General features: G+C 29.8%; 105 protein-coding genes, 1 tRNA gene, 1 other RNA gene and 1 other annotated feature (2 of these 108 only partly in view). Of the genes, 9 read left to right on the plus strand and 98 right to left on the minus strand.

The annotated features are described in order from the left end of the window. From obgE to CXP39_RS02500, 20 genes are all read right to left on the minus strand, one after another. Nucleotides 1-397 carry the 5' end (the start) of a GTPase ObgE gene (gene obgE / locus CXP39_RS02405; protein WP_027048010.1) on the minus strand. 902 nt of this gene lie to the left of the window's left edge, so only the first 397 of its 1299 coding nucleotides appear in the window; the start codon lies at nt 395-397; its stop codon lies beyond the left edge, outside the window. Between the two features lie 21 nt (nt 398-418). Further along, nucleotides 419-1942 (minus strand): APC family permease, encoded by a 1524-nt coding sequence (locus CXP39_RS02410; protein WP_027048009.1) that lies wholly within the window; start codon nt 1940-1942, stop codon nt 419-421. Nucleotides 1943-1947: 5 nt separating this feature from the next. Continuing rightward, nucleotides 1948-2262, minus strand: a complete 315-nt coding sequence (locus CXP39_RS02415; RefSeq protein WP_027048008.1) for a hypothetical protein — start codon at nt 2260-2262, stop codon at nt 1948-1950. Beyond that, nucleotides 2249-3013, minus strand: a complete 765-nt coding sequence (locus CXP39_RS02420) for a DUF3196 family protein (RefSeq protein WP_027048007.1) — start codon at nt 3011-3013, stop codon at nt 2249-2251. The genes CXP39_RS02415 and CXP39_RS02420 overlap by 14 nt, the downstream gene beginning before the upstream one ends. Nucleotides 3014-3077: 64 nt before the next feature. Beyond that, nucleotides 3078-3154: transfer RNA gene (locus CXP39_RS02425), tRNA-Arg, on the minus strand. Between the two features lie 62 nt (nt 3155-3216). Next, nucleotides 3217-4812, minus strand: coding sequence for a hypothetical protein (locus CXP39_RS02430; RefSeq protein WP_027048006.1), 1596 nt, complete (start codon nt 4810-4812; stop codon nt 3217-3219). A gap of 16 nt (nt 4813-4828) precedes the next feature. Then, nucleotides 4829-6142 carry a methylenetetrahydrofolate--tRNA-(uracil(54)-C(5))-methyltransferase (FADH(2)-oxidizing) TrmFO gene (gene trmFO / locus CXP39_RS02435; RefSeq protein ID WP_027048005.1) on the minus strand — a complete coding sequence of 438 codons (1314 nt, stop codon included), beginning with the start codon at nt 6140-6142 and terminating at the stop codon, nt 4829-4831. 6 nt (nt 6143-6148) lie between these two features. After that, a complete protein-coding gene (locus CXP39_RS02440; RefSeq protein ID WP_027048004.1) occupies nt 6149-8011 on the minus strand; it encodes an ABC transporter ATP-binding protein in 1863 nt (620 codons plus the stop codon). 26 nt (nt 8012-8037) lie between these two features. Then, on the minus strand, nt 8038-9900 hold the full coding sequence (locus tag CXP39_RS02445; protein WP_051591866.1) for an ABC transporter ATP-binding protein: 1863 nt from the start codon (nt 9898-9900) through the stop codon (nt 8038-8040). 175 nt (nt 9901-10075) lie between these two features. After that, complete coding sequence (locus CXP39_RS02450) at nt 10076-10849, minus strand: DNA-processing protein DprA (protein WP_027048002.1); 774 nt, start codon at nt 10847-10849, stop codon at nt 10076-10078. Next, complete coding sequence (locus tag CXP39_RS02455; protein ID WP_027048001.1) at nt 10849-11154, minus strand: single-stranded DNA-binding protein; 306 nt, start codon at nt 11152-11154, stop codon at nt 10849-10851. Before CXP39_RS02455 ends, CXP39_RS02450 begins: the two co-directional genes overlap by 1 nt. Before the next feature lie 132 nt (nt 11155-11286). Continuing rightward, entirely contained in the window at nt 11287-11913 is a 627-nt protein-coding gene (locus CXP39_RS02460; protein ID WP_027048000.1) for a ribonuclease HII, read from the minus strand. Next, nucleotides 11907-12851: a ribosome biogenesis GTPase YlqF gene (ylqF, locus tag CXP39_RS02465; RefSeq protein ID WP_027047999.1), complete on the minus strand. Its 945-nt coding sequence runs from the start codon at nt 12849-12851 to the stop codon at nt 11907-11909. Before ylqF ends, CXP39_RS02460 begins: the two co-directional genes overlap by 7 nt. 85 nt (nt 12852-12936) lie before the next feature. Further along, entirely contained in the window at nt 12937-13365 is a 429-nt protein-coding gene (gene rplS, locus CXP39_RS02470; protein ID WP_051591843.1) for a 50S ribosomal protein L19, read from the minus strand. Between the two features lies 1 nt (nt 13366). Next, on the minus strand, nt 13367-14095 hold the full coding sequence (trmD, locus tag CXP39_RS02475) for a tRNA (guanosine(37)-N1)-methyltransferase TrmD (RefSeq protein ID WP_027047998.1): 729 nt from the start codon (nt 14093-14095) through the stop codon (nt 13367-13369). Beyond that, nucleotides 14095-14598 carry a ribosome maturation factor RimM gene (locus CXP39_RS02480; RefSeq protein ID WP_036256202.1) on the minus strand — a complete coding sequence of 168 codons (504 nt, stop codon included), beginning with the start codon at nt 14596-14598 and terminating at the stop codon, nt 14095-14097. Before CXP39_RS02480 ends, trmD begins: the two co-directional genes overlap by 1 nt. A 79-nt stretch (nt 14599-14677) precedes the next feature. After that, nucleotides 14678-15523 (minus strand): 30S ribosomal protein S16, encoded by an 846-nt coding sequence (gene rpsP, locus CXP39_RS04100; RefSeq protein ID WP_425437672.1) that lies wholly within the window; start codon nt 15521-15523, stop codon nt 14678-14680. Between the two features lie 94 nt (nt 15524-15617). Then, entirely contained in the window at nt 15618-16085 is a 468-nt protein-coding gene (locus CXP39_RS02490; RefSeq protein ID WP_027047996.1) for a 23S rRNA (pseudouridine(1915)-N(3))-methyltransferase RlmH, read from the minus strand. After that, the gene (gene ffh, locus CXP39_RS02495; RefSeq protein WP_027047995.1) at nt 16085-17425 is read right to left on the minus strand and encodes a signal recognition particle protein; all 1341 of its coding nucleotides are present in this window, start codon (nt 17423-17425) and stop codon (nt 16085-16087) included. Before ffh ends, CXP39_RS02490 begins: the two co-directional genes overlap by 1 nt. 42 nt (nt 17426-17467) lie before the next feature. Then, entirely contained in the window at nt 17468-17890 is a 423-nt protein-coding gene (locus CXP39_RS02500; protein WP_027047994.1) for a PH domain-containing protein, read from the minus strand. A 72-nt stretch (nt 17891-17962) separates the two neighbouring features. Here CXP39_RS02500 and CXP39_RS02505 point away from each other — a divergent pair, with 72 nt between their 5' ends. Further along, the gene (locus CXP39_RS02505; protein WP_051591842.1) at nt 17963-18712 is read left to right on the plus strand and encodes a class I SAM-dependent methyltransferase; all 750 of its coding nucleotides are present in this window, start codon (nt 17963-17965) and stop codon (nt 18710-18712) included. Nucleotides 18713-18719: 7 nt separating this feature from the next. Here CXP39_RS02505 and rny read toward each other — a convergent pair whose 3' ends face one another. The 5 genes from rny to CXP39_RS02530 all read right to left on the minus strand — a co-directional run bounded on the left by rny (nt 18720) and on the right by CXP39_RS02530 (nt 22675). Beyond that, nucleotides 18720-20231, minus strand: a complete 1512-nt coding sequence (gene rny / locus CXP39_RS02510) for a ribonuclease Y (protein WP_036256199.1) — start codon at nt 20229-20231, stop codon at nt 18720-18722. A 92-nt stretch (nt 20232-20323) separates the two neighbouring features. Further along, on the minus strand, nt 20324-21322 hold the full coding sequence (recA, locus tag CXP39_RS02515) for a recombinase RecA (protein ID WP_027047991.1): 999 nt from the start codon (nt 21320-21322) through the stop codon (nt 20324-20326). Nucleotides 21323-21406: 84 nt separating this feature from the next. Further along, a complete protein-coding gene (locus tag CXP39_RS02520; RefSeq protein WP_036256196.1) occupies nt 21407-21877 on the minus strand; it encodes a CinA family protein in 471 nt (156 codons plus the stop codon). Between the two features lie 39 nt (nt 21878-21916). Next, an RNA gene (rnpB, locus tag CXP39_RS02525) (RNase P RNA component class B) lies at nt 21917-22250 on the minus strand. A 62-nt stretch (nt 22251-22312) separates the two neighbouring features. Next, complete coding sequence (locus CXP39_RS02530) at nt 22313-22675, minus strand: DivIVA domain-containing protein (protein ID WP_051591841.1); 363 nt, start codon at nt 22673-22675, stop codon at nt 22313-22315. Nucleotides 22676-22734: 59 nt separating this feature from the next. On the opposite strand from CXP39_RS02530, the gene CXP39_RS02535 reads away from it, so the two are divergent. Then, the gene (locus tag CXP39_RS02535) at nt 22735-23235 is read left to right on the plus strand and encodes a Holliday junction resolvase RecU (RefSeq protein ID WP_027047989.1); all 501 of its coding nucleotides are present in this window, start codon (nt 22735-22737) and stop codon (nt 23233-23235) included. Here CXP39_RS02535 and CXP39_RS02540 read toward each other — a convergent pair. The 8 genes from CXP39_RS02540 to CXP39_RS02575 form a co-directional block, all read right to left on the minus strand. Continuing rightward, entirely contained in the window at nt 23216-23761 is a 546-nt protein-coding gene (locus tag CXP39_RS02540; RefSeq protein WP_027047988.1) for a DnaD family protein, read from the minus strand. The genes CXP39_RS02535 and CXP39_RS02540 overlap by 20 nt on opposite strands. A 71-nt stretch (nt 23762-23832) precedes the next feature. After that, nucleotides 23833-24108 carry an HU family DNA-binding protein gene (locus CXP39_RS02545; protein WP_027047987.1) on the minus strand — a complete coding sequence of 92 codons (276 nt, stop codon included), beginning with the start codon at nt 24106-24108 and terminating at the stop codon, nt 23833-23835. Nucleotides 24109-24153: 45 nt separating this feature from the next. After that, a complete protein-coding gene (locus CXP39_RS02550) occupies nt 24154-25155 on the minus strand; it encodes an NAD(P)H-dependent glycerol-3-phosphate dehydrogenase (RefSeq protein ID WP_027047986.1) in 1002 nt (333 codons plus the stop codon). Between the two features lie 3 nt (nt 25156-25158). Next, the gene (gene der / locus CXP39_RS02555; RefSeq protein ID WP_027047985.1) at nt 25159-26469 is read right to left on the minus strand and encodes a ribosome biogenesis GTPase Der; all 1311 of its coding nucleotides are present in this window, start codon (nt 26467-26469) and stop codon (nt 25159-25161) included. A gap of 1 nt (nt 26470) precedes the next feature. Further along, nucleotides 26471-27139, minus strand: coding sequence for a (d)CMP kinase (gene cmk / locus CXP39_RS02560; RefSeq protein WP_027047984.1), 669 nt, complete (start codon nt 27137-27139; stop codon nt 26471-26473). A gap of 15 nt (nt 27140-27154) precedes the next feature. Next, complete coding sequence (locus CXP39_RS02565) at nt 27155-27841, minus strand: hypothetical protein (protein WP_027047983.1); 687 nt, start codon at nt 27839-27841, stop codon at nt 27155-27157. A gap of 92 nt (nt 27842-27933) precedes the next feature. Continuing rightward, the gene (locus CXP39_RS02570) at nt 27934-28806 is read right to left on the minus strand and encodes an ECF transporter S component (protein ID WP_027047982.1); all 873 of its coding nucleotides are present in this window, start codon (nt 28804-28806) and stop codon (nt 27934-27936) included. Between the two features lie 76 nt (nt 28807-28882). Next, nucleotides 28883-29590: an ECF transporter S component gene (locus CXP39_RS02575; protein ID WP_027047981.1), complete on the minus strand. Its 708-nt coding sequence runs from the start codon at nt 29588-29590 to the stop codon at nt 28883-28885. A gap of 90 nt (nt 29591-29680) precedes the next feature. Here CXP39_RS02575 and CXP39_RS02580 point away from each other — a divergent pair, with 90 nt between their 5' ends. Beyond that, nucleotides 29681-30247: an inorganic diphosphatase gene (locus CXP39_RS02580; protein WP_027047980.1), complete on the plus strand. Its 567-nt coding sequence runs from the start codon at nt 29681-29683 to the stop codon at nt 30245-30247. Nucleotides 30248-30274: 27 nt separating this feature from the next. Here CXP39_RS02580 and CXP39_RS02585 read toward each other — a convergent pair whose 3' ends face one another. The 19 genes from CXP39_RS02585 to CXP39_RS04020 all read right to left on the minus strand — a co-directional run bounded on the left by CXP39_RS02585 (nt 30275) and on the right by CXP39_RS04020 (nt 47692). Continuing rightward, nucleotides 30275-31093, minus strand: coding sequence for a hypothetical protein (locus CXP39_RS02585; protein WP_027047979.1), 819 nt, complete (start codon nt 31091-31093; stop codon nt 30275-30277). Nucleotides 31094-31161: 68 nt separating this feature from the next. Continuing rightward, nucleotides 31162-31875: a YebC/PmpR family DNA-binding transcriptional regulator gene (locus tag CXP39_RS02590; protein ID WP_027047978.1), complete on the minus strand. Its 714-nt coding sequence runs from the start codon at nt 31873-31875 to the stop codon at nt 31162-31164. A gap of 80 nt (nt 31876-31955) precedes the next feature. Then, on the minus strand, nt 31956-32582 hold the full coding sequence (locus CXP39_RS02595) for a deoxynucleoside kinase (protein ID WP_027047977.1): 627 nt from the start codon (nt 32580-32582) through the stop codon (nt 31956-31958). 25 nt (nt 32583-32607) lie between these two features. After that, complete coding sequence (locus tag CXP39_RS02600) at nt 32608-33363, minus strand: pseudouridine synthase (RefSeq protein ID WP_027047976.1); 756 nt, start codon at nt 33361-33363, stop codon at nt 32608-32610. Then, on the minus strand, nt 33363-34013 hold the full coding sequence (gene scpB / locus CXP39_RS02605) for an SMC-Scp complex subunit ScpB (RefSeq protein WP_027047975.1): 651 nt from the start codon (nt 34011-34013) through the stop codon (nt 33363-33365). Before scpB ends, CXP39_RS02600 begins: the two co-directional genes overlap by 1 nt. Next, on the minus strand, nt 34006-34827 hold the full coding sequence (locus CXP39_RS02610) for a segregation and condensation protein A (RefSeq protein WP_027047974.1): 822 nt from the start codon (nt 34825-34827) through the stop codon (nt 34006-34008). The genes scpB and CXP39_RS02610 overlap by 8 nt, the downstream gene beginning before the upstream one ends. Nucleotides 34828-34885: 58 nt before the next feature. Then, nucleotides 34886-35725 (minus strand): hypothetical protein, encoded by an 840-nt coding sequence (locus CXP39_RS02615; RefSeq protein ID WP_027047973.1) that lies wholly within the window; start codon nt 35723-35725, stop codon nt 34886-34888. Between the two features lie 83 nt (nt 35726-35808). Next, a complete protein-coding gene (locus tag CXP39_RS02620) occupies nt 35809-36090 on the minus strand; it encodes a hypothetical protein (RefSeq protein ID WP_027047972.1) in 282 nt (93 codons plus the stop codon). Nucleotides 36091-36142: 52 nt separating this feature from the next. Beyond that, nucleotides 36143-36739, minus strand: a complete 597-nt coding sequence (locus CXP39_RS02625; RefSeq protein WP_027047971.1) for a hypothetical protein — start codon at nt 36737-36739, stop codon at nt 36143-36145. 11 nt (nt 36740-36750) lie between these two features. Next, the gene (locus tag CXP39_RS02630; protein WP_027047970.1) at nt 36751-38250 is read right to left on the minus strand and encodes an MFS cation transporter; all 1500 of its coding nucleotides are present in this window, start codon (nt 38248-38250) and stop codon (nt 36751-36753) included. 18 nt (nt 38251-38268) lie between these two features. Continuing rightward, nucleotides 38269-39930: an arginine--tRNA ligase gene (argS, locus tag CXP39_RS02635; RefSeq protein WP_027047969.1), complete on the minus strand. Its 1662-nt coding sequence runs from the start codon at nt 39928-39930 to the stop codon at nt 38269-38271. An 82-nt stretch (nt 39931-40012) separates the two neighbouring features. Beyond that, nucleotides 40013-41221, minus strand: coding sequence for a hypothetical protein (locus tag CXP39_RS02640; protein ID WP_027047968.1), 1209 nt, complete (start codon nt 41219-41221; stop codon nt 40013-40015). Between the two features lie 23 nt (nt 41222-41244). Further along, complete coding sequence (gene frr / locus CXP39_RS02645; protein WP_101305126.1) at nt 41245-41790, minus strand: ribosome recycling factor; 546 nt, start codon at nt 41788-41790, stop codon at nt 41245-41247. A gap of 25 nt (nt 41791-41815) precedes the next feature. Then, nucleotides 41816-42529 (minus strand): UMP kinase, encoded by a 714-nt coding sequence (gene pyrH, locus CXP39_RS02650; protein ID WP_027047966.1) that lies wholly within the window; start codon nt 42527-42529, stop codon nt 41816-41818. A 104-nt stretch (nt 42530-42633) separates the two neighbouring features. Next, nucleotides 42634-43344 carry a hypothetical protein gene (locus tag CXP39_RS02655; RefSeq protein ID WP_027047965.1) on the minus strand — a complete coding sequence of 237 codons (711 nt, stop codon included), beginning with the start codon at nt 43342-43344 and terminating at the stop codon, nt 42634-42636. Between the two features lie 2 nt (nt 43345-43346). Continuing rightward, nucleotides 43347-44243: a translation elongation factor Ts gene (gene tsf / locus CXP39_RS02660; RefSeq protein WP_027047964.1), complete on the minus strand. Its 897-nt coding sequence runs from the start codon at nt 44241-44243 to the stop codon at nt 43347-43349. Nucleotides 44244-44271: 28 nt separating this feature from the next. Next, the gene (gene rpsB, locus CXP39_RS02665) at nt 44272-45081 is read right to left on the minus strand and encodes a 30S ribosomal protein S2 (protein WP_036256189.1); all 810 of its coding nucleotides are present in this window, start codon (nt 45079-45081) and stop codon (nt 44272-44274) included. Nucleotides 45082-45339: 258 nt separating this feature from the next. Beyond that, on the minus strand, nt 45340-46695 hold the full coding sequence (locus CXP39_RS02670; protein WP_027047962.1) for a Sapep family Mn(2+)-dependent dipeptidase: 1356 nt from the start codon (nt 46693-46695) through the stop codon (nt 45340-45342). A 73-nt stretch (nt 46696-46768) separates the two neighbouring features. Further along, on the minus strand, nt 46769-47692 hold the full coding sequence (locus CXP39_RS04020; protein ID WP_211246770.1) for a J domain-containing protein: 924 nt from the start codon (nt 47690-47692) through the stop codon (nt 46769-46771). Between the two features lie 113 nt (nt 47693-47805). Between CXP39_RS04020 and CXP39_RS02680 the strand changes: the two genes are divergently transcribed. Next, nucleotides 47806-48675, plus strand: a complete 870-nt coding sequence (locus tag CXP39_RS02680; protein WP_027047960.1) for an HAD-IIB family hydrolase — start codon at nt 47806-47808, stop codon at nt 48673-48675. Nucleotides 48676-48704: 29 nt separating this feature from the next. Here CXP39_RS02680 and rpmA read toward each other — a convergent pair whose 3' ends face one another. The 13 genes from rpmA to oppB form a co-directional block, all read right to left on the minus strand. Next, nucleotides 48705-48995: a 50S ribosomal protein L27 gene (rpmA, locus tag CXP39_RS02685; RefSeq protein ID WP_026389671.1), complete on the minus strand. Its 291-nt coding sequence runs from the start codon at nt 48993-48995 to the stop codon at nt 48705-48707. Between the two features lie 2 nt (nt 48996-48997). Further along, entirely contained in the window at nt 48998-49312 is a 315-nt protein-coding gene (locus tag CXP39_RS02690; protein WP_027047959.1) for a ribosomal-processing cysteine protease Prp, read from the minus strand. Between the two features lie 5 nt (nt 49313-49317). Then, complete coding sequence (rplU, locus tag CXP39_RS02695) at nt 49318-49644, minus strand: 50S ribosomal protein L21 (RefSeq protein WP_027047958.1); 327 nt, start codon at nt 49642-49644, stop codon at nt 49318-49320. An 8-nt stretch (nt 49645-49652) separates the two neighbouring features. After that, nucleotides 49653-49731: a sequence feature (ribosomal protein L21 leader region), on the minus strand. A gap of 72 nt (nt 49732-49803) precedes the next feature. Continuing rightward, nucleotides 49804-50136 (minus strand): hypothetical protein, encoded by a 333-nt coding sequence (locus tag CXP39_RS02700; RefSeq protein ID WP_027047957.1) that lies wholly within the window; start codon nt 50134-50136, stop codon nt 49804-49806. Nucleotides 50137-50161: 25 nt separating this feature from the next. Further along, nucleotides 50162-51046: a 16S rRNA (cytidine(1402)-2'-O)-methyltransferase gene (gene rsmI / locus CXP39_RS02705; protein WP_027047956.1), complete on the minus strand. Its 885-nt coding sequence runs from the start codon at nt 51044-51046 to the stop codon at nt 50162-50164. A 49-nt stretch (nt 51047-51095) separates the two neighbouring features. Then, the gene (gene greA, locus CXP39_RS02710) at nt 51096-51566 is read right to left on the minus strand and encodes a transcription elongation factor GreA (RefSeq protein ID WP_027047955.1); all 471 of its coding nucleotides are present in this window, start codon (nt 51564-51566) and stop codon (nt 51096-51098) included. 66 nt (nt 51567-51632) lie between these two features. After that, nucleotides 51633-53399, minus strand: coding sequence for an excinuclease ABC subunit UvrC (uvrC, locus tag CXP39_RS02715; RefSeq protein WP_027047954.1), 1767 nt, complete (start codon nt 53397-53399; stop codon nt 51633-51635). 65 nt (nt 53400-53464) lie between these two features. Further along, a complete protein-coding gene (locus CXP39_RS02720) occupies nt 53465-56476 on the minus strand; it encodes a DNA translocase FtsK (protein ID WP_051591840.1) in 3012 nt (1003 codons plus the stop codon). 85 nt (nt 56477-56561) lie between these two features. Next, nucleotides 56562-59279 (minus strand): oligopeptide ABC transporter substrate-binding protein OppA, encoded by a 2718-nt coding sequence (oppA, locus tag CXP39_RS02725; protein WP_027047952.1) that lies wholly within the window; start codon nt 59277-59279, stop codon nt 56562-56564. A 31-nt stretch (nt 59280-59310) separates the two neighbouring features. Next, on the minus strand, nt 59311-61179 hold the full coding sequence (locus CXP39_RS04085; RefSeq protein WP_027047951.1) for an ATP-binding cassette domain-containing protein: 1869 nt from the start codon (nt 61177-61179) through the stop codon (nt 59311-59313). A gap of 3 nt (nt 61180-61182) precedes the next feature. Continuing rightward, nucleotides 61183-62742 carry an ABC transporter ATP-binding protein gene (locus tag CXP39_RS02735; protein ID WP_027047950.1) on the minus strand — a complete coding sequence of 520 codons (1560 nt, stop codon included), beginning with the start codon at nt 62740-62742 and terminating at the stop codon, nt 61183-61185. A 24-nt stretch (nt 62743-62766) separates the two neighbouring features. Continuing rightward, nucleotides 62767-63768 (minus strand): oligopeptide ABC transporter permease OppC, encoded by a 1002-nt coding sequence (gene oppC, locus CXP39_RS02740; protein WP_051591839.1) that lies wholly within the window; start codon nt 63766-63768, stop codon nt 62767-62769. A gap of 17 nt (nt 63769-63785) precedes the next feature. Next, nucleotides 63786-65117, minus strand: coding sequence for an oligopeptide ABC transporter permease OppB (gene oppB / locus CXP39_RS02745; RefSeq protein WP_051591838.1), 1332 nt, complete (start codon nt 65115-65117; stop codon nt 63786-63788). Between the two features lie 490 nt (nt 65118-65607). Between oppB and CXP39_RS02750 the strand changes: the two genes are divergently transcribed. Then, nucleotides 65608-66099, plus strand: coding sequence for a hypothetical protein (locus CXP39_RS02750; RefSeq protein WP_027047947.1), 492 nt, complete (start codon nt 65608-65610; stop codon nt 66097-66099). Nucleotides 66100-66188: 89 nt separating this feature from the next. On the opposite strand, the gene CXP39_RS02755 is transcribed toward CXP39_RS02750, so the two are convergent. From CXP39_RS02755 to CXP39_RS02835, 17 genes are all read right to left on the minus strand, one after another. Continuing rightward, nucleotides 66189-68309, minus strand: coding sequence for a lipoprotein (locus CXP39_RS02755; protein WP_027047946.1), 2121 nt, complete (start codon nt 68307-68309; stop codon nt 66189-66191). Nucleotides 68310-68411: 102 nt separating this feature from the next. After that, on the minus strand, nt 68412-70493 hold the full coding sequence (locus tag CXP39_RS03970; protein WP_027047945.1) for a lipoprotein: 2082 nt from the start codon (nt 70491-70493) through the stop codon (nt 68412-68414). Between the two features lie 100 nt (nt 70494-70593). Beyond that, entirely contained in the window at nt 70594-72678 is a 2085-nt protein-coding gene (locus CXP39_RS02765) for a lipoprotein (RefSeq protein WP_101305127.1), read from the minus strand. A 101-nt stretch (nt 72679-72779) separates the two neighbouring features. Next, nucleotides 72780-74864, minus strand: a complete 2085-nt coding sequence (locus tag CXP39_RS02770; protein WP_101305128.1) for a lipoprotein — start codon at nt 74862-74864, stop codon at nt 72780-72782. Between the two features lie 33 nt (nt 74865-74897). After that, nucleotides 74898-76832, minus strand: a complete 1935-nt coding sequence (locus CXP39_RS02775) for a lipoprotein (protein WP_027048527.1) — start codon at nt 76830-76832, stop codon at nt 74898-74900. Between the two features lie 71 nt (nt 76833-76903). After that, complete coding sequence (locus CXP39_RS02780; protein ID WP_027048528.1) at nt 76904-79870, minus strand: hypothetical protein; 2967 nt, start codon at nt 79868-79870, stop codon at nt 76904-76906. A gap of 63 nt (nt 79871-79933) precedes the next feature. Beyond that, nucleotides 79934-82264, minus strand: coding sequence for a coiled-coil domain-containing protein (locus CXP39_RS02785; protein ID WP_027048529.1), 2331 nt, complete (start codon nt 82262-82264; stop codon nt 79934-79936). A gap of 18 nt (nt 82265-82282) precedes the next feature. Continuing rightward, a complete protein-coding gene (locus tag CXP39_RS02790; protein WP_051591899.1) occupies nt 82283-83812 on the minus strand; it encodes an ATP-binding cassette domain-containing protein in 1530 nt (509 codons plus the stop codon). After that, nucleotides 83813-85741, minus strand: a complete 1929-nt coding sequence (locus CXP39_RS02795) for an ABC transporter permease (RefSeq protein ID WP_027048530.1) — start codon at nt 85739-85741, stop codon at nt 83813-83815. Nucleotides 85742-85786: 45 nt separating this feature from the next. Continuing rightward, on the minus strand, nt 85787-86272 hold the full coding sequence (locus CXP39_RS02800) for a PTS glucose transporter subunit IIA (protein WP_027048531.1): 486 nt from the start codon (nt 86270-86272) through the stop codon (nt 85787-85789). A 59-nt stretch (nt 86273-86331) separates the two neighbouring features. Further along, a complete protein-coding gene (locus CXP39_RS02805) occupies nt 86332-88317 on the minus strand; it encodes a lipoprotein (RefSeq protein ID WP_027048532.1) in 1986 nt (661 codons plus the stop codon). Nucleotides 88318-88532: 215 nt separating this feature from the next. Further along, a complete protein-coding gene (locus CXP39_RS02810) occupies nt 88533-90299 on the minus strand; it encodes a ribonuclease J (RefSeq protein WP_027048533.1) in 1767 nt (588 codons plus the stop codon). A 154-nt stretch (nt 90300-90453) separates the two neighbouring features. Further along, the gene (locus CXP39_RS02815) at nt 90454-91182 is read right to left on the minus strand and encodes an SDR family oxidoreductase (RefSeq protein ID WP_027048534.1); all 729 of its coding nucleotides are present in this window, start codon (nt 91180-91182) and stop codon (nt 90454-90456) included. A 69-nt stretch (nt 91183-91251) separates the two neighbouring features. Further along, nucleotides 91252-92166, minus strand: a complete 915-nt coding sequence (locus CXP39_RS02820) for a carbohydrate kinase family protein (RefSeq protein WP_051591900.1) — start codon at nt 92164-92166, stop codon at nt 91252-91254. Nucleotide 92167: 1 nt separating this feature from the next. Then, a complete protein-coding gene (locus CXP39_RS02825) occupies nt 92168-93625 on the minus strand; it encodes a glycoside hydrolase family 32 protein (RefSeq protein WP_169733721.1) in 1458 nt (485 codons plus the stop codon). Between the two features lie 13 nt (nt 93626-93638). Continuing rightward, entirely contained in the window at nt 93639-94334 is a 696-nt protein-coding gene (locus CXP39_RS02830; RefSeq protein WP_027048536.1) for a UTRA domain-containing protein, read from the minus strand. Nucleotides 94335-94371: 37 nt separating this feature from the next. Next, the gene (locus tag CXP39_RS02835) at nt 94372-96048 is read right to left on the minus strand and encodes a PTS transporter subunit EIIC (RefSeq protein ID WP_027048537.1); all 1677 of its coding nucleotides are present in this window, start codon (nt 96046-96048) and stop codon (nt 94372-94374) included. Nucleotides 96049-96208: 160 nt separating this feature from the next. On the opposite strand from CXP39_RS02835, the gene trpS reads away from it, so the two are divergent. The 4 genes from trpS (at nt 96209) to CXP39_RS02855 (ending at nt 100371) form a co-directional block, all read left to right on the plus strand. Continuing rightward, complete coding sequence (trpS, locus tag CXP39_RS02840; RefSeq protein ID WP_027048538.1) at nt 96209-97219, plus strand: tryptophan--tRNA ligase; 1011 nt, start codon at nt 96209-96211, stop codon at nt 97217-97219. A gap of 3 nt (nt 97220-97222) precedes the next feature. Continuing rightward, entirely contained in the window at nt 97223-97393 is a 171-nt protein-coding gene (locus CXP39_RS03975) for a hypothetical protein (protein ID WP_157055060.1), read from the plus strand. A 411-nt stretch (nt 97394-97804) separates the two neighbouring features. After that, nucleotides 97805-98842, plus strand: coding sequence for a formate/nitrite transporter family protein (locus tag CXP39_RS02845; RefSeq protein ID WP_027048539.1), 1038 nt, complete (start codon nt 97805-97807; stop codon nt 98840-98842). Nucleotides 98843-99276: 434 nt separating this feature from the next. Beyond that, on the plus strand, nt 99277-100371 hold the full coding sequence (locus tag CXP39_RS02855) for a formate/nitrite transporter family protein (RefSeq protein WP_027048541.1): 1095 nt from the start codon (nt 99277-99279) through the stop codon (nt 100369-100371). 30 nt (nt 100372-100401) lie between these two features. Here the strand turns inward: CXP39_RS02855 and CXP39_RS02860 are convergent, their stop codons facing one another. The 16 genes from CXP39_RS02860 to CXP39_RS02935 form a co-directional block, all read right to left on the minus strand. Further along, nucleotides 100402-100596: a hypothetical protein gene (locus CXP39_RS02860; protein WP_027048542.1), complete on the minus strand. Its 195-nt coding sequence runs from the start codon at nt 100594-100596 to the stop codon at nt 100402-100404. Nucleotides 100597-100866: 270 nt separating this feature from the next. Beyond that, nucleotides 100867-101817: a hypothetical protein gene (locus tag CXP39_RS02865; protein WP_027048543.1), complete on the minus strand. Its 951-nt coding sequence runs from the start codon at nt 101815-101817 to the stop codon at nt 100867-100869. A gap of 1 nt (nt 101818) precedes the next feature. Next, entirely contained in the window at nt 101819-102850 is a 1032-nt protein-coding gene (locus CXP39_RS02870) for a hypothetical protein (protein ID WP_027048544.1), read from the minus strand. Beyond that, complete coding sequence (locus CXP39_RS02875) at nt 102850-104154, minus strand: ATP-binding cassette domain-containing protein (protein ID WP_027048545.1); 1305 nt, start codon at nt 104152-104154, stop codon at nt 102850-102852. Before CXP39_RS02875 ends, CXP39_RS02870 begins: the two co-directional genes overlap by 1 nt. 175 nt (nt 104155-104329) lie before the next feature. Beyond that, complete coding sequence (locus CXP39_RS02880) at nt 104330-104680, minus strand: hypothetical protein (RefSeq protein WP_027048546.1); 351 nt, start codon at nt 104678-104680, stop codon at nt 104330-104332. Nucleotides 104681-104747: 67 nt separating this feature from the next. Further along, nucleotides 104748-107246, minus strand: a complete 2499-nt coding sequence (locus CXP39_RS02885; RefSeq protein ID WP_027048547.1) for a fructose-specific PTS transporter subunit EIIC — start codon at nt 107244-107246, stop codon at nt 104748-104750. A 136-nt stretch (nt 107247-107382) separates the two neighbouring features. After that, nucleotides 107383-108189 (minus strand): MurR/RpiR family transcriptional regulator, encoded by an 807-nt coding sequence (locus CXP39_RS02890; RefSeq protein WP_027048548.1) that lies wholly within the window; start codon nt 108187-108189, stop codon nt 107383-107385. Nucleotides 108190-108292: 103 nt separating this feature from the next. After that, the gene (rplT, locus tag CXP39_RS02895) at nt 108293-108649 is read right to left on the minus strand and encodes a 50S ribosomal protein L20 (RefSeq protein ID WP_027048549.1); all 357 of its coding nucleotides are present in this window, start codon (nt 108647-108649) and stop codon (nt 108293-108295) included. Nucleotides 108650-108673: 24 nt separating this feature from the next. Beyond that, on the minus strand, nt 108674-108868 hold the full coding sequence (gene rpmI, locus CXP39_RS02900; RefSeq protein WP_027048550.1) for a 50S ribosomal protein L35: 195 nt from the start codon (nt 108866-108868) through the stop codon (nt 108674-108676). A 23-nt stretch (nt 108869-108891) separates the two neighbouring features. Beyond that, nucleotides 108892-109437 (minus strand): translation initiation factor IF-3, encoded by a 546-nt coding sequence (gene infC, locus CXP39_RS02905; RefSeq protein WP_027048551.1) that lies wholly within the window; start codon nt 109435-109437, stop codon nt 108892-108894. Between the two features lie 223 nt (nt 109438-109660). After that, nucleotides 109661-111427 carry a PTS transporter subunit EIIC gene (locus CXP39_RS02910; protein ID WP_051591901.1) on the minus strand — a complete coding sequence of 589 codons (1767 nt, stop codon included), beginning with the start codon at nt 111425-111427 and terminating at the stop codon, nt 109661-109663. Between the two features lie 109 nt (nt 111428-111536). Continuing rightward, nucleotides 111537-111833, minus strand: a complete 297-nt coding sequence (locus CXP39_RS02915; RefSeq protein ID WP_027048553.1) for a hypothetical protein — start codon at nt 111831-111833, stop codon at nt 111537-111539. 19 nt (nt 111834-111852) lie between these two features. Further along, on the minus strand, nt 111853-112329 hold the full coding sequence (locus CXP39_RS02920) for a PTS sugar transporter subunit IIA (RefSeq protein ID WP_027048554.1): 477 nt from the start codon (nt 112327-112329) through the stop codon (nt 111853-111855). A gap of 93 nt (nt 112330-112422) precedes the next feature. Then, nucleotides 112423-114144, minus strand: a complete 1722-nt coding sequence (gene ptsP, locus CXP39_RS02925; protein ID WP_027048555.1) for a phosphoenolpyruvate--protein phosphotransferase — start codon at nt 114142-114144, stop codon at nt 112423-112425. 83 nt (nt 114145-114227) lie between these two features. After that, nucleotides 114228-114581, minus strand: a complete 354-nt coding sequence (locus CXP39_RS02930) for a hypothetical protein (protein ID WP_027048556.1) — start codon at nt 114579-114581, stop codon at nt 114228-114230. Continuing rightward, nucleotides 114571-115343, minus strand: partial view of an alpha-amylase family glycosyl hydrolase gene (locus CXP39_RS02935; protein ID WP_027048557.1) — the end only. The gene runs 859 nt beyond the window's last position; the window shows 773 of its 1632 coding nt (coding positions 860-1632); the start codon falls outside the window, past its right edge; it ends in the stop codon at nt 114571-114573. Before CXP39_RS02935 ends, CXP39_RS02930 begins: the two co-directional genes overlap by 11 nt.

The raw sequence follows: 115343 nt of genomic DNA on the forward strand, positions 1-115343 counted from the left end.
AGTTAGCAAAACGGGCATTTCCTTTACCACCTTTACCGCCTTTGGCAACAATAATCCGTTTTTTATCTTCATCCAAATCCGCTAAAATTAAGCCAGTGTTAATATCAATTATTAATGTTCCCACTGGAACTCTAACTATGCGATCTTCTCCATGAGCACCATGCATATTTTTAATGTCACCTTTACCACCATCTTGGCCAGCATAAGTTTTTTGAAGTTTTAAATCCAATAAAGAATGTTTACCACCATCGGCTTCAAAAATGACATCTCCACCTTTACCGCCATCACCACCATTTGGACCTCCATTCGGAACAAAAAGCGCGTGATGGAAACTTACTGCACCATCTCCACCTTTACCAGCTTTTATACTAAATTTAGCAGTATCGATAAATTTCATTGCTTTTCCTCCTTTGGAATTTTAATCTTTATATTCTTTATATATTTTACTTGGTTTATCCTTGTTAATTTCAGTTAACTGCTCATTTTTGCAATTATTTTTGGATTTATTCAAAAGAATTTCGTTAATGGTAAATATTCCTAAGATCACTACAATAATAACTCCAAAAACAATTGCTAAAACTGCGTCTTCAGTAAAGTAATTATAGAATGAATACCCACATAAAATGCTTAAAGTAGTGATTGCATACGTTGAGCAAGCAAAAAAGACTCATGTTTTAACTTTATCTACTGAAACTTTTTTGCTAAAACGATTTTTGACAGCTGCAATCACTAAAACAAGATACAAAAAGAAATCCAACATTGAGGCCACATTGCTAATTTGATCATACAAAAAGGTCGGTTGATTTTTTACTAAAATTGAAGTTGCTACCATCGGAATATAAAAAACAACCGAAATTAGCATTTGTAAAATGCCTGCTGTAGTACGTTTAATTTTTTTATTATTAAAAAATAATAAGCCTTCATTAATATCAGTATGTGCAAAGTTGGGGCCAATTAAGGTATAACTATTTAACCCCAAAAAAGATACCATAACCAAAATAACATTTGCCGTTAAAATTGATGCTTGACGAACACTAGGATTGATATTCTCAATGTCTTTGAATCCATTAAACATATATTCAAAAAAACCCACAACTGATCCATCTTTTGATCCTAAGAATAATGCTGCTGCTAGTAATGCATAGAAAAATGCAACAAAAATAACTCCAGATAAAATTGCTTTTGATACGATTGATTTATTTTGAGTTTCCGCTTGCATGTTTGCTGCATAGACAAATCCAGTAAATGCAAAAAAAATTGGTGAAAATCCCGCTAAAATCATTGCTCCATTGATATTTTCAAATGATGTATTTCATGATGGCAATTCTCCACCATTTCCCGGAATTGCATTTTGAGTGTTAAAAATAACTCCTCATATTCTGTCTGGAATAAATAGGGCAATGAATACTAAAAGCAAAGGAATAAATTTTAAAAATGTACCATAAATTTGAACTTTTTTGCCAGCCATTCTTTTATAAGAATTTACATAAGCTGACAAGGCTAGCATAAAAATCCCACACCCCAAAAAAATTAGCAGTTGATTAGATTGTTGAAGTTCAGCTCCAGCTGCAGTAATGACATATTGAACAATCAAAATTGCAAAAAAACCATAGTTGACTGGCAAATAAATAAAGATATAAAACAGTGATGCCATTGAAGCTAATCTTCGTCCTATAAAAATATTAATTCAAGCAGCAACTGTTCCATTCCCGGTTTTCAAAGTCGATGAGGCAATTTCTAAAAAAACAATCATTAGAGAAACTACAATTGTTCCCATAAATATTCATAAAATAATTGCTATATAAGGATTCTGAACTATATTTAAAACGTGTCCAGCTCCATTATCGTTCTTAACATAAATGCCAACGCCAACCATGGTTCCAACTACAGTTGTAAAAATTGTTAAAAATTCAAATAATTTTAAATTTCTTTTCTCTTTCACAATTACTATTTCCTCTCTATATTTAAGGTGTTGAAGCATTCAGCGCATAAAAAAGTCGGCTTCAAAATTTCTGAATTTTGATCATCAAATTTTTGTCATTGTTGCAAAGGCTTTTCAATTAAAGATTCCACCTCTTGATCTGTTAAAGTTTTATATTGTTGCTTAATTAAACGACCTATTGGAATAGGGCCGTCTTTTAAAACTAGAATAATTTCAGGAGACTCACATAAAGAGCATCCAATCCCAAAAGCTTGAACCATCAAATCATTGTAATCATTAAAATTTTCATAATCCTTAAGTTCAAAATTAATTTGTTGCATTTTCCAAAGCCCCGCTTTCTTTAATTTGTTGGATATATTGCTTAGTAACTTCCAAGTCAATTTTAAATCACTTAGTTGTTTCTTCTATTTTATAATCCAAACCAGACATTTCATGGGCTAAATAAATAATTGCTGCTGCTGCCTCATGAGTTTGCTCTAAAGCTACTTTGGGAAAACTATAGAAAAAATATAAAAATAAACTTGTAGTCGCTATTTCAGCTAATGAAGGATTTTCCTGTCCCAAGGACTGATCAACTATACTTTTAATTGCTTGAATCTCCTTATCAATTTTTTCAACACTTAGCTCAATTGGATTAATAGTAAAATGCTCACTGTTTTTAAACATTTCCAATTCCATATCAAAATCTTGTTTCAATAAAGCAAATAGCAAAAAAGTTTTATTTTGAGATGCAACTTTTGGATTTAATAAGTATTTTTTTATATCATCAACAATTAAACGAATATTGACTTTATCAATATTATTAATCGCTATTGTTTGACTAATTATGTCATTTTCATTATTCAACATTTTTTGAATATTTTCAATACTGAAAGTTTGAGCACCACTATTTTTAATCAAGCCGTCACTTAAATTTAAAATTTGCTTTTTAAATTGCAACAGTTTCAATTCAACCTCAGCAGGAATATATGGCATAGCTAATTCTTGACTAATTATAGTCATTGCTTGATGATAATCACTATTATTAATTAACTCACTAATTTCGAGAATTATCTCGTCATAAAAATTCATATAACTTCCTCTTTCCGTTTAATAAATAAAAAATCATGCCTAAGCACGACTGTCTTTTCTAAAGTGGTGCCCACGAGAAGGCTCGAACTTCCGACCTCACGCTTAGAAGGCGCGTGCTCTATCCAACTGAGCTACATGGGCATAATTAATTCCATAATAAAAATATACCATTTTTATTATGGAATTTAAAGATTTAAAAAAAATTAATTTTTGAAATTTGCCAATTTATAGATTAAATAGAGCGAATCAATTACTAATTCTTTTTGTTTTAGAAATTCATATTGTTCAAGAAGGTTGCTAATTTTAGTTTCAATTATTTTAAATGTTTTAACATCAAAAACTGCCTTTTGTTTTTTATAAGGACCAAAAATGATAATATAATATTTAATCAAAATTTGTCACGAATATCCAAATTGACGAGCAGTTTTAGGCTCCATTGATAGCACTAGTGATAAAGTTCGAAGCATGATGCTCATTTCAGAATTTTTGTTTGCCAGTTCTTGAAATCTTTTGACTGGTGATATTAAATGTTCTAAATTTTTGATGTCCAAATTAATCATGTTATACTTTACATTTCCATAAACAAAATCATATGCTTCACTTTTGTTTTCTTTATAAAACTTTAGAGTATTGGCAATTGCCACCTTTTTATTATCAATTAAAAAATCTCCAATAATACCGTTATTTCTTTTTGTTCGGTAGACTAACTCTAAATAGGAAGTTGAGTATTTAACGTTGAACATAAATTCAATTAAATCTTCTACTTCAAAACGTAAAGTTTTATACTCCTTAACAGTTCTCAAATGTTGCAAAATTTGCTGAATATTTTGATCCTTATTTAAATAAGGTAACAAAAAATCTTTAACTTGAATTTTTGAAATATCCAAGGTATTTAATTCTACTTCCAAATCTTCTTGTTTTGTAGTTAACAGAACTGGTAAATAATTGTAAATCAATTCCAAAACTTCTTCCTCATTACCAAATGCCTCAATAGACTTAATATTTTCTTTTAGAAATATTGCCGTATACTTTGACAATTGGAACAAATACTTATAGCGCTCATTTAAAGTTAATTGCTTTCATTCTGTTTCTTTAAAGTTTATAATAAATCCAAAGAAATCATCCTCATGGTTAATTTTTTCTAACTCAGGTGAAATATACTCGTGTTCCTCATTAGTCAAATTTCTTCCATACAATAAAGCTTTATCAATATTTGCAGGTGTGTAAATTTTTTTGATTCGCTCAAACATTCCTTCGGGGTTTGTTACGTCACAAATTAGCATTGTTATTAAAAATGGATAGCTTAATCCATGAAATATTTGTCTTGACTGACTTGAATTTATATAGTTTATATCATATTCATGTTTAAATGCCAAGGTTGTTAGAATAGTAAATTTAGCATTTGGAATGTCTACAAAAGTTTTTTTGCTATAAAAGGAATTTTCATTAATATAAGGAATAACAATTTTTTCAATAGTCTCAGACAGAAATAGACGATCATTTTCAGTAATATTAGAGTACTTACTAACTTGAGTTTTATTTTGATATGCAAACATATGTAAAATTTTATAGTTATCAATAATATACTGCGAAAGATCTTTAATTTTTTCAGATTGAATCAGTGAAATTGCTTCTCCCTTTACCAGTTGGTACTGAAAAATTCCATAATAAGTTACATTAAAAATTTCATTTACTCGAGTTTTCAAATCCAAACTATTTTTTTTGTAAATTGGGTTTGAAGTGCTTCTAGCTAATTCGTTAAAATAAACTCAAAATATAGAATCATGGCGGTTTAACATTTGATCTCCTTATAATTTAAATTTTACTGATAAAATCTTTCATTGCGGCCAACGCTCTATTAGAATATGCTTCTTTTTTGGCATTCTTTCCACTTCGTTTATCAATATCAATTTCTTCAATAATTCCTCAATTAGCTTTCATTGGTTGAAAATTAGTAGTTGAAGCTTTATTAATGTAATTTATTAAAGAACCTGTCACTGTAGTTGTTGGTGGAACAATCATATCTTGTTTTTTCAAATATTTATCAATGTTAATTGCAGCAATAATTCCAGTGACAGTTGATTCAACGTATCCTTCGACTCCAGTAATTTGTCCAGCAAAGAAAATATTAGGATCAGTTTTTAACTGTAAAAAATTGTTCAATACTTTAGGGGAGTTAATAAAGTTATTTTTGTGCATAACTCCATATCTTACAAAATTGGCACTTTCCAATCCCGGAATTAAGCTAAAAACTCGTTTTTGCTCAGCCCATTTTAAATTTGTTTGAAATCCCACAATATTATATAAACTATCTTTGGCATCGTCTTGACGTAGTTGAACAACAGCATAATTAGTTGTCCCATCCAAATTACGTAAGCCTTGAGGTTTCATTGGTCCAAACAATAAAGTTTTTTCTCCTCTTTTGGCCATGCCTTCAACTGGCATACAACCCTCAAAATATTTAAAGGAATCTTCGCCTTCTAAATGTCCAATTGCAAGTTCAGCACTAATAAGTTCATTATAAAAATGCTCATATTGGCTTTTTGTCATTGGGCAATTTATGTAGTCTTCAGTATCACCTTTCTCATAGCGATTTTTTTTAAATGCAATATTCATATTGATTGAATCTTTTGTAATAATTGGTGCTACAGCATCATAAAAATAAAAATCATCTTTTCCAAGCAAATTATTTATTTGATTTTGCATGCTTTCAGTTGTCAAAGGTCCTGAGGCAACTAATGTTACAGTATTATGTTCAAACTCACTAACTTCCTGATCAATAATTTTTATTTTAGGATTAGTAGATATTGCATCAGTTACGTACTCAGAAAACTTTTCGCGATCAACTGCTAAAGAACCTCCTGCAGGAACTCTTGCAAATTCTGCTGCTTTTATAATTAAAGAATCTAACAAGCGCATTTCTTCTTTTAAGGTTCCCACCGCATTTAATAAATCATCGCTTCTCAATGAATTAGAGCAAACTAATTCGGCCAAGTTATTAGTAACCTGGACCGAATTTCTTTTTAAACGCTTAACTTCATATAGATTAACAAAATAGCCTTTTTTAGCTAATTGATATGCTGCTTCCGTTCCTGAAAGACCAGCGCCAATAATATTTATTTTTTTCATAGACACCTACTTCATTAGTCCAGCTTCATATAACTTTTTAAAGTGACCTTCAGTTTTAATTAATTCTTCAAAAGTTCCTGTCTGTACAATTCCTGTTCCATTTGCTCCAAGAACAATAATTTCATCAACATTCTTGATTGTTGATAAACGGTGAGCAATTGTAACACTTGTTTTTCCTAAAACTAATTCATTTAATTGAGCTTGAATTTCTTTTTCAACAATATTATCCAAAGCTGAAGTCGCTTCATCAAGAATAATTAAGTCAGGATTTTTTAAAAATACGCGGGCAATTACTAAGCGTTGTTTTTGACCCCCAGATAATAAGAATCCCCTTTGTCCAAGAATTGTTTCATAACCTTCTGGCAATGTTAAAATGAAATCATGTAATTTTGCTTTTTTACATGCCTCATAAATTTCTTCATTGGTTGCATCAAATTTTGCATATCGAATATTTTCATAAAAATCCCCAAAAAAGATTTGTGGTTCTTGCTCAACATATCCAACGTGACTTAAATAATTAGGTAAATTTAATTCTGTCATCTTATCTTTTTTATTGACAATAATTTCTCCCTGAATTGGATCATAAAATCTTAGTAATAATCTTGCAATTGTTGATTTTCCAGAGCCTGTTTCACCAACAAAGGCATATGAACGTCCTTTTTTAAAAGTAAAATTCATTGTTGGTAAAATAATTTTTTCTTTTTTCTTTGGATATGCGAATTGAAGATTAACAAATTGGATTTCTTCAATGGAATCAATTATTTTACCTTTTTCAAGATTTGGATCAATTTCTGGAATTGGTTCAGTTAGTTGTCCGATTCGATCGGCACTATTTGAGGCACGTGCTGCAGCACGCAATGTTGGAACTAACATAACAATTGCGACAACCATTTGTGAAAGCAAAGGCAATGCCAATGTCAAATCCTTTAAAAGTGTTTGATCACCGCTAATTGCTCTTAAAGCTGCGACAATAATAATCAAAGTTGATAAAAATGATGTTGTAATTGTAATTCATAAGTTAAGTAGTGCAGATAAACTAACAACAACATCACTAGAACGATTATATTTTTCATTCATTTTTTCCAAACGTTGGATTTCATATTCTTCCAAACCATTGGCTTTAATTAATGAAATATTTCCAATTCTATCAGTCATATCAGTATCAACATCACGCTTAATATCAAAAGCAATAATTAGCTTTCTTCTGAAAAAAACAAATATGATTGTTGCGATAATAATTACAAAAAGAATATATCCAACAGCAATTCCACTTATTAAGAACTGACCGTACAAAAATAAAATTGTAACTGATGCTACTAATCCTGTAATGCAATAAATAATGTTAGTTACAAATTGCTGAATTCCTAATGACAGACCCTGTGTATCCGCTACCAAACGAGTCATAATATTTCCCGACACATGATCGAAGAAAAATTCAACATCTTGATTGACTAGCGAAATTAAAATTTTGTTACGTTGCATAACTTCAATTTTTACTGAAAAAAGCCCAATAGTCACGTTAGTAAGGTATTCAGCTACTAACATAATTGACATAATAACTAATACTACATAAATTCAACTATATCAATACATTGTCATTCCCAAAAATATTCCAGTTTGCAATCCTTGAGTCATTGAATCAGAGTTGTTGGGTATCAATAACTTAATCATTTCTGAAGATGCTATTGGCAATAACGCTGCTAATAAAGCATCAAAAATAGTGATAAATACCATTGATAAAAATAGAAACATATTGTCTCTAGCAGCTTCATTCATAATTTTGACAAAACTTCCCATTTTTTTTCAAGTAAATTTTTTATCACTCTCGAACTTGAAAAGTGAATTTATCTTGTTTTTTTGTTTAGTCATAATATCTTCCCTTTCTAGTTTCGATTCTATAAATCATTTTTAGATTGACCAGCATCATATAATTTTTTGAAATGACCTGGTGTTGTTTTTAACTCTTCAAATGTTCCAATTTGAACAATCCCTTTTTGTGGTCCCAATACAATGATTTGATCAACATTCTTTATTGTTGAAAGACGGTGAGCAATCGAAATTGTCGTGCGACCTTTCATTAACTCGTCAAGTTTACCTTGAATTTCTTTTTCAACAATATTATCTAAGGCTGAAGTCGCTTCATCAAGAATTAAAATTTTTGGATCTTTTAAAAACATTCTCGCAATTACTAAGCGTTGTTTTTGTCCACCAGATAACATAAATCCACGCTCTCCAAGAATTGTATTATATCCTTCTGGTCAGCTCATAATTAATTCATGTAGTTCTGCCTTTTTACATGCCTTAACAACATCTTCATCAGTTGCCTCAAATCTAGAATACTTAACGTTATCATAAATATTACCTAATAATATCGATGGCTCTTGTTCAACATATCCTACGTGATTTAAATATGATGATAAATAAATATCTCTTAAATCAATATCGTTATTAATTAATACTTGTCCTCTAGTTGGGTCATAAAATCTTAATAATAGCTTAGAAATTGTTGATTTACCTGCTCCTGTTTCTCCAACAAATGCATAAGACTTTCCTTCTTTCAAAGTAAAATCAAAGTTTGGTAAAATAACTTTGTCGGGCTTTTCTGGATAACAAAAAGTAATATCTTTAAAATGAATATCTCCACTAATTTTTTCGATATGAATTCCTTGCTTATCTTCAAAGTGATTATTAAAACGTGTTTTTTCTTCTAATATTTCTTCAATACGCGTTGCCGCAGTTGCTGCTTGCATTAATCCAACAACTACTCTTAAAAGAGCCATTATTGGACCAATCATCATTCCAATTGCAATAATTAATGATGGTAAAATCAACTCTAAATACTCTGGCGAATCTTTATACAAAGTAGCCGCAATTACTATTAAAATAATTTGAATAGAATTGATTCCCAAAAATAAAATTGTCATCATTACTGATTGTGAATAAGTTAATTTTTTATAATTATCGTGATATTCCTTGTGCATTTCTACAAAACGCTCAGATTCATATTTTTCAGTTCCTGAAGCCTTAATTAATTTTACAGTGTTGATACGATCAATTACACTACCATTTGTTTTAGTAATTGACTTTCTTAAATTATATAATAGCTTTTTCAAAGGCACATAAGCCAATCCAAAAGATGAAAAAATAAGAACAAATAATCCAATTGCCACAAAAGTTAATGTAACATCAATTGTCGCTAAAGAAATAATTGAAAAAACCAAAGTTAATAAAGCTGTCAATGTTGTAACTGGAATAATTCCTGTTTGCTCACCTAAAATTTGCGTGTCAGAAATAACTTTTGTCAAAATTTCTCCAATTTTTTTATCTGAATAATATGACATATCCAATTCAACTAATTTTTTAGTAATATCATTTCGCAAATCAACTTCAATTTGTTTTCCTAACATTCCCGCAATTCATTGCGAACAATATGTAGACGCAGCCATTAATACTAAAAATCCTATTTGAATATAAACAACACTTTGTCATTTTAATCCTCATCATTTATCAAATGATTCCAAGCTCCCAAGTTCGTGCTTAACAGACATCATTAATTGCTCAATTATTTTAGGAGTAACTGCTGTTGACATTGCCACAATAATTACAGATACAAAAATTCCAATTGTTCATCACTTATTTCTAATCATGTATCTAAAAACAAGCTTATAAAATGATCCCTTTCCGGCTTTTTTAAATTTTTTTGAAGATTCAACAAATTCCCTTGCTGATTCCTCTTGTGGATTTAAAATTTTTTCCATATGGTCTTTTGGAGAAGAAGATCTTGTATATTTTTCATGATCTTTCGCATCTTCAATGTGATCTATTTCTGACATAATATTCTTCACCTATTTTCTATTTTAATGATTTTATCATTTTAAATACTTTTATGCTATAAACTAAAACAAATCCCAAAAAGGGATTTGCTTATTTTATCTATAGATCATTTAAAATATCATTTGCTGATTCAATAAGTTTTGCTCCCTGTTTAATTAGACCATTATTAATTTTATACTTTGAAAAAATTAATTCAGGAACTACAAAAATATCTTTGCCCTCAGACAAACCCAAATTAACAATTTTATTAATTTTAGTAGTTTCATTTGATTGAAAAATAACAAGGGCTTTGGCAATACCGACCATTAACCTGTATAAATACTCATCTTGTAAATTTGTTACATATACTTCATTTTCGCTTACTTCATATTCTGACAAAACTAAATAATCAAGACTATTAAGTTGGGTCATTAGTTCTAAATTATTTTCAATAAATAGGCTCAACTTTTCCTTAGTAACAATAATTACTCGACCCTTATTTTTAATGCATATTTTCAATGATGGCTTAGAGGTTTGCTTTGAAATATCTAGCAAAATAATTCTTTGTTCAGCTACAAGTTTAGAAACAATATATTCTATACTTTTTTTGCCATACTCATCTTGATTTTGAGAATCAGGACAGCCCAAAATTTGATGATAGTTATTAATTAGGGAAATGCTCCCTTTAAAGAATAGAACAAACGGTGGTTTGTGAGACTGTTTTAAATGACTTGGATATAGCGGACTTAAAATGGTTATGAATTGCGTCTTAAAAGAACTCGTCAATTCTAATAAGGCATCACTGTCAATTTTTTCTTTTCGTTCTAAAGCATCATATATTTGATCTCAGTCTCCGTTATACTTTAGTGAAAAATACAATAAAACATTATCCATTAATTTAAATGAATTATTCGATTTGCGACGATTTCATTGCCATAATGAGTGCTTTCAGAATTACCAAAAGATTGCACTCTGGCTTCAATTCCTACAATTGCCTGATCATGTAATGCATACTCATCTTTTACTGCAGTTGATCATGCTTTGATATTTATAAAATCCTCATTTTCACGACCGGTTTTGCTTTTAAATGGTTTCGGGACTTTCACAATAAATTTGTAAAGTTTTTTTGTACCATCTTTTGATGTATAAGCGACTTCTGCATCGCCTTCAATTTGACCGATAATATTTACTAAATTCATATTTCTCCTTTTTGCTCTTTGGCACAAAGTATTAGGCCTAATTTAAGAAAAAAGTTTTTAATCGAATGGCAATTTTAAAAATGAATATTGATACATTTTAAAAATATATAAAAGAACAATAAATATTTTTTTCTATTTATTCGTTAACATTATATTTTTGACTGGTTTATAAGACTTACGGTGAATTTCAGTAATTCCATATTTAGACAATTCTTCACAATGTTTTTTTGTACAATACCCCTTATGCTTATCAAAATTATATTGAAGATATATTTTTGCATATTTTCGCATGATTCGATCACGAGTGACTTTGGCAATAATTGATGCTGCTGCAATTGTTTGACTCAAATCATCGCCTTTTATCAATTGAATTGTTTGATAACTTGCTATGCTTATTTTTTCTCCGTCAATAAGACAGATATCTGGTTTAACTGCTAATTGTTGAATTGAATTTATCATACCCAATATGCTAGCATACTTTGGGTTTAGTTTATCGACTGCCTTTGCATCATAAATAGCAATTCGTCATTCAATTGCGACTTTAGTAATTTCCTCATACAAACTTTCTCGCAAATTTTCGGCAAGTTTTTTTGAGTCCCTTATTAAAGGATTTTTGTAATCCTTAGGTAAAATGACAGTTGCCACTACAATTGGTCCTGCCATTGCTCCCCTGCCAGCTTCGTCACTTCCCGCAATAGTTTCAACATCATAATTTTGACGAACATTTTCATCAAACAATATTCGAGAATAATCTATCATTGACTTGTTATATCTCCAGTATCATTTTTTTTAACTTTAATACTTTTTTCAATTTCTTCTGGAACTATTTCATTGGGCTTTTCAAAAGAAATTCTCCCGATTTCGCCATCGGCAAATTTTCTTATTAAAGTTGTCATTACTCGCTCAACGTCTGGCATATCTTCAGCCAAAAATCATTTACGCGATTTAGCAATCATTTCAAATAGTAAATAAGTATCCAAAACTTCTATTGGACGTTGTAGATGAGGACTAATTTTATATTCTTGTTCAATTAAATTTTCATAGTTATTAAAAACATAAGTCAAAATACGTCCAGCTACTCGCTCTTTTGGGTACACATCTTCTCTAATTGAGTTTATTGCGCATAGGTTTGTTGCTGTTGCTTCTGATTCTAATTTTGCTGGTAATACTCCTGGGGTGTCCATTAAAGTAATACGTTGATTTAAACCAATAGTTTGAATTCCACGTGTAACTCCAGGCTTATTTCCAACTTTAACATTTTTGTCTTTAATAACACGATTAATAAACGTTGACTTGCCTACATTTGGAACTCCAATAACTAAAGCATTGATTAGCGGATTTACCAATCCTCTTGCGCGATCTCGCTCTTGTTTTACTTTTGTAGTACGATCTATTGCTTGAATCAATTCTTTAACAATATTCCGATTTTTGTTATTTAACAACAAAACTTCATGGCCTTTTTGCTTAAAATACTCAATCCACTGATTAGTAATGTCAGGATCTGCCAAATCTCCTTTTGACATTACGTATAAAACTGGCTTACTTCTTAATAGTTTACGAAATGTAAAGTTTTGTGACGAATACGGTGCACGAGCATCGACTATTTCAATTACAAGATCTACAATAGGAATTCGCTTTTCAATTTCTTTTAATGCCTTATTCATATGGCCAGGAAATCAATTAAATTCTGCACCCATGCTTACACCTCTTCTTAACTTCTTAATTATAACTTTTTCAGTACCAAAAAACAAAAAAATGAACAAGAATGTTCATTTTCCAAAACTATTTAACAGCTTTTTTAGCAGCTTTTTTAGCTTCTTTTTTAGCTTCTGTTTCAGCTCTAGTTGGCATAATTTCTTTAATTCTTGCAGCTTTACCTGTAAGTTTTCTGATGTAGTAAATTCTGGCACGACGTACTCTACCACGTTTAATTAATGTTACACTATCAATAATTGGTGAATGCAATGGGAAAGTTCTTTCCACGAATACTCCGTTAGACATTTTTCTTACAACAACTGAATAGGAAATTCCTGATCCTTGAGTTTTAATTACTAAACCTTCAAATGATTGTATACGGAATTTTTCTCCCTCTTTAATTTTTACATCAACTTTAATTGTATCTCCAGAAGTAAAATCTGGTAAATCATTACGTAATTGATCATTTACAATATCGTATTTTGATTTCATTGTTTTTGTTGCTTTTGTAGCCATATTAATTTTCTCCTTTCGGTTTTAGTTTTTTTAATAGTTCTATCTGAACTTTGTTTAGTTTAGACTCATCAATTAAGTCTGGTCGTTTTTTTAATGTCACTAATAATTGCTGTTCATCACGATACTTTTGAATATTTGCATGATGACCGCTCAATAATACATCTGGAACAGTATCTCCACGAAAATCGTATGGTTTTGTATAAACTGGATAATCCAATAAATTATTTTCAAAACTTTCCTGCTCATGTGACTCCTGATTAATTACTTTTGGAATTAACCTTGTAATTGAATCTAAAATCACTAGAGCTGGTAATTCTCCACCAGTTAACACATAATCACCAATAGAAATTTCTTGATCTACATATTTTAAAACTCGCTCATCAAATCCCTCATAGTGACCACAAAGAATAATTATGTGATTATAATTTTTTGCATACTTTTTTGCATCTTGTTGTTTTCAAGGCCTTCCTTGTGGAGTTGTTAGGATTACAAAGGAAGTTGGTGTTCTAACAGATTCAATTGCTTTAACAACCGGATCAGCCATAATAACCATTCCTCTTCCACCACCATATTGATATTCATCAATTTGGTTATGCGCCAAAGTTGTAAAATTTCGTAAATCAATAACCTCTAAATCTATTAATTGACGTTCGGTCGCTTTTTTAATGATTGATTCACTAATATAGCTTTGAATAATTTGAGGAAATAATGTGATAATAGAATACTTCATTATTTTAATTCCTCCAAATTTTTTAAAACAATCACTTGTTTTTCATGATCAATTTTTTTAAAATAAACGTCGACTAATGGAACTCAAAATGCCTTTTGACTATTTAAGCTAATTTTAATAACATCATGTGCCCCATTATTAAATGCTTCTAAAATTTTTCCAATTTCTTCATTATAAATTACTTTATAAGAAGTCATCATTGGTTTATATTTAAAAACACGGTCTGATGTTAATGAATATATTTGCAATCCTTTAAATTTTATAACGTGATTAATTTCATTTAAGTCAACAAACTTCAGTAATAAAATTTCATTTTTAAATTCTACTTTCTCAATTTGTAATGGTTGAAGCGATTTTGAAATATTTTTCACAAATAACAACTTGATTGTTGATAACTCGTTAATAACTTCAATTTCTTTATTCAAGACTACTTTAACAAATCCTTTTGTTCCAAAAGTATTAACAATAGTACCGATACTTAATAAATCTTTTTCCAGGTTCATTATTATACCTCACTATCTAAATCGAGCTTTGGGTTTAAAGTTTCAAAGTCAATTTTAACCATTTATTATTTTGAAATTACTATTTGTTTAATTTAACAGATACTTGCTTCATGAATTTTACTAATTCCTGTTTTGTCATATCTCTTAAGTTTGAATCCTTAATTTTAATGTCTCTTGCGATTGCAATTGCACGCATTTTGTTAGCATGTTTTTGTAATTCACTTCTTGGCTCATCAATTGATTCTGAACCATCCAATTCAGCTCTTTCTTTTGTAGACATTTTTTTAACTTTTTCTACTTCTGCTTCTGTTTTTGCTTCTGATGCTGCAATTTCTTTAGCATATTTAACAGCTAACTCCTTAGCTGCTTTTTCTGCTTCTGCTTGTTCTTTAGCTTCTTTTTCTGCAAGAGCTTTTGCCTCTTCAGCTTCTTTTGCTTTTGCTACAGCGATTGCTTCAGCTACTTTTGCTGCTTCAATAGCTTTATTAGCTTCTACTGCTGCTTGTTGTGCTTCAGCTGTTTCTTTTACAACTTTAGCTTCAGCTGCTTTAACAGCTTTTTCTGCTTCTGCTTGCTTATCTGCCTTAACCACTACTTTTTTTGTAGCTGGTTTAGCGACTTTAGCTTTCTCTTCTTTTTTTACTTTTGGCTCTTTTCCAGATTTAGCAGCCAATTTTGCTTCATGTAATTCTTTCATTACACCTTCTTTTGAAAATAAATCTCTAACTGTATCAGTTGGTTGAGCTCCATTTTGTAACCATTTTAAGGCCAACTCTTTATCAATTTTTACTTCGTTTTTTAATGGATCAAATGTACCTACCAATTCGATATATTGTCCATTACGGTTAACACGAGAATCAGCAGCTACAATTCTGTAGAAAGGAGCTTGTTTTTTACCAATTCTTTTTAATCTTAATTTAACCATAGTATACCTCCTATATTTTCTTATTTTTTAAACCTTTATTATCATACACAAAAAAGCAAAAGGTGTCAAGTTATTTAACTTAACACCTTAAAAACTATTTATGATATTTTTCATTATTGATTATTTTCAATCCGCGATAAATTTGTTCTGCTAAAATAACTCTAAAGAGTTGATGCGGTAGCGTTACTGAACCCAAAGATATTTTTTGCGAATACTTGCTTAAAAATTTTTGCGAATAGCCATCACTTGGCCCAACAATAAATGCCATTTTTCCTGATTTGTAATTTTTATTATTGTCAATTATCTCAGCAAATTGTTCCGATGAAACTTGCTTTGATTTGACATCTAAAACAACAATTTCAAAATCACGAATTTTTTCCAGTTTATCAAATAAATGATTGGAGTTTATTTCAGAGTTTTTATTGTTTTCCCCAACAAATTCTTCTTTAAGCTCAATAATTTCTAAAGCTGCAAATTTGGAAATTCTTTTTGCATAATCATTAAAGGCTTCCAAAAAAAATTTTTTATCAAGTTTTCCAAAACAAAAAATTTTAATTTTCACTAAAATCCTCTTCCGCCAAAATTAGGCATTCTACCTTGTTTCATCATTTTTGTCATTTCCATAACTTGCTTTTTACCTTTTTCAAAGTTATTCACTAATTCATTAAATTCTTTTTCTGTACGACCAGATCCCCTGATAATACGATTTTTACGAGTTAGTGATTTTAATAGCTTAGGTTCACGACGTTCTTTCAAAGTCATTGAATCCATAATAATTGAAAATACTACCAATTTACGTTGAGCATCCTCAATTTGAGTTTCTGACAATTTACCAGCTCCAGGAATCATTTTCATAAGTCCACTCAATGACCCCATTTTAGCCATTTGTCCAAGTTGGTTACGTAAATCTTCTAAATCATATTGACCCATAAACATACGTTTCATAGTTTTTTGCATTGAACGCTCATCAATATTTTCAACAGCTTTTTCAAAAAGAGTTTCAATATCACCCATTCCCAAAATACGATCAGCCATACGCTTAGGATAAAATGGAGCTAAGGCGTTAATTCCTTCACCCTCACCAATAAATTTAATTGGTAGTTTTGTCATATATGAAATTGATAAAGTCGCACCTCCACGAGCATCTCCATCTAATTTAGTTACAACAACTCCTGATAATTTCAACAAACTATTAAATTCGTTTGTCACATTAATAATTTCTTGTCCAATCATCCCATCAACTACTAACAAAATTTCACTTGGCGAAGTTGACTTTCTTAACTCATTCAATTCGTTCATTAATTCTTTATCAATTTGCAAACGACCCGCAGTATCTAATAAGACTACATCATGACCATTATTTTCTGCAAATTCAATTGCTTGCTTGGCTGTTTTTAATGGCGACTGTTTTCCTTTTTCAAACACAGGAATATTGCTTTTTTGCCCCAATTCAATTAATTGATCAATTGCCCCCGGACGATAAATATCTAATCCAACCATCAATGGCTTTTTAGCATTTTTTTTCGATAACAAATATGCCAATTTATTAGTTGTTGTAGTTTTTCCGGACCCCTGTAATCCAACCATCATAATTACAGTTGGCTTTTTTGATAAGTTTAATGGAGCATTTTCTTTTCCCAAAACAGTAATTAATTCTTCATGAACTAATTTAACCATTTGCTGATGAGCCTTAACTCCTTCTTCAATATATCCACCCTCAGCTTTTTCTTTAATGTTAGCAATTAAAGCTTTAACAACATCAACGTTAACATCTGCTTCTAACAAAGCAAGTCTAATTTCTCTGAGTGTATCTTTAATATTGTCTGCGTGCAAAGTCGATTGTTTCATATTTTTTTCAATCGATTTTTTCATTCTTTTTGATAAAAAATCTCCAAATGCCATTTGTAATTCTCCTTTTAATATATTATTTATTAGTTCTTTTAATTATACCAAAAACTGGTCTAGTTTATTCGTTCAATTTTCAATAGCTTCAACTAATAAACGACCAAATTCATTAGCCTGTTTTAAACTAAGATAGTCCACTTTTATCAAAGATTTATTTTCAAAAATAAAAGTCAGCGCAGCAATCTTTCCAAAACTATCAAGTTTTAAATCATTAACTTCTTCTAAACCATACTGCTGAATAAAACTTCCCATTTCAGTTTCTTTTTGAATCATAATAATTCTTTGATCAGTTAACAATAGCAATCATGGTTCATTATCAATTGAGCCAACAATTAAATACAACATTTTTTCCAAATCAAATATCATGTTTAGAGCTCTAGTAAACTCTCTTTTTTCTATCAGTTCAAAGTTTGAACAATGATTAGAGATTAATTCTTTCTTAATCTGATCAATATTTTTCATTTAAATCACTTCCAATATTATTTTACTTGATTTTGTTTTAGATATAATCTTTTTATAGGTGGGATGTTTAAGATGGAAAAAAATTATTATGGTACTCTAAGTTCTCAAATTTATAATTTGACAAAGCCTCCCGGTACAAGTATTGATGGAGATATTGAATTTTATACCAATCAATTATTGCCAGTTGATGGCTTAATATTGGAAGCTGGAGTTGGGAATGGAAGAATGTTAATACCTCTTTTACGTAGAGGTATTAACATTATTGGTATAGATTTTTCTCAAGAAATGCTAGCGATTTGTCAGCAAAATTGTGAAAAGTATAACTGTAAAACGCAATTAGTTTTAGGCAATCTAAAAGATTTTGCGATTGCAAAAAAGTTTGAAGCTATTATTATGCCAAACGGAAGTTTGTGTTTGGTTGAAAGTCGTGAAGAAATGCTAGCCATTTTGCAAAATTTTAAAAACCACTTAACAAATTCTGGAAAACTTTATATTGATTTAATATATCCGACTTCTTATCAAAGTGGGCAAATGCATGAATATAGCTATCCAATTAGCAAGACCGAAAATATTTTACTTAAAAGTTATTCTAAAGAAATTGATTGATTAAAGCAAAAAACATATTCGCAAATAAACTATACTTTGTATAAAAATAATGAAATTGCATCTCAGGAAATTCAGCAATTTAATCTTAATTGATATGGAGTTGATGAGTTTAAGTCAATTTTAATGTCTGCAGGATATGAAACTATTGAGACTATTGTAAACTACAATAACAAACGAGTATTAAATTTAAAAACTGTTACTTTTATTGCAAAGTAACAGTTTTTTATTTTATTATATAAATTTCTCTTTTTTCACGAATAACGGTAATTGTAATTTCTCCAGGAACAATAACTGCTTTTAATACCCCTTCTTTAACTTTTTCAACAATTTGATAAAGTTCGGCATCACTAACTTGCATAGGATCTACAATTACTCGAATTTGACGACCCGATTGTAAAGCGTATGTTTGGTTAACACCTGGAATATCATTTCCAATTTTTTCAATTTCAGTCATCCTAGAAATAAATTCTGATATTGTATTGTTACGAGCTCCTGGTCGAGATGCTGAAATTGAATCAGCAATTGAAACAATAGCAGCAATTTCGCTATTCTTTGGAACATCCTCGTGATGTGATTCAATTGCATTAATGACGATTTCACTTTCACCATATTTTTTTGCAATTTTAACTCCAAGTAAAACATGACTTCCTTCTTCTTCAAAATCCACTGCTTTTCCAATATCATGAAGAAGGCCTGCTCTTATTGCTTCCTTAATATTTAGTTTCAATTCTGCAGCAATTGCTCCAGCAATTTTTGCTACTTCTAAAGAATGCATAAGCACACTTTGTCCATAACTTGTTCGATATTTTAAACGCCCAATTAACTTAACTAATTCAATATCCATATTAGAAATATTTAGTTCGCGAATTGTCTGATATCCTGTTTCAATAATTATATCTTCTAATTCAAGACGCTGTTTTTCAATCTCACTTTCGATTTTAACTGGCTGAATTCTTCCATCTGCAATTAATTTTTCCAGTGTTCGAGTAGCTATTTCGCGACGAATGGGATTGAATGAAGAAATAGTTACAACTCCAGGAGTTTCATCAACTAAAATATCAACTCCACCATATTGTTCAAAAGCTTTAATGTTACGACCATCTTTTCCAATAACACGGCCCTTCATTTCATCAGATGGAAGTTTTACAATGTTTGATGTTTTTTCATTTACAACATTTGTTGTATATTTTTCCATCGCCCCAATAATAATCTGATCCGAAATTGCCTTTGCCCTAGAATGTGCAACTAATTCTGCATTCTTTATAAAAGTACTCAATTCCTTAGATGATTTTTGCTCGACTTTTTTTAGCAATAAAGCTTTTGCTTCTTCTTTGCTCATTTCTGAAATTTGTTCTAATAAACTGATAATCTCTGAAATTCGTTTATCATACTCTTTTGCACGTTTTTCTAAGTCGTTTTCTTTTAATTCCAAGCGCTTTTCTTTTAACTCCAAGCGCTCACGATCTTTTTCAATTGCCGATAGCTGATTTTTAATTCGAGTTTTTTCATTTGCTATTTCCAAAAATTCAAATTCTTTTTCTTTTTCAAATGCTAATTTTATATCATTTATTTCTCGATAAGCACTACCAAGAATTTGTTTTCGTTCGATTTTTGCAACCTTGATAGCTTTTTCAATTTGATGTTTACGGCTTTTTGAAACCAACATTCAAATAATTAAGCTGGCTGCTCCAATTATTGCAATTGTTAAAATTGCAATAATAATTATTTGTACCATTTTAACTCCTTTGTTAAAAAAGCGTGGATACATGTTTTACCATGCATATACTATTATAGTCTTTATCAAAATAAAAACCAAACACTGTTGGTTTATTTGCTTAATTCACGAACCTTGGCCTCAATAGATTTCATTTTTTCAAGATTGTTATTCATTCAGTTACTTACTGCTTGTCTTCCTTGACCAATTTTTTCACCCTCATAAGAATATCAGACTCCAGACTTTTCAATTACTTTATACAAAGTTGCCAATTCTAAAATTTCATTATTGCGATCAATTCCTTGATTGTAATTAATAGTTATCAATGCTGTTTTAAATGGTGCTGAAACTTTATTTTTAACAACTTTAGCCTTAATTTTATTAGCTGTAACTTCACCATTAACTGAAATTTGTTCTCCTTTACGAACTTCTAATCTTATAGAAGAATAGAAGCGTAATGCACGTCCACCTGGAGTAATTTCAGGATTTCCAAAAATAATACCAACTTTTTCTCGTAGCTGATTAATAAAAATAACAACAGTATTTGTTTTTGATATAATTCCATTCAACTTTCGTAGTGCTTTAGACATTAGTCGTGCTTGTAAACCAATTGATTGATCACTCATTTCACCTTCAAGTTCTGCTTTTGGAACAAGAGCTGCTACAGAATCAATTACAATGATAGACAACGCTTCTGAACGTACTAGTAATTCCAAGATATCCAAAGCTTGTTCTCCATGGTCAGGTTGACTAACTAGAAGATTGTCAATATCAACACCTAAACGTTTTGCATAATTAGGGTCTAGGGAATGTTCGGCATCAATAAAAGCTGCAGTTCCTCCACTTTTTTGTGCTTGAGCAATAGCATGTAATCCTAAAGTTGTTTTTCCTGATGACTCAGGACCAAAAATTTCGATAATTCGCCCTTTTGGATAACCACCAATTCCGATTGCCTGATCTATTAAAAAGCTTCCTGATGAAATTGTTTCAATTGCGAGATCTTGATTATCTCCCAATTTCATAATTGCACCTTTACCAAAACTTTTTTCAATATCTTTTAAAACTGTTTTAAGAGTTTCGTTTTCTCAAATGTTTTGACTATCTTTGCTCATTTTTGAAAACTCCTTTTCTATTTAATAAGTTTATATTACTCATATTTTTCTCCATTCCAATAAGAATTAGAAAAAAAACAAAAACTATTGGAGAATTTCAATAATTTTTGTTAATACAAAGGCCACTGCTTCTTGTTTATATCTTTCTCTTGTTAAATTAGGTTTAAAAAATTTAAAGGTTCATTGCTTTCCTAAGTAATAAATCGTAATATAACTTAAACCAACTGGCTGATTTTCAAATGATGATGGCCCGGCATTCCCAGTAAAACTTACACATAAATTTGTTTTGAGTTTTTTATTTGTTTTAAAAGCCATTGCTTCAGCACATTCTTGCGAAATTACCCCATATTTTTTAATAACTTGTTTTGCTATTTTAATTTGTTTAATTTTAAATTCATTACTATAGCAGATAAATGATCCAACAAATACTTTACTTGCTCCAGCAACATCAGTAAAAGTAGAGCTAAACAGTCCACCTGTAAAAGATTCACAAGCTGAAATTTTTAAATTTCTTTGCTTAAGAATTTCAATAATTTGTTTTACATTAGTATTCATTTTATCACCACGACCTATTAAAAAATATGATGAGATTTTGATAATAAGCCACGTTTTGTACTGTTCCCAGTGTCAACCATCTATCTAGCTTTCGCTTCTAACTAATATTCATTTCTATTAGTTAAACTCCTCTACCAAAATTTGAGTTTCTTGCTTATGGGGTTTACCGCGTTCCATTTCCAGGTTTCCCTTTAATCGTCTCTGTGGCACTTTAATAACATCACCGTAGTTTCCCTTAGGTTAGTTAAGCCGTCAATATAAATATTGCCTAGTTTTATTTTTTCAACTAGCATAATCACTACAATCATCGCAGATTGTGCAAGCGTGGACTTTCCTCTATACTATCTTTAAAGTATAGCGATTGACCCTCAAAATCTCTTATTTATTTTATCTTATTATTATCACTTTTAATACTTTAAAAGAAATCAATTTAAATTATTTTTCACTTTTCATTTTTTTAATATTTTTATCAACGTCGTGCAATAATTTTTCAATATTGGCAATTCTTTTAATAAAAGCCCCGTTTGATACTTCTTCGATTTCTTTGGCATGACTTTCTGATTTCAGAGCTTTATTCAAAACAACTAAATCATTTTTTTCCTGAAGCAAATTTTGGTTTTCTTTTTGAAGCATTTGATTTTCGCTTTCAAGAATTTTTAGAGTTTCGGTAAATAGAATATAATCTTGACGAATAGTATCTAAAAAATCATCAACTTCTTCAATTCTATATCCTTTTAGTTCAACTAAAAATTCAGTCTCTAAGATTTCTTCTGCAGTTAACTTTGGATTTATTTTCATATTTTACCTACTTTCATAAATAATTTTAGCATTTTTCTAATTCTTATTGAGGTGAATAAATGCATCCTATTAACAATTTGGGCCAATATTTGGAAACCATTATTAACATTACTAATCAAAAATATTTGAAAGAAAAACTTTGTTTGGTGACAAAAATTCCCACAAATATTAATTTAGTTCAAACCAATAACAAAAAAATTATTAATGCCAATTTTAAAGAAAACTTTAATTGTGATTATATTGGCGTTTATCAAGGTCAATACTTTGAATTTGAAGCAAAAGAAACTTATCAAGACTACTTTGACTTCAAAGGGTTACGAAAAAATCAACAAACAAAACTTAGTTATGTTTGTTATTTTAAAGGTATTAGCTTTGTAATTATTTATTTTGGAAAATATGAAGAATTTTTTATTATAGATTTTTTAAAGATTAAAGAGTATGCAAATAATATCAAAAAACGCATTTCATATAAATGATTTGAAGAAAACGCTTATAAATTGTATTTAACATACGAACTAAAACTTGATTATCTTAAATTTCTTAATTGTCTAGTCAGTTAAATTTGGTGATCCCCTTTGGCTTATTGTTAATTAATTTGCCAATACGCTTAACAAACTCACTGTAAGTATTAATAGTGTCTTCAGAACCTAAAATTTCCAACAACTGTTTTTTTGAAACATTAACATTAATAATATTGGCCAGCTCTTTGATTTGCTCTTCTTCAAGTTCAAATGATAATTGGTCTTGAATTGTGGCAATAAAACTTTTATCCTCAAGAGCTAAATATTCTTGCTCAGAAGTTATCGCGAGTTTTAAAAACAATGGTGAAAAATCAATATTTTTTGCAACAATTTTAACTAATCCTTTTTCAATCATGTCTTCAATTTCATTTTCTATTTCTGTTTCGCTTAGCGTCATTTTTGTTGCTACTACTCTTGGAGTAACAAACTTATTTTCGCTTTTGCTAATATGCATAATCATTTTAACAATCATTACCTGCTTTTCATTTAAGTCTATTTTTTTATAGTTATCAAAAAGTAAATTATCCTTTGATATAACTCCTTTTTTTAGCAAATCTATTAACATATTTGTCTCCTTATATAAAATTAAAAGCAAAGGTTTTCAAACCCTTACTTTTAATTTTATATGTTTTTTTCTTATTTGTTTAGTGATTCTTTTAATTGTTTAGCTGGTTTAAATTTCGCACTTTTTGAAGCTTTAATAGTAATTTTTTCACCAGTGCTTGGATTAACACCTTCACGTGATGATCTTTCACTAATACCGAATTTACCAAATCCAGCAATTGATACTTCTTTTCCTGAAGCTAATTCGTTTCCAATTTTTTCAAAAATTGTATTAACGATATCTTCGCATTGTGTTTTTGAAATATCTTCATTAGTTAAAATTTCTTCAATTAATTCTTTTTTTGTCATATTTTCCCTCTTATCTAATTTAACTTTAAATAAATGTGTTTTTATTTAAACCAGATTCACATTTTTAAAAACATTATTTATCAGTGATATTGGCCTATTATTATTATATAGAATTTCATATATAATTTCGAAAAGCGAACTACTTATTTTCATTTTTTTGCAGATTTTATATGCAATTTCAGCAGATGCAACTCCTTCAACAGTATATTGGGTATTTAATAGTGCAGTTTTTGCGTCACCTTGCTCAACAATTGCCACCCCTAGTCTAAAATTACGAGATTTAACTGACGAAGCTGTCAAAATTAAATCTCCCAAACCCGCATAATTTAAAAAAGTTTCAACTTTTGCACCAAATTCTTTTGCTATAATGTAAATTTCATTTAATCCTAAAGTAATTAATGATGCTTGTGCATTATCTCCGGCTTTGAATCCACTAAAAATTCCCGCAGCAATGGCTACAGTATTTTTTAAAGCTGCTCCAATTTCACATCCCGCAATATCATCTCAAGGATATACGAAAAAATATTCATTTGTAAAAATTTTTGCATTTTCACTAGCAGCATTAATATCATCGCTAACTAACATTAACCCTGTTGGTTTTCTTTCAATAACTTCAATAGCTACACTTGGGCCATAAAGTGCTGTGTAGCACTTCATTAATCCTGTTCCAGCGAATTCTTTTTTAATAACATCTGATAGCAGACCCAATTCCTTGTCGTCAAGACCTTTAGCAGTATTAACAATAACCATTTCATTTTTACCATACTTTTTAATGTCCTGAAGTACGCCTCTGATTGCAAAAGAAGGTACTCCCAAAATTAAAATTTCGGTATTTTCTAAGGCTGCTGCAAGATCAGAAGTTGCTTTAATTTTAGAGTTAATTTTTATATTTTTAAAAAAAAATGAATTTTCATGATTGATATTAATATCATTTACTTGTGTCTCTTCAATTCCATACATCAAAACATTATGACCATTATCAGAAAGGACATTTGCCAAAGCTGTTCCATATGCTCCAGTTCCAATAATTGTGACGTTTTTATTCATAAATTATTTCCTTTCTCTAAATAGAAGTGTAATTGGTACACCATCAAATCCAAATTGTAATCTGATTTGATTTTCTAAAAAACGTTTATATGAAAAATGAACATAACTAGGGTTATTTACAAACATTACGAATGTCGGTAGATAAGCTTCAACTTGAGAACCATAATAAATTTTTAGTCTGCCACCATTGTGATTTGGAGCAGGATTAATTAATTGTGCCCTGTTCAAGACTTCATTAAATACTGAAGTTTTAATTTTTCTATTTAGTGCCTCCTTGACGTCTTCTACTGCTTCAAAAATTTTTCCAATTCGAGTTTTATCATGAGCGGAAACAAAAATAATTTTAGCATATTGTAAATATTTAAAATATGCTCTAATTTCATCTTCTTTTTTTAAAATTTGCTTTTCTTTATCTTTGACTAAATCTCACTTATTGGCAATAATAATAATTGGCTTGCGCTCTTCATAAGCCAATCCACCAATATTAGTATCTTGATCAGTAATTTTAACAGAAGAGTCAATCATTAACAAAACAATATCAGCGCTATTAATTGTCGTTAACGAACGCAAATAACTATACTTTTCAATTGTTTCAAATACCTTGCTTTTACGACGAATCCCCGCAGTATCAATTAATGTATACTTTTTCCCATTCACTTGTAAGTTAGAATCAACTGCATCCAATGTCGTTCCAGCAATTTCTGAAACAATCATTCGTTCCTCTCCAACTAAAGAATTGACTAAAGAAGATTTTCCTACGTTGGGCTTTCCAATAATTGCCATTCTTGTACGATCGTCTTTTATCTCGTCTTCAATTTTGGGCATTTCCGCAATCATTTTATCCAACAAGTCCCCAACTCCAATTCCATGAGTTGACGAGATCATAATTGGTTCTCCTAATCCAATAGACATATACTCATAAGCATCAGTTGATAAGCCTTTTTTATCATATTTATTAACGGCTACAATCACTGGTTTTTTAGTTTTATACAAAATTCGTGCAATTACTTTATCTTCGTCTGTCAGTCCATCTTGATGATTTAATAAAAATACAATAACGTCCGCCTCTGTCATTGCAATTTCTGCTTGAATTTTAATCTCTTTAGCAAAAGGCTGATCTTCAAGAGTAATTCCACCCGTGTCAATTATAATAAATTGACGAGTTAATCATTCAGCATTACCATAAATACGATCACGAGTAACTCCAGGAATATCTTCAACTATCGATTTTTTTTCACGAATAATTCTGTTAAATAATGAAGATTTTCCTACATTGGGTCTTCCAACAATAGCGACAATTCCTTTTTTTCTCATATTAATTTAATTCCATTTCTTTTATTTTTTTAACAACCATATCTACAACATTTACAATTGATAGATTTGAGTTATCAATAAATCAAGCATCATTTGTAAGAATTAACGGGCCTACTTCTCGATTTTTATCAGTAGCATCTCTTTTGATAATGGCTTGTTTAATACCTTCCAAGCTTTCATCAGTAATTCCTAGCAAAAGATTTTGCTCGTAACGTCGTTTAGCGCGAACTTCGATTGATGAATCTAAATAAATTTTTAAATCAGCATCTGTTAAGACAACTGATGTAATATCACGACCCACTTCAATAAATCCTCCACCCAAAACCATTTTTCTTTGAGCTTCAACCATCTTATTTCTAACTTCTGGAACTACAGTAATAAAATTAATATACTTAACAATGTCGTTATCTCTTAAGCGGTCTCCAATTTCTTTGCCATTTAAATATGGTTTGCCATTTTTAACTTGATAATTAAATTTTTCTATCAATCTTGTTATCTCTAATGTTGAATTAAAATCAATTTTCTCATTAATTGCCAATAATGTAAATGCTCTGTACATTAAACCGGTATCAATAAATTCATAACCAATAATTTCCGCTACCCGTTTAAAAGTTTCAGTTTTTCCAGACCCTGAAGTGCCATCAACTGCAACAATAATTTTTTTACTCATAATGAACCTTTCTTTTTAAACAAATATGGGAACTACAATTGCAAGTGCCATTACAACAATCAGTAGTGTTGCTGTAATTACATATCATTTTGTTTTGACTTTATAATTTTCACTCTTTTTTAAAATTTCACGAATATTTTTATAAACTGAATCTCGACCTTTTAAAAATACTTGCGAAGCTGGATTAGTCCCGATTTTCTCTCTAATTGCTTTAAATTCTTTCTCTGTAACATTTCTAAGAGCAATTTTCTTATCTCGATTCAATTCTTCCTGGTTTTTATTTTTTTGATTTTGCTCAAGTTGTATATTTCGAATATTTTCGTAAATGATTCGATTTTCATCAATATAAAAGTCATCATCAGAAATCAACTGCGATTTAATAATTTTATCATTATCCAGATTTACTTTATTAATGGAGTTCAAAATAATTTTGTCATATTGATTTTTTATGTTAATTAAAACTTCTGGATTAATAATATATTTTGACTTATCCTTTCCCAAATAAAATTTTCCAATATCAAATTCAGCCTTTAACTCATCATATATTTTTGAAAAATATTTTGAGTCAACAATGTTTAGGGTTGTCAAAACTGATGAAACATAACTATCCATATCATTGTAGTTTTTTAAATTTTCGATTTCCTGATTTGTATTAGCAATCAAAGCAGCATTACGTTCTTTTCTTGAAATAAATTCGGCCATTGCAACACCCCACAATATACATTCTATTTTATAACAATTAGAGTAAGAAAAAAACTAAAACCACTTAAATGTTAGGGTTTTAGTTTAAAACTTTATTTATAACGATGATTGATAATTCTCATTCTGCCCTCTATTAAAACAAACAGCACAAATGCAATACCGTATCGTAAGATATTTCATCCAAAAATAGCGAAAACTACTTTTAAATTAACTCCTGCAATCGTTTCTAACATTCCGTGATGGTCGTGATCATGATCGTGATCATGACCTGGTAAAAGTGGTGAGTTTGGTGAAACTTTACTTTGAATATATAAAGCTAGAATAAAACTTATTGTAGCTATAATTGCTACAACTAAAACAATAATTGGCATAGGCACTCATCTTTTAGTTTCATAAACTTTCTTATTTTCGTCACGATGAATTGGAGAGTTTTGAAAAATGATATAAAAAATTAATCAAACAACTCAAACAATTAAAATATTTTGAAACATATCAAGCATTGGCTGAATTCAACCATGTTCCATTCCATGAATTAAGTTATGCATAATGGGTTGAATTGCTCCTAACAATGAACTAAATAATGGCCCTAATGTGGCAATAGAAGTAACAACTAATACTATATCTAGAAATCTTGTTTGAATAAAAACTTGATCTCCCACAGGCAATGCCAAAGTTTCTAATAAAATATCTAATAAGCTGACAACAACTGATAGAGCTAAGAACACAGCTGTTAAAGAAATTTTAAAAGTTAAGTTCTTTTTTGAAAATTTAAAATGGTGTGATGGTTTGAATTCATCCTCCATATAATCATCATGATTTCCATACTCATCAAAGTGATGAATTCCATGATAATGATCTTTTTCACGATGTTTAAGCTTTTCTAGCTCTTCACCAGTTAACAATCTCTTATCTAAGTCACTTTTCAAGTGTTCCAAAACTTCTTTTGGGTTTTTTGCTTTTCTCATATTTTTTTCCTTTGCTATTTATAAAAATTATAAATAAGAAAAAATAAATGTAAAGCATTATTTATAATTTTTATAATTAAATTTTGTGAATCTTTATTAAAGTTAAAGCTATTTTATATATTGAGAGATATAAAAATAAATTTATTATAAATTTTACAAATGTCATCGAAACAATAATTGGATAAAATGTTTTTTTTATACTTTGATCAATTCCATATAGCTCTAGAATAAATAAGTAATTTATTAATAGCGCTAACGCTGATGTAATTAGGGCTACAAAAATTCCTATAAAAATTGTCAATATTAAAACTTTTTTTTGATTTGAACCAATATCATTAGAAACACGAGCAATTATAAATTTGCTTGTAAACAAGAACATTGCAAAAAATAACAAATATGTTCCATCAACTATTGCCATTGCTATTAATCCAACTGGTTCTGATCCTAGGATTAAACGCATTCAGACTCCAATTTGTAAAATAATCATTGCATAAAATAAATTCGACATTAACAACACAATTAAAATTACAAAAAATGAAACTTCAATTACGAAAAATCCGGAAATGGGAACTAATCCCATAACAAATTTAGAAAAAATTGACATAAGTATTTCTAGTGCCAAAAGTAATGCGAGATAGCTAATTTTTTTTGTAGATAGATTAAAGTATTCCTTAATTCTTATTTTAAAGGTGCGAGTAGTTATTTCTGCAAAATCTGCTTTATGTGTTCAAAATTTATGTTGAGAAATTGGTATATTAATATTTTCATCTTGAAGATTTTTCATACTCGCTTCCTTTCTGTAATAGTAATAATGTGATTATATCAAATACTTGTTTTTTATTGTAAAATATTAATTGAATGAAAGAGGTAGAATATGTCAAAAAATAATGTTATTGATATGATTGTTGAGATTCCAAAAGGTTCTTCAAATAAATATGAAGTCGATGGAATCACTGGAAGAATTAAATTAGATCGTGTATTGTATGGCGCTAACTTTTACCCAGGTGAATATGGAATGGTAGAAAATACTCTAGATTGGGATGGAGATCCATTAGATGTAATTTCTTTGTGTACTTACCCTACTTTACCAGGAGTGCAAGTAAGCGTCAGAATTTTGGGATCAATTAAAATGATTGATGCTGGTGAAATTGACACAAAACTTTTTGGAGTGTTTAACGACGATCCAAGATTTGCAGAATATATGTCACTTGAATCTGTACCCCAACATTTGAAAGACGAAATTGAAAATTTTTTCCTACAATACAAAGCATTACAAAAAAAATCAGTTGTAATTAACGGTTGAGGAAGTTTAGAAGAAGCAATCGAAGAATTGCATGAGTGTACTGAAAGATTTGAAGCTTATAAAGATCGTCTGGCCATTGATGGTGGACGTGAATCAATTTTGGCTGAATGAAAAGCACAAGGTTTAGGACAAGCTTAAAAAACGAACTAAATTAGTTCGTTTTTTTTACATATGTACAAAAGGGCCCAGTCATTTGCTTTGTTCTCAAAAAGTAGCAGTTTTCAATATTGGTACAAAAGGATACTTAATATCCTGAGCATAAGTTCTTGCAGCAATAAAATCTTTGTAAAAATCTTCCATGACCGTTTTTACTAAGCCAATAATTTCATTATTGTACTCATTTTCAATTATCTCTTTATAACGATAGGCAACTAAAAAATCAACTACCAAAATTGTTAGAAAACTGATCATCAGAAATCCAATAAATTTAGTCTTTCATAATCAGACAATTGTTTTTATCAATCAACTTTTTTCAGCTTCATTTGTGTATGTTGCGTGATAATTAATTCCAGTGAAAAAAACTCCGGTTTGTAAAATGTACAAAATCAAAATTGATCAAACTAAAATCACTGGAAAAATTATAACTGTCAGCTTGTAAATTAATACCTTGTTATCTTTTTGAGTTGTCTTAGCAGATAATCAAATACGTGCTATTAAATAATCCAACTCATATCCGACAGATTCAAATATTTTTTTTGAGATAATAATTTTCTTTTTCCTTTTATTAAGATTTTTAAAAATCTTAACATATTTGTCAGTTTCACTATAAATAATGTCATAGTCCCCAAGATTAAACATTGTCTTAAATTCAATTAATAATCGTTCAATATCAGAAGATTTTATAACATCATTATAAGTACTAATTCTAGGAACTTGATAGCTATTATAGCTTTTTGTAGTAACTAAGTAAACAAATAGTATTGAAAATAACGCAAATGTATCAACTATTCAGAGCACGATATTTGCATAAAAAACAGCTCCCATAAATTCACTTCCCTTTATTACATTATAAATTAAAAAAACACCCATAATGGGTATTAAAATTATTTATTTTACAATGCGGCATTGTGATAAACATTTTGAACGTCTTCAAGTTCATCTAAGCGATCTAATAAAAGTTGTAACTGTTTTTGAATTTCCTCGTTACTTATTTCAATATAATCATCTGTTGGAATCATTTTAGTTTCAGCAACTAAATAATTTTTAACTCCCATTTCATCCAATGAATGTTTAACGGTGCTAAATGATTTAAATGGAGCATAAACAACAACTGCAGTATCTTCTTCAACAACATCGTTTACATCAATGTCATTCATCATTAAGTTTTCTAAAGTTTCTTCTAGACTAAATCCCTCGAAAGCAAAAACGGCTGCATCCTGAAATAGAAAAGCAACTTTTCCCTCAGGATTTCCATGATTTTTGTTGAATACTTCACGGATATTTGCAGCAGCCCGATTAACATTACTTGTTAATGAATCAACAATGATAGCAATATTTCCTGGACCCATTCCTTCATAACGATTTGAAGTATACGATTCAGCATCTCCACCTTCAGCACGTTTTAAAGCACGCTGAATAACATCACTGGGAACTTGATTTGACTTTGCCTTATCAATAACAGCTCTTAATGAAAGATTGGAATTTGGGTCTGTTCCTCCTGCTTTAGCAGCCATATAAATTTCTTTAGCAGCTCTCCCGTTTACTGCTGATTTTTTTGCTGCTGTTTTTGCCATAGATGCAGCTCTAACTTCGTGGGCTCTTCCCATAATATATCATCCTTTCAAAGTTCAAATAATTCTTTCTAATTATAAAATAAAAAAGACCCTTATTATAGGTCTTAAAGTAATTATTTTTTTAAAGAAGGATCAATTTCATATATTTTATTTATGATTGTTTCCATTTTTTCTTCCATATCGTCTGTCTCAGCGTCAACAACAAAAAAAGGAAAATCATAAACGTTTTGATCATAAAACTCATTATAGTTCTTATTTAATAATTCTCAATATTGTCTGTCAACATCTAATTCAGATGAACGTCCACGCTTAGCAATTCTTTCAATGGCTTTATCTGTTGATACTTTAAGGTAAATTACAATATCAAATTTAACTCTTTCATCTGGAATTTTTAAATTTTCTAAGACAACATTTTCATAAAAGTCTTGATAAGTTTTATAATCAATATCATTAACATTACCTAAATCATAATTAACTTTCATAAAAATTGGATCTTCTAAAATTGTTCTATCAAAAATAATATCTTTTAATTGATGTGCCTGCTTTAATTGCTTTGATCTTGCAGCAAGCATATAAATTTGCATTTTAAATACTGTCGCTTTTAAATCTTTGTAATAGTCATCAAAATATGGATTTTCTTCAATAGGCTCAGGAAAAATTTCGTGATTCAATCTCTTGCTAATTTCTTCCGATACTGATGATTTACCTGCACCCACTGTTCCAAAAATTGCTATTCTCATTTTTTTATCTCCTTGTTATTTTTTATTATAAATCGTCTTTACGTTTTGTGGCATTATAAATTCCGTAAAATTGCTTAACCTCATGAGCCTTCAACTCACGGAATTCTCCAACTTGTAAATCATCAATCTCTAAAAACTCAATTTTAGTTCTCATTAATTTTGCTAAATCAATTTCAGCTGCCGCCAACATCTTTTTAACATGATGTTTGCGCCCTTCAGCAATTGTTATTTCTACAATTGAAATATTTTTTTCTTTATTATAATTTGCCATTTTAGCATCTATTGCTTTTGTAAAATAATCCTCATCAATCGTCACTCCCTTTAAAAGTTTATTGATTTGATACTTAGTAACACTTCCATGACACATTGCTTGGTAAGTTTTAAAAAACTCATAACGGGGGTGCATGACAAAATTGGCAAAATCCCCATCATTTGTCATAATTAACAATCCTGAAACATCGTAATCTAAACGTCCTACTGGATAAACTCTAGCGGGAATATCTTCAAAATACTCTGCAACTGTGCGACGGCCTTTAGGATCATCCATTGTTGTCAATACTAATCTAGGTTTATTAAATAAGAAATAGTATTTTTGATTATCACTAACAATTTCTTGTCCGTTAATTTCAATAACTACATCTATCGATGCTTTATATCCCATTTCAGTAATTACTTCACCATTTACTTTAACACGTCCTTGTTCAATCAATCTTTCGGCAGCTCTTCGTGAAACTGCTCCACGATTTGCAATAATTTTTTGTAAACGTTCTAGTTTAGGCATTATTCGTCACCTTGAAGTTCATCAAAATCATCATCATCTGTAATTTCATTAAAAAAAGCTTTGGTACTTGCATCAGCCTCTGCTGCTTTTAACGCTTCAACATTTTCTGAAATGATTTCTTGCAGCTCTTCCCCACCAATTAACGGAAGCGTTTCCTTGCCACCTGATAAATTAAATAATTTAAAGAAATTTTCTGTAATTGAGTATAAATTTGAACGACCTAAGTCTTCTGATTTTCCAGTAACTCTAATCAAATTTCTTTGTTTTAACTTATATACTTGATAAGAGGAATCAGCTCCACGAATATGATCAATTCCTACTTTTGAAATTGGTCCCTTGTACGCAACAATTGATAATACCTCGATACTTGATTTAGATAATTTTGATTGTTCTTTAGCAACCTCTAATTTTGCAAATCATTCATATAATACTTCTTTAGTTTGCAATCTCAACTTATTTGTTCCAAACCTTTGTATAGAAAAGGCAGATGAATCGTCACTTTTATATTTTTCCTCAAGTTCGCTAACGGCTAGTTTAATTTCTGAAGGCTTATGATTTTCTAAAACTGTTTGTAAATCGATTAAAGCGATCCCATCATCTCCATAAATAAATAAAAGACCTTCAATAATAGCTTTTAAATTGTTACTCATATCCCTCTACCTCAATTCTTTTAATTAAAGACTCATCTTCTAAAACTGCAATTGTAAAGGCAATTTCTAATTTATCATCTTTTTGATTAACTTTAATAATTTGGTGTCTTACTAAATCTAAGACCGCCAAAAATGTTGAAATTAAATTTTTAATATTAAATGCGTTAGCTTCCAATAATTCTTCCAACTCTCATTGCTTGTGCTTATTACTTTTCATTTTTTCTAAAATCATATCCGCAATTTCTTGAGGTGAAATAACTTCAGTTGTAATTGTTGAATATTCTTCTTCAAAGATTTCAAAGCTATCGTAGTTTCTCATTTCTGAGTCAGTCATAACTTTTTTAAAAATTTTTGCAAATGCCTCCATATCAATATCCAAAGGATCAACCATTAACTCCACATCATTTTGCTTCATTTTAGAAACAAAACTTATTTTTGATTTTGATTTTGAAAATGTACGCAAATATTCTTCTTGTTTATTGGCAAAAAAATCTGTGACACTTCGAATTTGCTCATATTGAGTCAATTGCTCTAAAAATTCTTCATATGAATAATCTTCTTGATCATTAAAATCATTTTCTTTTGGCAACAGCATTTTTGATTTTAACTCAATCAATTGAGCCGCCATTACTAAATATTCGCTTGCAATTTCAATATCTAGTTGCTGTTGCAAATTAATATACTCAATATACTGATTTGACAGTTCAATTAAATTAACATCAACAATATTAATTTTTTTGTCTTTAACCATTGCTAATAAAATATCTAATGGCCCACTAAATTCTCCAATATTAACTTCTTCTCAACGTCTCACGACATTCACCTCTTTTTTTCATAATTTAATTTTAACTTAAAAAATGATATAAGAACCTCTACTTGGTAACTTTTTTATTTATTAAGCTATATATTTTGTCATCTGTTTTAAAATCTGAAATAATTTCGAAAAGTGTTCTTGCAGCCAAGATAAAAACTAATTCAATTTCCATGGCAATGTTGTACTGAGATTCAGGATTTGTAAATGAATGTTCCAAATTATTTCTAAGCTTGCGAATGTAGTGAAAAGCAGATGATTTATATAGTTTGCGAATATAATCTATAAAGCGCAATTCAGCTGCTTTATTTTTAAATAAGGGAATTGACAACTTTACAAAGTCATTAATAAAGCGGTAGTTAACGTCATCATTAATTTTTTTTAAATCATATCTTTGAACTAAATAATGATTAATATATGTTAGTTTATCAAAAGTTGAATAAAGCGTTTTAAAAATCTGATTTTGTAAATGATATTCAGGTTCATTAATTGTAAAAAAAACATTGCGCGAGTCATAAAATTTCTCTTTCAAACTTAAATTGATATAGAAAAAAAGCGATGCCTTAATTTCAGAGTAAATATAGAAATCAAAAATATTAAATTTAGTCAGTAATATTGCAATTATGGTTTTAATTAAAAATAAGGTCTCGTGTATTTGCTTAATGCCAAAAGTTTCATCTTTAACTCTATTAATATCAAGTTCTAAAACTCTACTAGTTTTTTTTAAATGAGCATTCATTACAAAAATTAGTGAATTATCATAAATAATAGTTTGATCAATAATTTTGATCATTACTTGGACAATTTCTGCAATTTTATCATCAATCTTATCAGCTTGCTTTAAATATGTCGCTACTTTTTTTAGCTTTTGAATATTTATTTTTAGTTGCTCTTTATCCATATTTTCCTTTCGCAAGTTTTTGCAATCATTAATAATTATAAAATAAAAAGCACCCATAAAGGGCACTAAATTAGTTTAAAAAATTATTTGACAATAATGTTAGTAATTTGCAATGCCAAAGGTTCCTTACCTAAAACACATCAAACAGCAGCAACAATAAATCCTACTAATGTTAAACATAATAAAATTCAAATTAATCCATAAACAAGTCTATTTGTCTGACCTTTTGTATCAGGGGTATTTAATAACATTTGTCCAACTAGTGGCTTATCTACTAGTCATAAAACCAAAGGTAAAATACCAAAAGTTATTCCAGCTAAAAATCCGTTTAGTAATGTTGATAATGCTCTTTTAATAATATTCATATTTTCATTCTCCTTATATTATATAAATATACTCAAAAAATAATCTAAAAACTTACTTTTTATTAAAATTTTTGATTATTTCAAATCCAACTAAATGTCATCTCATCATAGTTGTAATTTCCTTGATGCAGTTTCGGTAAAACTCGCTTGCTCATTCGCCAGTTAAAGTATTAGTCAGCTGTTCACCTTGAGTTACTAATTCTATTGTACTCTCTAGTTCTTCAATTTTATTTGAAGTCCATTTTGATAAAATTTGTGCTTCTTTAATTTGATTTAAAGTGATTATGTCATTTTCAAAGTCGTTTGCTGCTTGTTCCTTAAATTTAATGTTTGCCTCCAAATAAATATATAACTCTCTAAACATTGTCGCTTTTAAAGCTTTTTCAAAGATTTCATTTAAATTTGCAATTTCATTTTGTTGCAATTCTAAAATAGCAAATAAATCTGATTGTCTAACAAATTGATGATTATTATATGCGGCTACAATCTTCATACTTAAAATCATTTTTTCAAATAGCTCATTTGAAATTTTTAAATTTTCAGAAATAATCAGAAACTTTAAAAAATCTCTTCCCACTTTGTCATTAATTTCAGTTGTTGCAATATTGGCAAAACTGCCAAGTTTTTTTTGAAATTCTATTTTGAACATATTGGCTCCTTTTAGTTAATTGACATTCTTGTTTTAATTTTATTGGCAATATTTCTTTTTTCAATACTCACAAGTTTTGAATGAATTTCTTCAACATTTATGTACTCAACTAATATTCGATTTATTGTGAAAGTTAAAAATGTTAAATAGCCTAGAATTAGGGCAAAAATAATTGAAGAAATTAAAATAACTGCTCTTGTTAAAATGATTAAAATATCTGAGACATCTTCAATGCTGGCTAAAAACTCTAAACTATTATAAGTCTGAAAAAAGCCTACTCCAGAAATTTGACAAATACTTAAAATAAAATTTGGAATAAACGCTCCTAAAACTGTTGTTGCACCTACAAGTCCTGTTACGGGGATTTTTTCTGTTCGATAATTTCACATTATTGCTAATCCAAATCAAATATAAAATAACTCAAAAAAAATTAGTCCCGTCGCAAAAGATACAAAAATCAAAAAGTAGTGGCTGCGTATTAAAGTCATTAAGAAAGCCAAAACAGCTAAGATTACTAATAGTCCAATAATGCTTTGACGATACCCAATTTTTTTAATCAACTTAAAATATAGTAAGTATCCCAACATCAATTGCCCGATAATAAAAAAGTCACGATACTTTCTTACAAAACTTAATGATGCTGCTGAACTTGCTCCTTCGGCTCGCGCCTTAGCAACAATATAAAATTCAAATATCGGTGATTGAATTAGTCCATAAATTAATCCCAAAAATAATGTTGTGAACATTAAAAGAACCAAAACCTTAGTACTATATGGCTCCAATTTTTCTTTCACATCAAAGTCAAAACTTTTTACAAAAACTGTTTTTTCCTTATTCATAAAACTTAAACCAAAAGCTAATATTAAAAATATTATACATATGCTTCCAGCTCATCAATAACTAGCTGTATCATTATTTCCTAATGCTAAACCCTGAAAAACATTTGCTAAATTAAAAATGTATGTTCCAAAAAATGTTCCAATAACTATTAAGAATGCTGCTCTAAAAGTTGCCTTAATTGGAAAAATTCTATAATATTTTTGCTCGTTCATATATAAGAAATATAGTGATTGAGCAGCCAATGATATTCCTAGCATTATTGAACCAAATATTAGCAATGCAGAAGCATTCTTTAAATTATTGCTGGAAACCAAAAATAAAATTAGTGCGATAAAACTACTTAGCATTGATCCCCAAATTCAATAGCGGCGATGCTTAATAATTCCTGTAAGCCAAGTCGCTAATGGTTTCAATAAAATGGTAAAAATAGATGAAACTCCAAAAAGAGATAATGTAATTGCAGCTGGACTAGAATAAGAATTAGTAATTCCCAGTCTTAAAACGCCCATTTTTACTAGAAAACCATTAACAGTTCATATTAAAATAGTCTCAATAAAAAAATATAATCATTTTTTTGATTCATTTTCTTTTTTTCAAATAAACCAAATTGTCACAAAGCTTAGGATTATAAGAATTGGATTTAAGATAAATAAGTCTCAATTTTTAGGCATAGGTTTTCCTTTCGTTATTTACATTTTTTCTAATACTTCAATTCCAATTAAGTTAAAAGCATTAGTTAATACTTGCAAAACAGCAGCTACCAAACCTAAACGAACGCTTGATAATAAAATATTATTTTCATCAATAATTTTAGTATCTGAATAATAAGAATGAAATTGTTTTGCTATAGATTGAATATATTCACAAATTATTTGCGGAGCTCGATTTTTTGAAGCAGATTTAATAACCTCTCCAAAATTATCCAAAGTAACTATTAGTTCAGCTTCTTTTGGAGTTGACAGCAATTCTGAATTCTCAATATTTACTGTAATTTCTTTTTCTCTTGCCTGCTTCAAAATTGAGTTGCAACGCGCTGTTGCATACTGAGCATAATAAATTGGATTTGATGCATTTTTTTGTTGAATTAAATCCAAGTCCAAATCCATATGTGAGCTCGATGCTTTTGAAGCTAACATATAGCGCAGTCCATCTTTTCCTACCATTTCTTGAATATCAACTAGTCAAACAGCAGTCCCCTTACGTTTTGACATTTTATATTCTGCACCATCTTTAATTAAACGCACCATCTGAACCATTTCAATTTCTAAAATTTTGGGGTCATGTCCTAATAAAGCTAACCCTGCACGCATACGTTGAATGTAACCATGGTGATCTCCACCTCATACGTTGATCAGCTTATCAGCTTTTGTTCTTTGAATTCTAATATGATGAGTAGCTAAATCAGGAACAATGTAAGTATAAGTTCCATCTGATTTAACTAAGACACGATCTTTGTCATCACCAAAATCAGTAGTACGTAATCATAGGGCATTGTCTTTTTTATACGTAGCTCCCAAACCTTGATATAATTCTAGCATTTTATCAATTTCCTTTTCATCGTACATTGCTTGTTCACTTGATCAATGTTCGATTACTACTCCAAAGTCCTTAAGTTGTTGCTTAATAAGATATGAAAAATGATCAACTGATTTCTTTCTAAAAATTTGATGGACTTCTTGATTATTAATCATTGCATCTGAAAAAGTCACAGTTTTAAACTTATCTCCAAATTCATCTATTAAATATCCAGCAACTTCATCATACATATCTCCACCATATGAGTTTTCTGGTTTAACAGCATTGATTCCTAATAAATTTAGATAATGAACAAAAACAGTAACTGCCAAAATATTAATTTGATTTCCAGCGTCATTTACATAATATTCGGTTTGAACTTCATATCCATCTGCTTTAAAAATTTCTTCTAAAACTGATCCATTGACAGCATTGCGAGCATGACCAACATGTAAAAATCCAGTTGGATTAGCTGAAACGTATTCAATATTAATAATCTGGTTGCGTCGAGGTTGAACACCGTAGGTACTTTTTTCTGCTGAAATTTTCTGTATTACAGAGCTTAATAATTTTTTTTTCATTTTTACATTAATAAAGCCAGGCCCAGCAACTTCGACTTCATCGTAATTGTTCACAGCCAACAATTTTTCTTTAATTAGTTCGGCCAACTCTTTTGGATTTTTCCCTATTTTTTTAGCTCCCATTAAAGCAAGAGTTGTTGAAAAATCACTTTGAATTCCTGTCTTGTTAATTTCAACAGTTGGCTCTACATCAATTACCAATTCCAGTACAATTTTTTCTAAATCCTCTTTAAAAATATTTATAATATTTTTCATTTTTACCCCCGACATACTTAATATGTTTATCTTTATTTTAATATAAAAACATTGGTTACCCAATGTTTATTTCCCATATGATCTAATAATTTACTATTTTGTTTAAATTATTAATCAATTCTGCTTGTCTTTGTGCTTCTCATGAAATTCTTGTTGCTTCAATAAAAATATAAACAGTAAGTCCTGCCAAAATTATTATCAATAAAATATTTAAACTAAAATCAAATCATTCATTTCAAGAACTTTCCTGTGCCAATTTTATTAAAAATATGCCATCAACTCCAAAAATGAATTCTCAGTTAAATTGACCATTTGCTAGCATGTAGTTTCCGACTTTTAATGCAATATAAGCTGCAAACAATAGTACTAATGAAATCGCCAAAATAGCTAACATATGTGCAAATTGTTGCTTAGTTTTAATAAACTTCGCCAATAACATAAACTGAGATTGTTCCTTGCTATTTTTTGGCTCTAAAACAACAGTTTTAGTTTTTTCATCATAAAAATTTCTCTCGCTTTGTCGAATTGATAGCGTAGCCTTTGCTCGCTTCATTTTAATAGTTGCAAGACCAGATTTTGGTTCAAAATTTTCTGAATGATATTTGCATATAGGAGCTTTGCGTCATTTTTCTTTGTAGCTAATTTTCATGTTTCCACATTTACTATTTATAACAATATTTTTTGCATTTTTTTCTTTATATTCATTTTCAGTTACCTGAAGTGATTCAAATGTTTCCAAATCAACTTTTTTACTATTCCAAATATTAGTTGTTTGATTAAATTCTAATACGTATTTGGTATTAGAAGTAACTTGTCCAATTCTTGGAAGTACTGATTGAGCAACAACTTCTTTTGTTTCTTTTACTAGCATAGGCAATACTTTGGAACTATTTCTAACTGCCAAAGTTTGCTTAATTCTTCTAGTTTTATTAACTTGATATACTTTATTTTTTTGAAGTGCTGAAACCGCTAAGAATCCTTCATATTCGTGTGCATTAGCATATGCATTTGGCTGAGGAATAAAAGTTACTTTAGCTTTTTCAATATCTTTTTCAACTCTAATAGAAACTTTTTCTGATTCTACTAAAATGTCGGTAATTTCAGCAAAATATTCCTTATCTTGTTCTTCCAAGTCTTTGATATAAACAATAACTTGATTTCCTTCAGAATTAGTTGTTAACAAAAATTGGTCAGTGTTATTAACATTATTTTCATGATAAAATTCTCCCAATTTAGTAATTGTTAGATCTTCATCATTAAAAATAATTTTATCTCCAATCTGATACTTCATAAGTTTTTAGACTCCATTCTTTTTTATATTGTCATTAATTCTTTTTCTTTTGTTTTTGCAAGATCATCAAGCTGTTTAATATATTTATCTGTTAATACTTGAATGTCTTTTTCCATTCCCTTAACAAGATCCTCAGAAATTTCCTTATTTTTTTTAGCTGCATCAATGCCATCGCGACGAGCATTTCTAATTCTTACTTTAAAAGTTTCCAACTCCTTAGTCATTTTTTTAACTAAGTCTCTACGAATTTCTTCAGTTAATGCTGGAATATTAATGCGAATAACCTCAGCATCAGCAATTGGATTAACACCCAAATCTGCTTTATTAATTCCATTTAATACCTCAGGTATTTGTGATCGGTCATATGGCTTGATTAATAATTGTTGTGGTTCAGGAACTGAAATTTGTGATGTTTGAATAATTGGTGTTGGCGTTCCATAAAAGTTAACCATTACTTTATCTATCATCGCTACGCTGGCTCTTCCCGTTCTAATTTTAGTCATATAGTCTTTTCATGCCAAAATCGTATTTTGCATGCTATCTTCAGCAATTAATAGTATTTCATCCATAGTCATTACCTCTTCTTTTTATTTTTTATTCAATTATAGTTGAAACTAATTCCCCATGCATAACTTTAATAATATTATCTTCACCTTGCATGTCAAATACTTCAATTTTTAAGTTAGCATCACGAGCTAATGTTGCTGCTGTTAAATCCATTACTCGTAATTGTTTTTGAGCCAACTCTTCATGGGTTAAATGTGAAAAAAATTTTGCGTCAGAATGCGCTTTGGGATCTTTATCATATACTCCAGCAACACCATTTTTAGCCATCAAAATTACATCAGCATCAATTTCAATTGCTCGAATTGTTGCACTAGTATCAGTTGTGAAATAAGAAAAACCTGTTCCACCAACAAAAATTGCAATATAACCTTCACTCATTTTTGTACGTGCAGTTTTAAAATTATAATCTTCAGTAACTGTCTTAATTGGCAACGATGAATAAACAGATACTTTATCATAGCCCAACTGCTTAATAGTTGACTCTAATGCCAAACCATTCATAACAGTTGCTAGCATTCCCATATAGTCCGCATTAATTTGGGGCATGTTAATATTTGCTCCCAAGTTTCCTCGTCAAATATTTCCTCCACCAATGACAATTCCCAATCTTGCACCTTCCTGTGCCAGTTTTACAATTTGTTTAGCAACTGTTTCCAGAGAATTTTTGTCATAAATTTCGCTTTCCCCTTTTAAAGCTTCTCCACTAAGTTTTAAAAGCGCCGTTTTATACTTTAAATTCATTACATACCCCTAATTTCTAAACACTATCTAATTTATTATACTAATTTAATATACAAAACTCCAATATATGAATAAAAAATAAAAAAATAATACCCTATGAGATATTATTTTTTTTCCTTAGCTTTTTGACTTTGTTTTTCTTCTAATTCTTTTTTTGCCAATACATTCATATTCTTAAAATATTCATCCGCATTCATTTTTTCAATTGAATGACCTGTAACTAAAACATTTTGAATAAATCATTGTCCCATAACTGAACTTTTTGAAAGTTTGAAACGTTTGTTTGTTCTTATTCCTTGTAAATAATTAATATAAATTTTTCCCTTGTCATCAATAATTTTTGTAATCTTTGAATACAATATTTTTTCTCCAATAAACAAAACCTTTTCTTTATCCAAAGCAATTCCAAATTTATAAATTCCAAATCACAATAAAACAGATGAACCAATAATTACTGCAAATCCAATTGCTAAAATTGTTACAATTACTGCAAAAGCCACATTAGCTCCATTGTCGATATTTGAATTTGCTCCAAAAATTGACTTTGCATTTGAAAATAAAATCATTCCCAAAATGCCAGAAAAAATTGCAATAGCATTTAATACAGCAAATATAATTATAAAGTTGATACCATAAATTTTATGCTTCGAATCATTTTTTTTAAAATCATATAAATATTTGCTAAATGTTAAACTCAAAATTAATGATACTACTAGAACAATTACTCCCAAAATTAAAATTTGTGTGTTTACTTGTCCATCTTTTCCTAGCTGGTTACTTCCATTAACTCATGTATTAGATAAGAATTGAATCATAATTAGTTACCTGCTACTTGAGCTGCTACTTCGCTTGCGAAATCAGTAACAACTTTTTCGATTCCTTCTCCAACTTCAAATCTAACCATTTCTTTTAAAGATACTTTTTTAGAACTAATAAATTGCCCAACTTTAAAACTTTCATCAACTACAAATGCTTGATCTTCCAACGAAATTTCTGCCAAACGTTTTGATAATTTTCCGTTCAAAATATTTTCAATAATATTTGCTGGTTTTCCCTGCAATTTAGGATCTTCTTTTGCATTTTCTTTAATAATATGCATTTCTGATTCCTTAAAATCTGCAGGAATTTCACTCATTGTTTTATATTTTGGTGCCATTGCTGCAACGTGCATTGAAACATTGTATGCATCAGCTGAATCAATATTTCCAGCAAATTCCAATAATACAGATACTCTTTTGTTTGCATGATTATATAAGGAAATAGTCGTATCAGAAGTTTTTTGAATTAATACAAATCTTCTTAGTTCAATTTTTTCTCCAATTGTTGCTGTTGCGTTTACCAACACTTCTTTAATTGTTTCTCCAGTTGAAGTTTTAACTTCTAAACCTTCTTCCAAATTTGTTGTTTTTGATGTTAATAATGAAGTAGCCACCTCATCAATAATCGCTAAGAATGCTGCATTTTGAGCAACAAAATCAGTTTCAGAGTTAACTTCAATAATAACTGCTGCTGCATCATTTTGTTTTGCCAATGTAACTCCCTCAGCTGCAATACGATCTGATTTTTTAGCTGCTTTCGCTAAACCATTTTCTCTTAATCAAACGATTGCATCATCAACATTATTATTTGAAGCCTCCAAAGCTTTTTTACAATCCATCATTCCTGCTTGAGTAATTTCACGCAGCTCTTTAATTAATTTTGCATCTACTGCCATATTTTTTCCTCCTCTTATATTTTTGTATCTATTTATTTTCTGTTACTGAACTTGTTTTTGGAGCTGCATTTTTTGAAGCTCATGATGTATTTCTGTTTTCAGTGTTATATTCTTTTTTTGGTGCTACAGTTTTTAAAACTGAAGGTGCCATTTTGATTCCTGCTGCATCAGCATAAACATCAACCAAATGATTAATTAATATATTAACTGATTCTTGCAAATCATCATTTGCTGGAATCACTAAATCAACCATATCAGGATCAACGTTTGTATCACATAAAGCAATTACTGGAATTCCTAATTTTCTTGCCTCTTTAACAGCAATTTCATCTGTTTTTGGGTCAACTACAATCAATGCTGCAGGCAACTTGTTCATTTGTTTAATTCCACCTAGAGTTTTTTCTAATTTAGCTTTTTCTTTCAAAATTAAAATTTGCTCTTTTTTAGTTCTTAAAGCCAATTTACCATTTTTTTCTTCTTCTTCAATTTTTCATAACGCCTTAATTCTTACTAAAATTGTTTTCAAGTTTGTTAGAGTTCCCCCTAATCATCTTTGGTTTACAAAAAAGTTTCCTGATCTTAATGCCGCTTCTTTAACAGCATTTTTTGCTGAACGTTTAGTTCCGACAAATAAAACTTTATCTCCTTTTTGTCCAATTGCAGTAATCAAGTTTCTTGCTTCTTCTAGCTGAGCCATAGTTTTTTGCAAATCAATAATATGATTTTTATTTTTTGTTCCATAAATATATGGTGCCATTTTAGGATTTCAACGTTTAGTTTGATGTCCGTATTGAACTCCCGCTTCTCATAATTCTTCTCTAGTTAATTCTTTTGCCATAATGATGGTCTCCTTTTCTTTATTCGTTATACTTCCAAATAATTCGAACAATATACCACCTCTTTGATTAATAAATTGAGGCACTAGGCTATTGAATTCTTATTTGTGATTGAATACATTTTCTAAACATATATCAACTTAATAAGTTTAACAAAAAAAGTCCAAATACAAAATAGTTTTAATAATATTTATGAATGTTTTGGATATGTCTTCGCTATTGAATTAAACAAATAAAAAGCGGGCAACCGCTTTTTAAATCTATTCTGTTAATAATGTAATTGCTTTTGTATAAATTTCTAACATTTTTTTCAAATCATCAATTTTCACATATTCATTATAAGCATGCATTGTTGATTTTTCAATATCAAATTCAGCTCCAAAAGCAACAATATTTGGCATTGATTTAGCATAAGTTCCACCACCAATAGCTAACGGTTGTGAAACCATGTCTCCCGTTACTTCTTGATAAACCTTCATTAGTTTTTTAATCAAATCAGAATCTTTTGGCACATAAACGCTATCTTCAATTCCGATAATTTCTATTCCCAAATTATAGTTTTCCTTTAAGAACTTAGTTAATTGCGGAATAAATTTTTCTTTCGGTTTAGTGAATACTGGAACACGATAATTAAAAGCCAAGCGCTGTTTTCCATTTTTTATTTCAATGATTCCCAAATTTTGAGTTAAATCACCAGTTTCATCACTAATTCCTTGAAAGATTCGAGTCGCATTGTAATTGGTATGAACTTCTTTTGCTAAAAAATCTGTTGTCGGATGATTAATTCCTACTTCAAACATGGCTTTTGCTAATCAAGTCGCTGCATTAACTCCAACTCATGGTAAGCTTCCATGACCAGCTGCCCCTTGAACTACTAATTCATGATATCCATTCAAGGAAGTACGAATATTTTGGTTAGACAAGTAATTTTGAATTTCATTAATTTTTGGCCCCTTATAAGTTACTAAATCACAAATAACATTATAAGCAGAACCACCTTTAATTTCAAATTCAGCTGGATGTGTTGAAACAATGTCGGCATCTACAATTCACTTTTCAGCATAAACTACTGGAAATTCACCATCAGGAACATAACCAGCATCAGCAATTCCATAATCTTCAATATAAGCACGAATACTTTCTCATGTTGTTTCTTCTGTCAATCCAAAAATCATTCTAATTTTATATTTCTCAGATTTAAAACCATGATCTTTTAAATATTTCAGAGCATAAAGATTCATCATTGTTGGACCCTTATCGTCAAAAGAACCACGACCAATTAACTTTCCGTCTTGTTCAATTGGCTTAAATGGATCAGTCACTCATTCACTCATATTTCCTGGAGGGACTACATCTAAATGACATAATATTACAAATAATTTTTCTCCATTACCATAATCTAAAAACCCATAACGATTTTCTTTATCTTGATGCGCATCAAATCCCAATTCTTTGGCAAGTTTTATTGTGTAGTCTAGAACATCTTTTGTTCCTTTTCCAAATGGAGCATTTGGTAATGCTTCAGTTTTAAAAGATGGTATTTGCAATATTTTTTTTGTTTGTTCATAAGCTTCTGGAAAGTACACTTCTAGCAATTTTTTATTATCAATTATCATATATTTCTCCTTATTTATTTTATTAAATATACTATATACTTGGATTAAATTATTATTAAAATAACTTAAAAAATTATTTTAAGTTTCGAATTTTTAAAATTAGCTCATAGGCTTGATTAATTTTACTCATAAACTCATTAGCCTCTGCATCAGAATTTTTATCAGGGTGATATTTCATTGCCAATTTACGATAAGCTTTTTTAAGTTCTACATCATCAATATCACTAGTAGTTCCCAGTACTTGATAAGCTAACTCAAATTGATCAAAGTTTTTACCATAAGTTTCTGCACTACTGTTATTATTGATAGGCTCATCTGAATCTTTTGTATAAACAAATTGTTCTTCAGTAATAGAAAGGTCTTCATACAGTTTTTTAAGAATAGTATCAACAGCCTCATTTAAAACTTTTTCAATACGAATTAGATTTTTGTCAATAATTTCTTGCTTATCATAGCTAATGCTAATATTTTTAAAAACCTCATTTAATTCTACGACCATAATTTTATTTACAAAATTTTTGACTATTTGTTCTTTGTAGCAGTTCAAAAAGATATTATAGAATTTCAATAAGTAGTTGGCATTTTGATAATTATATTTCAATTTTGTCTTATCAAATCCTTTTAAAAGTTTGCTTGAGCTTTTTTGAAATTGTCTTAAAATTACAGACTGATGAGTTAATAGATCATCAACAACTTTGTCAATTTTAGTAGACGAAGCTCCACGTTTTTTAAGCATCATAGCTTTACTTTCCTGAAAGTCACTTAAAAAAGGAAACTGATCAAAAACTTCGCTAAATTTATAAGTATCAATCATAACGGTCGTTTTTGTATTAAACAATCATATTTTTTTATTGTTCTCAAAATAGTTAATTTCTGCGGTCAAATCTTGTTTTTCAATCGAGCGAATCTTGTTTTTTTTCATTAAAATAACTGTTCCAATTGCTAAAGCAATAAATGCAGTTAAAAAAATTCCAATTATAATAACAAAGTTTTCCATAGTCATACCTTTTACCTTTAGTTGTAATATATCATATATTTTAATTCAAATATTTTTCAAAAAGGCATTATAGGTTTTTTTATATTCTATAATTAAACTTAAAGAAGGTTTCTATGAAAATAAACAACAGCCACATAAAATTAATAGTAACTGACTTGGATGGAGCAATTTTGCCATTAAATAGTAAATCGCTAAGCTTAAACACTCAGCAATATTTATCCAAGTTAGCAAGTGAAAAAATTTATTTTGTTTTAAACACAGGGAATTTGCCCTTCATGGTACAATGAGTTATTGATTCAATTAGTCCCGAACCTAATCAGTATACCAAATATTTTTTAGGCAACAGTGGAACAGTTATTTATAATTTTGTGACTCAAGAGGCTTTTGTTGAAGGATTTTTTGATAACGATATTGTTATAAAAACTGTGAAGATTTTAGAAAAGGCTAATGTTCACTTCAACCTCACTGATTCAGGTTTGAAAACAATTTACTATTCTCATCAAAGGGATGTTGATATTTCAAATCATCGTCGAAATGGCTTGAACGATGCTAATAATTATTGTCTATTGACAAAAGAGGTTTTAAAAACTTTAACATCACCAAAAATTGTTTTTCGATCAAATAATCAGAATATTCAAGAATTTAATAACTTGATTAGTGAAATATCTCTTGAAATTGGTGAAAATAATTTTCAAGCAATGTCATGAATTGAAACTGGGGCTGATTTAATTGTTCCTGGACATGATAAGTTTACGGGAATTTTGAAGCTGATTGAATTAATCAACGCTGAGCATAATGAAAATATTACATTAGATAATGTTTTGTTTTTTGGAGACCAGAAAAATGATTTACCAGTATTTAGAAATCATAAGTATTCAATTGCTGTCGGCAATGCAATTGATGAGTTAAAAGAACTTGCTTATGCAATTACTGATACTTGCGAACTTGATGGCGTCATAAATTTTTTAAAGACTTTAAAATAAAAAACTGGCAAATTGCCAGTTTTTTAAAACTATTTAGCCTCTTGAGCAATTACAATTGCTCTTGTGCGGTTTTTTCCAAATTTTTCGTATTTAACGATACCTGAAACTAACGCAAATAATGTATCATCTCCACCACGTCCAACATTTTGTCCAGGGTGAATTTTTGTACCTCTTTGTCTAAAGATAATTGATCCAGCATTAGCGAATTGACCGTCAGCTTTTTTAGCTCCTAAACGTTTTGATTCTGAATCTCTACCGTTTTTAGTTGATCCTACTCCTTTTTTAGAGGCGAAGAACTGTAATCCTAATAAGAAACGCATAATTAACGTACCTCCTTCAATTCTACATTTTTTGGATATTGAATAGCAATCGTGTCTAATTGTATTTGCAACATTTTTAACATTGTTTGAAGCTCTACATTATTCAAGTTAATCACTTTAATAATAATTTCATTCTCCAAAACTTGCATTTCAACATCTGTTTTGTGATTTATATCAAAAGCATTCATAGCTCCACTAACAATTCCTGTAATTGCGGCACAAACTAAATCACTGCCGTAGTTTCCAGCATTTGCATGACCAGAGATTTGAATTTTTTCAATTTTGTTGTTTATAACTTTTAAATTAATTTTAACCATAAATGTTACTTAGCTGCTTTTGATTCTGCAGTTCCTACTGAAATGTTATCAATAACAACTTTTGTAAAAGGTTGTCTATGACCATACACTTTATTAACATTTTTCTTTGGGTGATATCTAACTACACGAATTTTTTTACCTTTTCCGTGTTTTACAATTGTACCAGTAACTGTTGCTCCTTCAACAAAAGGAGTTCCAAATTTACCATCTACCATTAAGACTTCGTCAAAGACAACTTTATCATTAGCTTCTCCGCCAATTAACTCGATATAGATTTCTTGTCCTGATTCTACCTTAATTTGTTTACCACCAGTTTTAATGATTGCGAACATATATAATTCCTCCAGTCTAGACTCGCCTTTGCATGTGAGAAATATATCTTCTTGAAGACATGCTTTTAAGAGCGGTTGAAACTTTATTTTTCAACATATATATAATACTATAAATTGTTAATCTATTTCAATACAAAAGCTCAAAAGTTTTGAGTTTAATTAAGTAAAGTCATAAAGCTCAGAGTTTTCTGTTGCTAGTGAATTTTGCTGAAAAGTTTCTACTTCGTTGTTGGCTTGATAATCATCGCTTAAAAATATGCTGTCCAAGTTTTTAAGTTTTGTTGTGTCATCTCAAGAACCACTAACTGAACCTACTTTAAAACTTCCCTTATTTGGATGATTATTTATAACATTAATTCCTACTAAAGTTCCCACAATTTCACTAACCACTAATGTCGAAGCTGTAATAAGCTTTCCCAATCCTGCTAAAAAAGCCCCACTAACAGCGCCTCCTTCAGTTTGTTTCATTACTGCTGCTGACATTTTTTTCATTGTTTCACCCCTAAAGTATTAGCAATTATTTGTAAAAGTCTAAATAAATTTTATAAACCTCATTTTTTTTCTTATTGTACAAATTTGCAACTACTTCACTTGCCTGCTTAAGTTTAAAACCCTTTGCCAAATAGCTTGCAACTTCATCAGCCAATTCTTGATCTGTTAAGTCAGTTTTGCAATTACTAAACTGATCAACTACGATTACAAATTCACCCTTTTCAATGAAACTTTCTGAAGCAACAAACTTGGCAACTTCCAATGTAGAACCAAAAATAAACTCTTCATTTATTTTTGTTAGTTCTCTGGCAACTAAAATTTTTTGTTCTTTGTCTAAAATTTCTACTAACAGGGCAACTGTTGATTTAATTCTATGCACAGATTCATAAAAACTGACAATTGCTTCATTATTATATTTATTGATAATTGAAATTAATTCCTCTTTTTTAGTTTGCTCGGTTTTATGCTCAATAAACCCATGGAAATAATTTTGCTTATTAGTGAATCCGGCAGCCACAATTGCATGAATATATGCTGGGCCTACGTTAACAGCTGTAACATTGAATTGAGTATTTGTCTGATTGATTCCATTGATAAATGCTGCTCCAGGATCAGAAATAACTGGGGCTCCTGCATCAGAAACAATAGCAATATTTTTACCATCACTTAAGGCTTGATTAATTTCTTTAATCCGTTCCGTTTCATTGTGCATATGCAAAGAAATTAGCTTCTTTTTAATGTTAAATTTTTTAAGTAAAACTTGAGTATTGCGAGTATCTTCACAAGCGATAATATCAACTTCATTTAAAATTTTAATTGCTCTATTACTCATATCATTTAGATTACCAATCGGTGTACCAACGAGATAAATAGTTGGTCAATTATTTTTAAAAGTTTGTTGTACTTTCATAATGCTCCCTTTCTTTATAAATAAAAACCCATACAAAAATGGGTAATAATTATTTAACTTTTTTAATTGTAATTTTATATGGTTTAGAAACTTCTTTAATTTCTACAGTTGTTCCTTCTTTTTGACCTAACATTGCTTTAGCAATTGGAGATTCGTTTGAAATTAAATTTTCAAATGGGTCAGCTTCAATAGCTCCCACTATTGTTATTGTTTTTTCTTCGTTTGCAATAGTTGAAACATAAGTTACAGTTGAACCAATTTTAACTTCACCTTTAGCTCCATTATTCGCATCAATAACTTTTGCTTGGCTAATCATTGCTTCAATTTCTTTAATTTTTGCTTCAACTTCTGCTTGTCTATTACGGGCAGCATCATAATCAGCGTTTTCTGATAAATCTCCTTGATTACGTGCCTCTACCAATTCTTCAATAACTTCTGGTCTTACAACTTCAATTAAGTGTTTCAACTCATTGCGTTTTTCTTGTAAACCTTCTTTGGTTAAGATAATTTCTTTTGCCATTTTAATCTCCCTCACATGATATTTTTAACATATCAATTATATAATAAGTTGCTCTTATATTCTATACTATAATTCCCTATTTTGTAGATAATCCATAAGCTGGCTAGTTAGCTTTTTATTTTTGAGAACTTTATTCAATTCTTCAGATGTTGCAGCTTTCATATCTGAAATCGTGTTAAAGCCTTTGAATAGCTCCTGAAGGCGTTTTTTACCCATTCCTGGAATAGATTCAAACTCACTTCTTAAAAAAGATGTATTTTGTTTTTTTCTAAATCCTGATTTGGCATATTCATCAACTCGAAGTTGAATTGATGCCAAAAAATTATATAACTTTACATTTGATTTAATAACTATTTTATTTTCATCAGTATCAAGCAAATATTCAGTTTTATGATAGTTATCTTTAACTAAGCCAATTACTGGAATTTTCAAGTTTAGTAGTTCTATCTGTTCTTTGGCGGCATGAACTTGAATTATTCCACCATCCATAATAATTAAGTCAGGAAAATCTCGTTTTTCAACTAGTGCTTTTTGATAACGACGGTAAATCATATTTTTTAAACGCTCATAGTCTGAAGGTTGTTCGATTTCAATATTATACTTTCTAAAATCATTGCGTGAAGGCTTGCCATCTTTGTAAACAACACAACTTCCAGTTACAAATTCATTTCCAATGTTTGATATGTCAAACATTTCAATATGATAAGGATATTTTTCAAGTCCTAAAATACTTTGAAGTTCTTCAAGAAGCAGCACTTCATTATTTGCAAATGATTGCGAATTAAGTTTTGTTTTAATCATTGTCTCTTTAGCATTATTTTCAGCCAATTCCAATAATGTCTTTTCAATATTTGCTAAAGGATGAGTACTAATGCTTTTAATATTTTCTCTTAGATTTTCAAAATCCATTTCCTGTGGAATGATAATTTGGTTAGGCAGCATATTTCGATCATAAATTTGATTAATATAGTTTGATAATAATTCACTTGTATCTTGTTCATAATAGTCTTGAATGTGTTCATCTTTAAACAGTAGTTTTCCAAGACGATAGAATAATGTAACAAAAACAATTTTATCATCATCAATTAAGTAAGTAATCACATCACGATTTTTATCATCTCTTAGTTCAACAGTTTGTTTAGTTGTAATAAAATTCAAACTATTAAGTTGTTCTTTAATTCTTTGAGCTTCTTCAAATTGCAAATTGTCAGCAGCAGCTTGCATCTTTTGCTTTAGACTATTTTCAACTTCTTTCACATCACCTTTAAAAAATTTATCTACTTTTCTAATTTGGTGCTGATAATAACTATAATCAACAACTTTGAAACAAGCTCCTGAACACTGATTTATATGATAATATAAACACGGTTTATTTAGGTTTCCTTTACAGCGACGTAATGGAAACAAGCGTTTTAGTGTAATCAAAATTTCTCGAGCGTTTGAACCTTGAGGTAATGGTCCGTAGCTTCGCAATGCTTTTTTATCATACTTACGAATATACTTATATTGTGGATCAGATTCATTAGTAATAATAATATATGGATAACTTTTATCATCGTTTAATAAAACATTAAATCGTGGTCGATATTTTTTAATTAAATTTTCTTCTAAAACCAAAGCCTCTTTTTCATTATTAACTACAAAGTAATCAAGGTTAGTAATTTCTCGAACTAGTCGAGTCGTTTTTATATTATGTGCTCGATTAAAATATGAAGCAACTCTGCGTTTTAATCGCTTTGCTTTACCAACATAAATAACTTGATTTTCCTTGTTGTAGTATATATAGCAGCCTGGTTTGTCAGGGAGATTTTTAATTTTTGCTTCTAAATTCATTTTATTTCCCCTTTTAAAGATTTTATTCCATTTAAAAAAAACAAAAAAGATGACAACATCTTTTTTTATTTTTCAACTAATACTTCCCGAGGTTTTGAACCATTTTGTGGTCCAATAATTCCGTTTGCTTCTAAATCATCAATAATATTGGCAGCTCGATTATATCCCAAATTAAACTTTCTCTGAATTAACGATGTTGATGCTTTACGTTGCTCAATTACAAAGGCCTTAACTTCTTCAAACATATCATCAGCTTCGCCGTTGCCTGTGGCAGCACTGCCCGAAGCCAAGTTTTGTTTATCAAATGAGTTTTCATAACTAACAGTTTGTTCTTTAATTGCGTGAGCAACAATATCATCAATTTCTTCATCTGACATATACGCTCCCTGAGCGCGAATTAACTCAGATGAACCTGGTGGCATGAATAACATATCTCCACGACCTAATAATTTTTCAGCTCCAATCGAATCTAAAATTGTTCGTGAATCAGTTCCAGTTGTTACTGCAAAAGCAATTCTTGTAGGAATATTTGTTTTAATAGTTCCAGTAATAACATCTACGGACGGACGTTGTGTTGCCACTATTAAATGAATTCCAGCAGCACGTGCCATTTGCGTAATTCTCATAATTGATTCTTCAACATCTTTGCGACTACCTGTCATCATTAAATCTGCAAGTTCATCAATAATTACAACCAAAAATGGCAATTTTCTACGTCCAGTTACTCGACTATTGTAACCTTCAATATTTCTAACACCCTCATCCATGAATAATTCATAACGACGTTCCATTTCCAAAACAATCATTTTCAAAGCATTAGCTGCTTGTTTCATATCAGAAATAACGGGCGCTAGCATATGAGGAATTTTTGTATAAACAGATAATTCCACTTTTTTAGGATCAATCATTAAAAACTTGACTTCATTTGGCTTAGCTCTTAACAAAATTGAACAAATTAAGGTATTAATCATAACTGATTTTCCAGAACCAGTTGATCCAGCTACAAGTAAATGTGGCATTTTATTTAATTCAGCAGTTAGGGGTTCTCCCAAAACATTTTTTCCTAAAACAAATAGCAATTTGGAATTTGCTTTTTCCTTTGGAATTGATTCAATAATTTCTTTCATTGAAACCATTTCAGATGTCTGATTAGCTATCTCAATTCCCACTAAGTTTTTTCCTTGAATTGGTGCTTCCAAACGGATGTTTTGGCTCGCCAGAGCAAGTTTCAAATCATTCTCCAAAGCGGTAATACTGTTAACCTTAGTTCCATGCTCTGGTTGAACTTCAAACTTTGTCACTGAAGGTCCAATAATTGTATTAATAACTTTCGCTTTAACTCCAAATTGGTCAAAAGTTTCGTTAATTGCTAAAGTTTTCAATGCTGCAATTTCTTTATTGGCACGTTCTTTTGCATAGTCATGCTCTATTTGCTGAAGAATATCACTTGATGGCAATTTATAATTACGATTAAGTATTGGTTCTTCAATTGTTGTTGCTTCCAGATTATCATCTTCAATTTCAGGTAATTCAATGACCTTAGCAATTTTGGGCTCTTCAACTTTAATTACGTCTTCAATTATTTTTTCAATCGAATTGGAACTAGATTTACTTGAAGTTATCTTTTCAACATTTTTAGTTGAAGTTGATTCAGTATATAGGGAATCAAAAAACTCTGTATCACTTAAAAAATCATTTACTGACTCTTGAGCTGCTATTTTTGTAGACTCTAAATCAATAATAGCATCCAATTCGTTATTTATTTGTTTTGGTTCATCCACTATTACTTCTGGTTTTGGTTCAGCAACTAGTCGGTCTTTTTCATAAGTCTTAGTTAAAAATGAATCAACAACAATTGGAGTTGCAGCTTCTCGTGCTAAACGTCGCTCTTTTAGCTTAGCTAAAATTTCGTCATCATCACTTAAATATTTGGTTTCCAGTTTTGGTTTGTTAATTTCTTTCTTAGAATCGTTGCTTATTATATTTTTGGCATATGAACCTTGCATGCCTAAATCGTCATCTTCAAAAATACTATCCAATTCAGTCAAGTTAGCAATTGTTGGATCTTCATCATACTTTTCAAAATTATCATCAATTTCAATTTCTTCTAAAAATAAATCAGGTTTAGATTGTTTATGATAAGAAGGCAATTGAATAGTCAAATCAGATTCAATAATTGATGCTTCAATATCAGAATTCTTGTCAAAAACATTTAATGAGTTTCAACCATTATGAATAAGCACAGGTTTTTCCTTACTTATAGTCCCTTCATCGATTTTAGTAACTTCCAAATTTCGAAGGCGAACTCCAGTTTTGTTGGGATTGTTTAAGGATTTTAGTGACAAAATACGCAATCCTTTCCCTTTACGATATTGGGGTTTTTTTAGTAAATAAATAGGATCACCAGTCAAAATTCATGATATATCTAAAAATAAGAAAACACTAATTAAAATATATGACACTGGAATTGATAAATACATGAAAGTTCCTGTTAGTAAAGTTCCTGCAATCCCTCCTCCAGAATATAAATTAAAATATCCTTTTGGATTAATAAATCAATCCAAAGTTTCACTATAAAAACCAGCTTCAAAAATCGAATGACTTTTTCATTCCGTAAAATAAGTATCAAAAACAGCCAAAAATGAATTTCTCTGTCAAATTTTGTCAAAGTGATAATCTTCAATTGGATTGTAAGCTAAATTAGTTGTTAGAATTAAAGAAATTAGCCAACAGCATAACATTACGGTTGCCAAAATCATTGCTAAAAAGCGCTTTTTAAATTTAAAGCGAATTCCAGCATAAATGCAAATATCAATTAACATTAATAGCAAATAAACGGGATACTTAAATCATCCAAAAAGGAAATTAAAGAAAACATCATCAAAAAATTGCCCGATGATAGTAATTCTTCCCAACGAAAATAAAGTAAAAACAAACAGTATTAATCCTGAAACTACTCAGGCAATTGAATCTTGCTTATACTTTTTTTTAATTGCACTAAATGCAACTGTACGTTCATCGTTAAATGTATGATGGGCGATTACTTTATCATTGCGCTTTAAACTGCTATTTGCCATTTTTGCCTCCTTTTATTGCCTATTAATAAATTATACTAAAATTCTTAAAATAAAAAAAAGGCAAAGCCTTTTAATTTATATATACTTAAGCTTTTTTAACTAATTTTCCAGAATTTTTTGAATATTCTCACAATGCTGATGCATATTTTGGATCCTTTGCTTCGAATAATTCTTTTTCCTTTTTATAAACTTCCTTGTTCATTAAAGACTTAGTCATTTTTGCACCAAATAAACGGTATTGACTACTTCCAGAAGGAAAGGCTGCTCTAGTAAACGGATTGGTATATGATAAGTACATTGTTGTTGGTCCTGTTGGGACATACAACGGCAAAATCATATTTGAATTAAAGATCACATTATACTCTGCTTGCGCAAATTGATCATAACGTGGTTTATATTCACCAATTAAATCGGCTGCTTGAACATCATTTGTATATGTTTCTAATGCTGCTTTTAATTCTTCAAAATATTCAGACTTACCAGATTTTGTTAAATATTCAGTTGGCTCCAAACTAACTTCTTTTTGCTTTGTATTTGATAATTTAAAATATTTTGAAAACCTTTGATAACTTCCATACTCTCCACCATAGATTAATGTATGTAAAAAGTTGTAGGGATCATTATAATCAGGTGTTCATCCACCAACCATAAAGTCATAAGCTCCTTTAGTTCTTAAAGTTATATAGTTAGCTGAATCTGTTGACTTAATTTCTTGAATATCAATTGGATTACCTGCAACTGCATTAAATGAACCTGTCATATTTAATATAGCTTTATTTGTAGTAGAACTAGTATTCCCATTGGTTAATATTTTAAAAGTAACCTTTTCATTTCCTGTTACTTTTTTAATATCTTTACGAACTTGTTCTTGGAAAATAGCAATTTTAGTAGCTTCATATTTAGTATATGCACCCTGAGAAACTGCTGCCTCAACTGATCCTGCGGCTTGAATCTCTTCGCTCTGTTTCACTAAAATTTCTTTAAACTTTGGAGCAATGGTTTTATCATCATCGGCTTTTTCAATTGCATTTAAGGCTAGCAAGTCATTTCTTCTAAAAGCGTCATAACTATCAGTTACATTTTTGCTAAAATTATAAGTCAAATTAAATTTTTCTTCATCTTCACTAATACCGGGCTGAACATTATTAGCTGATTCTTTCATTTTGTCAACATAAAGGTCGGCCACGCGATCAGTATAGTCAACTGTCTCGTTATTTTCATTTTTATAAGTTGCAAATCCTGAACCAGTGTAAATGTTCTTTAATAATTTAGAAATTTGGTTTCCGCTTTGATCTACATTATTATCCTTTGTATCCATTGCGTCAGAATAATACTTAGCTAGTTGAGTTCTCTCCATTAAATAAGCCAAATATGCTCTAACTGAATTTTGAGACAAGGCTAATGAAGAATCTGCAATTGTACTATTTCCAGTTTCATAGTTGTAGTTGTATAGTAAGAAAAATGAGTTTGTATTAGGCTTTTTAATATCATGAGCTCCCTCAAAAACGGGATTATTAAAATCATCACCAACATATTTAGTTCATCCTGAAAAATCAGTTGGTGAAATTGCAACTTCACTAACATCTCCTGCTTCAAAAAACAATCTTGGCTTAGAAACATCAACATTTCCGACAAATGAATAAATTTGTTTTTTAATATATGCTTTATCTTTATTAAAGTAATATGGATTAGCTTTTAAACTAATTACAGTACTTGGTCCATATTCATCAACAACATATCCCCCAGATGATCAAATATTTTTGTATGATTCACCGTAAGTATAGCTTGAATTTTTATGACCATAGTTAACAGATGTTGGTGGCATAGGAGCTAATGATAAAAATCCTGCTATTGATTCAAAATATGGAGCTGGTTTTTGTAAGCGTATTGTCAGGTTGTAACCTTCAGCCTCTTCAGAGCCTTCGACGTTAATTTTAGTTTTTTCTGTTTTACCGTCAATAACGGGAGACGCTTTAATGATTCCCCCTTTTATCATAGATTCAATGACATACTCTTGGTAATCCTTGTCATTTAATTGGGAGTTAGTAATTATCTTGTTCACAATTGGTTGACTAATTTTTCCTGATGAATCACTAAATGTTGTTTTTCAATCAAAACTAGCTTTTTCTTCACCAGCTCATTCATTTTCACGATTATTGCCTTCGTCTAATCAATTACCATAAGCAACATTATAATACATAATTGCTGAATCAATTGCTTTGGATACACGAACATTTGTTTGAGGAGCAGTTTCTTCTCCTTTAGGTTTATTATTGTCAAAATTTTCTGGATAATCTTTGATCAATTTATCAATGAATTCAACAATTTCATTTCCTTCAGCAATAATTGTTGCTCAAGAACCAGTTGTTTCTGACTGATTTCTTGGATTAAGAACAAATCTAAAAGCATCGTAAAAACCTTTTCCGCCAATTTGTCCCTTTTGTTCATAAGTATTATTATCTTTTAATCCTGTTCATTGTGCTTCGTCACGAACGTTAAAATATCATTCAACAGATTTCTCATCATGGCCTCATCACTGAGCTAAACTTCCCTCAAATTGGTCATACGCATTTGGAGTAATTAAAGTATCTTGAAGTTGAGATAAAATGATGGCATCTTCGTTTTGCATTGTTGATCCAGTTGATCAAGAAGTCATTGGGAATTTAAAAGTTCCTCTAAAAACTTCTGTGTTAACACTTCTAGCCAACAATTTAGCATTCGTAATTGGCCCACAAGAAACAACAGCTGTAGAAGCTGATGAAACAATCGTAATAGCCATTAAACTAACTAATAATTTTTTCATAATAAATCTCCTTCTTTTAATACTTTTTTAATTATTTTTTACTTTGCGTTTTTTTAAATTTAGCATACTCAGTTTTATATTTTTTTAGTTCACGTTCATTTGCATAAACAAAATGCCCGTTAGCAACTTCAACTCATTTAGGGAAATCAGTTATATAGTCAGCATGTTCAAGTTCTGGCTCATATTTATAATGTATCTTGTTTTTTTCTTGCTCAGGATCGGGTAATGGAACTGCACTTAGCAATGACTTTGTGTATGGATGTAATGGATTATAGAACAACTCATCAGCATCAGCCAATTCAACAATATCACCACGGTAAATAACAGCGATTCTATTAGCAACAAATCTTACAACACTTAAGTCATGAGCAATAAAAACATAAGTTAACTCAAACTCTTTTTGGAATTTAGCCAGTAAGTTCATAACTTGAGCTCGAATTGATACGTCCAAAGCTGAAATTGGTTCATCGGCTACAATAAAACTTGGTTTCATAACTAATGCACGAGCGATTCCAATTCGTTGACGTTGACCCCCTGAAAATTCATGTGGGTAACGTGATAGATGTTCTGGAAGCATTCCTACAGTTGTTAATAAATTTAGAATTAAAAACTTTTTAACTTGTGAATATTTTACATTTTTAATAGTAATATGTTCTTCAACTGGTTTATCTTGATTAAATCATTCAACATAAGCTTCAGCTGCTTGTTCATTTTTATATAACTCTGGAAAATTATCCAAACCTTCAGCAATAATTTCTTCAACAGCCATACGATCATTTAAAGATGACGCTGGATCTTGGAAAATCATTTGCATTGCTTTTTTAAGATTATGTTTATCACGAGCATTTGGCAATTTGAAATTATCTGCTTTATTAATTTCTTTTTGAATATGCGGTAATTTTAATAGCTCCTGCATTTCTGTTAGTTCTTTAACTAATAGAGTGTTATTTTTAACTGTATTAGAAATAATACGACGTTCAATTGTTTTAATATGTTGCTTTCTTGATTTGCCAGTTGATGATAAGTCCAAATTAAAGTAATGAGTTTTTTTAGCAACGTCTACCAAAGCAGAAATTGCCTTATGATGTTGAACAATAACTTCCAATTCTTTTCCTAGGTCATTAAAGAATTTAGTTACAGATGTATATTTACCTTCAATAACTGATCTACGAATAGCCTTCATTTTTTCTAAAGTCTGATAAATTTTATTTTCCAAATCTTTAACACCTAAAATTAATTCGTGAGTTTCACGTTGATATTTAACAACTGCTTTTTCCAACTTAACATCAACATTTGTATATTCTGAAATAGCATCAACAAATTGCATAGTTTTTTCCTGAATACGAATAATTTTTAACAATCTTTTCAAATTGTCTTTAACTGATTCTGCAACATAATTTAAATTAGCATCTCTTTTTGTTGAAACAATTTTTGTTGTTTTTAAATTTGTTCCTTCTGGAATGATTCGATTAATTCCATCTGAGTATTCTCTAACTTCTTTAGTTTTAAAATCATAGTATTTTGATTCAACATATTTATGGTAAACACGTTTAAATTCTTCAACATAATCATTTAAGCGATTTGTTGTTGTATTTTGATTTATTTTCATAATTTTAATATTACGTTCAATTGCTAAATTTAGTTTATTTAAATCTGGTGGAGTTCCATAGGCTACTCGACTGTTAAAATAAATTGTTCCATCCGATACAGGTTGAATTCCCATAATCGCACGTCCTACAGTAGTCTTCCCAGAACCAGATTCACCCACTAGACCAAAAGTTTCACCTTTATAAACGTCAAAACTAACTCCTTTTACAGCTTTAACTTTACGACGCCCTGTTCCAAATTCAATCAATAAGTCACGAACTTCAACGATTGCTTGTTGTTTTTTATTTTTCATAACTTATTCACCTACCTTTGCTTCACTAACAGCTTCACGTAAACGACTTAGCTGTTTTGGCTTTTCAATTTTTGGAGAACGTGGATCTAATAATCATGTCTTAGCTCCATGAGATGGACTAACCTCAAACATTGGTGGTTCAAGTTCATAATCAATTGCCATCGCAAAATCATTACGAGGGGCAAATGGGTCTCCCTTTATTTCATTAAATAATGATGGTGGAGTTCCTGAAATTGAATACAGGTCTTCACCCTTATTTCCTAATTGTGGTAATGAAGATAATAATGCTCATGTATATGGATGTCTAGCATCAAAGAAAATATCATTTGTTGTTCCATATTCAATAATTTGACCAGCATAAACAACTGCCACACGATCAGCGATATTTGCAACAACTCCCAAATCATGAGTAATAAAAATAACTGTCAAATTGTATTCCTTTTTTAACTGTTTAATTAAATCCAAAATTTGTGCCTGAATGGTTACATCTAAAGCTGTAGTTGGCTCATCACAAATCAAAATTTTGGGTTTACATGCTAAGGCAACTGCAATTACAATACGTTGACGCATTCCCCCTGAGTATTTACCAGGAATATCTTTGAAACGCTTTTCAGCATTTGGAATTCCCACTTTTTTCATCAACTCAATAGCTTCTTGTTTAGCTTCAATAAAACTCATTTTTTGGTGAGCTCTCAAAACTTCAGTAATTTGATATCCCACACTTAATAAAGGATTTAGCGAAGTCATTGGGTCTTGAAAAATTGTTGCAATAGTTCCCCCACGCAACTTTTTCAAGTTTTTGTTAGCTTGAGTTTTATTTTTCAATGCTGACTGATTTTGGAATGTTCAAATTTCCAATAGCAAATTAACCTCTTGAGAGTCAATTGCAATTTTGTCATTTACCTTATGAAGAATTTCTTGTAACAATATTTCAAATTCAGTCAAGTATTCTTCATTTTTTAAATAATCAAGAGCATTTTCAATCATAGTTTTTTCTAGAAAGTTTACACCTTCTGGAGTTGCAATTTCTTTCATAATTGGACGCATTTTTTTACGTGTGCGACGTGAAAGACGATTAAATGACGCCATTTCTTGATAGGCATTTTCAATTTCTCTTGTTAGATTATCAATTTCAATTTGTGAATTAATAGCATCAATATTCATTTCGATTTGTTTAGTTAAAATTCCAATTTTAGTTTTAGCTTCTTTAATACGCAAATTATTGTAACTTTTGATACTTTTACGTGCTTCAGAAGTTAATGCTCCCTTATGAAATTTGATTAGGTTGATTTCATCTTTGAAAGCTGTTTTTGGATCATTTTTTGAATCTTCATTTGGATAATACATAATTGAACCATTAGCAATATAACCATTTGACTCTAACATGTTTGTTAATGTTTTAGTTAACACTGATTTTCCTGATCCTGATTCTCCAACAATTGCGACTGTTTCTCCATCATAAATATCAAAAGAAATATTACGGATTGATGTCAGCATTTTTGATCGAACTCTAAATTTTACAACTATATCTTTTAACGAAAGTATCTTTCTGTTATTTTCCATAATATTTCTCCTTTTCTTAATGATTTATCTATGGTTTTTAGGGTCTAATGAGTCGGCAAATACTTTAGCAACAACGAAGAAAATAATTGATACTGTTGTTGTTAAAATTAGCGGAATGATAATTAAATGTGGATAATTTTGTCATAAAGTTCCTGCCATAACTTCATTTAAAATTTGTCCTAATGAAGTTTGTTTTCTACCTTCAATAAATCCAAATCCCAAAAATGTTAATGACGCATCAATTGAAATTGCATTGGGAATTGCAAACGTTCCAGATTGAATAATCACTGGTAAAATTTTTGGCATAATATTTTTTTGGATAATTCTTCCAGAACTACTTCCTAAAGAAATTGAAGCAGTATTATAATCGGTATTTTTAACTAGCATAATTTGAACTCTAACTGTTGTTGCAATCGCAATTCAAGCTTGAATTGATACCCCTAATATAACAGGTCAATACCCCGGCTTAATAATGAAAATAATGAATAATAATAAAATTAGTTGAGGAACCAAAGTTAAAATATTTGTCAACTGTACAAAAAAGATATCAGTTTTTTTGAAATATCCTCAAATTGATCCAATAAAGATCCCTACCGCTAATTGAATTGAAGCCAAAATGAAAGCAAATAATAAAGTTGTTCGCATTCCTGCTCACATTTTAACTCAAAGATCTTCTCCCTCAACTCCCAAACCAAATCAGTAACCTCAAGTTGGAGCATGAGGACGACTTGATCCAATAATTGGATTTGAAGGATCAGCCAGATTTGGTTTTTCCAATGGCGTTGCTTCCAATCCTCAAGGAACCACAATTGCCAAAATAATAAAAGTTATCAAAATTGCAATTGCAATTAAGAAAGTTGGAGATTTAAATAGTAGTTTTCCAACAGACTTTCAATAGCTATAAGGCTTTGATGCCAAATGCTCACTTTCTGAACTTTGAGCACCAACAATAGTAAATAGCGATGAGTCTATTTCGTCAAAGTTAACATGATTTTCTCTAACAAACTTTTCTTTATTGATTTCCATAAATAAACTCTCCTTTTCTATTTTTTATTTCCTAAACTTACACGAGGGTCCATTCAAACCATTGTTAAGTCTGATACTAATGATGCAAAAATACGGACAAAAGCTGCAAAAGATATAAATCCTAAAATCACAAATGAATCTTTAGTTCCTGAAACAGCTTTAACAATAAACGGACTCATTCCTGGAATTCCTCATTGTTGTTCAGTCAAGATTGATGCTCCAAATAATGTAACTGCCAAATCTAATGGAAATTGACGAATAATTCTAATTCCAGCATTTCTAAAAATATGAATGTAGTAAACTTTAGATTCACCCATTCCTTTAGCATAAGCAAATTTTGTATAATCGGCTGTCATTTCATCAATTACATAACGTCTAGTTAAAATGACTGTTGATGGTGTCATTAACAATACTAAAGCAACAACTGGCCAAAACTTAGTTCAAAATGATCCAGAGTTAAACATTGCAGAATGACCAAATACTGAAATACTTAGCAAGTAAACACCAATAATAATTACAACTGCTGGTGCTGCTACTAATAAGATGTTAGCCCCGTTGATAATGTTATCTGATGGTTTTCCTTTACGTTTAGCTGCTTGAATTCCCAGTGGAACACCAATTAAGTAAGAAATAATAACTGACACTGATCCAAATGCAAATGAATATGGAATTGCTTTATTAAACAGTTCTAAAATTTCTGTAGAACCTGGAGTTCCAATTGATTTTGAAGAGACCACTCCTAAATAAACTCATACTGTCTTAGTTTCAACAATACTATTTCAGATTCCATCGCCACCAACTTTAAGCGCATTACTCAATAAAGCTGTAGTCATTCCACCATCACCTGTTAATGGGCTAGAACTAAAGTAAATTGTTTCTCCTGTAACAATAGTTTTGGGAATAAACGGTGTTATATTTTTAAGATATAAAAATAATCTTTCAGTTACACTTCCATAAACTCCAAATAGCTTCATACGATCTTCTAAAAATTTGTTATAACGATCACTACCATGAATTAAACCCAGCTTATCTCAATTTTCTGGCATGTATTGATCAACATCAGTCACAGCATTAACAAGTAAGAATAAAATGATAATTGCTGCTAATAGTGTTAAGAATCCATAAACAATTCTTTTAAATGAATATCCTATTAAAGGATGAGCTCTAAAGAATTTGTAAAGATTAGCATTAAAATCTTCATACTGATATTTTAATGCTCGAAATCTTGATGGTTTTCCATACATTAATTCATCATCTAAATTTAATTCAACTGAGTTAATGTCAAATGCTTTTTGCTTTGCTTTCTTTTTGATTGAGTAATCGCTTATTGTCTCTTTATTTTTAATCATAGTAATTGTGTTTCCTTTCCAAAGATACATATTTATGGTTTCTAAAAAAATATAGTATTAAAACCAATAATACATTAATTTCCAATAGTTTGGTAAAAAAAATTTTAAGTTTTGTTTTGATTTTCCTGCTTAAATATTATCAAATATAATCTAAACACTAAATATGCAAATTATATTGTTGACTAATCGATTTTTTTATTCTAAATAATAAATCAAGTTCAAAAATCATAAATTATTTAATAAAAATTATTAAGGCGCATGACATAATGCATTTCAAAAAACGCTTTACAAGTATTTAGGTAATTTGAACGCATAACCACTTGTCCCTTCTATATTAAATTCTTTGTTTATTGTTAATAACTATACATTAAAAATGTCTAAAAATGCAAGAAAACCGGCATATTTTTTATTTTTAATAACTTCAGATATTGTGGATATTAAGAATTATATGGTTTACTATTTATATAAGAATTAGTAAGGATATATTGACATGCAAAAAAAAGACTCAATTAAAAAATATCGCGAATCACAAAAACAGGTTCATAATCAAGAAGTCAATGAAATAATCAAAGAAACATATAGCTCGAGCAATCAAAATGCAAAGCTTTACTACTATAAGATCAATAAAAAGCTTCGCTGATGAGGTTGATTGCTTCCATTATTGTTGACTTCACTTTCTACTGGTTTGTCTTTTTTAATTGGGTGATCTTTATACTGAAACTTTAATTTAAATGGAGCTAGTGGTGGATGAGCTGGAGTAGGATGAGTAGCTTTTTCAATTTTAATTGGTTTTGCATTTAGTTACATGATTTTGAGTTGAATTAGAAATAGGCGCGCTGCAGAGTTTTTTAATCACAAGGGCCGTCGTTATCAACTTACTCTAACTGATTGAGAAGCCAAAATTATTATGTGAAAAAAAATTATTGGCCTGACTACAGTTTTAATGGTCATTGTAACAGGATTAACCATTGGATTATTATAAAAATCACAAACTTATGTTTGTGATTTTTATATATATTTAGTTATCTTTTTGTTTCCTATGGGTAAAAAGTTATTTGTTATATTTGTTCATTAAAGTTTAGATTCATACTTTCTAATCTCAAGATCAAAAAACTTTAAAGATCGTTGCTCTTTGCCAAGTCATCCAGATAAATTTAAATATGGATTTTCCGCATTCCAATCAAGCTTATCATCAAACAAATTTTTATCATTGCTTAAATTAAAATAGTTTTTCCCATTTCAAAGATTGTCATTTTCATTCATTGCATTAAAAGTTTTTCCCTTATCAAAAGGCATAAAAAGATTAAAAGTAGTTGTACCAATATTAAAAATATAAGACGCGTTTATCTCTACTGGGTCCTTTCCAGAACCGTTACCTGTAGTTGTTTCTAAATAACTAATATTTGTATCATATGATGCTCACTTGTTAAAATTTGCAGAAGTAATATGTTTTCCTACAAAATTTCCAGTGTCAGAATTGGGTCTTGTATCAATTGACCCTACAACAAATTCCATTTTTGCTCCAAATCTACTGAAATCATAATTTTCTTCAGTAGTAACATAGTTTTTTTGGTTATCTTGAGCAAAGTTAATTGCTGTAACGCTATTTTTATCAATTTTAAAGCCTGTATCAGTAGAAATCTTATTAGCTGTACTAAAGTTATATCCAAAATCGTATTTGTTATTATGAATAGCTGTTTTACGCATAATTGCATTTCATGATTCAGCAAATGAATTTTGCATATTTTTTTGTACATCCAATGATGTTTTAAATATTGCATTCCTTGTAAAATTTCCAGTTGGTAGCTCACTAGTTCACATGACTTTTTTATTGACAATTGTTAAAGCATTGTATAATGATATTAGTCATAAATCTTTTTTGTGAGCGTCAACTTTATCATTTTTATATGTTCAAGGCATTACTAAAGTTGGCAATTCCAATGAAATATCTTCATTCATTTTTAAACTAAGATTGCTTAGTCTAAAACTTCCATAACTATATGATTGTCCAACAATTTTGTCACGATTTGTTTGTCCAATATTATTAATGTCAAAAAAATTCTTTAGGTCATTATCATATTCTTCAACAATTTGATCAAAGTTTTTGACAACTTCTTTTAGCATAGTAACCGCATTTTCCTCTGATAACAGTTCAGTATTTTCTTTTTTCAAAATTAAACTATTTGCTAAAGGGTTTCGATGCAAATCATACATACGTTTAGTTTGTGTCATATTGCGACTATCACTTTTTAACATATTGGCATTAACATAAATTTGCTCTGCTTCTGTAATTTTTGGAGCATATGTAAGATAATACTCAGTATTTTCAACATTGAGTTTTTCAACTGTTGAAGAAATAGCCTCTTTAAATACATCTGAATTAATATAGTTAGCTATTGAACTTTCTATTTTGTCATCATAAGTTTTAAAGTCTAAACTGCTACTTTCTTTTAACAATGATGAGGCAAACTGTGAACTCGTATTATTATACAACTCTTTTGGCAGCTCACGAACGATTTTTTCTACAAATGAAATTGTTGGACCTTCTTGACCAACTAAAATATGTAATGGAATTTCCATTGTCTTAAACAACTCTTTTTGCCCCTCAGAATCTTTATTATACATATCTCTAGTAACCGTTGCCTGAATTGAATAAATTTGCTCCAATTTCTGGGTTTCAAGATTTGTATATTCTGTTTTTGTAAGCATAAAGTCTTTATCTCCAGAAATTTTAAATTCTCCAAGTGTAGCATCAGGTGAGCCCATATAAATATTTCTAAATTTAACAGCATTTTCACCTGTTGCTAGATTTGCTTGAATCATTTTGCTAAATTGTTCTTTAGGAAATAAAATATTTAAATCTTTGGCAAACTTAATACCATTTTCGTTATTTTCATGAAGGTCAAATGTTGTATTTGATTCGGCATCTTTATAAACTTCATTTAAATATTTCAAATTAAATAGTTCATAGTTGCTTTGATCGCCTTCTTCACCAATTTGTCTAACAAATTTTTCAGCATTTTGGTTATAAACACTGCTTCAAATTCTGTTTAATTCATTTTGAAACTCTTTGATTAATTCATTTGAAATTGGTGGTACTTTTTCTTTTTCTTTTTTCCCACAAGCAGCAACTGACAATCCCGCAGTTGCAGTTAATGTAACTGCTCCTAATATTGTTAATAATTTTTTCATATTTTTTCTCTTTCACTCTATTTTCGTAATTATATATTTTGAAAAACTGAGTTCCTTTCTGCGATTGGTTGTTTAAAATTTGAGCTAATGGTCCAAAACTTTTTATCTAAGCTGAAAAAATGTCGCATTAATGCTGCTTCATCAATTATAAGAATCAGAAACATATGGATTACTTGCATTTCAATCAAATTCAGCTTCCGTTGGTGAAAATAACTTTCGATCATTACTCAGGTCAAAATATTGTTTTCCGCTTCAATTATCATCAGTCGCAGCAGATAAAATATCAAACCCTTTTCCTTGATCAATCGGTATAAACAACCTGAAATTAATTAATCCAATATTAAAAATATATGAAGAACTGGCATTGACTATAGTTTGCCCATTTCCTATGGCATACGAAGTTTGATTTCTTCAATTTTCCTTTGGATATTTACTTCCATAGCTTGTCAAACTTGCACCCGTCGTACTATGATTCCCAACTTCTCCTAAACTTTTATCAATTCCTAAAACCGTTTCAATTTTTGCTGAAAAACTGCTAAAGTCAAAATTGCATTCATCAGTTATATAATTTTTCCCGCTTCTTGCAAGGTCCACCCAAGTAATATTATCTCTAACCTTAAAAATTTCAGGTCATTTAGGATTATACACACGTTTTGAATATGATGAATTTTTATCCTTTTCAGTTCGCTCTAAAATTTCATTTCACTCAATAGAAAATGAATTTCTTATTTCAGATAAAGCTTCTTTAGAAATAGCAAACATACCACGACTAACATTTTCACGCTCTGTAAAATAGTTAGTGTTAACTGCCATAACTTTTTTATTGACAATGTTTAAAGCATTGTAAAGAGAAACTAATCAGCTGTCTTTTTTATCTAAGTCACTATAACTATCATTTCTGTAAGTTCAAGGAATTACCATAGTCGGCAATTCTAGAGAAACTTCATTATCTTCAATATTTATAAAAACATTGTTAAGTCTAAAATTTCCAAAACTATAGGTTTTATTAACTATTGATTCCCGATTAACATTTTTGTCAAGATATAAATCTAAAAAAGTATTTAGATCGTTTTCATGTTCATCAATATTTTGGTCTAAATCTTTGATCACTTCTTGAAGCATTACAGAAGCATCCTCTTCTTTTAAGACTTTTGTATCAGCTTTTTTTAAAATTAAACTGTTAGCTAAAGGATTTCTTTGTAAATCAAACATACGTTTCGTTTCAACTTGTTTTTTATTGTCATTTCTTAGCATAGTTGAAGTTATTGATATTTGCTTCTCTTCTGAAATTTTAGGTCCAAATTTAATATTATATTGGCTTTCATTATTATTAATGCTTTCAATTTCTTTGATAATGGTATTTTTAAACTCATTTGAGTTAACTTGATTAGATAAACCCAACTCCAAATCATCATCATATGTTTTAAAATTTGCATCACTTCTTTTCATTCTTGAAGTCCCAAATTGTGAACCTTTTTCAGAAAATAAATTTTTGGGTAAATTGCGAGCAATTTTTTCTACCAAAGTTATTGCCACACCATCTTTCCCAATAATAATATTTAAAGGAATTTCAACTGTTTGGAATACACTTTTTTGACCTTCAGAATCTTTATGATACATATTTTTAGCAACTGTTGCTTCAATTGAATATAGTTTTTCTTGTTCTTGATTTTCTTTATACTCAGTTTTGATAACATTAAATGGCTTGTCTTGAGCAATTTTAAAGTCACCAAGTGTAGAATCTGGTGAACCCATATATAAATTTCGATATTTGACAGCATTTTTACCCGTTGCCAAAGTTTTTTGAATTTTATCTGCGAACTGATTTTTAGGAAATAATTTATTTAAATCATAAACAAACTTTTCAGCATTTGATTTATCTTCATGAAGATCAAAAGTTCTTGTTCCCGGAATATGTTCATATTGACTATTTAAATAATTTAAATTAAAAAGTTGGTAATTTTCTTGGTCACCTTCTTCACCAATTTTTCTAACAAATTTTTCAGCATTTTGATTATAAACATCATTTCATAATTTATTTAACTCATCCTGAAATTCTTTAATTAGCTCATTTGAGATTGGTGGCAATTTAGCATCATCTTTTTTTTGACCACAAGCAACAACTGATAATCCCGCCGTTGCCGTTAAAGTAACTGCTCCTAATATTGTTAATAGTTTTTTCATAATTTATTTACTCTTTCTAATTTAACTTTGTGATTAAATATATTTTTAATTACCGTTACCGCTTTTATAAAATCACATTCATATTATTATTTAAAAGCTTTTATCTAAGCTGAAAAAGAACTGGAAGAATACTATTTAATCAACTACTTGATTCAAGAACGGCATATGGATTGACAGCATTTCAATCAAAATCGGCTTCTGTTTTTGTAAATAAGCTTTTGTCATTGCTTAAATCAAAATATTGTTTTCCATCTCAATTGTCATTCTTTGTAGCAGATAAAGTGTCAAAAGCTTTTCCTAGATCAAGGGGCAAATACATTCTAAAATTAATTAATCCTATATTAAAAATATAAGAAGAACTAACATTAGAATACGATTGAGAATCTCCTACACGGTAAAAAGCTTTATTATTTTTAATTGGATTTTTAGAATACTTACTTCCTTGGCTTTCTAATGTCGCACCCGAAGCATGACTTCCAACGTTCCCTAAGTTTTTGTCAATTCCTAAAACTGTTTCAATTTTTGCTGAAAAACTGCTGAAGTCAAAACTACTTTCATCAGTTATATAATTTTTCCCACTTCTTGCAAGGTCCACCCAAGTAACATTATCTCTAACCTTAAAAATTTTAGGCATTTTAGGGGTATACACATTTTCTGAAAATGATGAATTTCTATCTTTTTCAGTTCGTTCCAGTATTTCACTTCACTCAATAGAAAATGAATTTCTTATTTCAGATAGGGTTTTTTCAGAAACAGCAAACATACCCTTTTCAACAACTTCTTCGTTTTCCTTATTATTATAATAATCAGCTCTAGTTGCCATAACTTTTTCATTTATAACTTTCAAAGAATTATATAGTGAATTTAGTCAAAGATCCTTTTTATTTAAATCATTGTACTTATCATTTCTATATGTTCATGGAATCACCATTGTTGGTAGTTCAATAGTTTTTCCACTATTATTCATTTCTAAATTAATATTATTTAATCTAAAGTTTCCAAAACTATGAGTTTGTTGAATCATTTTTTCTTTAGCTTTTTGATCTTGAACATATAACCCTAAAAAGTTTGTCAAATCTTGATCATGTAAGCTAACACTCTTATCTAAGTCTTTAATGATTTCTTGAAGCATCATAGAAGCATCTTTTTCTTCTAAAACTTTTGTGTCAGCTTTTTTCAAAATTAAGCTGTTAGCTAAAGGATTTCTTTGTAAATCGAACATACGTTTTGTTTGAACTGCTCTTTTATTATCATTTCTAAGCATTGTAGAAGTCATAGCTACCTGACTTTCTTCTGAAATTTTAGTACCAAATTCAAGCTTATAAATGCTTTCGTTATTATTAAGGTCGGCGACTTCTTTATCAATAGTATTTTTAAACACTTCTGAATTAATGTAGTTTGCCAATTTTAGTTGCAGCTCATCATCGTATGTTTTAAAAGCTGAATCAGTTTGTTTAATAATTGATGAGGCAAATTGTGATCCTTTTTCTGAAAATAATCTTTTGGGCAAATTGCTTACTATTTTCTCTATTAACGAAATAGTCGGCCCATCTTTTCCGATAATAATATTCATTGGAATTTCCATTGTTTGAAATAAAACTTTTTGTCCTTCAGAGTCTTTATGATACATATCTTTAGTAATAGTTGATTGAATTGAGTATAACTTTTCGTTTTTTTCTCCCTCTACATATGCAGTTTTTGTGAGAACAAAGCCTTTGTCTGTAGAAATTTTAAATTCTCCAAGTGTACTTTGAGGTGAACCCATATAAATGTTTCTATACTTAATAGCATTTTCACCTGTTGCAATATTATCTTGGATCATACTTTCAAATTGCTCTTTTGGAAATAACTTGCTCAAATCATTAGAAAACATTTCAATATTTTTTTGGTCATCATGTAGATTAAAAGAACCCTCTTTACGATTTCCATATTCACTCTCTAAATAATTTAAATTAAAAAGCTGATAGTTTTCTTTATCTCCACCTTCTCCAATTTGTCTAACAAATTTATGCGCATTGGCATTATAAACACCACTTCAAATTTTATTTAGCTCATTTTCATATTCCTTAACAACTTCTGCTACACTTGGTGGTACTTTGGGTTCTGTTGTTCCACAAGCAACCACTGATAATCCTGCAGTTGCTGTTAAAGTAACTGCTCCTAATATTGTTAATAGTTTTTTCATTTTTTCCCTTTCACGCTATTTTTGTAATTATATATTTTGAAAAACTGAGTTTCTTACTGCGAATAGTTGTTTAAAAATTTAAACTAATGGTACAAAACTTTTTATCTAAGCTGAAAAAGAACTGGATTAATACTTCTTAATCAACTACTTGTGTCAAGAGCAGCATATGGATTGGTAGCATTTCAATCAAAATCGGCTTCTGTTTTTGTAAATAAGCTTTTGTCATTGCTTAAATCAAAATATTGTTTTCCATCTCAATTGTCATTCTTTGTAGCAGATAAAGTGTCAAAAGCTTTTCCTAGATCAAGGGGCAAATACATTCTAAAATTAATTAATCCTATATTAAAAATATAAGAAGAACTAACATTAGAAAACGATTGAGAATCTCCTACATGGTAAAAAGCTTTATTATTTTTAATTGGATTTTTAGAATACTTACTTCCTTGGCTTGATAATCTCGCACCCGAAGCATGACTTCCAACGTTCCCTAAGTTTTTGTCAACTCCTAAAACTGTTTCAATTTTTGCTGAAAAACTGCTGAAGTCAAAACTACTTTCATCAGTTATATAATTTTTCCCACTTCTTGCAAGGTCCACCCAAGTAACATTATCTCTAACCTTAAAAATTTTAGGCATTTTAGGGGTATAAACATCTTCTCGAAATGATGAGTTTATATTTTTTTCAGTTCGTTCCAATATTTCACTTCACTCAATAGAAAATGAATTTCTTATTTCAGATAGGGTTTTTTCAGAAACAGCAAACATACCCTTTTGAACAACTTCTTCGTTTTCATTATTATTATAATAATCAGCTCTAGTTGCCATAACTTTTTCATTTATAACTTTCAAAGAATTATATAGTGAATTTAGTCAAAGATCTTTTTTATTTAAATCATTGTACTTATCATTTCTATATGTTCATGGAATTACCATTGTTGGTAGTTCAATAGTTTGTTCACTATTATTCATTTCTAAATTAATATTATTTAATCTAAAGTTTCCAAAACTATGAGTTTGTTGAATCATTTTTTCTTTAGCTTTTTGATCTTGAACATATAACCCTAAAAAGTTTGTCAAATCTTGATCATGTAAACTAACACTATCATCTAAGCCCTTAATGATTTCTTGAAGCATCATAGAAGCATCTTTTTCTTCTAAAGCTTTTGTGTCAGCTTTTTTCAAAATTAAACTGTTAGCTAAAGGATTTCTTTGTAAATCGAACATACGTTTTGTTTGAACTGCTCTTTTATTATCATTTCTAAGCATTGTAGAAGTCATAGCTACCTGACTTTCTTCTGAAATTTTAGTACCAAATTCAAGCTTATAAATGCTTTCGTTATTATTAAGGTCAGCGACTTCTTTATCAATAGTATTTTTAAACACTTCTGAATTAATGTAGTTTGCTAATTTTAATTGCAACTCATCATCGTATGTTTTAAAAGCTGAATCAGTTTGTTTAATAATTGATGAGGCAAATTGTGATCCTTTTTCTGAAAATAATCTTTTGGGCAAATTGCTTACTATTTTGTCAATTAACGAAATAGTCGGTCCATCTTTTCCGATAATAATATTCATTGGAATTTCCATTGTTTGAAATAAAACTTTTTGTCCTTCAGAATCTTTATGATACATGTCTTTAGTAATAGTTGATTGAATTGAGTATAACTTTTCGTTTTTTTCTCCCTCTACATATGCAGTTTTTGTGAGAACAAAGCCTTTGTCTGTAGAAATTTTAAATTCTCCAAGTGTACTTTGAGGTGAACCCATATAAATATTTCTATACTTAATAGCATTTTCACCTGTTGCAATATTATCTTGGATCATACTTTCAAATTGCTCTTTTGGAAATAACTTGCTCAAATCATTAGAAAACATTTCAATATTTTTTTGGTCATCATGTAGATTAAAAGAACCCTCTTTACGATTTCCATATTCACTCTCTAAATAATTTAAATTAAAAAGCTGATAGTTTTCTTTATCTCCACCTTCTCCAATTTGTCTAACAAATTTATGCGCATTGGCATTATAAACACCACTTCAAATTTTATTTAGCTCATTTTCATATTCCTTAACAACTTCTGCTACACTTGGTGGTACTTTGGGTTCTGTTGTTCCACAAGCAACCACTGATAATCCTGCAGTTGCTGTTAAAGTAACTGCTCCTAATATTGTTAATAGTTTTTTCATAATTTATTTTTTCTTTCTAATTTAACATTGTCGTTAAACATACTTTCAATCACCAGTTAATACTTTTGTAAAGTCATATTCATTTAGATACAATAAACCATGCGATGTTTGCGATTTATTGGCTTGCTGTCCCCCAAGAAAACCTTGATTTTGGTTACTTGGATCTTTAATAATTGGATAACTTAAACCACGGTCATCGTTCATAGATCACATTGATAAGTATGATAAGTTATTCACTTGAGCTCAACTATACAATTCTTTAGCATCTTCTAAAGTAAAAATTCCGTGTTCTGTATCGTTAACTCCAATCATTGGTGTTGAACCCATCAAACTATAGGCTTGCTCATCAGTTATTTGCTCTTGATAATATTTTAATATTGATGCCTTAAGTTGGTCTTTTGTGCTTTCCATAGCCATAATAGCTAAATCGGCATTTGTTTTACCATTAGCTATAGCTTCATCATAAATAGCATTTCCATAATCCATGACCATTGGATTAACTTTTGGTAAAAATTCTAATGGCACTTGAGCATTTTTGTACTCTTCAATAAATGAATCAAGTACTTGTTGTCCTTTATTGGGACCACTTACAAGTCCAGTAGGTAAAACTGCAACTGTCAATGAAAAGTCTCAATCATGATCTTTTTTAACCATTCCGGCCAATGTTTTTGCCAATAATCTAGTATCTTTGTTATAAATATCTAATTGCGCTTCACCTTCAATATCAAAGTCAATAGATTTACTCATTGGTTGATTAACTAATGCTGCAGTTTCTTTTTGAAAGTTTACAAATGCATTTTCCAAATCCTTTTGGGCTTTTTGAGCATTTTTAGGATTTAATTTATTTGCCAAAACTCATGGCAAATATTTTTCTGGCTCGGCACCAGCATTATAACCACCATAAGAAATTTTAGTGTTCTTAAAAACTCCTGCATCAGCAATTGGTTTCAAAATATCAGGTACTAATTTTTTGTTTAAATATCATCAGTATGGTCCTTCAGGAATTGGGTCTTTTTTAGCAACTCCAGCAAAAGAAATATCCAATTTATCTGTTTGACTTCCATCTTGAGCAGCAAATGCTAAAGTTATATGGTCAAGATTCATATTTTGTGCCAAAATTTCTTTCATGTTATCTCCAGCATATAAGGCTGCGTCAATGTAAGGCGCAAAATAAGTTTTTCCATTTCAATTTTCTTTTTTAACGTTTTTACTAGTACGGTTTGGATTAGCTTCTCCTCAAGTTGCAAAGGCACTTTTGTCTTTTCCAGGGGGATTTTCAATATAGCTTTCTTCATAAACACTAACTTTAAATTTAATTGGTTTGGCACTTCCATAACTAACAGTCACATTGTCTTGTCCAACTGAATTATTTTTTAAAGTAAAGACAATTTGATCACCAACAACTTTAGCTGTTGTAACCGGTTCTTTTTGAGGATACTCATTTTGCCCATATTGAGGGGCTTCAGTTTTGACAGCAATATTTGTTCCAGATGTTTTGTTTGCAACAGAAACTGCAACTGTTTTATTTGCTTCTTTTCCTTTAATAATTGTGACATCTTGTATCGGTTCAATATATGGAGTTGTTTGAGCAACTACTTCAACATCAAACTCAACGTTTCGAACTCCTGGATATGAAACAATAATTTTAGTAGTTCCAAGAACTTGATTACCTCTCAAAGTTATTTCACTTTTATTAGTTTCATTAATTCCTGCTTCGGCAATTTCAGGATGACTTGAAACAATTTTTGCACCATTTCTAAATGGGGCCCCGTTTGTTGATACTATGCTTATTTTTTTAATGCTATTTGTAGTTAGCCTTTGATTACTTATTTTAGCAATTCCTTCAACTGCTGCATCGGGCACTCATGGGCCATTTTCATCCTCTTTTTTAGAATTACAAGCAACAACAGATAATGTTGTTGTTGCGGTCAGTCCTATAACTCCTAGTATTGACAACAGTTTTTTCATATTTTAATCTCCCAGTTTCCATTTTTTCATGCTTAAAAGTTATTTTTGAATAATCAAAAATAACTTTAGTTTTATTTATTAGGGTTTAATACACCATCTGTTCAATGACCGCTAAGTGCTCTAGCAAAATCATATGCTTCTAGATAGGCAAGTCCATGTGATGTTAACGATTTAACAACCGGCTTATTAGAATAAATATCACGACCACGATCGTCATTCATTGATCATGTTCCAATATAAGCCAAACCATTTAAATGAGCTCAGTTGTATAAATCTTTGGCATCTTCTAATGTAAATACTCCATGTACAGTATCATTTACACCAATCATTGGAGTCGCTCCAATTAGTTGGTATAATCCACTATTCCCAATTGATACTTGTCCGTAGTTAGCCTCAATTGAAGTTGCCAAATTATTTTTTGTTGAATTAATAGCATTTTTTGCCAATTCAAAGTTTGTAATTTTATCAGAATCACGTGCTTTTGCATAAATTGGATCACCATAATCCATTAGCATTAAATTGATTACAGGTAAATCTTGTTGTCCAAGACCAGCTTTTTGAAATTCTTCAATGAAAATATTCATAACGTTGTAACCCACACTTGTTAATCCTGTTGGTAAGACAGGCAATGTAACTGAAAAATCTCAACTCTGATCGTTTACTTTCATTTTTGCAATTGTTCTTGCCAATAAACGATTATCTTCATTTAATTCTTGAGCATGTCCTTCAATATCAAAATCAATTGCTTTTGGCATTTTAACATCTGTTGTTCCATATTTTTTAGCAACTCCAACAAGTTCTTGTTGATATCCAACTAAAGCCTTTGTTAAATCTTCTTGAGCTTTTTTAGAATTTCCAGGATTTAGCTTGTTTGCCAAAGTTCAAGGATTTTTTTCAGTAAACCCACCAGTTGTTGCTCCACCATAAGCAACTTTGATGTTTTCAAAATTATTGCTTTCAGCTAATGGCTTCAGCATTTTTCCTCACAATTGAGTTTCTTCTCATCATGTATATCCTTCATTATCTTTTGCTTGTCCAGCAATTGACATTTCAATAGCATCACCATGATGGTTAACTTGTTGAACAAAGGCTAGTGTTAAATGATCCATTGTAGGAACTTCTGTCATAATTTCTTTCATATCATTTCCCTGGTATAAACCAGCATCTAAGTAAGGAGAAAAATATGTATTTGGATTTGCTTGTTCTTGCTTTGTAACCTTAGCTGTTCTATTAGGATTGGCTTCTTCTCATGAACTATACATGCTTTTTCCTGGTCCAGTTGGCGGTGGCGGATTTGAACCTTCAGTTTCACCAGCACCTCCAGCTCCTTGCCCAGGTCCACCAATTCCAGGTCCTTCTCATGAACCTTCTCCAGGGTTATCTAAATCAGTATTTTTTTGAATATCTTTTTGATAATCAATTCCCCCGATTTTTATAACATCTTCAACTGATTTTGCTTCCTGAGGAATATCGCTGTCTTCCAGTATAGTCCCATTTAGCGCTTTTGCATATGTAAATTGCTCAAATCCTGATCCAGAACGAACATTTTGATTTAGGGCATTTTGATCTGCTTGTGCAGGTCCAGTTAACCCATTATCATCAAAGTAACTAGGAGCATCACGAGAAATATAAAACATTCCGATACCACCCAATTTTTCTGATTCTGCTCATTTTCTTAAATCTAAAGCGTTTTTAGGTGTGAAATTATAAGCAGCTTGTTCAGCACGACGACCAATTCAAGGAGTAACTTTAACTTTTCTTGATGATTTATCTAAAGTTTCATCACTTCCATTATTAATTGTGCGATGCATTTTTTGTCAATTAATATGAGTTTTTAAAACTCCCGCTTTTGTAGTTTCTAAGACTCAATTTGGATCTGTAATTTCATTAGGAACTGTTAAATATCCTGCGACTAAATTTAATCTAAAATTCATTCCCAAATATTTTGTAAAGTTGTATAAAGGGAATGCTTCATCTCCAAGCAATTTTAAACTTCCTGTCTCTAAAAATCCATCACTAATTGCTACACCATCTTTAGTTGACATAACTAGTGATAATTGAACATCATAGCCAATATCTTTTTCAACAAGAATTTTTAAAGCACTTGCTAATAATCTTTGAGAATCAGCATAGTTTCCACTTGCTGACAAATAAGGAGCAGCAAAGTAAAAATCAAACTTTTTAGTTTCATATTTTTCAGAAATTTTTTCTAAAACTCCAGCTAACTGCTCGGGAGTTTTATTATTTTGTCAAGCTGTATGTCATAGCGAATTTGCAAAAGGACCAAATGATATACGAAGATTATCAGAATTTAAATGTCCTGTGTTTTCATTACCTTCTCATTTAGTTTGTTTTCCCGTTGTTCCCGTTCAATTACGGTAACGATCATTAAATCATTTAGCATACTCTGTTTCATCTTTTTCATCTGCTAAAATTCCTTGATTTCCCTTTGCAGGAGCAGCGTTTCACATTGGCACTAGTTCACCAGTGTCAGATGCATTTTGCATAAATCCTAAAGTGATTTCACTTGAATCTGTAATAACATCTTTTTTACCAGCTATTTCGCCCAAATCATTATAAACTATATTATTGGTTTTATGTTTTTCTAACGATTCCATTGCTTCAGTTCTAGCTGCAGAACTTCGACCCTTTTCTTTCATTAAATATTCAGCAGTATCTTCTACAATTCCCATATCCGCATATGGAGTAAACTGTAGCTTATCTTCTACTTGCAAAATATTTTTGTCGGCCAAGGTAGACTTATCACTTGGATTGGCAGCTTGTTCTAATGTTCTGCTTACTTTTTGAGAATAATCTGTCTTCAAAACTTCTTGTCATTTTTGATTTTTAACAGATTGCTCTTTAATTTTATAAAGTTCTTCTAAATTTCCTTGACCTTTTCATTTATCTCCAGTTTCAAATCCATCATTTTTTTCAGGTTTTGGAATTGGTGTTATTGATGAAAAACAAGATACTGTTGTTGTCAATAGTGGAACAGTTATTGTAACTACTCCTAAGACTGTTAATAATTTTTTCATATCTTAAGACCTTTCTTCTTGTTTCGACATTATTTGTTACACATATAAACTTTTATATAGCTACTAATTTTTATGTAGTGCTTTTAAATACTCATTTAATGTTCCATCTTCTTGAAGCTCATAAAATGCTTTTTCATAAGCTTGTAAATCTGGTGAATTTCCTTCCAAATATTGATTGCTATCGGCAATAACCTCGTCTAATTGTTCAATTAAAGGCGTTTTAACTTCTGCAACCAAATCGCTATTTTCCTTAGAAATAACAGCTGGTCCAATTGGATCTAATCTTTTATCCTTTTTAGAAACAACTTCTTGTTTAGGCTTTTCAGTTATATTGAAATATTTTTTAACTAAGCTGTCCAATTCTTTGACATTTACATATTTTTTGTCATTTCTAGCTGCCACTTCTTTTAATAATTTTTGATTTTCAGTTTTTAAATGATTATTAGTTTCAGCAATACTTTCTTTAAGAACAGAGGCCTTACTTTCAGCAATTTTTTTATCAAAATTGTTTTTTAAGACATCAATTTCTTTATTTAATGACTTCGTTTTTGATGCAGCAGTTTTGGATTGAGCCTTTTTATAATTATCAAACTGCTTTTTTACTTCAGCCAAAATTTCTAACTTGATTTTTTCAGAATCAATAGCTTGGCTCGGTTGCAAATTATTAAATTCATTTTTTACTTCGTTTATACTTTCAGCTAAATCATTTAAATTAAGTTGAAATTTATTAAACTCAGATGAAATTAAATGATTTTGTGATTCAACTGCTTCATTTACAAAATTCATTGTTTGTTTATGCAAAACTTCAGCTTTGTCATTTGAAGTTAATTTTAAAACTTGCTGAGCTAAGTCTTCATAATTTTTTGACTGAGCATTAACTAATTCAACTGTGTCTTTAACTTTTTTGGAGTCAGCTAAAACCTTACGTTCATTTTCTAATAAAATTTCATGAATCATTTTCAAGTTTGATTGTAAAACATATTCCAACTCGGCATTTAGGGCATGAACTTCTTGTACTAAACTTTCCTTATGATCAGGTGAGTTATTATTATTTTGCAATTCAACTAAGGCAGTTTTGAATGAGTCAGTAATTTCTTTTTTAATATTGCTTACTTGTTCTTCTGAAACAAATGATTTACAATAATCCATTAAATTTTTAATAGAGTTTTTAGACTCTTCAGTTTCTTTTCGCAGGCTTTCAATTTCACTAACAGTTGATGCTTTTTCTAATTCAGCTGTTTTAATTTGTAATTCTTGAACAGCTTTTATATTTTCTTGAATTTTAGAAACAATTTCATTTTTAGTTAATTCTAAATCTTCGTGCATTACTAAATTTTGAGTATCATTAGATATACTTTCAACTTGACTAGCAAAAACAAATAGCTCTTGTTTCAAGTTTTCAATATCTTGCTCTAGCACCGTATTTTGAAGAATTCCATCATTAAACTGATTTAATTCAATTTGTTTTAATTTTTCATAAATCATAGTTAGAATTTCGTTTTTTGTAGATTCTAAATCATGTTTTAAAACTAAGTTTTCTGAATTTTTTTCTATTTCATTTATTTGATTTAAGAAGTAATTGATGTCATTTCTTAATGACTTAACTTCTTTGCCTATTTCTTCACTTTGAGACGCCATTTCACTAATTTGCAAAATGTTTATATTTTTGAATTTATTTTTGATCTTATCTACAATTTCAGCTTTAACAGCTTCCAAATCTTTTTGTAAAACAACCTTAGAAGAAGTTTGTTGTATGTTTTTCATTTCATTTGCAAAGTTAGCCAAATCAATTTTTAGTCTGTTAATCTCACTATTGTCAATTTGAGGATTTTGTTGAAACTCTTTGAAGGCATTTTGTTGAGTTTCAATGGTATCAATTTTTTTCTCAATGTTAGTAATAGTTTTTACCTTCAAAGTATCTAGCATCGCTTGCAGTTCTTCAATTTTTTTCAAAACTTCAGGTTCATTTAATGTTGCTAGTCTAGTTTCAGCTTCTTGTTGAACTATTTTGTTTTGATTATTTTTAGTTTCATTTTCTAAAAATGATTTTGAAGTTGCTTGTAAACTATTAATTGTCTGAATAATTTCTTTTTTCAAAGCGCTTTCCAAACCATCAATTTTAGAATCCATAAATGAAACTACCTTATTTAAATCTTGATTTTGACTTTGTTTTTCATAAATTGAATTTGCTTTATTAAGATTATTAAAAGAAGCTTCAACTTTTACATTTTGCTGTCTTTCATCAATTATGTTGTCATAAAGAGATTCTATTTGAATAGCTGCATCATTATATGAATTACATATTTTTACTACTTTGTTTTCATCATTTTTTATGTAAAAATAGTTTCCAATTTTTTCAATAAAAAACTTAGAATGATTATTGTTTTTTAACATACATTCTCTTTTCTATGCCTATCAAAAAAGTTGATTTTTTTGTTCGGCAATTTCTGAATTTTCATTAATTAGCACAATGTTAATTCGATTAATTTTAAGATTTCTTTTTTTTGTAATTTTTGATCCATTTTTATTTGTATTTTTTAAAATTTGAGCAAACATTTTTGAGGTAGTTTCATCTTTAACATTTCTTAAGAGAATTTCTACTGCTAATTTAGCAATTCCCTCTTCATACTTAGTTAAAAAATTTTCTTTAAGCAAAATTTTTACAGAATTTGTCAATTCTTTTTTATCTATATCTGACAGAATTTCGTTTCGATTAAAAAATATATCAAGAATTTCAATAATTTTGTTTGTTACTTCTGTATTGATTTGCTTATTTCTCATTGTTTCAAGTAGCATTTTATTTTCTTCAATTAATGCTGTTTTTTCAGTACGATATTCTTCACTTGAAGAGTTTTTTATTTTGCGCTTAAGTTTATACCCTGATTTAGCTAATAAAGAGAAAAGTTTAATTCTACTTACTGTTGTTAACTTTTTAAAGTAAAACTCTAACTCTTTTACTTGCTCAGAATATACCAAAGAATTGTAAATTGATTCAAAATTCATTGGGATATTAACAATTTCTTCTAAAAACAGATTGTATTTAATTATTAACGCCATCAAAAAGTTTATTTTGTCGCTTTCCTGCTTTAAAACACCAATCTCTAAAGTATTATTTTCAATATCTTCACTAAAAATTTCTAAACCTGAACTTAATAGATGAGCTTTAAAGTCTTTATAACTAGAATGCTTGGCAATATCTGTTTTAAAATACAGTTTACTTCTAAAATATAGCTTAAGATTTTTTAATTCTGATTGATAAATAATTTGTCCGTGTTCAATTAAAATAATGTCATCTACCATATCAAAAACTTCATCAATATTATGAACAACTAGTAAAACAGTTTTATCCATATTTTTATATTCTAGTAATATTTCTTTAATTTTTTTTCTTCACACTGAATCCAAATTTGCTCCAGGCTCATCTAAAATAATTAAATTAGGATCTTTTAATAAACTGATAATTAGATTTAATCTATTTTTCATTCCTCATGAAAAATCTTTTAATTTCTTATCACTATGCTCTTTCAATTGAAACAGTTCCAGCAACTTGTCAATTTGCTCTTCTGCATATTTTTTAGATAAACCCATAACTTTTGAAATCTGATTCAAATACGTGATCAGCTTAATATCGTAAGTAATAAAATCCATTTGAGTATAAAACCCAATTTCGCTATTAATCTTGTAACCAGAAATTGACTTGCGTCGATATCCATTAATATCAATTGTGCCTTTATAACGAGCATAAGAACCCATAATTGAATTTAAAATAACTGATTTTCCTGAACCACTTCGTCCAATTAAAATTGTTACTTTATTTTTTTTAATACCAAAATTTAGTGGACCAATTCTTTCTTTATAATTAAATTTTTTAAAATAATTAGTAAATCGAATTATATCATCGCTACTTTGCTCTGCTGGTAATAGTAATGTTTTGTCGCTCATTTATTTCAAATCCTTTCTAATAAATAGATATACAGATATTGCAGCTGTTAATAACAGAAAGGCAACTTGAATTGCTAAATATAACTGAATATTTGGTCTTTGAGTTCCACTAATTTTGTTATTCTCATCGTTTACAACAACTTTGAATTTGACATTTGTGAAAAATATATTGTCTTGTGATTCAAAATTAATAGAAGACTTGCTGCCAAAGTTAAATCAATATTGATCTCACTCTTTTCCTGCATAGTGATTGAAATAGCTATTCATATTAGCTGGAAATAAAACTAAGTTTAATAATTGGTAGTTTTTCATATAACGTTCATAATCATTAAAGTTTTCATTGCGAAGTACTTCAGATTCTGTAATAATTACATAATTAGATGTTTGATTAATAAAGTTATCCTCTAAAATTCTAATAAACAACTCAAAATACATTTGTTCACTAAAAGCATTCATCAGTGCTTTGTAGTTATTAGCATATTCAGGTTCATTTCTATTTGTGCTAAAAGATAAGTCATAGTTTTTTGAACTTTCAGTTGCAAAATAGTTGTTAAAAATGTAACTTTGAAAAAAAGCATTTGTAATATTGGCTTCAATATTTTTATTAGTTTCAGGTTCTACTTCTTTGCCTGGTTTTGACATTGTAGAAACAGCACTATTGATTTGTAAAGACAAGTATTTACCATAATTGTTATAGTTTGAACTTCACATTTTTTCTAGCATTTCTTGTTCATTAGAAATTGCTGGATAAACACTTTTGAAAGTACTTTCATAATAATTAAAAAAATCGATTAAGTCCGATAAAACAGCCTTATGTTCTGCATCATCTGTAGTTTCATAAACATCTTTAATTGATTCAATATTTTTGAACTTATTTTTAAAGCTAAGTTTGATATCAACAACATCGCCCTTTGAAAAATCAGTTACTCCACTTCTGCTAGTGATAGTATCAATTTTCAATTTTGTTGTTGTACTTCCATTAACTAAAAGGGGCTCTTCTTTAGTATTAATAATCCCTAAATCACTCCACATAACCATTCGCGAATTAAGTTCTTCTCTACCTTCATAGTTTGCAATTGTATAACTTTTGCTAATATAATAATCATTTATATATTTACTTAGATGAGGAAATTTAATATGACCCTTATTAACATTTTCGTTAAAAATAAGAGCATTATTAATTTCTGATCCCTTGTACATAAATGAACTTCCCGATCTGTCAACAAATGTTATTTGTGTGTCATTCATTTTAGTTGCAAAAAATTGTTGCGGCAAACTTGATATGAATAATGACAATAGCACAAAAGACAAAATTATTGATACAATTTGTTGTTTGCAAAATAATGTTAAGAAAAATAAAAAACTAATGAAAAAGATTGAACAGGCTGTTTGGTAAGCTAAATTAGTAAATAAGTATCTAATTCCATATGAATTTCCTGTATTTAAAAGCACCATTGATACCGTTGATAAAATATTTAATGCAAGTATTCCTAAAAAAATTGCTACTCATATACTTATTAAAATTGTTATTCTTTTTGTTTTTTGCTGAATAATAATTGTCATAGTTTGATCTTCAAATTTGTTATGCAAAAAATATGTCACTAATCTAGAAACTAAAATTAATAATAAAACCGTATTAATTAAGTAATATCAGTTGAAAACTACAATGGGTGAACTTTGAACTTTTGCCATAATCCCAAAAACAATTGCAAATACAAAACCAATTCCAAAAATAATTAAAAAAGCTTTATCAATAAAGATCAGTTTTAAAAAATAGACTAGTAAGTTATAAAAACTTACATTTTTTCCTTTCTCTTTTTCTTGCTTTCTTGTTTTTTTATTTAATGCAGCTGAAGAAATTCTTGTAATATTTGTTAATTCTGGTTCATCCAGAATTTCTTCTACTTCAGTGTTTATATTTGATACCATCAATACCTCCTAAGATACCTATTTAATAAATCTAAATATTTATTTTTATTTCAAAATAGCAACTAAGTCACCTTTTTTGACTTCTCCAAATTTTAATATTTTCAAAGTCTTTTCATTAACATTAGTTAATAAGATCGGAACATTTATAATCTGGTCAATCTCTTCTTTTAAATCCGTCTTATTTTTTTTGAGACTAATGTCGCATAATGTACGTAATGCTTTAACCTTTTTGCCATTTTCAGTGTTTGAAACAAATTTGTCAATTTTTCAATGATTATCTTCAAGTACCAAAAAAAGTAACATTTGAATTCCTGCCTTGGTTTTTATTTTATAAGCTCTCTTTGTTTTCAAGATCATAACAATTTTTCCTGAAATTGGAGAAACAAAGGAATGTTTCAAAGTTTGTAAAACAAACCCTTCTTTCGCAATAATTTCTTTAATAGAACTATTACTAATAGCGCTAAGATCAAGAATGCTGCCATCAGCTGGAGCATAAATTTTTATAGCTCTATTTTGTTTAATAAACATCATTAATTATTTACCTTATCCTTTTACTACGTTTTATATAAAACTGATTTTTATATAATTAGTTAATCTAAAACAAATATTGCAAAAGTTTCTCGTTCGTAATATACTTGATTAACTCAAGCTCCACGATCACGATTGTCACCATAAAAATCTTTGTCTTCAATATAATTAAATGCATCTTTTGCATCATAAAAACTATCTTGGTTACCATAACCCATAAATGGCAATTTTGCTTGAATTCTTGTTAAACCTAAGTTAACCTTATACTCAACATCAATTTGTCTAATTTGTTGCAGAGTAATTCCTTTTTTAAATCCAAGTCCAATTTTTCCATCAGGATATTTTTTGAAAACCAAATAATTTTGAGCCGCTTTGTTAAAAGTCATAAGAATATTTAAACCTTCAAATTGAACTCTCTCATCTTCTTGAAAGTCACTATAAGCGTTCATAATAGATCATGTATTGGTATTACCAATTATTCTTTCTAGAGATTGCTCTTTATTTTCATTTCCTTCAATCATATTAATAATTTCTTGTCAGCTAACACCAAATGAATTATTTCGAATGTTTTCTTTGAAACTATCCTCTAGATCGAATAGCCTTTCTGCTCTTGAACTTGCATCAGCATTGGCTTGCAGACTTTTTTCATTTAACACCAAGATTGCTTCATACAATGAAGCCAAAAAGGCATCACCCTTATCAGTAAACTCTTCTGATATTGTATTTGAAAATGTTCATGGAATTTGAATTGTTGGAATTGGTAAGGCTACATCTGAATTAGTTCCATCATTGATTAGTATTTCAATATTTGATAATGCAAAATTACCATATGTGTATATTTGCTCAACAATTTCATTAGCCTCACTTGTATTTGGAACTACTGCTTTTAAAAATTCTCTTGCTTTGTTATCAAAATTTCCAAAGTTTTTATCAAAATCAATAATGGTTTTTTTAAGTTCGGTAATTGCAACATTTTTGTCTAACGCCTTAGTTTCTTTTGCTTTTAAAAATAAACTATTGATCATAGCATTATTTCCCATATCTACTCAAAATTTAGATTGCTTAAAAGTACCACCTTCAAATAAAGTAGCAGATGTTTTGACACTCTCAGAAGTTACAATATCGCCTTTAAAATTAATTTGAGAAGGGAACTCTTCAGTCAGAATTTCTTCAATTGACTTTTTTAAGTCTTCTTTAAAAACATCAGTATTAATGAACTTGGCTATAGATTCATTAAGGTTTCCATAACTTTTAAAATTAGAGCTTATTTCTTTTAAGTCATCATATTTAAGTTGAGTTGAAACTTTATTATTTGTTTCTTTATTGTTATATAGCATTGTTGGCAATTTTGTAGTTACTTCTTCAATTAAATTCATGATCACTCCTTCTTGTCCAATAACAATTTTTAAAGGCATCTCATAAGTTTGATAGGCTGTTTTGGTTCCTTCAGCATCTTTAAAATACATATCACGAGAAATATTCATTTCAATAGTATAAATTTGCTCATCCTTAATTATTGAATTAGTCAACTTGAAATCTTTGTCCTGGGCTATTTTAAATCCCCCCAAAGTTGCATCAACTGAACCCATATAAATATTTCTATATCGTGTTGCATTATCACCAGTTTCTAAAGTTAAGCGAATTTCTTCAGCAAATTGTTGTTGAGTAAAAAGTTGCACTAAATCTTTTAACATAAGTACTTCGGATTCTTTTCCATCATTTCGTAGGTTAAAAACTTTTTCAGACTCATTAGACTCGTTTTTAAAATTATTTGACAAATAATTAAAATTAAAAAAGTTGTATGTCCCTTGATCTTCTCCGTCTTTAATAATTCTTGTGAATTTTGATTGGTTTTCTGCAAGATTGTAAACTTTTGTTGTAATTTTATTTAGATCTTCTTGAAATGCCTTAATAATTTCCTCAATAGTTTCTTCAACAGGTGGATCAATTTCATTTCCTTCATTTTTATCTTTTGAACAGGCAATAACTGATAAACCGGCGGTTGCTGTCAATCCAATAGCTCCTAATATAGTTAATAGTTTTTTCATACTTTTTTACAAATTCCTTTCAAAAGTACTTGTCTATTTTTATATAAAATATGTACTTAATTTCCATATAGTTAACTCTAACAAAAAAAAAAAAAAAACAAGAGTTTGTCCCAAAAAGGGAAAAAAGCTCTTGTTCTATGCACGGTTATTCTTTGTTTGCAATTTTTTGTATATTATCAAAATTTATTTGGCTGGACTTGCCCATTTTAAAATGACTAATTATTCTTATTATTTTTCTTAGAATAATTGCTATTTTTATTTTGATAGTTTGTTACATTACGAGTATTACGGATATAAGGAACATAATCTTTACCATCAATTTCATTAATGATTGCCAACACAATTGGTTGCTTGCCTGATTCTTGTTTAATTGATGAACGAACCTTTGAAATTATTTCACGTTTAATGTCACTTAATTCATATTGTCCAGGTGTTTCCTTATACAAAGATTCACCTTTTTTAATGATTTCAGCAATTTGTTTTTGCAAAATTTTGAAAATTGGATTTTCCTCACTAATGTAAAGTACACCTCGCATTTGAGTGTCAATTAATGATACTAATTCTTTATTTCGAGTATCAATTGTAGCTCCAACAATTATCACTCCGTCAGTTGCCAGTTGCTTACGTTCATTTAAAACAACACTTCCAACATCACCAACACCAACACCATCAACATATACGTCTCCAGTTTCGATGCGTTCTTGGCTTATAGCCAAATGATTTTTTGATAAAACTAAAATTTCTCCGTTATCAATAATTCCAATATTTTCAGGCTTAACACCGCCATCTATTGCTGCCTTTTCAGCTTTCAAAAAGTCTTTGTACAAAGCTTTAATCGGAATAAAATATTTGGGATTCATAATCGACACCAACATTTTAATATCTTCATACGAAGCATGCATTGATCAAATATTTTTGTCACTTAAAGCAATTAAACGAGCGTCTGTTCTTGCCAATTCATCTAAGATTTGTGCATGACGTTTTTCGACTCCTGCAGCTGGAGGCGTAGCCAAAATAATCAAATCTTTTTCACCAAATTCAACGACATCATCATTTCCATTAGCAATCTTAGCTAGCTTAGAATATAACACATCTCCAGTTCCTGAAATTATTAAAACTCCGTTTTCAGATGCCATATATTCCTCAACAGAACATAGATCATCTTTTGACAAAATTAGGTTTTCGTTAATCATGTTAGACTCAATAATTGCAGCCATAGTACGACCATAAACTGCAATTTTACGGCCATTTTCTTTAGCTGCCATACAAATCTCACCAAGTTTAAAAATGTCTTCTTCAAAAATTCCAACAGCTATTTTAGTTTTCTTTTCTTTAAAAGGTGATGCAATATAATTTTCAATTTTGTGGTTTGGAACAGTAAAATCCATTCTCGATGCATATTCAGCATCAGCAATTAGTGCCAATACCCCTTTTTTGCTAATTTCATTTAAGTGTGCAAAATCAGTTGAAAAATAAGATTGTTCTTTTCCATCAATAATATAATCTCCTGCATACACGATAACTCCATTTTCAGTATGAACGGCAAATCCACATGACTGTGGAGAACTTGATGTTGTTCTGAAAACTTCTACTTTAACTTTCCCAAAATCTAATATATCTCTTTCTTTTATGATGTGAAAATTTTGCTCCTTGTTTTTAACTCTTAATCGTTGAGCTTTAATTTTTAAAACAACCGTTGTAATTTCATTACAATATACTGGAACATCAATTTCTTTTAAAATATAGCTAATTGCTCCTGAATTATACGACGCTGGATTACTAATAAATATCCCTCTAATTTTTTTAATATTATTTTTCAAAAAATCCAACTTCGGAATAACCACATCAACTCCCAAAATTCCTTTATCAGGAAACTTAATCCCAGCATCAAAAATGAACAACTCCTGATCAATTTCTAAAGCAAAAATGTTTTTCCCTCGTTCATCTTGTCCACCAATAGGCATAAATCTAATATTTGCCATACAGCACCTCTTTCTTTTTAAAATTTTAATCTTTAAAATGAATTTTATTATTTCTTTTTTAAAGTTCACTAATCGCGTGATCGTTAGATTAGTTATCAAAGTGTATTTATTTTTATTAATTTTACACTACAAACTTCAAAAATACTTTAAAAATTTAAATTTTTTGTTGTGTATGAGTTATTAGTAATTCCTTTACATTAATATGTTGAGGAAGTTCATAAGCATATAAAATTACATTAGCAACATCTTGAGATTTTAGCCCACCTTTTAAGTTATTTTTATTCACTAAATAGGCATCTAAAACTTCTTTGTTAACTGTTGTATCAAGTAGGTTCGTATCAACAATTCCTGGTTCAATTAAAATGAAACGAACATTATTTTCAGAGTTTTCACGACGAGCTTGTTCTGTAATTGCATTAACCGCAAACTTTGACCCATTATATAAAGCATGGTCAATTGAAGTTCAACGCGAAGCTGTTGATGACAGGTTAATAATCGTTCCATGTTGACGAGCGTTCATTGTTTTTAAGACGCAGTCCATTCCATTTACAACGCCTTTGATATTGACATCTAATGTCGCATATTTATCCTTAAGAGATTGATCAACATATTTTTCCATCGGCATAATTCCTGCGTTGTTAACTAATAAATCTACAGGACCATAAATTTTTTCTGCTTTAAGAATTGCTTGTCGAATCTGCTTAATGTCTGTCACGTCAACCTTAGCCGTTATTTTGTGTTCAATATTAAGTGAATCTAGAATTTCTACTCGACGAGCCATTAACAACACTGGATAACCTTTAGCAGCAAATAATTCGGCTGTTGCTTTACCAATACCAGAAGATGCTCCAGTAATTGCAATTAGGGGTTTTGTTAGTTTCATGTAGGATACTCCTTTTGTATACTAAAAGTATATACTAAATAAAAACACCATAAAATTTAATGGTGCTTTCTATATAAAGTTTAAAAAAGTCAACGCTCCGATATGTTCAACAGAGGCTTTGGCAAAACTATTTGCTGCATAAATTGCAGCAAATATTTCATCCATTTCTGATTCTGAAGTAATCTGACGATTTAGAACTTCATTTATTAATCCAGCAATAAAAGAATCTCCTGCTCCTGTTGTATCAACGACACAGTTACTTTTTAAAACAGGTACTTCATCTATTTGTTGCTTTCAAGCAAATAATGTTCCTTTTGAACCTTGAGTAATACAAATTAAGGCTTCAGGATTAATCTTTTCTAAATTTTGAAGACGCTCAATATTTGAATCCCCACTACTTAAAATTTCCAATTCTTCTTCACTTAGTTTGATTAAAGATGCATTTTTTAATAACGGTTGACAATATACTACAAATTCCGCTACCTTTTTTGGAGTATTTCATAGTTTATCTCTAAAATTGGGGTCAAATGAAAAATAAATTTTATTTGCAATTGCATACTCAACTAGTTGATTATAAGCTTGCTGCAATGAGCCTCCTAAAAAAGCCGTTGCACTTCCGAAATGAATTGCTGCAATGTTTTCTTTTTTAATTTCTTCAATATTTAAGGAATAGTTTTGATCTGCTCCACGAACAAATTGAAAATTACGTTCATTAAACTCATCTAAAGTTACTAAAGCCTTAGTTGTTGCTTGTGAATCGACTTGTAAATAATCTGTCTGAATATTATAGTCATTCATTTTGTTAATAATTGCTTTTCCTTGCTGATCATTTCCGACAGCTCCCAAAAATAGTAGCTCATTTTTAAGTTTACCCAAGCTCGCTGCTACGTTAAATGAAGCGCCACCAATTTCTTCAGTTAGAGTCCCATTGTTATTATAGACGTCTACTAGTGCTTCTCCTAAACATATAATTTTACGCTTCATATTAATTGGCACCTTCCTGCTGATTATCAAATAAAATATTATTATAAACAATTTGAATTGGTTCTAGCTGAAAAGCATCTTTAACCGTCAAACTTGTTTTAACTTGATTATGTTTTTTTAAAAAGAACTTGATTGTCATAGTTTCTTGTCCATCATTGATAAATATCTCCATAGAACTTCGATCAACAAGAATTTTCAGATTAGAAATTTGTTCAATTGCAAATTCATAAATGTTTGGTAAGCTTGTAGCATCCTTATAAGTACATTTACTACGATCAAATCCAAACATATGATTTTTATAAAATAACTTTAGTTTTTCTTTTTTGTCATTTAAAAATTCAATTGTAAATTCCTTTTCTGTATTGATTAAATCAACTTCAATTAAGCCATTTTTGTATTCAATAGTTTTTTGCTGAGTAATATTTGCACTTCGCAGTTTTTCTAATTCAACAATGGGCATCTGGTACAAGTGATTATCTTTTAATGACACTTCTCTAGGAATTGTTAATTGATTTGATCAATTATTTGTATTCGTTGCTTTAGTATCTGATTGCGAGTTTCCTAATCATGCCATAGTGATTTTGCGACCCTCAACATTATTAAAGACTTGCGGTGCATAATAGTCAAGACCTTGATCTATTTTACGTATTGTTCCAGTTTCATTAAAATTCATTTTGTTGTCAAAATTTCCTGTCAAATATCACACATGGTGTCCTCCTTTTGCAAAAGGAACTTTTTGTTCAACACTTAAGAAAATGATTTCAGTGTTTTCAATATTGAGATAGTTCGGACATTCTAACATATAATTATCTAAACGTTTTGAAATATCAAAGTCCTCATCTTTAAAAAACTTTCAATCATCATTTTCTAAATTTGATGTTGACGCAAAATTAATTGTTCCTTTTAAGTCAAGATTTTGGGCTCCATTAAGCATATAAAATCGATTATTTTTTTCAAATATAATCGGATCTCTAAAGTGACCTGTATAACGAGTTTTGTCTGTTTCAAATAAAACTTTTTTGCTGACTGTTTTATTTTCCAAATCAATTTTTGCTTTAATTGTAAAACTTGTACGATCGCCTTCTGTGCCAATCTTTATATTTCCGGTGTAGTAAAAATATAATTCATTTTTATGAACATAAGCACTTCCTGAAAATACTCCATGACGGTCACCTTCAAATGATGGAGTAATTGCAATTCCCTCGTATATGTAATTGATAAAATCGGTTGTTGTATACAACAATCAAGACTTGTTTTTATGCTCAGGACTAAATGGACAATTTTGCATAAAAATATAGTATTTTCCTTTAAAAAATACTAGTCCGTTTGGGTCATTTACTAGCCCTGAAAAAGCTGATAAATGATACTGATTATTATATCAATCACGGTTTTTTAATTCATGATTGCTTGCAAATTCATGCAAATCTGCAGCATCAATTAAACGATATTTGTCATTCATTTTTTTCTCTTTTCTATGATCTTCACTCAATAAATTCTCAGCTAAAATCATTCATTTTATAGTAACTTAAGCGAAACTCAATAATCTCATTATAAATATCAAAAAGCAATCCACGATCAACAATTGCTTGATCAGCCTCATTATCCTCAAATGCTAATTTTAAGTTCAGCTGTGGAGTTGATTTTTGAACATAAATATTTTTTAAACAGTGGCTCACTTTAACTGAAGTCTTTTTATCAACGTACTCCATCAGACCAAAGTCTTTTAGGTATCTTAAATCGACATTTTTAAAAATACTTTTATTAAGCCAACTTTCCTGATAAACCTTTATTTTGTCTTCAATATAACGTTTACATTTAAATTTATAAACGGTTGCTCCTGGATAAAAACCAGATTGTGCAGACAGTTCTTTGTCTACATAAACTTCTTCTAAATCATAAAATTCACTATAACTATTTGGAAATAACTCTCGGAAACTAAACAACTGATTGCTTTTAGTTTTATTAGTAACCACAAATCCTTTTCCTGGAACTGATTCAACTAATTTTAATTCAATTAGCTTATTAAAAGCAATTCTAATCGGCTGCTCACTGTATTTAAAACGTGTTTTTAAACGATTTTGGCTTGGCAATAAACCGCCATCTTGAATTTCGTTGCTTTTAATAATATTTAGCAAGTAATCAAAAACAATTTTTCACTTCTTTTCCATATATTATTTATAATCTCCTAATTAACTTTTCAATATATTATATAGATTTAGATTCTGAAATTTGATTTTTGTACTGTTCTAATGAATATTTTCCTCATTTTGATTTCAATAATAAGTATGAAGATACCGCTGTTGTAATCATCGAAATGATCATTGCAATTGTAACGTTTATTCCCGGAGCTAAATTTGCAAATGTCGCGTGAATATTATTAGTAGCGAAATATTTTTGAATGTGTTCTGTCGTTCAATCAAACTGAACCAATCCTATTCAAGAAGCACTTCCTAATGAATTGGCAACTGTATGAGTCATTCCCAATCAATAACCTCCTATCGCTGATCCAATAATTGCTCCAACAAGCAATGGTTTTAATTGCAAGTTAATACCAAACATCGCTGGTTCTGTAATCCCCAAATTCGCTCCAAATGATCCCGAAATTGATTTTGATTTTTCTTCTTTATTTTTAATGAAAAAGATTAACATTAAGCAGGCAGTTCCTTGAGCTATATTTGAAACACAAGCCACTGGTGTTATAAATGAGAACGAATGCGCGAATTGCAATTTACTATCCATTAGTAATTGTGCCTCAATTGGTAAAAACCCTTGGTGTAATCCTGTAATAACTAATAAAGGATAAAATCCGGCAAAAATCATTCCTCCAAATCCAATTCCTGTATAGTTAGTATACTTAAAGATTGCCGTAATTCCTTTAGCAAATCCTTGACCAATTAATTGACCTAAAGGCCCAATTGCCCAAAAAGCCAATCATGTTGTTAAAATAACTGTAACTAACGGAACTACAATAATTGCTAAAACATCAGGAGTAATTTTGCGCAGAATTTTTTCAACATTAACTGAAATCGCTAATACTAATAAAACGGGCACAATTTGGGCTTGATATCCAATTAACTTGATTTTCCAAAATCCTGAAAATAATGTACTATAGGTTCCAACAATTTCTGACATTTTAAATTCCTGTTCAGTTGCATTATTTGTCGCCAGTCACTGCTTGTATGCTTGTTCTGCTGCAGACTGAATCTCTCCAGTCGGAGTATTAATGTCAAACCCTAATAAAATTGGCTGGCTAGTTGCATATGAGTTTAATAGTGCTGGTGCTACAAGGATTAGTCCCATCGCTAATCCCAAAAACGGATTTCCTCCTCACTTTTTGGCAGCCGTATACCCAACAAAAGCAGGTAGACTCCCTAAAATTGCTCCTCCAATAATGTCTAAAATTTTTCCCATTCCTGAATTAGGATAGATTTGTTGAAGAAGCGAATTTAGTGCCAAACTCATTCCTCCAGCAATAAATACTGGAACTAAGGGAACAAAGATTGCTGCAAATGATGACAACCCACGTTTGCTGATCATTAAGCTGTTTGATCTAAAACTTAGTTCTTTTTTTCACATACGCTCTTTTTTTGCATTTTCCGTTGAAAAGGTCCCGGTATCACTATTTGAATTTAACTCTTGTTGAATAGCTTTAAAAATTTTATCGACAACTCCAGTTCCAATGATTAACTGGTTTTCATCATTAGCTTTATTATAGCCTTTAACAATTGACAAAGCCTTCAAATTTTCGACTTCCAATAGTGATTGATCTTTTAAATAAAAACGCAAGCGAGTTGCACAGTGAAAAATGTCTTTAATATTTTCTTTACCACCAAGAAACTTGATAATTTGAGATGCATCTGTATTTCAATTGACTTTTTTCATTTTTTACCTCTTTATAATTTATAGTATCTATAAGCTTAAAATACTTAAGAGCTATAATCATAAGTTTTTAAAGGTTTTATAGTATTTGATATTGTTTTCATTTAGCGAGTTTTCCTATAAAATTAATTTATCTTTAGAAGAGTGGAGGAAAAAAGTATTTATGACAAAGAAAAAAATGTTGTCAGCTATCACTTCAAGTGGGGCAATGACTTTAGGAAATTACTTGGGCGCTGTCAAGCGTATGGTCAATTTTCAAGAGCAATATGAAATGCATGTATTTATTGCTAATTTACATGCTATTACTGTTCCTCAAGATAAAGAAGTTTTAAGAAAAAACATTAAAGAAATTGCAGCTCTATACTTTGCGTGTGGAATGGATCCTAATAAATCAGTAATTTTTTTACAATCAGATGTGTTGGAACACGCTCAATTGGGTTGAATCTTAAATACTCAATCAACAATTGGTGAATTATCACGAATGACTCAATATAAGGATAAATCTCAAAAAGCTGAAGAGTCTGGAAAAGGTTATATTCCCGCGGGATTATTTACCTATCCAACACTAATGGCAGCTGACATTTTATTATATGATGCAGAATTCGTTCCAGTTGGAGTTGACCAAAAACAGCATGTAGAGTTAACACGTGATTTGGCAATGAGAATGAACAACCGGTATGGAGAAATGTTTGTTGTTCCTGAATGCTTAGTAACTGAAAATAAGTTAAAAATTATGGATTTGCAAGACCCAACTAAAAAAATGAGTAAGTCTTCGGACAATCCAAAAGCGATTATTAAAATGCTTGATAGTCCCGCTGATATTCGAAGCAAAATTAAAGCAGCCGTAACGGATTCAGAAAATTTAATTAAGCATGACCCAATTAATAAGCCAGGAGTTACCAATTTAATTGAAATTTATACAACATTAAAAAATGTTTCGCTTCAAGAAGCAATGGTTCGTTGAAAAGGAAAAAACTATAAAGACTTGAAAGATGACGTAATTGAAGTTTTATTAGAAGTGATTGAACCAATTCAAACCCGCTATAAGGAATTATATAATTCTTTAGAAGTTGAACAATGATTGGAACAAGGTGCTGCAAAAGCTCGAATGATTGCTAATAAAAAAATAAATAAAGTTCAAAACTTAATGGGTTTGAACTATAAAAGGAGATAATATATGGCTCAAAAAGAACGTATTTTTGTTAAAGCTTTTAACAAATATTTAGATGAATTAACTGTTGAGGAATGAGAATCAATGAATAATGCTACTTGTGATGATCCTCTAAAAGACTGCGATAATGTTATGATTGAAATTATTGAAGAACAAGAAAAAAATGACAGCAAATAAGGTTTAACTTAATGCAAAAATTATCTGCTGCTGAATTTAAGATTTATAAGGGACTAATCAAAAGTCCCTTTTTATTGGCCATTTTTGAAAAGTTCTAGAAAAAAATACGCATTACCTAAAAGTTCAAAAAGTGAAACCAGCAAGTTTTGGAGTCTATGATTTCACTACTAAGTTAAATATCACATTAAAATTCCTTGTATCTTTTGTTGATATTCATCATTGAAGTGATTAACTATCGTAATAAAAAAATAGCAGAAACTGTAGTCAGTTTTGATCTTAAAATGATATATAATAAAACCATCGTCAATAAATATTGATTCGTTCTTTTAATATGAAATTGAATATGTTTTTACGAATTTGTAAAAATATGAACATTTATATTTTATTATGTAGAAAGACATGAGGTCAACTATGAAATTTAATACTTTTAAACGGGTTAAAAAATTAACTAATCAAGAAATCTTAACTGAAATTGAGCTGCTTGAAAAAGTCGACTATACAGCATTATTTAACAAAGAAATACCATATCATATTTTTGGCTATGTTCATACCTTTAGAGTAATCTCGGATGGACTCCATCTCAGTCTTTTAAAACAATTTGTTGGAGGTTTGTTAGCAGGTATATGAATTAGTTTTGCATATACTGCCATTTCTTTTTCAACATATTCAATTGATAATTCTTCAGTTGCAAAAATTTTAACAGGATTTATTTTTATCGGCTCAATGGTTTTGATATTATTTTTGGGCGGAGGATTTTTGACGGCTTATCTATGATACTCTCGGGCAATGTTCAAGGGCGTGGAAAAGTGAAGTGTTTTTTTAAAAGCATGTTGATGAGTTTATTTAGGTAACATTACTGGAATTGGTTTTTTTGTCGCAATTTTTTATTTATCAGACGGATATGCAAGCGACGACAATCTTTTATTGACAAAAATTTATGAAAACTATGGCCTAAATAAAATGGGTATAATCGGAAATCGATTAAAAACTAGCTCTGCAATATCGGGTACGGATGTTTTTAAAACTATTGGAACAGTCTTTGGAAGTGCCGTTTTATGTGGACTATTAATTTGCGTTGCTATTCAAGGTTCAAAATCAACAAAAGGTGACATCGTTGCGTCAATTATGGTACTAGCTTGTATTGTTGTTTTCTTTGGAATTGGTGGTTATCAACATTGTGTAGCAAATTGATACGCAGCATGAGTAATTATTTTTATGACTCTTGATAATCAACAAGAACTTTTGACATTGACTTTCAACAACAACACTTTTTGGTGATACATTTTAATAAATATTTTTCCATCGATTATTGGTAACTTTGTTGGATCCTTAATTATTGGATTATTTATGAGCTGATTTAATGCTGATTACGATCATTTGCTAATAAAAAATGCTCGCTTAAATTTTTTAAAAGAGACTTTAAAAATGCGAGACAATAGAGACAAATAATTGATATCAAGTCAGCATTCCTCAATTTATAAAAAACACAAGCCGAAATTTTTTATTTTGCATTGAAGCTTTGACTATGTAATAGTAAATGAGTTGATCACGTTTACAACTTTTTTTATATTTTAATTGAATCATATTCATTACAAAAAGACGCTAAGACTAGCACTTTTTTTGTTTTGAAACGAGCCAAAATATATTTAAACTTGTTAGCAGCTTTTGCAGTTGAAATAGAAGCATTATAAGAATATAATCATAAAAGGTTTCTCTGATGGTTAGCAAAGTAAAATTTTTTTTTGCTAACCATATCAATCATGATGAATGTGTTTTTTAAATTTGTTGTAGACAAATATTGAGATGAATTTAAAAAACTTTTAGTAAAACCATTATTTTAAAATTTACTTATTTTACCATTAAATGGTATTTAGAAAGGTCATATGGAAGGTACAAAAAAAAGATTTTTTAGAAGCACTAAAAAACTAACTGACGAGGAGCTTCGGGACGAAATTCACGAATTAGAGAAAGTTGATTATACACCATTATACAGCAAGGATATTGCTTATCATAACTATGGATACATTCATACATTTCGTGTTATTTCTGACGGATTACGTCAAAATTGATTGAAGCAATTAATGGGTGGTCTTTTGGCAGGAATTTGAATTGGGTTTGCTTATACAGCTGTTGTTTATTCAACATATGCAATTTCAAATCCTTCAATTGCTAAATTATTAACTGGATTGTTATTTGCAGGAGTTATTTTGATGATTTCTTTTCTTGGAGGAGGATTTGTCACAGCTCATATGTGATACAATCGAACAATGTTTAAAAAAGTTGAACGTTGATCAATTTTTTTAAAAGCATGTGCCTGAGTTTATTTAGGAAATATTCTGGGAATTGGAATCTTTGTTTCAATATTATACTTAGCTGATGGATTTGCTGGAAGCGAAGTTATAACAAAAGTGTACGATGGTTTTGGTCTACATAAATTGTACAATGTCGGTCATAAATTAGGAAGTGGCGAAGCGATTACTGGAAGCGATATCGGAAAAACAATTTCTTTAGTTTTTGCCAGTGCAATTTTGTGTAATTTTTTAATTTGTTTAGCAACTCAAGGTGCTAAATCAACTAAAGGTAATACTGTCGCTTCAATGATTATGTATTTGCTAATTTTAATGTTTTTTGCAATTGGTGGTTATCAACATTCAGTTGCAAACTGATATGGAGCATGATCGTTAATTTTTATGGCCATTGATGGAAATATTGTTTTAGGTTCAAATGACCTTATATTTAATGCTAATGCGGCATGATTGTTTATCTTGTTGAATATTATCCCGGCTATTGCTGGGAACTTTGTAGGAGCATTGATTATTGGATTATTTATGGGATGATTCAATATTGATTATGACACTTTATTATTAAAAGAAGCTCGCCTAAAATTTTTGACAGAAATTTTATATTTAAGAGAGCATCCAAATGCCAATCAGCGTAAAGCAAGATTTAAAAGTAATAAAAAAAGAACATCTAAATAAGATGTTCTTTTTTTATCATAAAAGTTATTTTTATTCTTTAATTGCACGTGAATTTGCTAGTACATCCATCATTTCTTGAAAATGTTCCTTGCAATAAGCAATATTTGCCTTTTTAAATGTTGGCTCCTCTGTAACTCATTTATTATCTGTAGCTGTCACATCCAACACGTCTTCAGCCATTGTGGCACTTGCTGGCTTATTACAATCATCCTTAATACAAATCATTATACTTCTCCTTTTTATTTTAATAAATTTTACTTACGCATTGATTTTATCATTTAAAAACTGTTTCCTAAAATAATTATCGCTCGTTTTCATAAATAGAAATTTGTTAATTTTATCTAACAGCTTTTAAAATAACTCGTCAATAATAAAATATTGTCAACTTTAAATATTAGCCTTGCTATTGTTTACTTGACGTTAGTTAATTTTGCATTCAGTTCTTTTAATTCCAGGACTATCAATTTAGTCACAACTTTCTTGCCTACAAGAATACTATTCCTTGCTCTTTCGGTGTCTTCTTAGCTCTTTTAATTCCTCCAAAGTTTGTGCCAACTTTAAACTTTTAATATATTCTTTACTATCTATTTGAGTTACTAGTCTTATTCCAACATACCGATTTGTCATTTTTTTTAAAGTTTTTGATTTTGAAAAATATATGAGACTATAAAACATAACTACTCCAGAAGACAATAAATATGGCAATCACCAAATTTCCTGATACCCAAAGTCAACTGTTACAATAGTTCCTTGAGAACCAATATATGAATAAATCATATTTGGAGCATTGACAAAACCAGCTTGCATAATATTAACAGTATATCGAAATGGATGCAAATACAGTGCATAATTTAGTCATCTAACAGCAGTTATTGTTTCAAAAGGAAACCCCAATCCCAAAAACTGTAGCGATGTAAAATACAATAACAAACTCGCCATGTTAGCTACTTTGTAGCTTTTGAAAGTCTGATGAATTGCTAGTGCCACAACATAAGATGTTATTCAGCAGAACAAGATTCCCAAAAATAGCATACCAACATTAATATTATTTAAGTAGTTTATTTGCTTAGGAAAACAAGATATTGTTATTAGAAAAATAACTAAAGAAATAATGAGTGTTGAAAAAATATTAAAAAAAATTAACGCCGAATGCTTTGTTATTGTTGAAACCCTAGATAAGGAAAATTTTTCTCAAACACCCTTTTCTCTTCATTCATTAAGAGTTTTTAAAAAACATCACAGTGAGTTACGAATTATGACAACACAAATTCCTGAAATCATTAAGAAAGGATCGCCATCTTTGAAAGCAACTCAGCATAAAATTGTGTATAGGCAAATGAAAAATCCCAAAAAAATGTTCATGTAGTTTTTAAGTCAATTTTTTGTTTGAATTTTTTGAAATAATCAAAATACTCTTCATTCACGTTTGAAATTATACTTATTCATTTTATGAATTCTCCTCGTATTTTGTTTTTTTTACTTTTGAGACATATTTACTTTGTTTTTTATGCTTCAAACGCTCTCTTTTTATATGTTGAATTTGCCGATTTAACTCTTCTAAACTATTAGAATGTTTGATATTATTAATATTATTTTTGTGCAAATTGTAACTTGATAAATTCTGATATTTTTTTGTCTTAAAATGCATTGGATAATTTTTATTAAGCAGAAAAATAAAAGCTCCTAAAAAGCCAATTACTCATACTGCAGATATTAAAGCTGGAAGTCATCAGCCATGCCCATTGTAGCCAAAACCATGAGTCCCTAATCATGAATTCGGATCAACATTGGGAAACTCCATATTAGCGGACAAGCCTGACCAACTTGCTTGAATCAAATTTATCGTATAGCGATGAGGAAACAAATAAGTAATAATATTTAAAACTTTAATTTGCCCAGCAATATTTCAAGGAATCCCTAGTCCTAATAAGTACATTGGACCGAAGTAGGAAATCAGCGCAAAAATAGTTGCTATATCGCGATTTTTAAAAATTTGAACAATGACCAGTGCCATCAAATTTGACAAAATTACATTCAAAATGAATCCTATTATTAATGGCACTAAATCAATTCTTGCCAAAACATTACGTTGTTTAGCAAAAAGCATTGCCAAACTAAATAAAAATAAGAACATTAAAAAATTTATAAATCAATTGAAAATAAACATGGAGCTATAAAGCATTTTTTTTGAAAGCGGCGTTTGGGATAATGTTTTGAAAAACTTTTTGTCCCTTCAATCAACTAAAATTGTTGTAAAAGTATGTTGGGAGTTTCTAATTTGACTAATAGCGATTGCGCTTGCCAAAACAAAAGGATCTGATGAAAATCCATCACTACCGACAGGCTTAAAAGCAATTCAGCTAAGCATTGTTACTGAAGTAATCACAAAGTTTAAAACAATATTTGTTGGATCTGTAAAATAATTCAGGGTTTGAGCTTTTAAAAGCTTTCAAGATATTTGAAAATTTTTCTTGCTCATTATTGTTCACTCTTCAAACGTTTTATACGTAAAGTTTGTTTTAGTTTTTGGCGACGGGCGGCTGTCTTCAAATGGCGAATTTCCTCTTGAATGTATTTTCGCTTCAGACGCTTCAAATGTTGACGCTCCTTAAGTGATAAATTATTTTGCTCATCATTTTGTTGATAAAGAGCTTTCTCACTTACAAAAATTGCTGTCAAATCATTCTCCAAATATTTAGTAATTGCTTTTAAAATTTTAACCACTCGGCTACTTAATAAGGAATCACTAATTTTAGCATGCTTACGAGCTTTGAGCAAAACTTTTTTTGTATCCTTAATTATTTTTACAACACCCTTAATTGCGTTTTTGTCAGTTTTTTGTTTATAAAAATTTCCTACAATTTCTTTTAAACTAGCAACTGCAAATACACTGTTTACAAGTTCTTCTTCAAGCTTACTTAACGCAAAATTGCTATAATCAACGTAGCTTTTAATAGCGTCCTGTAGCTGCAGTATATATGTATTCAGTTTGTTAACAAATGGAGCAAAAACTTTTTTTCTATTATTTGAAGTGCGCTCTTTAATTATTTCTTCTTTAAGTAAAGTCTTACTATAATTCATTACAGTTTTGTACTCACGTTTGATCTCAGTTTTGCTTAAATCGTCAATAATTTCTCCACCACTGATATAAATTACTCTAGTTGACAAATGGTCCAAAAAGTAAGGACTTGGAGAGTTTAAAATTAGCGTGTTTCCTTTTTTGACATATTCTGACATTAGTTTGCTAATTTTTTCAGAGTATTTTCAATCGATATCAGAAGACAGCTGATCAACCAAAATTAATTCCGGCTTATACAAAAAAACTAAAAATAGAGCAAACAGCTGCTTCGTTACCATAGATTGCTTTGATAAGTAATTATGTCAAATTTGATTAATTCCAAAAACATCTTTCAAGTAATTGACTCAATCCTGGTCAATGACTTCATATGTTGCAATCCAAATTGCCGTTATATCTTTAACCAAAAAACCCATCGGTCAATCCTGATCACGATTTTGAAAACCAATAGCTTGACTTAGTTCTTTTTCTTCAAATGAATAATTAATCTCTCCTAAAGTCAGTTCAATACTATTAGCTATTAAACTCATTAAAGTTGTTTTACCACTACCATTACTTCCAAGTAATGAAATACATTCATTAGAATAAATTGTAAAACTGGCATTCTTAATTGCTCAATTGTTCTTTCCAAAAGTTTTGGATATATTCTTTACATGTACAATTGATTTGGCTTCTGATTCTACCGTTTTTCTTGCCTTTTCTTTCATTTCTCAACCTCAATTTTTATTAAATTTTTCTCCATATTTTCATAATATTTATTATGATTTTTATTGTACTCTTTGAAATTAAAAAGTGTAAGCTTTTCTCAATAAAATTTAAATAGTTTTTGTAATTTTTTTTATTGACTTCAAAATCAAAAAATGTACAAAATCAAAAAATATTTTATTTGTCATTATAATATTCATCATCGTAAAATCATTTATAAGCTCAAGTGTATTTTAGTTGACGACGAGAATCTTGCTTGAAACGTTTAGAAATGCAATTTTTATGAACTGCTATATAATTATTATTAACCAATTTAGGCTTTTTGGCATTAATTAAATCTAAAGTTCATGCCATCTCATCTTTACTTATTTCTGCGAAGTTTTTTTTCTCAATTGAAAATTTGCAAATATAACAAAGACGATATTCATCTTTTGACCTGTTTTCCAAAATTGGAGCATTTTCTCATGCTGCTTCAAATTCTGTTATTTCAAACTCAACGCTTTGTTTTTGCTCATTAACATTTGCCATATTACCTCTTATCTTTAATAATTGTAGCAATAAAAAACTAGTCTGAAACTAGTTTTTATACTTTTAATTATTTTGCAGACTGATAATATTTTTCAACAAACTGCTTACGCAAATTAGTTTGATATTGTATAAAACTGCTTTGTTTTTGCTCTTTAAGCTCTTGTTTTGCTTCAAGCAAATTGCTTTTGTTTTGATGAACTTGCATTTTGTTCGTTGCAAACTTGTTATTTTTAAAGTCAGAGTTAATCTTTGAAAGTTTTGTTTGATAATCTTCAGTGTTTTGCGCGACAAACTTTTTAACTTGTTCATTTTTAGTTTTAACAAATTCACTTTCTAATTTTGATATTTCCTTGTAAGCCATTTTTGCTTTTTCAACATCACTTTTGTATTTTTCGATGATCATAGCTTTTTTATCAACTAAAACTTTTAAAGTTTTACTTAAAGAAAAAAGAATAGCATCGGCATTTTCATTTTTCATTTTAGCATCTTTAACTGCAAATTTGGCAGTTACTTTTGCTGTTTTTATTTTTTCATTAATATCAGCAAGTGCCACTTTTTTTTCTGAGTTTAAACTTAATAAGTAGGCAACATGAGTTTCCTTAACAGATCCTGGTTTTCCTGCATCTGTTAATAACCAGAATGAATAAACAGATGCTGTTGTTGCAACTCCTGCAGCAATTGCTATAAAGAAGTAGAGTGTTTCAACTCCATAGGGAACTGCTCCCAGAATTGCCACAATTGGCCCCCCATGTGCAGCAGCATTAGTTACCATCAATGCACCAGCAATTCCTCCAGCCACTGCTGAGCCCAAAACATTTGAAACAACGGCACGCTTAGGATCTCTAATTGCAAAAGGAATTGCTCCTTCAGAAATTCCGATGCATCCCATAATGATTGCTGCAACACCTAAATTTCGCGTATCTTTATCGAAAAATTTTGGAACAATTATTGTAGTCAATCCCATACCCAATGGTGCAACAGGAATTGCAGCAGCAATCGCTCCCATTGGTTCGTAAATTTTGGCCGTTACTAAAGCTGATCCTGTCACAAAGGCAATTTTATTAATCGGCCCCCCCATATCAAAACCAGCCATAGCACCAAGAGCCATTCCTAACCCTAGTCCAGCTCAAACACCTAATTCTGAATTATAAGCATTTTTGAATCCAATTGAAATTTGATCCATTACATATCCAATTGGTCCTCCAATAACATAAATAAATAGTAGTCCTATTCCTAATCCAACAACAATTGGAATAAAGAATATAGGCATTGCTGCTTGTAATGTTTTTGGAACATTTCATGTATTAATTCATTTAACTGTGTATCCCGCTAGTAAACCTGCAGCGATCGCTCCTAAAAAACCGGCTGGAGTTGCAACAGCATCCATTCCTGGCATTGGCATGAAATTGTCGGGATTATTACCTAAGAACGCTCCAACCATTGCGGGGACAATGGCTGCTCTACCAGCTATTGAATTAGCAATAAATCCACCAAGTATCGGAATCATCATAGCAAATGCGGCTGAACCAACCAGATTCATGACATTTAGAATTCCTCATTTATATTGATCATTGGGTCCAGCAGTTCCTGCTTCTGGTCCTCAAATAGCCTTAGCTAATCCAATTGAAAATGCTAAACATATTCCACCCAGAACTATAATTGGAATCATATAAGAAATTCCGGCCATGATATGTTGCATTACTCCTTCTTTTTCACCACTTACGCGATTTTTAGTTTGAAACGAAGGATTTTCTCCTTTTTGAAGTGTTGCCTCAGCAATGGCCAATTTAACAGTCCCCTGTGGGTCTTTCATTGCTTTAGCAACTTTTGTTTGATAAACTTTTTTTCCAGCAAAACGAGTTTTGTCAACTGATGTATCTGTTGCAAAGATTACTAAATCAGCATCAGCAATTTCTTGGGGTTTTAAGGGAGTTCCTACACCCTTAGAACCCTGAGTTTCAATTCTTATAGAATGACCCATTTTTGGAACTTCGGATAAAAGTTTTTCTTCAGCCATATATGTATGAGCTATTCCAGTAATACACGCTGTAATTGCAACAATTTTTAAACCATCGTTAGAAGTTTTTTTATCATTTGATGCAATATTTTCTTTAGTCTCTACTTGTTGAAGTAATTCTAAGACTTCCTTATTCGAATTTGTTGACAAAATTTTTCTTTTAAAATCTGTGTTCAATAATTTCATTGCAATACTGCTCAAAATTGTCAAATGTTCCTCACCAGAAGGCCCTTCAGGAATCATTAAGGCAATTGCAATTTTTGTTGGCTTGCCATCCAATGAATTCCAATCTATTGGTGATTTGAGACGGACAACAAAAACAGCCGATTTTTTAATCTCCATAATTCGAGCATGTGGAATTGCAAAGCCATCTTCAAACCCTGTAGATCCTTCTTTTTCTCTGTCCAAAAAACCTTTTACTAAAGCTTCCTTATTAGAAACCAAATTTAGTTTTAAAGCTTGACTTGCAATAAAACTAAAAACTCTTTCTTTAGAACTAAATTCCTGATCAAGAAATATGTACTCAGTACTAAAAATACTATCTTTCATAAATTCACCATCTTTCATTATAAAATATACACACTTTTATTCACACTTGTAATATTTTTTCCAAAAAATTTTATTTTTTGGAAAAAATGGAAAAAATATAAAAAGCGACTAGTTTAATAACTAATCGCGTTCTTAATTAATGTTGCTCTCACTTTCAGGCCTCAATTACATCTGATGTCACAATATCCAAGGCCAAAATATTTTTAAAAATTACTTCTCAAATAGCAAAAGCACACAATCGTGAAGTAAACGAAAATGATCTATATTTGGCATCCTTTGAGTGAATTTCAAAAGCAAAAGTGGAATTTTTTTTCAAATTGGATTCATATGGCCCTGTCAATGAAATAACTTTGACTCCCTTTTCATTAGCTTTTTCAATTACTTTATTCATTTCAAATTTGTCTCCCGAATAAGAAACTGCAATAACAACATCATTTTTTTGCATGAAATTAAGATTAATCAATTGTTGATGCCAATCGGGTCCAATCATTACATACTTACCTATTTGTGAAAGTTTATGTTCAATTTCATGTTTCAGAGCCATGTTTCCGCCAATTGAAGATACATTAATTTTTTCTGCATTGACAATCAGTTTTGCTGCCTTTTCTACATCTATTTGAATCAGACATGCCAATGTTGTTTTAATATCATTTAAAATTGTTTGGTTATTTTCAAAGTAATTATTCTTGTTGAAATTATTCTCAAAATAAGAAATAACTTCCTTATTTAACTGTAATACCAAAGTTCGATATGATTCAGCTTCCAAAACATTTTTAATGTATCGTGAAACAGTTGGTTGACTGCATTGACTTTTTTTTGCCAACTCAGAAACACTAAGATCAAAAATTTTGTTAGTAACTATTTCTTCAATTATTGCTTTTGAAATATCAGAATTAGCATTGTTTTGTTCTTTACTATATTTATAAATTTTTTCTAAGTACATAAAAAACCTCTTTCCCTATAATTTTAATGGAATAATCGTTGGAAACAATAATAATTTAAGTTCTGCTTTTGAAATAAAAAATTTCCCCATGCGAGGAAATCTTTTATTTCAATTTATTTTGAACTTCTTTTACGATTTTTTCAAAGTCTTCAGGATTGTGAATTGCCAATTCTGATAGCATTTTTCTATTGATGTCAATATTAGCTAGTTTCAACCCATTCATAAATCTTGAGTATGATAAACCATAAGGTCTAACAGCTGCATTAATACGAACGATTCATAGTTGTCTGAAATCACGTTTCTTTTGTTTACGCCCGATAAAAGCATAAGCCATAGAACGAACAACTTGTTCATGGGCTTTTTTATATGAAGATTTTTTAGTTCCGTAGTATCCTTTAGCACGCTTAATTCAACGTTTTCTTCTTGCTCTAGTTACTTTTCCAAATTTAACTCTTGCCATTATATATTCCTCTCGTTCCTATTTCTATTTTTGCAATAAACCTTTTAAACGTTTCATATCTGTTTTATGAACGATTGTCATTTTTTCTAAATGACGCTTTTGCTTTGTTGTTTTACCTGTAGCACGGTGTGATCTGTAGGCTTTCCCTCTTTTAAGGTTTCCGTTAGCAGAAACACGAACACGTTTTGCTAAAGCTTTTTTTGTTTTCATTTTTGGCATAATTTTGTCCTCGCTATCCTTTACTAATTTTTCTTAGGCACAACATACATGTCTAAGAATCTTGATGTCAATTTGGGTTCTTTTTCAATTTTTGCAATGTCTTCAATTAATGCAAAGAATTTTTTTAAAGTCTCTTCTCCAAGATCCATGTAAGCAATTTCTCTTCCTTTAAATTTCAAAGATATTTTTACACGATCACCATCTAATAAAAATTCTTTAGCTTTTCGAGCCTTAGTTTCTAAATCATGTTGTCCGATATTAACTGTTAAGCGGATTTCTTTGTTTTCAGTTTTTGATGAATTTTTTTTAACTTCTTTTAGTTTTTTTTGTTGTTCGTATTTATACTTACCATAGTTAACAATTTTAGCAATTGCTGTGCCGTCTGGTTGAGTCCCCACTTGTAGCAAATCTAAATCTTGAGACTCAGCTAATGCAATTGCGTCTCTTTTAGACATTACTCCACGTTTGTCTCCATTTTCATCAATAACAAAGATTTCTCTAGCTTTAATAAATCCATTGATCGGATCTTGATTTTTAACTGGTTTGGAATTTCTATTTCTTTGATCCATGTAGTATTCTCCTTAATATAAAAAATGTGCCGTTAAAGAATTAGAAAGCACATTTTATATAAAATAATAATATATAATTTTGACTACCATTTCACTAATAGTTAATGGTGAGCTAAGTGCTTCTTCTTTAAACAATAATATTGTATATGGATTGAGTATAAATTACAACATTATTTATAGAACTTATTCAAAAACGAGAAATAAAGATTTTTTAGCGCTTTAACTATCTATGAGTTCGTTTTTTCATTGCATTAGCGACATGCTCTACATCACTTCCAACAACAATTTGCAAAGTCTCATTTCCGAAACGTTTTATTCCAAATGCTCCAGATTTTTTAATTTCGGATTCATTAATTTTGCTATTATCTTTTAATTTTAAACGCAAACGAGTTGCACAGTTATCAATTAAAACAATATTATTTTCGCCAATAGCGCTAATGATGTTTTCAGCCATAATTTCATATTTGTTTCCTGTAAATTGATTTATATTTTTTTTTGAATTTGTTTCTTTATTATCGACTATAATATTTTCTCTACCTGGTGTTTCAATATTTAGTCATTTGATTAAAAAGTAGAATGACACAAATCATGTTCCACCAGCAACACTTGTTAATAACAATGTTCATAGTGGATTAGCAGAAACTGTCATGTTTCCACCTTCATTAGCAAATCCTCAAGACTGAGCAAATGAAGCCAAGTAATCTATTAGACCCGCGCTAAATCCAAATCCAATTTGAATTTGCATAGCAGTTGAAATTGCTACAAAGATAAATGACAATAAAACATGAATAACTAATAAAATTGGTGACATAAATACAAATGAAAATTCAATTGGTTCAGTAATTCCTGAAATTATTGAAACTAGTGCCACTCCACCTAAAAATCCTGATACCTCTTTTCTATTTTCTGGTTTGGCAGCAAAAATCATTGCAATTGCAATTGCAGGAACACCACCCATCATAATTGGAAAAAATCCCCCTTGAAATAATCCTGATCCTTGAATTCCTTTTGCAAAAGCATTAATATCTCCATTTACTCATTGAGTTCCAGCATTGATTGTTCCAGTTATTGGATCAACAATTGAACCATTAATTGGTAACTGAAATAAGAAAAATGTATTTAAAATTTGATGTAAACCGAATGGTAATAGTAAACGATTCAATCCTGCATAAATAGCAGTTCCGGGAATTGCGACTGCAGGGTTTTTAGGATTAGCAACGCTTGTTCCAAATAACATTAAAGCATACTGAATTCAGGGTCAAATAATTGCAAAAGCAAAAGCAGTTGGAATTGCAACTACTAAACCAATCATTGGAACAAACCTACGTCCTCCAAAAAATGATAATGCAGTTGGCAATTTAATTTCTTTATATTTATTATATAAATAAGCTGAAAAACAACCTGAAACAATTCCACCTAAAACCCCAATATTTAGAACATAAGAAGCTCCTTTAATTGTGGTTCCGTCTTCTGCATAATTTTTGACATAGATAAGTGATGAATATTGCTTTCCATTTTCATCTGTAAAGGTTAAAACTTTTCCATAGATCATATCTGGGAGAGAACCAGCTACAGAAGTTAATGCCGTAATTGTAAAAAAGAATATTGCTCCAACTAAAGCAACTTCACCACGATGGTCTTTTGCCAAACCAAACGCTAATCCAATTGCAAATAGTAAGGCTAAATTATCAAAAACAACTGCTCCAGGTTTTTGAATAATAAATGAGATTCAATATCCAGCTTCATTGATAATTTTTCCATCAGCAGTTGTTGTATAAGCAATCCCAAGTGCACCAAAACGATTTAATAATGCTGCAAAAGGTAAAACTGCAATTGGAAATTGTAGGGCTTTACCTAATTCTTGTAAATTTGACAATATCTTAGATCATTTATTAGAATTGTTACTTTTTGTTGTTAAACCCGAAGTTTTTTTTATTTTTGTTTCTTGGGTTTTAAATAATCTTTGTTTTTGTAGTATTTTTGAGATCATTAATATTTAATTTCCTTTCAAAAATAAAATATCAAAAGAACAATTTGATTTGTGAAATATACAATTTTACAAATCCCAATTCAAAATATGAAATAAAAAACTTTAGTTGTTAAACTAAAGTTCCGATTGAAATAGGAATTAATATTAGAGAAGCCAATAAACACGCAAATATTACGAAAATATAAAAATATTGACCTCAAAATTCGAAAACCTTGTATTTTGGAGATACTATTTTAAAATTTTGCTTTTTTTCTCATTCTTTTTTCTTTTTACGATTAATGTATAAAAACCCACAAGCGATTGCCAAAACAATACATAATATTCCAATTACCAACATTGCAATTGCTCCACCATGCGATAAACGCTTTTGTGAAACCTCTATAACAAAAATCATTATCTGGTTCATAAAAATTCTTTCTTAAAATCTATTTTTTTAAAATAGCTACTAAGTCCCCTTTTTTTACTTTTCCAAATTTAACAACTTCAATAGTTTTTCCATTTGTGTTTGTAAAAACAACAGGTGTTTTAATTGATGGAACTGCAGCAGCAACTTCTTTTAAGTTAACTTTAACAAGTTCATCTCCAACTTTAACTTTTTGACCTTGTTCAACTTTTGAATTAAATCCTTTTCCTTCTAAAGTAACAGTATCTAAACCAATATGAATTAATAATTCAATTCCAGCAGCATTTTTAATACCATAAGCATGCTTTGTTGGAAACACAGTTACTAGTTCTCCTTCGATTGGTGCTACAAAAACACCATTTGCAGGAATTACAGCAAATCCGTCACCCATCATTCTTTCTTGAAATACTTCATCTTCTACTAAATCTAAACTAATGATTTCTCCATCAACTGGAGCAAAAATTTCGATTTCTTTTTTCTTTTTGCTAAATAGCCCCATATAATTCTCCCTTGGTTTTTTATTTATAAATATATTTTAACAAAAAAAGACTTTATTAAAAAGTCCTTTTGTTTTTATTAAGTTTAGATCAAATTATTTTGCTGCTAAAAATTCATCAACTAAAGCAAGAACTTCTTCGCTTGTTTCCAAATCTAACGCCTTATTAGCCAATTCCTCAGCCTCTTTTATTTCAATTTTACTCATTAATGAACGCGCACGCAACATTGATGTTGCACTCATTGAAAATGCGTCCAATCCCATTCCTAATAGCAACGGTAAAGCTTGAATATCTCCAGCCATTTCTCCACACATTCCAACTCATCGGTTATTTTTGTGGGCTCCTTCAATTGTCATTTTAATTAAACGTAAAATTGATGGATTTGTTGGTTGATATAAATATGTAACATTTTCACTCATTCGGTCTGCTGCCATTGAATATTGAATTAAATCATTTGTTCCAATTGAAAAGAAATCTGCGTATTTTGAGAATTTGTCAGCACTAATTGCTGCTGCTGGGATTTCTACCATCATTCCAACTTGAACATTTTTATCATAAGCAATTTTTTCTTTATCTAATTCAGCTTTACATTCTTCTACAAATGCTTTAGCATTTTTAAATTCATCAATTGTCGCAATCATTGGAAACATAATTCCTAACTCTCCAAATGCTGAAGCTCTTAACAAAGCACGAATCTGATCTCTAAAAATATCCTTACGGTCTAAAGTAAATCTTATTGCTCGGTAACCTAAAAATGGATTCATTTCATGAGGAAATTCAAAATATGATAATTTTTTGTCTCCACCAATATCTAGTGTACGAATAACTACTAACTTACCGTTCATGGCATCAATAACTTTTTTGTATGACTCAAATTGTTCATCTTCTGTTGGAAAATGATCATTATCCATATATAAAAACTCTGAACGGAATAACCCAATTCCTTCTCCACCATTTTCAAGTACAGATTCAACATCCAATGGAGAACCAATATTAGCTTCAATTAATTTTTCAGCACCATCTTTTGTTAAAGAAGGCAATTCCTTAAATTTAGACAACTCTGCTTTCATATTTGCAAACTCTTTAGCCAATGATTCATATTCTTTAATATTCTCTGCAGATAAATCTAACACGATTTCTCCAGTTGCCCCGTTCAAAGCAAAAACTTCACCATCTTTAACATCTTCAGTAATTGTTTTTAAAGCCAATACTGCTGGAATTTCTAAGCTTCTTGCCATAATAGCAGCGTGTGATGTTCTGCCACCAACATTAGTTGCAAATCCCTTGACAAATTTTTTATCTAATTGTGCAGTTTGTGAAGGTGTTAAATCTTCAGCTACTAAAATTACTTCTTCAGAAATTGTTGACAAATCGACAATTTTAATTCCCATAATATGCTTAATAATTCTTGACGCAACGTCTTTAATATCTGCAGAACGTTCTTGAAAATAATGATCCTCCATTGCTGCAAACATTTCATAATAGTTGTTTGTGATAGTTTGTGCAGCAAATTCTGCATTAACATGATCCTTTTTAATCATAGTTTCAATTTCTTCTTTAATTGCTGGATCAGCTGCAATATCTTTATGTGCTTCGAAAATTGCAGCCTTTTCTTCTCCAAGTTTAACTAAAGTTGATTCCTTCAAACCATTCAGATCGGCTACTGCTTTAACAATAGCATTATCCAATTTAGTAATTTCAGCTTCAACATCTGAAATTGCATGCTTTTTAATAATAATTTGTTCTTCTTTTAATACTAACGCTTTAGCTACGGCTACGCCTTCACTAGCACCAATACCTCTCATTTTTTTACTCATATTCTTTCACCTTACTATACATAATATTATAGAATATTTTCCACTATAATTACAACGATTAGGAATGTTTTTTTAGAATATGACTATCAAAAAATTTTTGTACCATGAAAAACTTTTCGATAACTATACAAACCATACAAAAAAGCAAAAACATTTAGTGTTAAGCCTTCTACAATTACCAACCAAAAAATTAAGCTGCTAATTTTTTCTCTATTATAATAGCCATCAATCTTTATTTTAAAGATTGCGATATAGCAATAAACTAGACTTACAATAACTTGAATAATCACAACAATTAAAAATATTCATCAGTACTGAAAATCTTTAACAACAACCATATAAATGACACCAATGACAAATAGTATTGTCGAAATTAAAGTCACGACAACACTGGAGTTTAGAGCAAACTTGGCATTTTCTCGTGAATTATATCTCATGGGTTACCTTTTGCAAAATAACCAATTGATATGGAGATAATTTTTTAATGTCAAAATTGGCCGTATTGTTATAAATGACTTGAAACTGATTTGGCAACTCTTTTAGTTGTGTTGTTTTATAATTTTCACTTCAGTTTGTTAAAACTCAGATTTCTTCATTACCATATATTCTTTTATACGCATAACTTAGGTCTTCAAAAAACTTTATTGCTCCACAATATAACGGCTTTAAAGTTTTCCTTAAGTTAATAATTTTCTTATAATGATTTAAAATTGAGTTCCCGTCATTATTTTGCTTTTCAACATTTATTGTCAAGTAATTTGCATTTACATATTCACTGCACTTTTCATTTTTGGTAAAGCCTGCAAATCTATTTTCATTTCATTGCATAACACTTCTAGCATTGTCCCTAGCCTTGGAGTTTAATATTTTCAAAACATTATTTGCAGAATATTTTTCCAGCAACTCAGGAATATGCCCAATTGTTTCAACATCGACAAATTCATTTATATTCTTTAGATTTAGGTTTGACATTCCAATTTCTTCGCCTTGATACAGAAATGGTATTCCTTTCATTAAAGCTGTAAATCCAAAGATGGCAGTTGCACTTTCTTTTCAAAATTTTTCTATATTTCCAAAGCGACTAACGGCTCGAGGTTGATCATGATTATTCATAAACAAAGCTAATTCAGCGTGATGCTCTTGATAATATTCTTGTCATTCTTTTACTAAGTCTCAAAACATTTGCAAATCTGGGTTGC

Source organism: Mesoplasma syrphidae (assembly GCF_002843565.1).
In the GTDB taxonomy this organism is placed as follows: Bacteria; Bacillota_I; Bacilli_A; order Mycoplasmatales; family Mycoplasmataceae; genus Tullyiplasma; species Tullyiplasma syrphidae.